Source organism: Streptomyces sp. NPDC002884, assembly GCF_040295245.1.
Taxonomy (GTDB): Bacteria; Actinomycetota; Actinomycetes; order Streptomycetales; family Streptomycetaceae; genus Streptomyces.
Genome location: NZ_JBEOVB010000026.1, coordinates 1 through 113,717, shown reverse-complemented (window position 1 = coordinate 113,717; position 113,717 = coordinate 1). Strand labels below are relative to the sequence as shown.

Below are 113,717 nucleotides of genomic sequence, written 5' to 3'. Positions count from 1 at the left end.
CTGCCGCCGTCAGCAGCACGCCCTTGGTGCGTCGCATCTTGTCTCCTCCTGAGGGGTCCGCGGGCCTTCCTCCAGTGAAGGGGCGGTCCCGCCGGTCCGCATGCCGGGTCACCCGTACGGCGCACCCCCGTGGTGGCGGCCCCCGTCCGGACGGAGGGTCGGTGCAGAACGCCGACGACCGGATAACGCCGACGACCGGTGAACGCCGACGACCGGTGAACGCCGACGACCGGCGAACGCCCACGACCCGGCGAACGCCGACGAACCGACGAACATCCGCACAGAGACGGGACAGCGCCATGAGTGATCAGCCGCACTCCAAGCCGTCGCAGGGGCCCCGGGTGTGGGACCCGTCCCACCAGGGCACCGGTACGCCGAGCCGGACCCCGCCCCCGTCGGAGTGGAGCGGACTGGCCGCCGGAGGGGTCGTGTTCGGGGGCGTGCTCATGTTCGTGAGCGGTGTCCTCGCCGTCTTCCAGGGCATCGCCGCGATCGCCAACGACGACGTCTACTCCCGCGTCGGCAGCTACGTCTACGAGATGAACCTCACCGGCTGGGGCTGGGTCCTGCTGATCGTGGGCATCGTGGCCGCGGTGACCGGCTACGGGCTGCTCAGCGGGAGCGAGTGGGCAGGATGGGCCCGGATCAGCGGCATCGCGCTGGCCTCCCTGAGCCTGATCCTGCAGTTCCTGTTCCTGCCGTACGCGCCGTTCTGGGCGGTCATCCAGATCGCCATCGACGTGTTCGTGATCTGGGCCCTGGCCGCCTACCGCCCCCAGCAGGCGTAGTACTTCCCGGCGCCACCCGGCCACCGCCCGCGATCAGGGCAGCGCGGGCGCCCCGGAGACCTGGACGGCCTTCCGGCGCAGCCAGGGCAGCGGCGGTACCGCGGATCCGACGTACGGGGTGATCCGCACCTCGAAGTGCAGGTGCGGGCCGGTGACGTTGCCGGTCGCGCCGGACAGGCCGATGCGCTGGCCGGCCGTCACATGCCCGCCCTTGCGCACATCGATGCGCGACAGATGGGCGTACTGCGTGAAGTAGCCGTCGCGGTGGCGGATCACGACCTGGTTGCCGAAGCCGTCGCCGCAGGTCGTGGCGCGGACGGTGCCGGAGCCGACGGCGTACACGGGGGTGCCGGAGTCCACGGCGAAGTCCTGGCCGGTGTGCCGGTGGGCCCAGCGGGAGCCCTTGGCGGCGTAGCCCGCGGAGAGCCAGTAGCGGCGGGTCGGGGCCGTCCAGGTCCGGGCGCGCCGCTCCGGCGGGCGGCTCCGGTCGCCGAACGGACAGCGGCTGTCCCGTCCGGACGGATCGACGGCGACCGGGTCGCCGGAGCTTCTCCCGGTGGACCACAGCAGGTCCCACAGCCCGGCGCGGACGGCTCTGCGACGGCGTTCGGCGTCCTTGACCTCGGTGGGAGAGGCGTCGGAGTCGCGCAGCCGGTCCACCTGCGCGCGAGCGCGTTCGTGCGCGCGGACGGCACGGGCGGCCTCCTTGCGGAACCCGTCGCCGCCGGCTCCCGCGGGCACGGCGGCGAGCGCGAGCAGGAGGAGTACGAGCAGCAGGAGCGCGAGCGGTGCGGCCCCGGTCGCGCCCCCGGTCGCGGTACGGGGGCGCGCCCGCGTGTGTGTTCGCGTGTGCGGGAGACGCGCGTGGTGTTCTCGTCCCATCGTGTGATCATCGGACCGGTGGCCCGGCCGGGAACGGCACGCGGCCCGCGTGGCGGCCGGGTTCAGCCGAACGGCCCCCCGACCAGCGAGCGGTACACGGCCGACGACCGTGGATTGCCGGAGCACCGCCACACACCGTGCGGGCAGTAGTCGCTGATGGTCTGGTACAGCGGCCGGTGCTCGGCGAACCAGGTGAGCATGCCCCGCACGTACTCCGGGTTGTCGCCGTTGCGGTACAGCCCCCACTCGGGATACGAGACCGGCTTGCCGTGCGCCCGCGCGAACCGCACATGCGCGGCGAGCCCGTACGGCTCGGCGACCTGCTCCTCGAAGGACACACCGTGCGGCTGGTCGTAGGCGTCCATGCCGATGACGTCGACGTACCGGTCACCGGGATAGCACGCGGACCAGGGGACGGCGTCCAGCCCGCGACTGGGCGTGAACTCGAACCGGAACCGCTGCCCGCCGTCCACGGACCGCATGGCGTCGACGATCCGCGCCCAGTACCGCTTCCAGGCCTGCGGGTCGGGGCCGCACCGATGGGTGTAGGTGATCCCGTTCATCTCCCACCCCACCACCAGCACGGCATCGGGCACCCCGAGCGCGACGAGCCGCCGGGCCAGCACCCGGAAGTGCCGGTCGTACTCCCCGCGCGCCCCTCTGCGCAGCTCGTCCCGCACGACCTGGTCGGGCACATGCTCCTCCGTGCCCTCCAGCATCGGCACGTTGAGCACGAACATCCGGTCGGCGCGCTCCTGCCGCCACCGCGCCCAGTACTCCAGATAGCCGGGCGCCCCCTCGATGTTGCTCCACCGGTCGCCCGGCAGATACGCGTGCCCGACCCGGGGCGTGGCCGCCCCGAGCCATCCGTCGAGCGCCGCGATCCGCCGCACACCGGCGTCGTCGTACCCCACGTACGCCCCGAAGGCCCCGGGCGGCGCGCCGACCCCCCGCCCGACGGGGACGGAGGCGGGCCCGGCGAGCAGGGCGCAGGCGACGAGAAGCGCGGTCAGCGGAGCCCGAACGGCGCGAAGGGTGCGAAGGGCGCGAAGGGCGCGAAGGAAGCGAAGGGAGCGAAACACCGGCTCATGATGGAGCCGCCGCCCCCTCCCCCACCCCGAACCCGTCACGGAACCACCCGGACCGGGGACGGGAAAGGGGTCGGCGACCGGGCTCGCGCACCAGGAACACGTCCACGGCGTCCTCGTGTTCGAACGTGAAGCCGTGCCGCTCGTAGAGGCGGCGGGCCGCACTGCCCCGCAGGACGTCGAGGCGCAGCCGGAGCGCCGAACGGTCGGCCGCTTCGACCAGCTCCCGCAGGACGGCGGTCCCGATCCCGCGTCCCTGGGCGTGCGGCGCGAGGTAGAAGTGCTCCAGCCAGTGCGCGTCGTCCGCCGGACGCAGGGCCACACAGCCGACGAGGACGCCGTCGAGCTCGATGATCCGGGTGTGCGCGGGCACGAACCCGTCGCGCAGCCGCTGCCGTACCCGGTGCTCGTCGTAGCGCCCGAGCCGCTCCAGATCGGCCCGCATCGCCACCGCCCGCACCTCCGCCACGGCCTCGACGTCGTCCGCCGCGGCCGGCCGGGTCACCCAGTCCGCCATGGCGCAGATGCTACGGCCGGAGAGCGGCAACCCGTTGCGGCCCCGGCGGCGACCAATGACCGAACGACCGCAGAAGCACGTGAATCCCGTTCCCCACACGAGGAGTTCACCATGCGCAAACCCCCCGCACGGCACCCGGCACGGCACCCCGCACGTCATCCCGCAAGGCCCCTCGCCCGACTGCTCACCGTCCTCGCGGCACTGACCGCCCTCCTCTTCCACGCGACCGGCGTCGCGGCCCCCCGAGCCGCGGCCGCCGACGAGTGGAACCCGCCGAGCAACCTGGTCCAGCCCCTGAACGAGGTCTGGAACCACGTCTCGACGACCTACCCCGACCTCTACGGCTTCCGCAACTACGGCTGGGACCAGGTCATGGCCAACAAGGGCAGCATCAACTACTGCGTCCGCTGGGAGTCCGACGCCCCCGTCAGCACCACCCTGCGCGACCAGATCCACGCGGCCCTGAAGAAGCAGTTCGCCAAGTGGATGGCGGCGCAGGTGGAGAACGGCCGGGCCTACAACAACTGGCCGTACACCACCGTCCCGGTCAACATCGTCGGCTGGGCGGTGAAGAACCGCTCCACCCTCCAGTGGACCGACAACTCCGTCGACATCTACTCCGGCGTCCTCGACGGCGCCGGCGCCCCGCAGTGCGCCCCCGACTGCGGCCGCTTCTTCCACCAGGACGCCAACTACTCCAAGTGCCCCGGCGGCACCGCCCGCCACTACGACCAGTCCCTCTGGCTCACCAAGGGCTTCCAGGGCGGCGCCGGCGGCGACTGGGGCCAGCGCGTCGGCCAGGAGTACTTCACCGGCGTCCTCAACCAGGAGAACATCCACATCTACCTGCACGAAGTCGGCCACACCTTCGGCCTCGACGACTTCTACGACTGGACCCCGACCGGCCAGTGCTGCTTCCTGATGAACGCGGGCAGCGCCACCCAGATCACCGACTTCGACAAGTGGATGCTCCGAGACTTCTGGCGCCACCTGAAGCCCCGCTACAACCTCTGACGCTCCGCTCGCCGGGCCACCGGCTCCCATCCCGCACGGCGACGGCCTCCCCGGCCGTCACCGTGCGGATTTCCGGCGGATCGCCCCGAGATTCACCCTCCTGGCACTAGAGTCCCACCGTGCGTCACATGTGGCGCGCGTCACATCAGTGCGGTCGCTAGGGGGGCTAGTGCACGAGATGGTCAAGGGCGCCAACGTGGGTTTGGCGGCTCTGAGCGAGAACACGGACGCGGTGGTCGTGAGCCTGGGGTGGGCCAGTCCGACCGGCGAAGGCGACGCGGATGTCTCCGTACTCCTGCTCGACGCGAAGGGGAAGGTGCGCAGCGACGCCGACTTCTACTTCTACAACCACCCGGTCGCCCCGGACGGCAGCGTGCAGCTCCTGGGCAAGGTGCCCTCGGGTGAGGGCAGCGAGGACCGGATCGGATTCGACCTGACGGCGATTCCGGCCGAGGTGGACCGGATCGTCGTCGCCGCCAGTCGGTACGAGGGCGCCCGCTTCGGTGAACTGGAGGAACTCCGGGTCACGTTGGCCGACGGGGCGGGTGAGGAGCTGCTGCGGTTCGCCATCGAGGACGCCGGCTCGGTGAGCGCGTTCATCTTCGGCGAGCTGTACCGGCGCGGGGAGGAGTGGAAGTTCCGGGCGGTCGGGCAGGGATACGACACCGGTCTGGCCGGCCTCGCGATGGACTTCGGCGTCGACATCGACGACGACGCCGGCGACGAGGCGGACGCCTCCCACCCCGACGCCCTCTCCGCCGTCGGCTACGAGTCCGAGCCCGAGTCCGAGACGGAATCCGAGGCCGAATCCGCTTCGGAGTCCGGCACCGGCGTCTTGGGCACCGACTCGGGAGGGGCCGACGGCTCCGCGCCGGTCGACCCCGGCCGTCGTCCGTCCGACCCGCTCCCGTCCGACCCGCTCCCGTCCGACCCGCTCCCGGCCGTACCCGCCCCACGCCAGGCCGCCGACGACGCCGAGCCGGACAGGGCCACCGCACGGCCCCGCACCGCCAAGAAGAAGGTCACCCTGCCGAGGACGCCGAAGAAGTCCCTCGCGGAGAACGAGTCGTGGAGGGGCGCCCGGCTCTTCCCGGTCTCCGCGCTCAAGAGCGACCGCGACCGGGAGACCCGGGCCACCTCGGTACTGCTGTCGGTGATGGCGCAGGTCCCGGAGTTCGGGCGGCGGCTCACGGCCGCCTTCGGCGCACCGGCCGGCCGCATGGAGACCTTCACCGAGGTGTCCCTGCCGCACGGCGAGACCCCGCGGCGTCCGGACGGCGTCATCCGCGTCGAACGCGCCGGCAAGCTGTGGACCGCGCTGGTCGAGACCAAGACCAACGGCAACGCGCTGCGGCCCGAGCAGGTGCAGGCCTACATGGACATCGCCACGCGGCGGGGCTACGAGGCCGTCATCACCATCTCCAACGACGTCGCGCTCGAGGGCAGTCCGCTCGTCGACGTCAAGATCGACGGCCGGCGCAAGCACAAGGTGGCCCTCCGCCACCTGTCCTGGGCCGAGGTGGCCCACCAGGCCCAGCTGCTCATCCGGCACGAGGGCGTCGGCAACAGCGCGCACGCCTGGCTGCTCCAGGAACTCCTGCACTACCTCCAGCACGACAACTCGGGCTGCCACGGCTTCCAGAACATGGGCGCGGCCTGGGTTCCCGTACGCAAGGGCATCGACGACGAGACGCTGTGCCCGGGCGACGCGCGGGCCCTGGAGGTCGTGGAGAGCTGGGAGCGGCTCATCCGGCAGGTGTGTCTGGGGCTCGGCGGCGAGCTCGGGCAGAAGGTGCTGCCCGTCCAGCGCGCCCGGCGGGGAACCGACCCCGGTGCGAGAAGGGCGCGGATGGCCGACGAGCTGTGCGCGGAGGGGAAGGTGCGGGCGGAGCTGCGGATCGAGGGGACGCCCGGGGTGCTGGCGGTCGGCGCCGACCTGCGCACCGGCCGGCTGCGTACGTCCGTGGAGATCCCCGTGCCCGACCAGGGCTATCCGCTGACCTGGGTCAAGCGGCTCCTCCGGCGACTGGCGGAGGCGCCGGCCGACCTGCACGTGGAGGCCCTGGTCGAGGACGGAGCGGGCGGGCCGCGCGGCACCCTGGAGCGGCTCCGCCCGGAACCGGCGGATCTGCTGCCCAAGGACGGGGCGCAGATCACCGGTTTCCGGCTCACCCTCGTGAAGGGCATGGGCAGCGGTCGCGGCAACGCCGAGTCCGGTTTCATCCGCAGCGTCGACGACGCCGTGCAGCGCTTCCACTCCACCGTCGTCGTTCATCTGGAACAACCGGCACCGCGCCGTCCCGCGGCCGGGGCGGTGGCCGCTCACCCGGGCGGGTGAAGCCCGCCGCCGGGCGGCGCTCCTTCCCCGGGTTCTTTCACCGATTCTCCGCAACAGGCAACCCAGGAAGGTCATTTGGGGCTCTCACAGGGTGCTCACAGTTCCGGCCGGGGCGCGTGGGGTGCGTCTGCAGAGCCGGTCGGGTCGTGGGCTGTCCAGTCCGATGCCACTGACCATGGCACTCGCAGACGAGGAACCGATGACCAGATCGCAACATCACAAGGGCCCGAAGCGCGCGGCGTTCGCCGCGGGGGCCGCGCTCACCGTCGTGGCCGCCGTCGCCGGGTCCGCTCCCGGCGCGGGGGCCGCGCCCGCGAGCCCGGCCGGGACGCCGAAGCTCAAGCTCGTCGCCGCGTCGAAGGCCGTGACCGCCGACCGGTACGAGGGGAACTCCGGGGTCTACCTCGACCTCGGTACGTACGTCACGGTCGACAACGCTCCGCTGGAGCTGAAGGTGACCCGTAAGTCGTACAAGGACCCGATCGTCGCCCAGCAGATCCTGCGCAACGGGACGAAGGTGACGACGAAGACGCTGCCCGCCGGGCTCGTCAAGGACTTCAGCGGCTTCCCGGACTTCCTGGAGGTCTCCATCAAGAACGCGGCCGGGGTGGAGGTACAGAAGAGCAAGAGCAACTTCTGTCCGAACAACGCCTCCGGCCGACTGCGTCCGGACGCCCCGGCCACCTCGCACTATCCGCAGAGCTGCTCCACCAATCCCTTCACGCTCGGCTCGGTCTGGGGCGTCGAGAAGGGCTGGGCGGCCAACACGTCCGCCTTCGACTACGACAGGCCGCTCGACCTGGCCGCGGGTGAGTACACCGTCAAGGTGGCGGTGGCGAAGAAGTACCGCGACCTGTTCGGGATCCCCGACGACCGGCCGACCATCGCGCTGACCGTCCGGGAGATCCGCGACGGCGGGGAAGGCGGAGGCGGAGGCGGGGCCGGTCTTACCGCCCACAGTGCCACCGGCGGCAGCCACGGCGCCTCGCACGACATGGCGGGCATGGCCGGCATGGAGGGCATGGAGGGTATGGAAGGCATGGGGCATCACTACGGGCCCCGTGGCGCCGACGCCCCCACTCCGGCCGCGCTCTCGCACGCCCTGGAGGCCCGCGGTCTCGCCCATCACCTGGGTGACGGCGCCGGTCACACCGACGGCTCCCGGATCGCGCCCGCCCTGAAGGCGGCCACCAAGCGGCCCACCGGCCGGGCGGGCGTGCCGGCCAACGTGCCCAAGCCGGACCTGCGTTCGCTGCCGGCCTGGGACATCGCGGTCACCGACGGCGAGGACGGCGACGTGGCCGGCAAGGACTACCTCGCCTTCAGCGCCAACGTCTGGAACGCCGGCCCCGCGCCGCTCGTCGTGGACGGCTTCCGCAAGCCGGGCGCGGACCTGATGGACTCGTACCAGTACTTCTACGACGCCAAGGGCAAGCAGGTCGGCTACGCGCCCGCCGGCACCATGGAGTGGGACCCGCGCATCGGCCACGAGCACTGGCACTTCACCGACTTCGCCAGCTACCGGCTGCTCGCCGCCGACCAGAAGGAGATCGTCAAGAGCGGCAAGGAGGCGTTCTGCCTCGCCAACACCGACGCCATCGACTACACGGTGAAGAACGCCAACTGGCACCCGTACAACACCGATCTGTCGACGGCCTGCGGCCAGCAGAACTCGATCTCCGTACGGGAGGTCCTCGACGTCGGCTCCGGTGACACGTACACCCAGTACCGTCCCGGCCAGTCCTTCGACATCACCGGCCTGCCGAACGGCACCTACTACATCCAGGTCATCGCCAACCCGGCGAACCGCCTCCAGGAGACCGACACCAAGAACAACGTCTCCCTGCGCAAGGTCGTCCTCGGTGGCACCGAGGGTGCCCGCACGGTCTCGGTCCCGCCGGTCGGCCTGATCAACGCCCCTTAATCCAAGGGAACGTTGGCGGTGCACATGCCAGGATGAGGGGCGTCATGCGCCCCTCATCCGCACCCCCGGGTGCCGCCGCCGACGCCTACGACCGGCCGCCGTACCGCGTCCCCCCTGCCCCGGCCCGCCCGAGCGGGCCGGGTGCTCGGGCGGTCGTCGACGTGCTGCTGCCCTGGCGGCTCGCCCGCCGGATCTACGGCCCGTTCGCGATGTTCCGGTTCAGCGCGGCCGACGCGGTCGGGCTCGGCGGATTCGGGCAGCCGCCGGTGGCGGCCGCCCTCGTCGAGCCGGCCGCCGACCCGCTCATCGAACGCCTGCTGCTTCCCCGCGCGCTGCTGGGACTGGGCATCCTGGTGTTCGCCATCGGCCTGTTCACGGACGGCGACCTCTTCGGGCCGCTGGAACAGGGCTTCACCGACGCGGTGTTGATGCTCGCGACCGGACCGGTGGCACTGCTCCTGGCCTGCGTCCCGCTGGTCGCCCTGGCCCGCCCCGGCACCCGGGGGACGGTGGCCCGGCTGTGCGCCCGCCCGCTCCTCACCGCGCTGATCACGACCCTCTTCTGCGGACTGTTCGTGCTCTGGGCGATCCACGGCTACGACTACGAGCCCGACAGCGCCGCCTGGTTGCTCCTGCTGGTGGTCCTCGGCCCCTGGCTCACGGTGTTCTTCGGGTCCGTCCTCTTCCTCGTCCACCGCAACGCCTTCGGGGTCGGCGGGCACCCCCTCGTCCGCCCTCTGGCGAGCGTCCCGCTCGTCTGGCTGACGGCGCTCGCGCACTACGTCCTCGTCGACACCGTCGAGGCCCTGCCCGGCGCGCACCCGACCTCGGCCTACTGGTCGGCCCTGTTCGCGGGTCCGGCCGGTGTCACCGTCACCGCCGTCGTGGAGGTCGTCCTCCTGCGCCGCCGTCACGGGGTCGGCTTCCGGGGCCCGCTGCCCGACCGGCGGCCCCCGCCGCCCCGGGTCGGGGAGGTCCCGGCGGCCCTCGTCGAGCAGCTGCGCGCCGATGTGGCCCGTGGCGCCGCCGTCCACTGGCCGCACTGGACCGACCGCGACGGCGTCGTCTGGGCGGCGACTCCCGCGACGCACACCGGCGCACAGGTCATGTGGCCGTACGTGCCCGCCTTCACGGCACGGCACCGGCCCACGCCGAGACCGGAGGTCGAACGGACGGCGGGACCCCTCCGCCCCCGGTGACCGCGCCGACGGCCGGGAACGCTCCGCCCCCGGTCGCCACGCCGCGCCGGCGGCCGGGAACGCCCCGCTTTCACCTGCCCTTTCGGGGCAACCCTTGGGTGGCTCTGTGAGTCTCCTGAGTCATCTGTGCTTTTAAGACGTATTCCTGCACGCGTGTAGGGTTCCGACGTTCGGCGGTGACCAACGCCGACGATCCGAGCACGGTGTACGGGGTGAAACAGCCGAGGCGGAGGGGCGAGCGCCGGTGAGCGGGACGAGGAGGCGTGGGCGTACTCCGGTGGAGGCGGCCGGCCGAGGCGGCAGGGACAGGACGGGCGGACCCGGTGGCAGGACGGGCGGACCCGGCAGGACGCGACTCACCCGGCGGGGGCGGATCCTCGCGTGGGGCGCGGGCGTGACGTCCCTGGTCGTCCTCGGGGTGGGCGGTGTCGGGGCCTGGGTCTACAACGACCTGAACAACAACATCAACTCCGCCGACGTGGACGACAAGCTGGGCGAGAACCGGCCCGAGAACCTCAGTCCCGGCTCGAAGAACATCATGATCGTCGGATCCGACAGCCGTGACGGCGCCAACGCCAAGTACGGCAAGGACCTGACCACCATGCAGTCCGACACGCTGATGGTGCTGCACATCCCGGCCGACCGTAAGTGGGCCTCGGTGGTCTCCTTCCCGCGCGACTCGTGGGTGGAGATACCCAGTTGCGAGAAGGGCGACGGCAGTTCGTCCTCCCCGCACCACTTCAAGATCAACGAGGCGTTCGCGCTCGGCGGCAGCAACGGCAAGGTCGGCGAGGCCGCCGCCTGCAGCATCAAGACCGTCGAGGCCAACACCGGTCTGCGCATCGACCACTTCATGTCGGTCGACTTCTCCGGCTTCAAGGGCATGGTCGACGCGCTGGACGGCATCGAGGTCTGCCCGAAGCAGGCCATCCACGACACCAAGGCCCACCTGGACATGAAGGCCGGCTGCCAGACCGTCGCGGGCGAGAAGGCGCTGGGCTACGTCCGGGTCCGCTACGGCGTCGGCGACGGTTCCGACATCGGACGCATCGGACGCCAGCAGGAGTTCATGGACGCTCTCGCCAAGAAGGCCAAGTCCAAGCTCACGAGCCCCGACGCCATGTACGGCTTCCTCCAGTCGATCACCAAGTCGCTCACCACCGACCCCGACATGGCGGGCATCAAGCCGCTGTACGGGCTCGCCGACGAGCTCAAGGGGATACCGAGCGACCGTCTGAGCTTCCTCACCGTGCCCAACTACGGGCGGGAGGCCGACCAGCCCACCGACAAGGCCAACGTGGTCTGGCAGTACCCGCAGGCCGCCGACCTGTTCACCTCCCTGGCCAAGGACAAGGAGGTCACCAAGCCGCAGTTGGAGGCGGCGAAGAAGAACGTGGTGTACGCCTCCAGCGTGCGGGTCCAGGTCCTCAACGGCACCGGGGTCTCCGGGCGCGCCGCCGCCGTCGCGGAGAAGCTGAAGGACGCCGGCTACACCGTCACCGGCACGGGCAACGCCCCCAAGACGGTGGCCAGAACGACGGTCACCTATCCGACGGGCCTCGACGGCCAGGCCGCCGTCCTCGCCTCCCGGCTGCCGGGCCGGTCGGCCACCGCCGACGCCTCGGCCGCCCCGGGCGTCATCACCCTCGTCGTGGGACCCGAGTTGAAGGTCGGCGACGTCGCCTGACGAGGTTTTGGGCCTGACGATGTACATGGTCAAGAGCACCCCGGAGATGCGGTAAGCTTGATCTTGAGCCGGTCACCGGAAAGAAAAACGGTGAACGACCTCTGCGTTGGTGGTCCAAGGAAAGACGCCCCGCTTCCTGCGGGGAAATGCAGGTGCAAGGCCTGCCCGGCGCTCCATGTCGAACGAGTCCCATCCCGTGTCAGGCGGGGTGGGACTCGTTCGTTCTCCGTGCGCACAGGGGCAGTTCGGCGACTACCTCGAAGCCGCCGCCGGGCCGATGCCCCGTACGGACCCGGCCGTCCGCCGAGCGGGCCCGCTCCCGCATGCCGATGAGGCCGTATCCGCCGCCGCCCCCGGAGGCGGGGACCCTCGGATGCGCGCCGCCGTCGTCGGTGACCGCGACCGTCAGCTGATCCTCCGTGTAGACGAGCCGTACGGCCGCCGTACGGGCCCCCGCGTGCTTCGTGACGTTGGTGAGGGCCTCCTGCACGATCCGGTACGCCGTGAGTTCCGCGCCGGCGGTGATCGGGCCGGGCTCGCCCTCGGTGTGGAGTGTGACCCCGAGGCCCGCGCCCGCGAAGGAGGCCGCCAGCTGCGGCAGTTGAGCAAGCCCGGGGGTGGACCCCACGGACCCCGCGGCCCCCACGGATCCCGCAGACGCGGCGGACCCCAGGAGCCCAACCGACCCCACGGGCCCGGCGTGCTCCCCGTGCTCCTCTTGCTCCCCGTGCATCCCGTGTTCTCCTTGCTCGCCGGGATTCCTCGGCTCGTCGGCTTCGCTCGTGTCCGCCCGGCGCAACAGGCCGACGGTGGACTTGAGTTCGCGCAGGGCCGAGGCGGTGGTGCCGGTCAGCTCGGCGGTGAGGCGCGCGGCCTCCTCGGGGCGGGCGGGGAGGTGCCGGGCCACCGCACCGGCCTGGAGTCCGGCCAGGACCAGGTGGTGGGCGACGACGTCGTGCAGGTCACGGGCGATCCGCATCCGCTCCTCGGTGACCCGGCGGCGGGTCTCCTCCTCCCGGGTGCGTTCGACGTGCTCGGCGCGGGCCCGGACGGCGTCCAGACAGGCGGCGCGCAGCCGGGTCACCGTCCCCAGCGCGGTGGGCAGCAGCAGCCAGGCGGCGGGGCCGAGCAGCTTGAGGACCAGCGGTTCGCCCGCCGGCCCCGACGGCAGACCGACGCCGACCAGCAGGACGATGCCGGTGAAGGCGAAGGTGTTGGCGGTCCTGCGCTCGGTGGACGCGGCGAGGGAGTACAGCGCGGCCATCAGGGGCGCCAGCAGCAGCACCGTGAGCAGGTACCCGAGCGCGGAGGCGGCCACGGCGCAGGCGAGGGTCACGACGACGGTGCCGCGCGGGCGGTCGCGGCGCCGGACCAGCGCCGCGCAGGAGACGCCGGCCAGCACCACACCCGGCCACCAGGGGACGCCCAGGTCCTGGCCGGGGAAGGTGATCACGCTGCCCGGGAACGAACAGGCGAAGAGGGCGGCGGCGAGAACCGCGTCGGAGGACCGGGGGTGGCCACCGGCGAACGGCGGGCTCGGGGGACCGACGGCTCCGGCGGGCGGCGAGAGAGGCTGCGAGAGAGGCTGCGAGAGGGCCTGAGCCTGGGACTGGGACTGGGACTGGGCCTGGGAGGAGGCGGGGGGCTGGGAGCGCATGGGGAGGGGTTCCTGTTGCGAGTGGGGGTGGCGGGTCAGCCGGTGCGGTGGCCCCAGCCGTGCCAGGCGGTGACCAGCGCGGAGGTGCCGACCGCGACGGCGAGGAGCAGGAGGAGGAACGCCGGATGAGCGGTCACGGACGGGCTCCCGCCGTGGTCACGGCGCCGCCGGGAAGGAGCGCCTGCCAGAGCGGCAGGACGCTCCGGGCGGGGGCAGAGGCAGGGGCGGGGGCAGAGGCAGCGGCAAGGGCAGGGGCAGCGGCGTAGGCGTAGGCAGGGGTGGGGCGTACGGTGCCGGCACCGGCACCGGCGCGGTCGAGCGCCGGGCGGCGGACGCGGTGCTTCCGGGCGGGGGCGATGGTGGCGTGCGGCATGAGAGACGCTCCGGCGGATCGAGGGGGCTCGTGCGTGGTGCTCTTAGTTGCTTGAGTTAGGCAACCATGATGATTTACTTAAGTCAAGCAATTGATTGTCCATCTTGCTTGAGTTAGGCAACTATCTGTACGGTGAACGGATGCCGATACCGTCGCCCGCAACGCCCGTCCCCGAAGATGTGATCGCCGTGGAGCGGGTGCTCACCCGCATCACCTACCTGGCGACCCGTGCCCGTCGGCACGACCGGCTGATGGCGCTCGCCGGAATCCCGCTGGACCGGGCCGCCGTGGCGATCCTCCGGCATCTCGCCGAGAGCGAGCCGCTGCGCCCCGGGATGCTCGCCGTGCGGCTGTCCGTGGAGGCCTCTCATGTCACCCGGCAGCTGAGGCAGTTGGAGACGTCCGGCTTCGTGGTCCGCTTTCCCGACCCGGAGGGCCGGCGGGCCCAGCTCATCCAGCTCACCGACGCGGGCCGGGTCGCGTTCGGCCGCGTACGGGACGTCGGCCGCCGGGGTATGAGCCTCGCCCTGGCCGACTGGGCGCCGGACGACCTGCGGCTGCTCGCCACCCTCTTCCACCGCCTCGTCGACGACTTCGTCGCCCACACGGAGGCGGCGCTGGACGAGCCGGGGGACATGGGGGCGCGGGGCGGTCCGCCCGGCGCGTGAGGTCCCCGGACGTTCGCCCGGTGCGGATGTCACAGGCGGAGGCCGCTGTCTCGTCCTAGGGGGTGCGGAAGGAACAAGCCTTCGATCAAGGAGTGGACGATGGACCTCGCGCTGTGGATCGCCGCCGGACTGCTGGCCGCCGTAGCCCTGGCCGGTGGCGTCACCAAGACGTTCGTGCCCAAGGAGACGCTGGCCGCCGCCCACGGCGGGGGATGGACCGCCGACGTGGGCGTCCCCTTCGTCAAGACCCTCGGCATCCTGGAGCTGCTGGCCGCGGCAGGCCTGATCCTGCCTGCCGCGCTCGGTATCGCGCCGATTCTGGTGCCGGTGACCGCCGTCTGCTGGATCTTGCTGATGGTCGGCGCGATGATGACCCACGGCCGCCTCGGCGAGTCCGGGTTGGTGGCACTGAACCTGGTCTATCTCGCCTGCGCGGCATTCATCGCCTGGGGCCGCTTCGGCCTCTGACCGCGGGGTGATTGCACGGAGGAGCCGGCATGGGCAGGACCGAGGAGTTCCAGGAGCTGCGCCCGCTGCTGTTCTCGATCGCCTACCGGATCCTCGGCAGTGTCGGTGAGGCCGAGGACGCCGTCCAGGAGACCTGGCTGCGCTTCGAGACCACCTCGGCCGCGCCCGCGTCGGCCAAGGCCTTCCTCTCGGCCGTGGTGACCCGGCTCTCGATCGACGTGCTGCGTTCGGCCCGCGTGCGGCGGGAGGAGTACGTCGGGCAGTGGCTCCCGGAGCCGCTGCTCAGCGACCCCTACGAGGATCCGGCGCGGTCGGCGGAACTGGCGGACTCGGTGTCGGTGGCGGCCCTGCTGCTGCTCGAGCGGCTCAGCCCGCTCGAGCGGGCGGTGTTCGTGCTGCGGGAGGTGTTCGCGTTCGGGTTCCCCGAGGTCGCGGCGGCCGTGGGGCGTTCGGAGGCGGCGTGCCGCCAGCTCGTGGTGCGGGCCAGGCGTCACATGGCCGAGGGCCGGCCCCGCTTCGCGGCGGACCGCAGAGAGCGGGAGGAACTGGCGTCCGGGTTCTTCGACGCCCTCCGTGAAGGCGATGTCGCCGGCCTTCAGAAGCTGCTCGCCGCCGACGTGGCGATGGTCGGCGACGGCGGCGGCCGGGCACCGCAGCTGGCCAGGTCCGTCGTCGGCGCCGAGAACGTGGCCCGGCTGCTCGCCACCGCCTTCGACCTGGTGACCCGGATCGACGTGACGTTCGAGCCGCACGAGATCAACGGCCAGCCCGGCGCGATCTTCCGCGACCGGGACGGCAGGGTGCTCCACACCTTGGCGCTCGACGTGCTCGACGGGCGGATCCGGGCGATCAGCCTGGTGATCAACCCCGACAAGCTCGGGCACCTGGGCCCGGTGGCGGACGCCTGGGCGGTCGACCGCGAAGCGCGGAGGGTACGCCGGCCTGCGGGGTGAGGGCGTGAGCACCCGCACGACCCGTGAGACCCGCGCGGCCCGCGCCTCGGTCAGCTCGGGCTGAGGGCCGCCGTCAGTCCGGCGGCGGGGGCGGGCTGACGGCGGGGGCGGGTGATCGTCGTGACCTTGGCCGGCCCGGCCGGCCTGTTCGCCCCGGTCGGCACGTTCGCGCCGTTCGCCCTCGTCGTCTCGTCGTCGGTGCCGGTCACGTCGGCACCCGTGGTGTCGGTGGCTGTCGCGAAGACGAACAGGCGCAGGATCACGAAGCGGACGATGCCCGCGAGGCCCGAAGCCGAGAGGTAGACGAGCTGCTCGGTGAGCATGCCGGGGGTGGGCTGGATCGCGTGGAGGGCGAGTACGGCCACGGAGGTCGCCGCGTAGGCGGCGGCCGCCGAGCCCGCCGACTGCCAGTGCCGGCGCAGGCCCGCGCGGCGGCCGGTGCGGAAGGTGTAACGGGCGTGCAGCTCGGTGCACAGGACGGTCGAGGCGATGGTGATCAGCGCGTTCGACAGGGTCCACGGCATCAGCACCGCCAGCAGCGGCACGGCCAGGCTGGAGAGGACTCCGGTACCGCCGCCGAAGGCCACGAAGCGGGCGAAGGAGGTCAGCGACTTCACGGTGGTTCCTTCCGCGGCGGTGAACTAGCTTGCTTAACTCAGGCAACTATAAATAGCTTGCTTGACTTACGCAAGTACACGTTCGAAAGGAAGGGCCCCGGGTGATCGGGGGAGGCTTCCCTCCCGATCACCCAGGGCCCTGAACCACCAGGTCAGGCCGTCTGACCGCCGGACCGCCGGACCGTCACGTCGAGTTGGCGCTCGACCTGCCGAAGAACTCGATCTCGGCTATCGACACCTGCTTGCTCCCGGAGGCCATGTACGACGACTCGATCGTGAAGCGGACCTTGGTGACCTCGCCCACGCGGAAGGCGCGGCGCTGGCCCCCCGAGCTCTGGTCCAGGGTGATCTGCCGGGTCGTCGTCTTGCCGTTCTTGAGGGTGATCGTCGCCTTGATGCGGTGCGGGAGGGCCGACTGGCTGAGCTGGTCGGGGCGGACCGACGTGCCCGAGGTGATGATCAGGTCCAGCAGGCGGGTCGGCTCGTCGAAGCGGGCCTCGATCCACTCGCCCTCGCCCGACTGTGAGACACCGGGGCCCCACCAGCTGTTGTTGATCTTGTCGAAGGCCAGTTCCGGCTTGTGTCCCGGGTAGGAACGCGAGGCCGCGAACGAGTCCGGGGCGACCGGGGCGCGCTTGGCGAAGTGGTCGCGGGTGGCCTGGATCGCGGCCGGCGTGTTCACTCCCGCGATGATCACGAGGGTGATGACGACCGCCGCGACCACCCAGCTGAGGATGCGGTCGAACGTACGGCGCAGACGCGGGCGGTCGCCGGCCCAGGGGGTCACGCCGTTGCGGTTGAACAGGCGGCGCCACCACGGGAGGCGGACGGAGGAGCGGTCCTCCAGCGTCATCGGCATCGCGCAGCGGACGCAGAAGTGCCGGTCGGGGTTGTTGGGGGTGGCGCACCAGGGGCACGCGACGCCGTACTGCTCGCCCTGGACGGGGCCGGGCGCGCGTACCTGCGGCCGGTCGGCGATCGGCCTGCCCGGCAGGACCGGGGCCACGGACGGAGGTGCGGCCGGCCGGGGCTCCGCGTCGGCCACGGGGACCAGGAGGGAGCGGGCCCGGGCGGCCATCGTGTCGCCGAGTACGGGAGCGGGGGCGGCCGCCGCCGGTACGGGCGTGGTGGGGGCGGTCTGGTCGGGGGCGGGAGCGTGCGCGGGGGCCGGTGCTGGGCCTGACGGAGCGGCGGTGCCGTCCTCCGGCGGGATGACCGGCAGGGGAGTTTCCGTGGTGTCCTCGTCGTCCGGGTCGTAGTCGTCGTTGTCGGCGGCCGGGGCGGCGGCCTGGGTCGTGGGCTCGGGCGCGGGGTGCGGCGGGGCGGGTGCCGGCGCGTTCGTCACCGCCGTACCGGAGACGGCGGCGGGAGCGGTGCCGGCGGGAGCGGGAGCGGTGGCGGCGGGTGCGGTGGTGGAAGCCGTACGGGAGACCGCGCCGGCCTCCGGTGCCGCGGCGCCCGACGGCTCGCGCGTGCTCTCCGCGGAGCGGTACCCGGCTCCGGAGCCGCCGCCCACACCCCCGGCGTCGGCACCGGCCGCCGACCCGGACCCGTACGCCGAGGCCGAGCCGGGTCCGGAGACCGAGCCGGAGCCGCCGGACCCGTGAGCCGATCCTGCCCCTGCCCCTGCCCCTGCCCCGGGGCCGTACGTGGATCCGGCTGCTGCCCCGGACCCGTAGGCCGAGCCCGTCCCGGAGCCGTCACCCGTCGCGGACCCGGCACCGGCACCGGAACCTGTCCCGAAGGCGGAGCCCGTTCCCGCGCCGGAGCCCGTCCCGGGCCCGGCATCCGGCCCGGATCCGGTGCCGGGGGTCGAGCCGGAGCCCGCCCCGGAGCCTGACCCGGTGGCCGTGCCGGGGCGGGCCGCGGGGCGGTCCGTCCAGCTCAGTACGGCGCCGCAGGCGTCACAGAACGACTGGCCGGGCTCGGCCCGCGTGCCGCACTCGGCGCAGTTCTGGGTGGTCATCTCTCCGGGGTCCTTTCGGCGGCGGTCACCTTGACCGTGTACGGCATGTGGGCGGGGCGGGCGGCGGCCACGAGGGTGTCCAGGCGGTGTTCGTCCGCCGGGCCGGGGTCGGGCAGGCGGACCGTGACGTGCAGGTGCGGCCGGGGTTCGCCGGGGACGGGACCGAGCGGCCGGGCGCTCCAGTCGGCGCCGCCGCTCTCGGAGATCTCCGGCTCCACGCCGAAGGCCAGCCGGACCGCCTCCGACAGACCGCGCCGGGTACCGCGGACCCGGTGCAGGTACGCGGCCGCCGCGACCGCGGCCCGCAGCCTCGGTTCCGGTTCCGTGCCGTCGGTCTCCGCGCCGACCCAGCTCGCCAGCCAACGGGTGAAGTCGACCGGGGCGAGGGCCGGGTCGAAGTAGGCGGGAAGGCAGTCAAGGACGTTGAGGATGGGGGCCATCACCTCGTCCAGGCCCTCGACGAAGCGCTGTGCCAGGTCGTCGTCGGCGAAGACGGCCGGCAGCATCGCGCCGATCGGGACGGAGGAGCCGAGTCCGTCCACCGAGCCCCTCAACGCCCCGTTCCCTTCCGTGAGTTCGTGCCGCTCATGCGCCGTCCCCGATCACTCGCACCCGGTGGTCGTAGGAGAACACCAGGGCCGGTGCGGCCAGGTCGATGCGGTCGGTCGCCTCGCCGCGCTTGCCCGTCAGCGGGTCGGCGGGGTGCAGCATGACCTGGTCGACGAGCTCCACTCCCGGGACGCGTTGGAGGACGGCGAAGACCTCGCCCGACTGCACCGGGCGGCCGAAGGGCCAGCCCTTGCCGTCCGCGCCGCCGATCAGCGGGTCGAGGTGGCGGTAGAGGGCGTCGTGGGCCTGGCGGCGGACGCGGTCCGTGTCGACGCCCCGGAAGGCGTGGACCGTCGCCACCACCGTCACGCCCTGGTAGTACGGCGGGCCGACGGCCAGCCTGGTGCCGATCAGGCGGCGTTCGTCGAGGTGCCGGGTGATGCGGTCCAGCAGGGAGTCGCCGGGCACCAGTTGCTCGAAGCGGAGGCGTCCGCCGGGGTCCGGCACGGCCTGCGGGACCACCAGCACCCGTACCGCGTAGGAGCCGTGCTCGTCGGGCTGACCCTCCAGGCAGGTGATGCGGGCGGTCTCGGGGGCGGCGCGGCGGGCGAGTTCCTCGTAGTCGCGCAGGGTCACGGCCCGCTCCTGGGCGCGCAGGGTGATCGGCGCGCGGAGTTTCGCCTCCTGCACCGTCTCGCCGTCGACCCCGCCGCGCGCGGCCTCCCGGTTGACGACCTCCGAGACGTACGGGACGGAGGTGCGCAGCACCTGGACCGCGCCCCGGGCCACGTTGCCGGCGCGGCCGCCGCCCGTGCGGTAGCGGCGGGCGCGGATGACCGAGCCCTTGGGGGCGACGGCTCCGTACTGGCGGAGTTTGCCGTCGGGTTCGCGGACGGACGGGCCGAAGGCGATCTCGCCGGTGGCCGCGTCGAGGGTGACATGGCGGTCGTCGTGGCCGGAGGCGGCGAAGTGCGGGACGACCTGCCAGTCGGACCAGCCCTCGTGCTCGGCGGTCTGCAGCAGCAGCGGCGGGTCGTCGCCGACGACGGGGGAGTGCGCGAGACCGACGTGCTGGCCGGGCAGGCCGGTGGACTCGCCGAGGGCCTCGTCGTAGACGGTCTCGGCGTGCACGGCGGGGGCGGTGCCGCCGACCGTGAAGACCTCGGCGGAGCGCACGGTCGGGGAGGTCGTGTAGAAGGGCTGGCCGGGGAGGGGCTCGGTGACGCGGCAGCGCAGCCAGCCGGCCTCCTGGCCGCCGGAGCGGGACAGGACGTGGCCGCCGGTGATGTGCAGGACGACCTCGCCGGGGCGGTTGAGGCCGCCGGTGCCGTCGCGGTCGATCTCGCACTCCTGCCAGCCGTCCTCCGTCCACGCCTCCCAGACGAGCGGGGGCTGGCGCGGGTCGACGCCGACGCCGTCGACGCGGCTGTCCAGTTCCAGGACCACCGCGCAGTGCGGGACGGCCGCGCTCAGACCGAACAGCATGCAGTCGCCGGGCTGCGGCGCCTCGGCGAAGCAGAGCAGGTCCTTGCCCTCGGTGAGGTCGCTGGTCCTGTCGGTGACCGGCTCGCCCCGGTGCTGCACGACGAGGTGGTTCAACTGGCTCGGCACGACGGTGAGTTCGCGTTCCGTCGCGAAGACGACCGCTTCCTCGCTCTCCGTGCGGACCGTCGCCACCTCGGTGCCCACCGGCAGCAGGACCGGCTCGTCCTGCGGCGCGGACAGCCAGAAGGTGACCTCCGTGCGGGCTGCGGACGGCGGGAAGAGACGGATGCCGACCAGGTCCAGGAAGGCGAGGTGGTTCTTGTCGGGGACACGGTTGAGGCGGTAGACGATCTGGTCGGCCATGTGGGCGACCGTCTCGACGAGCGTCACGCCCGGGTCGGAGACGTTGTGGTCGGTCCACTCCGGTGCGCGCTGCTGGATGTAGCGCTTGGCGTCGTCGACGAACTGCTGGAAGCGGCGGTCGTCCAGGTTCGGGGAGGGCAGGGCCATCAGCGGTCGCTTTCGGAAGCCGTACCGGACGGACCGGGGAGACCCGGCTCGTCGTGGGACGGAATGACGTAGAAGGGGAAGACGAGACTGCGCGGATTGTTGGTGCCGCGGATCGCGTACTGGACGTCGATGAAGAGCACGCCCTGTTCGGCGCCGGCGGTGACCTCGACGTCGGTGACCTCGATGCGCGGCTCCCAGCGGTCCAGGCTGGTGTACACCTCGTGCTGGATGCGCCCGGCGGTCGCCTCGTTGACCGGGGCGAAGACCAGGTCGTGGATGGCGCAGCCGTACTCCGGGCGCATGGGACGTTCGCCCGGCGCGGTGGCGAGGATCAGCCGGATGGCCTCCTCGATCTCGCGCTCCCCGCTGACCAGGGCGATGCCCCCGGTGGGGCCGATGCGGAGCGGGAACGCCCAGCCCGATCCGACGAATTGCTCGGCCATCAGAGGGCCACCTGCCTTTTCCTGATTCTCACGGCGTGCCGTCCGCGCGTCACGGCAGCGGGTACGGCTTGGCGTTGACCATGACCATGCCCTGGAGCATGAGGGTGGCGGCCCGGATGCCCACGTTGGCCGTGGAGTTGATCTGGACGGTGGCGCCCGCGCTGAACGTGGCGGCGCCGCCCGACTTGAGGTTGAGCAGGCCCGCCGCGTCGACCGACACCATGCCCGTCATCGACCTGATGTTGATCAGGTTGCCCCTCAGGGTGATGGAGCCGCCGCTCCTGATGGCGATGTTGCGGCTCGCGGTGAGGGTGAGGTCGGTGCCCGCCTTGACGGTCACCGCGCGGCTGCCCGTGATGCTGACGGTGCCCTTGCTGTCCACGGTGATCTCGGTCTGCGCCCGGTCCAGGTTGATGACGAGTTTGTCGTCGCCGCTGGTCAGCCGTACGCCCTGCTTGCCGCCTGTGCGCTGGCTGAGCAGGTCCAACCGGTTGCCCTCACGGTCGGACAGGGTGTGCCGGGAGGCCCGCTGCCGGGCGCCGTCGTGCAGGGGCACGTCCTTGACGGGGGTCGGCTTGTCCTTGCCGTTGTAGAGGCCGCCGATGACGTACGGGTGGTCCAGGGCGCCCCGGTCGAAGGCGACCAGCACCTCGTCGCCGACGTCGAGCGGGAAGATCGAGCCGCCGCGCTTGCCGCCCCACTGGACCACGCGCGTCCAGTCGCTGACGTAGGCGTCGTCGAGCCAGGGGAACTGGAGCTTGACGCGGCCCTGCTTGAGCGGGTCGCCGGCGTCGGTCACCAGGGCGTTGGCGGTGCCGGGGAGGTTCAGGCCGTTGCCCGCGTTGCCGCCCCCGGAGGAGAGCCCGTACAGCGACCGCCACTGCCGGCCGCTGACCGTCACCCAGGCCTCGTAGTGCTTGCCGTCGCCGAAGACGTGCCGTACGGAGGTGGCGGTGTACTTGCCCTCGAAGGGAGCGCCGACGTCGGCGAGGGTGACGGGCAGACCGGGCCGGAGCTTCGGGGTGCCGCGCGCGATGACCTCCAGCTCGGCGAAGGAGCCGGTGACGTCGTCGGCGAGGGCCTCGGCAGCGAACTTCACCTCCGACTGCCGGTCGTAGGGCGTCTGCGCGTCGACCAGCTTGGCCGGCTTGAACTTGGCGGCGGCGTCGCCGGGGGTCGTGCCGATGCTGATGCCGGGATTGGTCTTGGCGGGCGCGGTCGCGGTGAGCTTCTTCTTCGTCGTCACGTCCCAGCCGCGCGCCTCGACGGTCGCGACCTGCTCGGCGGCGGTGACGGCGGCCCGCAGCCGGAGGATGTCCGTGCCGGCCTCGAGGACGAAGGGGCTCTTGTCGCCGGGGGTGGACGTGGGCGGCGCACCGGACGCCGGGTCGGGCTTGACGAACTGGAACTTGCCCTTGGCGTCCACCGACATGACCATCTCGTTCTCGTCGGCCAGGCGGGCCAGGAAGTCCCAGTCGGTGACGTTGGCCTGGCTGATGAACTCGTAGACGGTCTTGGTGGACTGGATCTTCCCGACCGGGACGCCGTCCTGGGCGGCCAGCTTGCGGGCGATGTCGGAGGCGCTCTGGTTGCGGTAGGCCGCGACGCGGCGCTGGCGCATCAGACGGTGGCCGAAGTCGTAGCCCCGGATGACGGTGAAGGTGCCGGTGCCGTCGTAGTCGGCCTCCAGGCCGCAGACCTCGCCGGTGAAGAGCGGGTCGGAGGCGCCCTTGCCGTCGGCGACCGGGGCGAGGACGACGGGAGTGCCGAACTTGACGCCCAGCTTGCCGAGCACCAGCCGGCCGGGATCGCGGAAGGTGAGCCGGAACGCGGCGGGCACCCCGAGACCCTGGTCGACCCAGCCGTCGACGAGGAGCGGCGCGATGTCGACGGGAAGGGGACCGCCACCGAGGGTGACCTGGATGACGCTGGAGAACGCGGACTGGACCACTAGTGACGCACCTCCTCGGCGGCCGGCAGGACCAGCTCGATGCCGGTCGGCAGCCGGGAGGGGTCGTCGATGCCGTTGATCTCGGCGATGGACCGCCAGGCGGAGGCGTCGCCGTACTCGCGCCAGGCCAGGGACTGCAGGGAGTCGCCGGCGACGACCCGGTGCACCCGCTGCGCGGTGAGGGCGCCGGAGGTCGGGTTCTGGCCCTTCGTCTTACTGGGGATCTCGTGCAGGCGCACCTGGCAGGTGGCGCGGATCGGGACGCCGGTCGTGCCGAAGAGCGAGTACGTGACGTCGATGCTGCTGACGTAGGAGGTGAAGCGGGCCGTGGAGAACGAACCCCACTGGAACACCACCCACGGCGGCGAGGGCTGCTTGGCGGCGATGCTCTTGGTGGTGACCTCGCAGCACTCCAGCAGCGACTCGACCTTCTTCAGGACGGTGTTGCTGCCGGGCTGGTCCGAGGTGTCGAGGAAGATCTCGACGGTCATCTCGCGGGGCTCAGGACCCATGAACTCCGGTACGGAGCCGTCCCGGACGGCCGCCGTGGGGGTGACCTTCCACTGGGCCCGGCGGCCGAGCTGGAGCTGTGCCGGGTTGAAGTCGAACCCGAAGGATTTGATCAGCCCGCCGGGGGTCGTGCTCGTGCCCACCGGCGGTTCGTGGATCGCGAGGGTGGCACGGACCAGGCTCTTGCCGGCGCCGCCTTTGCTTCCCTTGGCCATGGCTTGTCTCCCTGCCTAGTCCTAGCTGGTCCCGGTCCCGCTGCTCAGTCCGTGAAGCCGTGGTGGGTGATCTCGAGGACCTCCGTGGCCACTCCCGGGCTGTCCGGGCTGAGGGACGGCCCCTGCCAGCTGACCGGCAGTACGTCGATGAGCCCCCACCGGGCGACCTCCGAACCGTCCGCGCGCAGCGCCGCGATCTGCGCGGTCGGCCGGGTCACCCCCGTGGTGACCGACGAGATCCACTTGGCGACCTTGGTGGTGTCCGGGGTGAGCGGACGGGTCAGCCGGATCGTGGAGAACGTGACCCGGGAGGGCAGCTGCCAGACGAAGCCGTTGTTGCCGCCCTCCTGGCGGTGCTCGATCTCCACCTGCGACGAGAGCCCCTCGCACCCGTTGAAGAAGCCGAGGCTCTCGCCGTCGATGGTCAGGGTGAAGAAGATGGTGGAGCCCGGGTCGAGATCGGAGGGCATCGGGGCCTGGCCTTTCTGGGAGAGGGGGCGTCGGGGGGCGGTGCCGGGGTGCGTCAGTGGCGGGGGTCGCGGAGTCTGCCGATGCGTTCACGGTCGAGCCGCAGTTCGGTGCGGAGCAGACGCGTGATGCGGCCGGTCAGGCGGTGCGTCAGCTCGTCGAGCTGGAAGTCGGTGAGCGCGCGGGGGTCGAAACCGGGACGCGCCTTCGCGGGAGCGGCGGCCTGGCCCGTCGCACCCTGGTCGCCGCCGGGCGCGAGTCCGCCGGCCGTGCGCGGCGGCGCGGGAGGCGGCGGGACGGCGCGCCGCTGGACCACGGGAGCGGGTGGCGTGGGAGCCGCGGGCAGCGGCCGTGGGGCGGGCGCCGGCAGCGGGACGGGCGACGCCGGAGCCGGTGGCACGGGCGGCGCGGGCGCTGTCGCGGGGCGTACGGGCGCGGTGGCCGCCGATACCGGGGCGGACAGCGTCCGGCGCTGTACGACCGGGGCCGGCGGGGCCGGTCGGGTCGGCTGGGCCGCGGGCGTGGGCGGAAGGCCGGAGGTGGGGTACGGGTGCGCCACGGGCAGGCCTGCGGCGGCACCGGGCGCGGTCCGGCGCAACGGCACGGGCGCCTTGACGGCGCGGCGCTGCACGGGCGCCGGGGACGCGGGGGACCCGCCGGTGACGGAGACCGGGCGTACGGGGTGGACGGGGTGGTGCTGTCCGGTCGCCGTCGTGGGAACCGTGCGCGGAAGGGCGCCCGTGGGGGCGTCGGGGGTGGCGCCGGGGCCCTGCGGCAGCGCGGCCGGACGGTGCGTCGGCGTGCCGGTGCCGGCCCCGTGGGCGGACGTGGACGTGGACGCGGAGGTGGACAGCGGGAGTCCGGGGGCGCCGGGCGCCGCGGTGCTGCGCTGCACGAAGGGCGGCGTGAGCGGGGCGTGCGCCGACGAGACGGCTCCGGGGAGACCGGTCACCGTGCCGGGAGCGTCGGCCCGGGGCGCGACGGGGGTGCCGATCGGCGCGTTCAGTGGTGCGGTGTCGGCCGGGCGGGTGGAGAGGGGGGCACCCAGCGCGGGGCGCGCGGACGCGGGGCGCGAGGGCTGCGTGGCGGTGGAGACCGGCACGGCGGCGCGCTGCACGGGTGCGCCGAGGGGGGTGGAGCGCCGCAGCGGGGGAAGCGGTTCCGTCCGCCCGCCCGGGGTGTCGTGACGGTGGGCGGACGCGGCGGCGGGGGTCGTGCCGACGGGGGCCGGAGTCACGGGAGGCGTCGATGAGGCGGCGGGTGCGTGGGGCGTGTGAGGGGTCTGGGACGTGTGGGAGGTGTCGGGCCGGGTCGCCGGGCCGGGTCGGTCCGAGGGAAGGCTCGTGGGGGCACCGAGGCCCGCGCGACGCAGGGGGGCGGCCGCACCGGACGCGGCCCGCTGGACACTCGTCGCGGACCGGGTCGCGGGGGCGGGAGCCGGTGCGGACACGGGTACGGAACCTGCGGCGGGCGCCGGGGAGTTGACGGCAGAGTGCGCCGGAAGCGCCGGACCGGTGTGTGCCGGCGCCGAACCGCTCATGTCGCCCACGGGCCGAGCGGGGCCGATCGCGGCGGGCGTGACGGGTCGCGCGGGCGGCGTGACCGGGACGGCGGCCGACACGGCACGTTGCACCTCGGCGGGCGCCGTACGACGACCGGCGGGCACGGGTGGGGTCGTCGGCGTGGACGGCGTCGGGGCCGGTGCCTCCGCGGCGCGTTGCGCACTCGGGGTCGATGCGCGGCCACCGTCGCCGGCACCCGAGGCGGGACCGGGTACCGAGGAGGGGCTCGAGCCGGGGCCGCCGGAAGCCGGGGCCGGTGCCGTCACGGCCCGTTGCACGCTCGGGGCCGGCGTGCGGCCACCGTCGATCGAGGACGCGGCGGGGCCTGGCATCGCGGCGGGGCCCGCACCGGAGGCCGCGCCCGACCCGCGAACGGGACCGTGGCCGGGACCGTGGCCGGACCCGGATCCGGGGTGGGAGGCCGAAGCCGAGGTCGGTGCCGTCGCGGCGCGCTGCACGCTCGGGGCCGAGGTACGGCCACCGTCACCCGGGGACGCGGTGGCCCTCGCGGCCGAGTCCGGTGTCGTTGCCGCTGTCGTTGCCGCCCGTTGCACGCCGGGGGACGTACGGCCACCGCCACCGGGGGCCGAGCCGGGACGCGCGGGTGAACCGGAGCCGGAGCCCAGCGCTGGACCGGAGCCTCGCGCAGGGCCGGAAGTCGAGGTCGAGCCGGCGCCGGAACCGGAGCCGGAATCAGAACCGGAGCCCGAACCGCGGGCTGCCGACGACCCGGTGGGGGCGTCGGCGCCGGGAGCGGGGCTCGCGTGGGTGGTGAGGCGTCTGCTCACGGAAACCGGCGTGCCCGCGCCCGAACGCGGAGGGGCCGGGACGGCCGCGGCGGTCGCCGAGGGCGCACCCGGGGTGGACGTCGGCGAGGGGCCGCGTTCTGTTCCGCCCGGCCGAGGCGCGGCGGGGCCGCTGCCCGCGGAGCCTGGGCCGGCGCCCCCGGGTGTCCCACCGGGGGCGGACGGCGCCGTACGCGACGGAACGGCACGCTGCACGCTGTTGCCGGCGCTCGCCGAAGGGGACCCGGTGGACGCGGAGGAGCCGGCCGACGGAGTCGCCGCCGCCCCCGACGCGCCCGCGGAGGCCGAACGAGCCGACGCGACCGGCGACTTCACCGACGGCGGCGCGGTCGAACCGGTCCGCACGGCGGGCGCGGCACCGCCCACCGCCGACGGACCGGGGACAGACGGACCGGAGACAGAGGGACCGGGGACAGCCGGACCGGCGTCACCCGCGCCCGGCACCGCCCGCTGTACTCGCACCGGGGCGCCGCTGGGCGCCGAGCCCTCGTGGAGGGGCACCGCCCGCTGGAGCCCGACGGGCGGGAGCGCTGCCGTACGGGCCTCCCCGGGACCGGAGTTGCCCGCCGCCGGTGAACTCGGGACAGCGGCCGGTCGGGGGCCTGGAGCGGGTTCCTTGCCGGTCGCCGGGCCTGCGCCGTCGGCGCCCGCACCCCGGCCGGAGGCCCGGCCGGACGCCTGAGCGGATCCGCTGCCGGCAGCCGGGGCCGGGGCAGAGGCAGTGGTCCGAGCAGGTGCAGGTGCAGGTGCCGGTGAGACGGCCGGGGACGCCGGCCGGGCGGGCAGGCTGCGCCGCTGTACCGGCGCCGACATGGACCTCGTCAACGGGGCCGGTCCCGTCGAGGGGGCCGGGCTCGCCGGGGACACCCGGATGCCCCGCGCCGGCGAGGCGGCGGGAGCAGACGGCTCCGTAGGCCGCGACGGCACGACGGGCACCGCCTGGGGAGCCGGTGCCGCAGGCGGCGCGGAAGCCGTCGAATACCCGGCAGCGGCCGACCCGGACGGGCGCGGCGCCGCACCCGAAGCACCCGGACCGGCCGTCGAGCCCGGACCGGCGGCAGCCGGACGGGGCGCGAGCGCCGGGGAGGCGGGAACGGCACGCTGAAGGGGCGTCGGGCGGGGCGGCGCGGCCACCCGCTCGGGTTCGGCGACCGGTGGAGCCGCCCGCAGGCTGCTCATCCGGCCGCCCGGCGCCGCGTCCAGCACCGCGTGGAAGCCGGTGCCGGTGAAGGAGGGGTTCTGCCAGGTGGCCAGCCGGCCGCCGAACCCGGCGTCGGCGACCCCCGAGGTGCCGCCGGCCGCCGCCCGCTGGATGGGCGGAAGCGTCGGCCAGGCGGCCGCGACGACCCGCGGCGCCGGGCCGGCGTCGCTCGCGGGGGCGGTGCCGCTCGCGGGAGCGACGCCGTCGCTCGGCGCCGGCGCAGCGCTCTCGGCGGCCGGCGACATGCCCGGGCCGCCCGCGCGCCCGCTCCCGCGGCCGCCCCGGAAACGTTCCAGGAACCCCATGCCTCAGCCCTCCGCCCCGCCCCGGGTCACCAGGGACGCGATCTGGTCGGCGTAGCGGCGCCGGTCGTGGTGTTCCAGGTCCAGGATCTCGTCCTGGCCCCAGTGGAAGTGGTAGGCGACGTACGCGATCTCCTCGTGCAGCCGGTCGGTCGCGTACGTCACGATTCCCCCAGGCGGCTCCCGCCGAGTTCCACCTCGAAGGGCTCCGAGCAGTGGGGGCACTGCACCGAGGCGCGGGTGTGCCCCTCGGCGTTGACCTGGCGGTAGAAGTCCTGGAGGAACGCCAGGTCGGAGGCGAACATGTTCTCCACAACCCCGTCGTGGACCAGCGGGAGGCTGCCGAGCCGGGTGATGACCCGGCCCAGCAGCACCACCGACAGGTACGCCGGGTTCTCCTGGACACGGATGTCGCGGAGCGGGACCAGTTCGTCCCGCGCCGTCGCCAGCCGCATCACGCCGTCGCGGTGGACCGTGCCCGCGTCGTCGACGTAGCCGCGCGGCAGCTCGAAGGGGAACTCCGTCTGGAGCCGGTACGGCGCCGGGGCCGGGGTGGCGGCCGCGCCCGGCGCCGAGAACGCGGACGCGGCGCCGGACAGGGATTCGGACTCGGGCACGGCGGTGGCCGGGAGCGCCTCCTGCGGCTCCCCGCTCGCCGCCGCCGCCCGGACAGCCGTGCGCCGCATTACTCGATGACCAGTTCTTCGAACGTGATCGTCACGGTCTCGGTCAGCGCGGAGGCCTCGCCGGCCTTGACCGAGCTGGTGTCGATCTTGCTGCACCAGGCGTTGCGCATGTTGTACCGCTTGACCGGGTTGTTCTGGTAGTCCATCACCATGATCGTGGCGTTCTTGCGGGCGGTGCCCATCACGCCGTTGATCGACTCGGTGATCCACTGGTTGAACGCCGCGGACTGGGTCATACCGCGCACGACCGTGCAGGTGCCCGCCTTCTTCACGCCGGGCAGCTTCTTGGTGACGGGCTTGCCCTGCGCGGAGACCTGCTGGTACTCGATGACGTCCTGTTCGAGGCTGAGGCCGCTGACCTCGGCGAGGTACTCGACCATCACGCCGTCGATCTGGAGGCCGAAATTATGTGAAGTAAGGGCGTCACCCGGCTGGAGACTCATCTGGCTTTCCTTCTAAGTGTGGTGAGGACTGCGGTACGACGGCGGAGGGCCTGCTCCGGGCCTACTCCTCCAGCTCTCCGTTGCCGCTGGAGAACTGGGCCAGCCGGAAGATCACGAACTCGGCGGGCTTGACCGGCGCGATGCCGATCTCGCAGATCACGCGGCCGAGGTCGACCGACTCCGGCGGGTTGGACTCCTCGTCACACTTGACGTAGAACGCCTCCTCGGGCCGGCCGCCGAACAGCGCGCCCCCGCGCCACTCGTTCACGAGGAACGCCGAGACGTTGCGCCGGATCCGGGCCCACAGGGCGTGGTCGTTCGGCTCGAACACCACCCACTGGGTGCCGATCAGGATCGACTCCTCCAGGTAGTTGAAGTACCGGCGGACGTTCAGGTAGCGCCAGGCCGGGTCGGAGGAGAGGGTGCGGGCGCCCCAGATGCGGATGCCCCGGCCCGGGAACGCCCGGATGCAGTTCACGCCGATCGGGTTCAGCAGGTCCTGCTCGCCGCGGGTGATCTGGATCTCCAGGTCCACCGCGCCGCGCACGACCTCGTTCGCGGGGGCCTTGTGGACGCCGCGCTCGGAGTCGTTGCGGGCCCACACGCCGGCCACGTGGCCGCTCGGCGGGATCAGCCGGGCCTTGCCGGCGGACGGGTCGAAGGACTTGATCCACGGGTAGTACAGGGCCGCGTACTTGGAGTCGTAGCCGGCCGTCTCCTGGCGCCACACCCGGATCTGGCGGGCGTTCAGGCCGGGCGGCGGGTCGATGATGGCGACGCGGTCGCCCATCAGCTCGCAGTGCGCGATCAGGCCCAGCTGGACGGCCTTGACCGACTCCAGGTCGATCGCGCCGCGCTGGTAGGCGGCCATCAGGTCGGGCACCGCGACCATGGACACCTCGTCGACGGCCTCCAGGCCGCCGAAGCCGGTGCGGTCGGAGCTGTCGCCCAGGTACTGCGCGGGGCCGACGGGCTGCGCGGCCTCGACCGCACCGGCCGGCGCGCCGGCGGGCGGTGCGACCAGCGCGACCGTCTGGTTGTCCGGGCGGACCAGCTGCGCGGCGGGCGCGGCCTCGGCCACGGTGATGAGCTTGGAGCGCTCCTTGACCTGCGTGACGACGTAGGAGCGGTTGCCCTTCTTCGCCGACACGTCGAACGTCTCGACGGGCTTGTCGCCGTCCTTGACGATCAGCTTGAAGCGCTCGGCGGGGCCTTCGCCCTCCGCGTCCGCGACCTCCACGCTCAGGGGGCCGCCGCTCTCGCCCGGCGCCACGGCCGTCACCGTGAACGTGCCGAGCTGCTTGGGCTCACCGGCGGGCAGGGCGGCCGGCGCGGGGCCGGAACCGGCGACGGCGGCGGGCGACTTGGCGTCTCCGGCGGCACCCGCCGAGGTCCCGCCGACACGGACGACGTACGCCGCCGAGCCACCGTTGTTGAAGAAGCCGTAGACGGAGTGCGCCAGGTAGTAGCCGTCGGTGAAGTCACCGAACGCGGCCACGTACTGGGTCCAGTTGGTCACCAGGGTCGGCTCGTTGAGGGGGCCGGTCGGGGCGAGCCCGACGAAGGCCGCCACCGAGGTGCCCACCCCTTCGATCGGGCGGGAGCCGCTGGCCACCTCCTCGACGTATACGCCGGGCGACAGGTAGGACGGCATGCTGTGCTCTCCTCGGGGTACGCGTCAGGACGTCTTTCACCGTCACGCGCGAAGCGCGTCCGTCGAAACGGCTTCCGGTGCACGGTCCGGGGCACGGCTGTTGCCCTCGGGGGCAGTACGGGCCTCCTGGACCCCTCCGCGCCGCCCTCGTCGCCCCCGGTGCGACGGGCTCCCCGGCGGCGGTGCGGCGGGAGCACAGCGGCAGCACGGGGGCGGATCCGGGGGCGTCGCCGGGCCGTGGGGTCCCCCAGGGCAGCCGGTCGCGGCCCGGCAGGGCACGCACCCTGCCCCCTCGCCTCTGACCCCGCCCGGCGTCCTCCCCGTAGCGTCGGCGCGTGAGCCTGTGGACTTCCCTCGAACCCGCCTCCGTCACCGTCGACCCCGGCAGCCGTGCGACCGTCCGGCTGCGCGTGCGCAACACCGGTGACGTCGTCGACGAGTACCGCTTCGAGCCGGTCGGCCCGACCGCGCCCTGGACGGCGGTGGAGCCGCAGACCCTGCGGTTGTATCCGGGCACGACGGGCACGGTCGAGCTGACCTTCGCCCCGCCGCGCACCTCGGACGCGACAGCGGGGCCCAACCCCTACGCGGTACGCATCACGCCGACCGAGCATCCGGAGGCGGTGACCGTCCCCGAGGGGAACCTGACGATCACCCCGTTCACCGAGGTGCGGGCGGAACTCGTGCCGCCGACCGTGAAGGGGCGGTTCCGGGGCCGGCCGCGGCTCGCCATCGACAACATCGGCAACACCAAACTCACCGCCTCGCTGAGCGGCAGCGACAACGGTGACCGGCTCGCGTACGAGCTCCAGCCGGCCAACGTGCAGATCGAGCCGGGGCGGGCGGTGTTCGTGAACACGACGCTGCGCCCGCGCCAGATCATCTGGTTCGGCTCGAAGGAGGAGCAGCGCTACAGCCTGGCGGTGCGCCGGTCGGGCGCGCAGGCGCTGGAGGTGGAGGGCACCTTCGTGCAGCGCGGGTTCCTGCCACGCTGGCTGGCGACGGCCCTCAGTCTGACGGTGGCCCTGGCGATCGCGTTCGTGATGATCTGGCTGACGTACAAGCCGCAGGTCAACACCAGCGCCAACGAGAAGCTCGCGGAGGCCGGCGTCAGCACCCTGGCGCCCAGCCCGTCGGCCGAGCCCAGCGCCCCGGCCCTGGTGCCCACCCCGACGGCCCCCGTCGTGGTCGAGGCGCCCGCCACCAGCCAGGCCCCGGCCGACAGCGGCAGCGGCGGGGGCGGGGGCGGCGGGACCGAGACGAAGGCCCCCGTGAAGCCCAAGCAGGAGACGGCGGCCGACGCCGTGAACAAGCTCGCGGCACGCAGTGACGGGCGGCACATCTGCTACATGGTCTACATCGAGGACAAGGGATGGCAGGACCCGGTCTGCGACGGCGCCATCGCCGGCACGACCGGCAAGGACCTGCCCATCAAGGCCCTCAACATCGCCACGGCGCGGACCGGCGGTGTCACGGGCAACGCCGCCCATGTGGACGGGGGCTGGCTGACCGGCGACAAGTGGTCGAAGGCGACCGACGGTGTCAACATGTGGATGGGCTCCAGCAAGCCGGCCGTCGCCGTGATGGAGGGGTTCACGATCAAGACCATCGAGGGCTCCGTCTGCCAGAACGCGCACGTCAAGGATCGGGGCTGGCTGGGGAACGGCTGCACCAAGGCCGGTGACTGGATCTACGGCGGCAGCCCCATGGAACAGAAGCTCCAGCTGGAAGCCGTCCGCTTCACCGTCTGACGCGGGCCAAACCGTGTGCACGGGCACGACCGCTCGTCCCTTTCGGGCAGCGGTCGTGCCCCGAGGCTTCCTGACGGGCCCTCGCCCCGCGGCATAGCGTCGACAGGTGACTCTGTGGACTTCTCTGGAACCGGCCGCGGCGACAGTCGATCCCGGCGGCACTACGACCGTACGGCTGCGGGTGCGCAACACCGGTGACGTCGTCGACGAGTACCGCTTCGAGCCGGTGGGCGCGGTGGCGCCCTGGACGGCGGTGGAGCCGCAGACCCTGCGGTTGTATCCGGGCACGACGGGCACGGTCGAGCTGACCTTCGCCCCGCCGCGCACCTCGGACGCGACAGCGGGGCCCAATCCCTACGCGGTGCGCATCACGCCGACCGAGCATCCGGAGGCGGTGACCGTCCCCGAGGGGAATCTGACGATCACGCCGTTCACCGAGGTGCGGGCCGAGCTGGTGCCGCCGACCGTGAAGGGGCGGTTCCGGGGCCGGCCGCGCCTGGCGATCGACAACATCGGCAACACCCGCCTGACGGCGTCCGTCTCGGGCGCCGACATGGGTGACCACCTCGGGTACGAGTTCCGGCCGGGCAGTGTGCAGATCGAGCCGGGGCGGGCGGTGTTCGTCGACATGACGCTGCGCCCCCGTCAGATCATCTGGTTCGGCTCGAAGGAGCAGCGGCCGTACGCGCTGAACGTGCAGCGGTCGGGAGCGGTGCCGCTCTCGGTGGACGGCACCTTCGTGCAGCGCGGGTTCCTGCCGCGCTGGCTGGCGACCGCGCTCAGTCTGACGGTGGCCCTGGCGATCGCGTTCGTGATGATCTGGCTGACGTACAAGCCGCAGGTCAACACCAGTGCCAGCGAGAAGCTCGCGGAGGCCGGCAGCACCGCGCTGCCCAGCCCGTCCGTCTCCGCGCCGTCCGCGCCCAAGGTGGACGCCTCCGCCGCACCGCTGCCCGAGCAGCAGACGCCCTCCGCCCCCGCCAAGGAGGAGGACGGCAGCGGCGGTTCCGGGTCCGGCGGTTCCACGGGGTCGGGCGGCGGCAGCGGGAGCGGATCCGGCGGTTCGGGCGACACGAAGACGACGGCCCCGGTACCCGGCGCCGTGATCATCGGCCAGGCCTCGGACCGGTGCATCGACATCACCGGCGCCCAGAACGGCAAGGGCAAGGACGGCACCCCGCTCCAGCTGTGGGACTGCGCCGGGTCGGCCAACCAGAAGTGGGTGTTCAAGAGCGACGGCACCGTGCGCGCGCTCGGCCTGTGCATGGACGTCGCCTGGGGGTCGAAGGACGACGGCGCGGTCATCCAGGTGGCCAACTGCTCCGGCAACCCCGCCCAGCAGTGGGTGCTGAGCCAGGCCGGTGACCTGGTCAACCCGCAGGCCGACAAGTGCATCGACGCCAAGGACAACGGCACCGGCAACGGCACCAAGCTCCAGCTGTGGACGTGCTCGGGGACGCCCAACCAGAAGTGGCGCGCGGAGTAGACCCGGCGCGCGGAGTGGACCCGGCGGGGGGTGAGCCCCGCCCGGGGCTCACCAGTTGGCTTCGCCCGGCACCAGACGGCCCGCCTTGCGGTACTCGCGGCGGGCCCCCTCCAGCAGGTCGTCGTCGTTGACCGGCTCGTCGCGCCCGGCGGCGAGGTAGGCGGCGGTGACGACCGCGCTGCGGATCGAACCGCCGGCCAGCTCGAAGTCCTTGGCCGGCGACCCGGGATCGATGTCCGGGGCGCACGGCACATGGCGCAGCCCGTGCCACCACAGCGCGAGCCGTTGCCCGGCGTCGGGGAACGGGAAGTCGACCACCAGGTCCAGGCGCCGGGTGAACGCCTCGTCGATGTTGGCGCGCAGGTTGGTGGTGAGCAGCGCGATGCCGTCGAAGGACTCCAGCCGCTGGAGCAGGTAGGCGCTCTCCATGTTGGCGTACTTGTCGTGCGCGTCCTTGACCTCCGACCGCTTGCCGAAGACGGCGTCGGCCTCGTCGAAGAGCAGCACGGCGTCGGTGCGGTCGGCCTCGGAGAAGATGCGCTCCAGGTTCTTCTCGGTCTCGCCGACGTACTTGTCGACGACCGAGGACAGCTGGACGACGTACATGTCGAGGCCGAGTTCGGCGGCGACGACCTCGGCGGAGAGCGTCTTGCCGGTGCCGGACTCGCCCGCGAACAGTCCGAGGACCCCTCGGCCGCGTCCGCCGCCCGCGCTGAGCCGCCAGTCGCCCAGCACCCGGTCGCGGTGCCGGGCGCGCAGGGCGAGCTCGCGCAGCTGGGTCAGCGGCCGCTCGGGCAGCACGAGGTCCTCCCAGCCGACGTCCGGCCGGATCCGCCGCGCGTGCCGCTCCAGCCCGGACGCCGACTGCTGCCGCGCGGCCAGCCGCAGATGGTCGGCGCCGAGCGGCCCGCCCTCGAAGGCGGCCAGGACGGAGGCGGCCCGTGCGGCCCGGGCGACCCGCTCGCCGCCGAGGCGGTAGGGGGCGACGGTGGCGGCGAGGTCGAAGCCGAGGGCGGTGGCGGGGGTGTCGGCGGAGTCCAGGGCGGCCGCCCAGGCGGCCGTTCCGCCGGCCCGGCGGCGCGGTGCGTCGAGGACCAGCGGATCGTGGGTGGACCAGTGCGGGTCGTAGGGGCGCGGGTCCGTGAGGAGGACGGTGACGTCCGCGGCGTCGGCCAGCGCGCCGATCAGCGGCCCCGGTTGCTCCGGCAGCCCGGACAGGACGACCGCCCGGCCGCCGAGCCGTGCCTCGCGCAGCAGGCCGGGCAGGCGGTCGTCGGGCCCGGTGAAGCGCAGGGCGTCGAATCCGGCGGTGCGCAGGGCGGAGGTGATCGCGGCGAGTCCGTCGCCCTCGCGGTGTTCGCGCAGATAGGCGATGAGCGGGCCGCCCCGCATCCGGTGTGCCAGCCGCCGGTCGAACGCCTCGTCGTCGGTGGGCAGCGGCGGGGGCAGCGGGTGCAGATGTCCGTGCAGGGCGGCGTCCGGGGTGTCGTCGCCGAGCAGGTGGCCGAGCAGCCGGTCCGGTACGCGCAACGAGCGGGACAGGAAGGGCCGTTCGGGGTCCTCGACGTCCAGCAGCCCGTACGCGCGCAGCGGCGCGGAGGAGTGGAAGCGGGCGCGGGCCGCGGCCCGGTGGGCGGGCGCCCCGCACAGTTCGAGGGCGAGGCCCACGGTGGCCCGCCGCCTGCTCACGTCGTCGTTGAGGTAGCCGTAGAGCGGCTCGAAGCCACGGTCCAGATCGGGCGCGAGGGCGATGAGGAGGATCGCGGCGTCGAGTTCGGTGAGCCGGAGCCGGCCGGCGAGGGCGCTGAGCGAGTCGGCGGAGTCCCGGTCCGTGTCCCGGTCCCGGTCCCGGTCCTGGTCCGGGTTGGAGGCGGGGGCGCCGGCCGGCCCACCGGCGAGCAGGTGCCGTACCGCCTCCTCGGAGAGGTACAGGCCGCGCAGCGGATCGGCGGCCGTCGGATCGACGGCGGCCCGCCGGTCGACCAGAGCGCCGACCCGATCCCGCAGAGCACCGAGCCGAACGAGCAACGCGCCGGCCCCGTCCAGGTGACCGTGCCGGTCGTGCCCCACGTGCCCCACGTGCCCCTCGTGACCCTCGCGACCCACGGGGCCGCCCACGGTCGGGTCGGCGTCGCCCGTGTCGGTGTCGCCCGCGGCGGCGTCGCTGCCGACGGCGGCCGGGTCGGTGTCGGCGGCGAACGTGTCGGCGCCGGGGGCGGGTGTCTCGACGTCGGCTGCGGACGACCCGGTGTACGCGCCGGTCACCGCTGGTCCGGGCGGGGGGTGCCGGCCTCGCGGGCGGCGCGGGCCGCGGCCACCTGGTGCGGGCGGTGGGCGCGTTCGCCGGACTCCGGGGGGTCGCCGTCCATCCCGCGCAGGCGGACCGCCGCGCCCTCGGTGACCGGCGGCCCGGCGTCGTACTCGGGGTACGCCGGGAAGGGCGCCGTGACCACCAGGTCGAGCGACGGCTTGAGCTCACCGCCCAGGGCGGACCAGATCTCGGCGAGGGAACGCGACTCGGTCTGGATGCCGGCCACCGTGACCGGCATGGCCAGCCCCAACGCGCGCAGGGAGCCCGGAAGTTCGTCGGCCGCCAGCATCTCGCGCGGCAGCAGAGTCGCCAACACGGCCGACAGCAGGCGGTGTTCGTCCTGCGGGGTCCGCGTCCAGGCGGTCACCAGGTACGACAGCCGGAACCAGCGCGGTGGTTGACGGCGCTTGACGACGATGTCCCGCTCGTCCCGCACCGCCATCTGGCCGCGCTGCCGACGGGTCACGTCCTCACGGATGTCGTACAAGTAGGTGTTGATCACGGGGGCGTTGCGCCGGGCCGCCCAGTCCCGGGTCGGAGCCTCGAAGGAGACGTCGATGCCGGAGCCCGTGAGCGCGCCGCCCGAGAGCAGCTCTTTGAGGACCTCGTCCACCTCGTGGATCACCGTCGTGCTCCTCAACTTGCCTTGCCGCACCCACTGTCCGACGATCGTGCCCCGGACGGGCCCGGATCCGCAGGCACGACAGGGTCGGCGGCCGGGCAGGGCATCGTGCCCGCGTGTCCGCCTTCGATTGCCCGTTCGGTCAGATGTAGCCTTCCCGCAGGGCATATGCCACCGCGTGCGCCCGGTTGCGCAGATGCAACCGCGTCGTGAGTCCGTGCATGACGTTCTTGACGGTTCGTTCGGAGTAGGACAGCTTGCTGGCGATCTCTCCGGTGTCCAGGCCCTCGGCGACCAGCCGCAGGACGTCCACCTCCCGTGGCGCGAGTCCCAGGGAGGGGGCGCCGGGCCGGCCCGCCGCACCGCGGTGCAGCGTGCCCACCTGGCTGATGAGCCGGCCGAGCAGGTCGGCGGGCAGGTCGCCGTCACCGCGGTGGGCGGCCACCACCGCCTGCACCAGCCGGTGCGCGGTGGCCTCGCGGCGCCAGACGATGGCCCCGACCCCGCACTCGATGACGTCCAGGAGTTCCGTCTCGCGGATGGTGCCCACGACCAGCACGGCCCGCGCGCCCTCGCTGCGCACGATCCGCCGCAGCCGGCCCAGCGCACCCTCGTCGAGGGTGTCCTCGATCAGCAGCGCCACCGTGCCGGCGGCGGCCGAGACCTCCTCGCGGACCTCGACCTCGGGGCGCCCGCGCAACTGGCTGACGGCGCCCTCGCGGGAGATCGGGTCCGGTGCCTGGACGGCCACGGGAATCCGCCGCCGGGTGCCGAGGGCGGTGCCTGGAACGGCGGCGCCCGGCGCGGCGATACCCGCGACGCCGGTCTCTGGTGTCCGTGGTGAGCTGAGCAACCGTTTCCCCCAAGTTCACGGGCCCGCCGTCCGGAGGGGACCGGCGACGGGTGGGTCCGGTCCAGACTTCTGTGACCTCCGGGGCACGCGCAATCGTGGAGCACCACGAGGCGGACCACGAGAGCAAGCCCTCCGGTACCACGGTTCGCCTGCATCGCCGCAGGTCAGAGCGATTTCGGCCGGAGTGCTCCACGTCATCGTGAGCCTCGCCACAACGGCCGCGCGCACCCGTACCGAACCGCACGACCTCTACGTGTACATGGACAAGTCCGATGTGCCCGACAGCAGGAGGCAGGGATGACCGGACCGTTGCGGGAACGCGAGGACGCGCACGCGCTGCTCGCGGCAGAGGCGGAGCGGGCACGGGCGGGCGCAGGCCGGCTCGTCCTGCTGCGCGGGGCCTCGGGCACCGGCCGGTCCGCCGTCCTGGAAGCCGCCGCCGCGCACGCCGCCCACCTGGGCATGCGGGTGCTGCGCGCCCGCTGCTCGCCCGACGACATCGCGCTGCCGTTCTCCTCGGTGCTCCATCTCCTCGGATCCGTACCGGAGTTCGCGGACGTCGGGCCGGGCGACGACGACCGGGGCAGCGCGGCACGGCTGTGGCGGCTGCTGCGTTCCTACGCGGACGAGACGCCGCTCATGGTGGCCGTGGACGACGTCCACCTCGCCGACGAGGCCTCGCGCCGCTGGTTCGTGGAGGCGGCCCGCCGTATCGACCGATTACCGGTACTCCTGGTGGCCACCGAGCGCAGTCAGTACGACATCGACCCGCGGCCCGCCGGTCTCACCCACGCCCTGTCCCCGTCCGTGGTCCGCACCCACACCCTCGCCCCGCTCACCGACAACGCCTCGGCCGATCTGGTCCGGGCGGCCTTCCCGGCTGCCTCCGACCGGTGGACGGCGGACTGTGTGCGGGCCGGCGCGGGCAGTCCGCTGCTCCTGCGCGCCCTTCTCGACGACCTCGACGGCGCCCCGCCGCCGGCAACCGTCCCGAGGACGTGCGCCGCGCTGTACCCGGGTTCCTACCCGGCGGCCGTCTCCTGGTGGCTGGACAGCGCCGGCCCGGCGACGGCGGAGGTCGCCCGGACCCTCGCGGCACTGGAACAGGCGGAACGAACAGAACAGACGGAACGAACGGAACGAACGAAGCGGGAGGAACAGGCCGAGCGGGAGGAACAGGCCGAGCGGGCCGAGTGGACCGAGCGCCCGGAGGGCGCCGTCGGCCGGAAAGCCGTACCCGCTCCCGCTCCCGCCCCCGGCTCCCCCCACGAGGCCCTGCCCGCCACCGGCATCGCTGTCGGCACCGGCACCGCCCCCGGCACCGAGACCGAAGCCGCCGCCGAAGTCGCCGCCGGAACCGACATCGCCGCCCCGACCGAAACCGCGTCCGAAGCCGCCACCGACACCCTCGCCGTCCTCGTCGCCGACGCCTCCGGCGCCGACCCGGCCCGGGTCTCCGGATGGTTCACCGCGATGACGCGGCTCGGCGTACTGCGCCCGGACCCGTCCGGCCGCCCCCGCTACGCGCACCCGCTCCTGCGGGACGCCGTCCTCGGCGGCTGGTCCACCGCCCGCCGTCAGGACGCGCACCGGGCGGTCGCCCAGGCGATGCTGCGCCGGGGCGACCACCTCGACGCCGTGGCACGGCAGTTGCTGGGCAGCGCGCCCACCGGTCTGCCCTGGGCGCTGCGCGTGCTGCGCGACGCCGCCACCGTGGCCGCGCGCAAGGCCCGCTCCGGCGACGCCGTCCGCTACCTGCGCCGAGCCCTCCAGGAACCGCTGCCCGACGACCTGCGCCAGCGGCTGCTCACCGAACTCGGTTCCCTGGAGTACGCCTCCGCGGACACCCCGGCGGGCATCCCACGGCTGGCCGAGGCGCTCGACCTGCCCGCCGAACCCCGTGCCCAGGTCCGTACGGCCATCGCGCTGGGCACCGCGCTCGTGGGCCGCGGGGAGGTCCGTACGGCGGTGGAGGTGCTGCGCCGGCTGGAGGGCCGGCTGGCAGGCCACCCGGACCTGGCGCGTGCCCTTCAGACCGCGTCCGCGCTGCTCTCGGACCAGGACCAGACGGTCCGCCGGGAGGCTTACCGCTGGCTCACCGACACCGCCGAACGCTCCCCGGAACTCGTCGGCGCCTCCGGCCAGGCCCTGCTCGTGCGGTACGCGGCGACCGCGGGCGACCTCCCGGCGCAGGAGGCGATGCGACGGCTGCGCACCCTCCTGACGGAGCCCGCCGATCCGCTCGCCGAGCCGTTCCTGCTGGGCACGGCCGCGGCGGTGGCCCAGTGGGCCGACGAACTCGACGAGGCGGAGCGCCTGGTCGAGCGCGGTCTGGCCGGCCAGCACCCGTCCCTCCTGCACCCGATGGAACAGGCCCTGCTGGACACCAGGTGGGACATCGCGGCGGCGCGGGGCGAGTACGGCACCCTGCTCGCCGCGCTCCCCGAGGCGTCCCGTGCCCGGCGCACCGGCGGCGGCCCGGTCAACGCCGACGCGCACATCCTGCTCGCGCTGGTCGAGACGGGCCGTACGCCGCAGGCCCGCCGGCTGGCCGACACCTTCGACCTCCGTGACACCTCCGACTCCTGGGAGCTGAACCGTTTCCTGTACGCGCGGGGCGTACTGCGGTTCACCGAGGGGGATGTGGCGGGCGCTCTGCACGACTTCCTGGAGTGCGGCCGCCGTCAGTCCGCCCGCGCCGTCCTCAGCCCGGTCGTCACGCCGTGGCGGACGGCGGCCGCGGAGTGCCGGCTGGAGCTGGGCAACCCCCAGGAGGCACTGGCGCTGGCGACGGAGGAACTGCGACTGGCCCGGGTGTGGAACACCCCGCGCACGACGGGACGGGCGCTGCGTGTCCTGGGGCGGGCGACCCGGGGCCGGCGGGGCCTGGAACTGGGCGCGGAGGCGGTGGCCGTGCTCCGGGACTCCCCGGCCGAGGCGGAGCTCGTGGCCTCCCTCCTCGCCCACGGATGGCAGTTGACCGCCGCCGGTGAACGCGGGCGGGGCCGCGACCATCTGCGCGAGGGTGCCGAACGCGCCGAACGGCTGGGCAGCGTCCGTCTCCTGGCCCATGCCGAACAGGCCCTCCGCACCGCCGGCGGCCGCCGCACCACGCCCGCCCACACCGGTTCCGGGGCCCTCACCGGCAGCGAACGCCGCATCGCGGAACTCGCGGCGGAGGGCCGCACCAACACCGAGATAGCGGAGCTCCTGCACGTGGCGCGCCGTACCGTGGAAACACACCTGACCAGCGCCTACCGGAAGTTGGGGATCCGGCGGAGGGGCGAGTTGCGGGGCGTCCTGGACGACTGAGGCGGCTGCGCGGCACCGGGTCGCCGCGCGCCGCCGGACCTACGATGAGGGCATGGCCGTCGACCTCTTCGCAGGCATCCCCGTCAACGACTACGCAGCGGCCCTCGCCTGGTACGAGCGGCTGCTCGGCGCCCCGCCGGCGTTCCTCCCGAACGACGCGGAGGCCGTCTGGGAGCTCGCCGAACACCGCTACCTGTACATCGAGCACCGCCCGGGCCGCGCGGGCCACGCCCTGCACACCCTCTTCGTCGACGACCTCGACACCCGGGTCGCCGCCATCACCGACCGCGGTCTGACCCCGACCCACCGCGAGACCTACTCCAACGGCGTACGCAAGGTCACCTACCACGACCCGGACGGCAACGAGATCGGCTTCGGCGGCGCCTCGCTCTGAGGCCGGGCCCCGGTTCCCGGCGCGGTGAGGCCGCTGTGACAGGCCTGTGACCGCAGGAGTGGCTTCCGTCACAGCCCGCCCGGCCCCGCCCTGGTGTGGTGACCGGATGCGTACCGCACTCGCCGCACTGCGCGGCTGTCTGCCGCCGCTCCTGGTGCACCTGCTGATCGGGCTCCCGACGGCCGTCGTCGTGGTGTGCGCGCGCTGGTACCTCAGCTACGGCCACTGCACCTACGAGGACCTCGCCCGCCCCGACCTGGACCACTGCACGTACGACCAGATCGAGGGCAGCGGCTTCGCGCTGATCGTGCTCGTCTGGTTCGCCGTGTTCGTCGCGCTGCTGCTCGTCCTGTTCGACGTCCTGCGCCCCCTGCGGACGGGCCGCTCGCTCGGACCCCGCCTGCTGACCCTCCCGACGATCCTGCTGCCGTACGCCGTGTACGCCACGTACGCCGCGAACGTGGGGTGAGCCGCGGGCCGGTCCACGCGTCGGCCGGAGCCGGGCCGGTGACGCGGATCACTCTCCGGCGTCGGTCACTTCTCCCGCCGGCGTCGGTCGTAAGGACATGACCGAACCTGTGAAGGGCCCCGCGAGTTACTTTCCGTCGATAGAGAAGAAGTACGGACGTCCGATCGCCGAGTGGAAGACCCTGATCCGGGCCTCGCCGCTCACCCGGCACATGGAGCTCGTCTCCTGGCTGAAGACCGAGCACGGGCTGGGGCACGGCCACGCCAACGCGCTGGTCGCGCACACGCTGGCGGAGGACGCCGGCGTGTGAGCCCCCGTCGGCCCCCGGCCCGTCCTCAGCGGCCGTTCGAGGTGTTGCCGTTGCCCTTGGCGGGGGCGCGGCGACGGCCCTGGGAGGAGGTGGGTCGTCCGCCCTGGGAGGTGGGACGGCCGCCGCCCTGGGCCGCGGGCCGGCCACGGCGCGAGCGCGCGCCGGACGCCGAGCGCGCGGGACGCTCCTCGGCGGGCGGCGGGGTGAGGACGACCGGCACGCCGGAGGGCGCCTGCGCACCGGTGATACGGCTCAGCTCGGTCTCGCCGGACCGGACCCGGGTGGTCTGCGGGGTGATGCCGGCGTCGGCCATCAGCCGCGTCATCTCCCGGCGCTGATGGGGCAGGACCAGCGTGACGACGGTGCCGGACTCGCCGGCGCGGGCGGTGCGGCCACCGCGGTGCAGGTAGTCCTTGTGGTCGGCGGGCGGGTCGACGTTGACGACCAGGTCGAGGTTGTCGACGTGGATGCCGCGGGCCGCGACGTTGGTCGCCACCAGCACCGTGACATGGCCGTCCTTGAACTGGGCGAGCGTCCGGGTCCGCTGGTTCTGGGACTTGCCGCCGTGCAGGGACGCGGCGCGCACCCCGACCGCCAGCAGCTTCTTCGCCAGCCGGTCCGCCGCGTGCTTGGTGTCCAGGAACATGATCACGCGTCCGTCGCGGGCGGCGATCTCCGTCGTCGTGGCGTGCTTGTCCTCGTCCTCCACGTGCAGCACGTGGTGCTCCATCGTGGTGACGGCGCCCGCCGACGGGTCGACCGAGTGGACGACGGGGTCGTGCAGGTAGTTCCGCACCAGCCGGTCGACGTTACGGTCCAGGGTCGCCGAGAACAGCATGCGCTGGCCGTCGGGAAGAACCTGGTCCAGCAGCTGCGTGACCTGCGGCATGAAGCCCATGTCGGCCATCTGGTCGGCCTCGTCGAGGACGGTGATGGCGACCCGGTCCAGCCGGCAGTCGGCACGGTCGATGAGGTCCTTGAGACGGCCGGGCGTGGCCACGACGACCTCGGCCCCGCCGCGCAGGGCGCTCGCCTGGCGGCCGATCGACAGACCGCCGACCACCGTGGCGATCCGCAGCCGCAGCGCGCGGGCGTAGGGGGTGAGGGCATCGGTGACCTGCTGGGCCAGTTCCCGGGTGGGGACGAGGACCAGGGCCAGCGGCTGCCTGGGCTCGGCCCGCTGTCCGGCCGTGCGGGCCAGCATCGCGAGGCCGAAGGCGAGGGTCTTGCCGGAGCCCGTGCGGCCACGGCCCAGGACGTCCCGGCCGGCCAGCGAGTTCGGCAGCGTCGCTGCCTGGATCGGGAACGGGGTGGTCACACCCTCGGCACCGAGGGCGGTCAGCAGCCGCTCGGGCATGTCGAGTTCGGCGAACGACTCGACCGCCGGCAGCCCCGGGGTGAGGGTGACGGGCAGCGCGAATTCACCGCCGGACGCGGCGGGACGACTCCCGCGTCCACTCCGCCCGGGCTTGGCCGAACGGGAGGGGGCGCCTTGGCGCCGGTCCGTACGGGAGCGGACGGAGCTGTTGCGGTTCATCCGATACCTTCCTCGAAAGGGGAAAATGCCATGGGCCGGGGCCCGCACTCAGGGAGTACGGGCCCCGGCCACTGGTCCGCGTGATGCGCAGCCGATCGCGTCAGCGTCAGCGTCAGGCGGCGTCAGGCGGTTCAGGCGGGCTGGATGTTCTCCGCCTGCGGGCCCTTCTGGCCCTGAGTGACGTCGAAGGTAACCTTCTGGCCTTCCTGAAGCTCACGGAAGCCGGACGTGGCGATGTTCGAGTAGTGGGCGAACACGTCAGCGCCGCCACCGTCCTGCTCGATGAAGCCGAAGCCCTTTTCCGAGTTGAACCACTTCACGGTGCCAGATGCCATGTTGAATCTCCCTATGGGGCAATGCCCGGACTCCGCACCTTGCGGACCCGGGGGCGGCAGGATCGGGAAAGCCCCAAAAACAAAAAGAGTGCCCGTCGACGGAAGGTCGAAGAGCACTCAAAAGTCTCTGGTAACCGAAACTGCCACTTTTATCACGGTAGCACAGGTCCGGATGCGGGGCCGGGGAGCGAGCGGGCACGACTCAGGCGTGTTGAGGACGCCGTCCCCCGCATATGAGTACCCGTACTCAAGAGGATCACTCCCCCGCTCGGCAGGCTGATCGCACAACCGGTGCAGCCGTCGAGCCGCCCCGGCCGTCGAGCCGTGCAGAGGAGCCGACCGTGGGTATGACCAGGAGCCGAGTGGGAGTGGGCCGTGCTCTGGCCGGTGCGGCCGTGGCGGCCGCCGTGGCCGTCGCCACACTGACCGGCTGCTCCCTGCAGATCGAGGAGGCGAGCTGCGGCGGCGGTGAGTACCCGGTGCTGGCGGTGAACAGCGGCGGCAGCGACTGTGTGCCGGACGACGAGGAGCCGGCGCAGGGCTGGGCCCGCTATCCGGAGGGCAAGGTCCCCGAGAAGGTCGGCGACAAGTGGGACACCTACTGGAGCACCCGCACGCTCGACGAGAAGGGCGAGATCATCGAGCTCCCCGAGGGCGGGTGAGCACCCGGAATTCCCGGAACTCCCGCTGTATAACGGCATCATGATGTATCACGTCGTACCGCTCGACGACTGGAACACCGCCCCCGAGCGCCCTTACGAGCCCGCCTCGCTCGCGGAGGACGGCTTCGTGCACTGCTCGCCCGACGAGGCCACCACGCTCGCCGTCGTCAACGCGTTCTACCGGACCGGCCCCCGGCCGCTGCTGGCGCTCGTGCTCGACGAGGAGCGGCTCTCGGCGACCTGCGCGTGGGAGGCCGCCGCGCCCGCTCCGCCGCCCGGGGTCGCCGAAGGCACCCTGTTCCCGCATGTGTTCGGGCCGATCGACCGGGACGCCGTGACCCGCGTCCTGGAGGTCCGCTGGGACGAGCACGGCACGGCGACGGGCCTGACGGACTTCGGGGCCCGTCCCTGAGGCGGGTGGTGGTGCGGCGGAAGCCCTCGGGCCCTGCCGCACCACCACCCGGCCGGTCACGCGCTCAGAGGTCGAACTCGTGCGGCGGCAGGTCGAGGGTGAAGCACGCCTCCCGTACGACGGCCTGCTCGGTCTTGTCGAAGTCGCCGTCGGCGCCGCCGATGACGATGCCGATCTGGATGACGGCCCGTGCCTCGGCCGGCTTCTTCTTCGCCTTGGCGATCTCCTGGAGAACGCTGACCTTGCCGAAGTCGAAGTCGGTGGTCAGCTTGTTCAGGTTGTCGTCGAAGCGCCGCTGGAGATCCGTGGCGTCGAAGTTCTGCAGCACCTCGTTGCTCGCGATCAGCTGCGCCACCCGGCGCCGCTCGGCGGGGTCGATGGTGCCGTCCGCCGCCGCGACCAGGGCGCACATCGCCATGCTCGCGTCGCGGAAGGCGCCGCTCTTGAGGTCGTTCTTCTTCGACACGAGCTGGGTCTGCATCGTCGACGCGGACTCCTTGATGCGGTCCCACAGGGCCATGAGAACTCCAGAAGGTCGGGGCGGAGTAAGTGACTGCACAAGATCTACAGCAACGTAGAAACTAACAGCCGCCCCGATAAGTTCCCCCGGTCTCCCCGGTCTCCCCGGTCTCCCTGCTCCCTCTGGTCTTTCCGGCTTCTCTGCTCCCTCCTGTTCCTCTGCCCCCTCCTGTCTCCCCGGTTCCTTCAGTCCTCCGTGCCCCGGGGACGGTCGCCGCGCAACGTGATGCGGTGCATGACGCGGTGCCGGTCGCCGTAGTCGCGGTTGGCGTAGTGGGCCGTGCTGCGGTTGTCCCACAGGGCCACGTCCCCCGGCCGCCACCGGTGGCGCACCAGATGCTCGGGCTTGGTCAGATGCGCGTACAGGATGTCGAGCAGGCCCCGGCTCTCGTACTCCGAGACGCCGACGATGTGCGAGGTGAACCCCGGGTTCACGAACAGTCCCCGCCGGCCGCTCTCGGGGTGCACCCGCACCACCGGGTGCTCGACCGGGGTCAGTTCGGTGACCACCTCACCCTCCCAGCGGTTTCCGCGGCCCTGCCGGCGCTGGGCCAGGTAGTAGCCGAACGCGCGGTTGCCGTCGTGCACCGCGGTGAGGGAGTCGGCCAGCGTCCGCAGGCCCGGCGACAGCGACTCGTAGGCGAGCTGGCTGTCGGCCCAGGTCGTGTCCCCGCCGTTCGGCGGCAGGACGACGGCCCGCAGCACGGAGATCGCCGGCGGCCGCGGGACGAAGGTCACGTCCGTGTGCCACACATCGGAGAAACCGCCGTCCTGGCTGTCCAGGGCGTACACCTCGGGCGGCACGCCGGCCCCGGAGTCGTGGACCGGATGCCCGGCCGTGACCTCGCCGAGCCGTCGGCCGAACTCGATCTGCGTGGCGTCGTCCAGTCCGTCCTGGCCGCGCACGAACAGCACCTTGTACTCCACCAGCGCGGTCCGCAGCGCGGCGACCTCCGTGTCGGTCGCGCGGGCGAGGTCGATGCCGTGGATCTCGGCGCCGAAGCTCGGGCCGAGGGGGGTGAGGGGGAGCCGGGACGGGGCGCTCACCTGGGTTTCGAGGGTCACCTGGGCTTCCTTCCTTTCGTACCGGTACGGCGGTCAGGCCGCGGCGGCGGACTTGACGGCGTGGGCGACCTGCGCGCGCAGGTCGGCGAACTCGCGGGACTCGCGCAGTTCGTCGGCGTCGACGCCGGCCCGCGGCAGGGTGATCGGCAGATCGAGGGCGACGGTCCCCGGGCTCCTGGTCAGCACGACGATGCGGGAGCCGAGGAACACCGCCTCGTCCGCCGAGTGGGTCACGAAGACCGTGGTCCGGCCGGTCTGGGCGGTCACCTGCCGGACGTCCTCCTGGAGGCGTTCGCGGGTCAGCGCGTCCAGTGCGGCGAACGGCTCGTCGAGCAGGAACAGCGGGTTCTCGGCGGCCAGGGCGCGGGCGATCGCCACCCGCTGCTGCTGGCCACCGGAGATCTCCCAGACACGGCGCCTCTCCGTGCCCTCGAGGCCGACCCGGGCCAGCAACTCGGCCCGCCGCTGGGGCCATTGGGCCCGGCCGACCCGCGCGTACCGCAGTGCGAGGTCGATGTTGCCGCCGACCGTCCGCCAGGGGAACAGCCGGGGCGTCTGGAACACCACCCCGGCCGTCTGCCCGGGACGGGCCGCGCTGCCGGAGATCCGGACCGCACCCTGGGTGGGCTGCTCGAAACCGGCGATCAGCCGGAGCAGCGTGCTCTTGCCGCAGCCGGAGGCGCCGACGAGCACGAGGAACTCGCCCGCCGGCACGGTGAGATCGACGGGCCCCACGGCGGTGACGGGGCCGTACCGGTGGGTGACGTTGTCGAGTCGGACGGACCCGGTGTGGCCGTCGTCCGCCTCTACTCCCTTGGTGGCGGTCTCACTTGAGGACATCGGGCAGCCCCTTCAGATAGAACGCCTTGCCGACGACGTCCTCCGAGGGTGCGCCCTCGATCTGCTTCTGTCCCGCCAGGAACGCGCCCGTGTCGGTGATGTACGTCAGCAGCTTGCCGGGGCTGCCGTCCGTGCCCAGCCAGTCGGCGGAGGCGACCTCCTCCGGGGTGAGGAACACCCCTTGCGCGAGCTGGGCCTTGGCGTCGGCGGCGCTGATGTTCAGCTCCGCGGAGACGGCCTTGACCGCGCCGTCCGGGTCGGACTTGATCAGCCGCAGGGCCTCCGCCTCCACCTTGCGCCAGGCGTCGATCGCCGTCGGGTCCTTCGCGATCAGCTCGTCCGAGACGACCGCCAGGTCCAGGGTCGGCTTGCCCGCGGCGCCTATCTCCTTGCTGCTGGTGAGCTGGGTGCCGGTCTTGCGCAGTTCGTCGAGGGTCGGCAGCCATACGTAGGCGGCGTCGATGTCCCCGCGCTGCCAGGCGGCGATGATCGGCTGCGGCTGAAGGTCGACGAGCTTGACGTCGGAGGTCTTCAACCCGGCCTCCTCCAGGGCCGCGAGCAGGCTGTAGTGCGAGGTCGAGGCGAAAGGAGTGGCGATGGTCCTGCCCTTGAGACCGGCGACATCCGTGATGCCGCTGTCCTTGCGGGCGACGAGGGCCTCGTTCTCGCCGGCGACGTCCAGGATCCAGGCGACCTTGTACGGGATCGGCGAGCTCCCGGAGATCCCCCGGGCGAACGGGCTCGAGCCGAGCGCGGCGATGTCCAGGGACTTCCCGAGGAACGCCTGGTTGACGCTGGCACCGGAGTCGAACTTGATCCAGGTGATCTCGTAGTCGGGGAGCGCCTTCTCCAGCAGTTTCCGGTTTTTCACGATCAGGTCGCCGCTGGGAAAGGCGAAGTAACCGATACGCAGCCGCTTCGCTCCGCCGGACGACGACGCCGAACTGTCCGAGGAGCAGCCGGTGACGGCGGCGGTGACGGCGGCCAGGGCACCGGCGAACAGCAGCCGACGGGACGGGCCTTGAGCAACACGGGTCATGGCTGGCCGTTCCTTTACAGGGGAGGGGAAGAGAGGGGAGAGGGGAGAAAGAAGAGGGGAGAGGGAAGAGGGAAGAGGGAGGAGAAGTAGCGAGAAGTGGCGAGAAGTCGCGAGAAGTGGCGAGAAGTCGCGAGAAGTGGCGAAAGGAAGCGGGCCGGACAGGGGCCGAACAGGGGCGGGCCGGGGCGGGTCGGGGTGGGTTACACGCGCCCGCGCCAGGGCACGACGGCCCGCTCCAGCCGCAGCAACAGACCGTCGATGAACAGGCCGGAGACCCCGATGGCGATGATGCCGACGAGTACCACGGGGGTGTTGTTGTAGTTGGCGGCGTCCTTGACCATGCCGCCGATGCCGGGCAGCCCGTTGACCAGTTCGGCCGCGACGAGCGAGGAGTAGGCCACGCCCACGGCCAGCCGGACACCGGTGAGCGTCTCGGGCAGCGCGGACGGCACGACGACGTCCCTGACGACGTCCCAGCGTGACCCGCCCAGGGCCCGCGCCGCCTCGACGAGGCTCTGCGGCACGGCCGAGACGGCCGTCGTGGTGGACACCGCGACCGGCGGGAAGGCGGCCACGGCCAGCAGCGTGATCTTGGGCTCCTCGTTGATGCCCAGCCAGATGATGAGCAGCGAGAAGTACGCCAGCGGCGGCAGCGTCCGCAGGAAGGTGATCCAGGGCTCGAACAGCGAGCGCACCCAGCCGACGGTGCCCATGACCAGCCCGAACAGCACGCCGAGGGCGATGCCGATACCGGCGCCGAGCGCGATGCGCCGCAGGCTGATGCCGAGGTGCTCGATGAGGGTGGTGCCGTTGTAGCCCCGTACGCCGTCGTGCGTCGTGGACACATCGATGAACGCGTCCCACACCTTGGCCGGCGGCGGAACCAGGGTCTCGCTCCAGGTCCCGCTCACCGCCAGCAGCTGCCACAGGGCGAGGAACAGCAGGAGCGAGCCGAAGGGCAGCGCGAAGTGGCGCAGACGCGCCCAAGCAGGGGAAGGGGCGGCCGGGTCGGCGGCCGTGAGGGAGGGATCGGCCTTCGAGAACGGGCGTGTTGCGGACACGGGCGGCCTCCAAGGGGCGCCGGGATACCGGGAAGAGACCCGCCGGGTCGTACGACCGCACGGCGGGTGGAGAGAATCAGTGACCCGGGATCAACAACACGCAGCCGGGCGTCGGCACAGGTCGATGACCAGGCGTCGCACCAAAGGCTCGTGAATCATGGGGCCCATTTCTACCGGAGCCGGGTCCCGCTACCAAGAGGCGTCTTACTTCCTGGAACGGGACCCGTCGCGCGTGCGCCCGCAGTGGGCCCGGGCACACGTCCGTGAGCTGGGGTCGAGCCCGCCCGACCCCCTCAGCTGAGGCAGATCAGGCCCAGCAGGCAGATGTCCGAAGGCGAGGTTCCCGCGGGCGCGGTGCTCGACGAAGAGGACGAGGACGAGGACGAAGAAGACGAAGAAGAAGACGAAGAAGAAGACGACGAGGACGACGAACTGGACGATCCCGAGCCGGAGTTCGATCCCGAGGCGGACGACTCCGTATCGCCGGCGGCGCTGGGAGCGGACGACGGCTGCTCGCTCGTGCCCGTCCCACCGGAGGTGCTCGTCCCGCCGGAGGTGGCCGTCGTGCCCGTCGTGCCGTCGGATGCGGTGGACGTTCCCTTGTAGGACGAGGTGCCGTTCCGCTGTCCGGGGACCGACGGCGCCGTGGCGGGGGAAGAGGCCAGCGAGTCCGGGTGGGTGTTCGCCGACGGCCCCGAAGGCCCCGACGCGTCGCCCGGCGAGGGCGGGGTCCGGTGCGCGTCGGAGCGGGTCACCGTCGGGCGGGTGTGCTCCAGGGTCGGTTCCTCGCCGCCCGTCGTGGTCGGGGTCTCCGGCGCCGTGGCGGCCTGGGCCTGGTCGCCGGTCTGCCGGTCCAGCGCCGCGAAGGTCAGCCCGCCGCCGACGAGGGCGACGGCTGTCGCGACCACGGCTCGGCGCTGGCTCTTCCTCCAGCGGGCCAGCTGCCGTCGCCGGGCCGCCCGCCCCTGAGGCGCGTACGGGACGGACGGCGCGGGTGGCGCGGACGGCACGCTCGCGGAGTCGGGGGACGGGGCGGCCGGCGGGGCGGCCGACCACGCCGTGTCCGCGTGCACCGTCGACGGAAACGCCCTCGTCGCGGGCGTCGGCGCCGGAGGCGGTATCCGCGTCGACCTCGCGACCTGGGCGGGGGCGATGCCGCGGTCGACCGTGACCGGCGCGATGTCCGGAGCGTAGGCGCCGCATCCAGGGCACACCAGGGCGCCGTTGAGATGCCGGCGACACGTGGAGCAGTAGTCCATCTGCGGTCTTCCTACGCGGGGGTCCGATGGCCGGCAACGCTAACGAGTCGTTCGAAAGACTGTGTGCAGTCTGTGTGACGCTCCTGCACGGATCCCTGGAGGGGATGGACACACCCGGGCACACACAACGCCTCCGTCCATGAATGTGAACGGTGAACAGGTACGCGTCCCTTGACGTGCTCACTCCACGCCCCTAACTTCCGGGAGAAAGCGCTTTCTGGTCCGGCCGACCCGCACTCGTTCCGTTCCTGGAGATGAATCATGCAGCTGAGATCCGTCATGGCCTGCGTCAGCCTGGTGGCGGGCGCGCTCGTCGCGCTGTCCGGCACCACGGCCCAGGCGGCCACCACGACCCGCTACGAGGCCGAGACCTCCCCGGCGGTCTGCACCGGCACCATCGACTCCGACTGGACCGGCTACTCCGGCAGCGGATTCTGCAACGGCACCAACGCGACCAGCGGATACGCCCAGTTCACCGTCAACGCGGCCACGGCGGGGACGGCGACGCTGAACGTCCGCTTCGCCAACGGCACCACCACGGCCCGCGCGGCCTCCCTGGTCGTCAACGGTGCCACCGTGCAGACACCGTCCTTCGAGGCCACCGGCGCCTGGTCGACCTGGGTCACCAAGACGCTCACCGTGTCCCTGAACGCGGGCAGCAACACCGTCCGGCTCACCCCCACCGCCGCGGACGGCCTGCCCAACGTCGACTACCTGGAGGCGACGACGGCGGACAGCACCACACCTCCGACGACCGGCGCGCTCTACGTCTCACCGAGCGGCACGGACGGCGCGGCCGGCACCCAGTCCGCCCCGACCACCCTCACCTCGGCGATCAGCCGCGTCACCGCGGGCGGCACGATCTACCTGCGCGGGGGGACGTACGCCCAGGCGTCGACGGTCACCGTCCCGGCGACCACCAGCGGCTCGGCGAGCGCGCTCACCACCCTGTCCGCCTACCCGGGCGAGACACCGGTCCTCAACTTCTCCGCGCAGAGCGAGAGTTCGTCGAACCGCGGACTCCAGCTGTTCGGCTCGTACTGGCATGTCTACGGCATCGTCGTCGAACACGCCGGTGACAACGGGATCTACGTCGGCGGCAGCGACAACGTCATCGAGCGCACCATCACCCGCTACAACCACGACACCGGGCTCCAGCTCGGCCGGATCGCCTCCACCACGCCCACCGCGCAGTGGCCGTCCGACAACCTGATCCTCTCCGCCGAGTCGCACGACAACGCCGACTCCGACGGGGAGGACGCCGACGGCTTCGCCGCGAAGCTCACCACCGGGACCGGCAACGTCTTCCGGTACGCCGTCTCGCACAACAACATCGACGACGGCTGGGACCTCTACACCAAGCCGGACACCGGCGCCATCGGCCCGGTGACCATCGAGGACTCCCTCTCCTACAACAACGGCACACTCTCCGACGGCACCGTGAACTCCAACGGCGACCGCAACGGCTACAAGCTCGGCGGCGACGACATCGCCGTCAACCACGTCGTACGGCGCAGCATCGCCTACCACAACGGCAAGCACGGGTTCACGTACAACAGCAACCCGGGCTCCATGGCGGTGTCGAACAACCTCAGCATCGACAACGCCACGCGGAACTACTCGTGGGACGCGGGGACCTCGGTGTTCCGTACCAACACGTCCTGCCGCTACAACGTGAGCGGCTCCAACGACAAGACCGTCGGTGACGCCGACAGCACCAACCAGTTCTGGACCGGCACCAACGGCTCCCGGTGCGCCTCGTCCTACGGCGGCGCGCTCGCCTGGTCCTTCGCCGCGAACGGCCAGCTGGTGGTGACGCTGGGCGGCACCAAGGTGACGCTGTAGCAGCTGTAGCAAGAGACCGGTACGGGTGCGAGGGGGCCTCCCCTGGCACCCGTACGCGGTGTCCCGCCGAGTCCCGCCGAGTCCAGCTGAGTCCAGCCGAGTCCGGCCGTGTCTCAGCCGTCGATGTCGAGAGCCGTCCCGTACAGCCGGTCCACCTTCAGCCGGACGACCACCCGGCGTTCGGCGACCAACTGCTCCAGGAACGCGTCCTCGTCCTCGGGCCGCGCGTCCGCCGGGATCATCCCGAGCAGCTCCCGTCCGACCGCGTCACCGGGGACGGTCGTGACCCCGGAGACCTCGGCCTCGCCCTCGGCGACGGCGAACGACCACACGTCGTCACCCGGTACGTGCAGGGCGGCGTGCGGGTCGCGGCGCAGGTGCTGGACCTTGACGCGGTCGGCCGTCGTCGAGAACCGCACGACGCGGGCGTCGGCGTCCCAGCTGTAGGCCATGGTGGTCAGGTGCGGGTGACCGGTACGCCGGACGCTGGCGAGCGTGCCGAACCGCTGCCGGCCGAGCAGCTCGGAGAGCGCTTCGTCGGACAACGTGCGAGGTGCGGGACCTTGAGTCATGCCGTGACCAACTCCCTTGAGGGCGAAGGTATTTCGTTCCGCGGGCCGGCGAACCGAGCCGGTCAGTTCGGCGGCGGGCCGGTCAGGGCGGCGAGTTCGGATGTGAACAGCCGGGTGGGGTCGAAGCCCATTCCGGTGAAGTGGCCCGCCAGTTCGAGGGACAGGACGCCGTGCAGGCGGGTCCAGCAGGTCAGGGCGCGCTGGAGGGCGGCGGGCGGGGCGGGGTGGCCGTTCGTCCAGCGGTCGCCGAGGCCTTCGAGGTGCGCGGCGAGCGGGGTCGCCGGACCGTCGGCGGGCAGGCCGGCGCAGGCGTCGAGCAGGGCCGTCATGATCTCGGACGCGATCATGGTGACGTCGTCGGGCGCGTGGTAGCCCGGGACGGGGGTGCCGTAGACCAGGAAGTACCGCTGGGGATCGGCCAGGGCCCAGTCGCGCAGGGTGTGCGCCAGTCCGGGCAGGCCGGTGCCGGCGGCCGAGGTGGCGCGGAAGGCGTCGGCGAGGCTCCGGTACGCGTCCCGGACGAGCTCGGTGATCAGCTCGTCGCGGCCGGCGAAGTACCGGTACAGCGCGGGCCCGCTCATCCCCATCTGCTTGGCGATCGCGTTGAGGGAGAGCGCGGACGCTCCCGCCGTGGCGATCTGCTCCCACGCGTGCTCCTTGACCTCCGCTCGCACCTGGGCGCGATAGCGCTCGCGCGGGGTCGTCGTGCCCGTCTCCGCCATGGCCTGCCGCCACCTCTCCGCTCGCCCGCACGCATGTCTACAGTCTCAAGATTTAGTTAGAGGCTATCACGAAGGTTATTGACACCTCCTTTCGATCTGCGTTACAACTTCTAACGAACGCAAGCGCAAGTAACGCTCACTGGAGGTCATCATGAACGCCGAAGGACTCGTCGAGGTCGTCCTGCCGGGCAAGGTCGAGCCGGAAGGGCTGCGGATCCGGCACGGAGCCGTCCCCACCCCGGGCGCAGGGCAGGTACTGATCCGGATGGAGGCGACCGGCGTCTCCTTCGCCGAGCAGCAGATGCGCCGCGGCCGCTACTACGACCAGCCGCCGTTCCCCTTCGTCCCCGGCTACGACCTGGTCGGCACGGTGCTGACGACCGGCGAGGGCGTCGAGCCCGGCCTGGCCGGCACCCGGGTGGCCGCCCTGCTCAAGGTCGGCGGCTGGGCCAGCCATGTCCTCGTCGACGCCGCCGACGTGGTGCCGGTGCCCGCCGGGATCGACCCGGCGGAGGCGGAGACCCTGGTGGTCAACGGCATCACCGCCTGGCAGATGCTGCACCGCAGGGCTCGGATCCGCGCGGGCGGGACCGTCGTCGTGCACGGCGCCAACGGTGGCGTCGGCTCGGTCCTGGTCCAGCTGGCCCGCGCCGCCGGCGTCCGGGTGATCGGCACGGCGTCCCCCCGCCACCACGACGCCCTGCGGCAACAGGGAGTCACCCCCGTCGACTACCGCACCGGCGACCTGGCCGCGCGGATCCGCGAACTCGCCCCCGGCGGCGTCGACGCCGTCTTCGACCACGTTGGCGGCCGGGGCATCGTCGACTCCTGGCGCCTCCTCGCCCCCGGCGGCACGCTCGTCTCGTACGGCACCGCCTCCACGCGGGACGACGAGGGATCCAAGCAGTGGCCCGTGCTGAAGCTGCTCGGCCGGCTGTGGCTGTGGAACGCGCTGCCCAACCGCCGCCGCGCCTGCTTCTTCAACGTCTGGGCCGGCCGCGCCCTGGCCAAGAACCGCTTCCGGGCCCGCCTGCGGACCGACCTCACCGAGCTCTTCGCCGCCCTCCAGCGCGGTGACGTGACGCCCCGGATCGCCGCCCGGCTCCCGCTCGCCGACGTCGCCGACGCCCTCCGCCTGGCCGAGTCCGGAACGGTCGCGGGCAAGGTCGTCCTCCACCCGTAGGCGCCCCCACCCCGTACGAACCCCCCCCCACTCGTACTCCGTACTCCGTACTCCTCGCTCCTCACTCCTCGCAGCCCCGCCCACCGGTCCACCGGGCCGGCAGACCAAGGGAAACCTCATGACCACCAGGACGCTGACGTTCGCGCTCCCGCTCGCGCTCGCCGTCGTCGGCACCCTCGCCACCACCACCCCGGCAGCCCGGGCCGCGCCCGCCCCGGCCGCCGCCCAGCACAGCCGTGCGTCCCAGTGCCGGGGGCAGGGCGTGGACGCCTCCGCCCGCATCCGCTACCACTCCGACGTGGTGATCAAGGCGCCGCTGAGCACCGTCTGGAAGCTCCAGACCGACGTCGAACGCTGGCCGTCCTGGCAGCCGCCCGTCCTCACCGCCGAACGCCTCGACGCCGGCCGGCTGAGGAAGGGCTCGGGGTTCCGCTGGACCACGCCGGCCCCCGCCACGCCCAGCACCCCCGCCACCACCCTCGAGATCACCTCCACCGTCCGGCAGCTTCGGCACGAGGCCTGCGTCCTGTGGAGCGGACCCGCGATCGGCCAGGGCCTGCGTGTCGACGAGGGCGTCCACCTGTGGACCTTCACCCAGGTCAAGGGCGGTGTCCGGGTCCACACCGAGGAGACCTGGACCGGCGCCCAGGTCGAGGCCGACGTCCCCACCGCGACTGCGGCGCTCGGCGCGGGCCTCGAAGCCTGGCTCCACGACCTGAAGACCACCGCCGAACACCGCCGGAGGTGACGGCGGCCCCGTGCGAACCTCTACGCCGGGACCCGGCACGAGCCGGTGGGGCGAGCGGAGAGAGGCGAGGGGCGGGTGTGGCGCAGGTCACGGGAAGTCGGCGTCGAGTGCCGGACAGCTCATTGAGGTGAGCACTCATATGCGTACCCGGGTACGGGCCGGGGAGTCGAGCGCGTTCGCGGAGTTGTTCGACGACTACGCCCGCGCCGTCTACAACCATGCCTTCCGGCTGACCGCGGACTGGTCGACGGCCGAGGACGTGATGGCCGCGACCTTCATGGAGGCCTGGCGGCTGCGCGACCGGATCGACCCCGAGGGCGGCTCCTTGCGGCCCTGGCTGCTGGGCATCGCCACCAACACCGCCCGCAACCAGCACCGCAGCAACCGGCGGTACCGGGCGGCGGCCGGGGTCGCCGCGGCGGCCGAACTGTCCGTGCCCGACCACGCCGACGAGGTCGCCGACCGGATCGACGACCGGCGGCGGCTCGCGACGGCACTCACCGCCCTGGCCACCCTGCGCAGACCGGAGCGCGAGGTCGTGGCGCTCTGCCTGGGGGAGGGCCTGGACTACGAGGCCGCGGCCGAAGCCCTGGGCATCCCGGTCGGCACCGTCGCCTCCCGCCTCTCCCGGGCCCGCAAGAAACTGCGCGCGCTCGCCGAGGACGAACCGGCCCGCCGCCCGGCTGCCGACCGGACGCCCGACCGGACGACTGAGAAAGTCCGCGGAAATCGGGAAGGCGGCCGCACCGGCCGACAGGTAAGAGGCGATCACGCAAACGTGGTCCGGCCCGCGCAGGGAGGAAACCGATGAACGCGAACACGTCCCGGCAGAGTCCGGCCGAGGGGCAGGAGAGCGCACAGCTCTTCGCCCGGACGGCGCGTGACCTGCCGACGGGCCGTCACCAGTTCCACAAGGAGCGTCTGATGGCCCAGATCCACGAAGAGCGACAGGAAGAGCGCACGGCGGCGGCGGCCCCGGGCGGTACCCGGCGGCTGCGGCTGCCGCGCCCGGCGATCACGTTGCCCCTGCTGGCCGCCGCGCTGGCCGGGGTGGTCGTCGCCGGGGTGGCGACGACCGGGGGCGAGGGGGTCAGGGACGGCGGTGTCGCCACCGGACCGGCCCTGACCACGACCGTCGGCGTCGCCACCACCAAGGGCCTGCCCCAGCTGCTGGACCAGATCTCGCTGGCGGCGGCCGAGGTGACCCACCCGGTCGTCGAGCCCGGCCAGTACATCTACATCGAGTCCAAGTCGGCCGACAGCTTCCTGAAGACCGTCGGCGACAGGACCACCCTGGCCAGTCACGAGCTGCACACCCGTCAGCTGTGGGAATCCCCGGACGGCACCAAGGGCTGGCTGATCGACCCCGCCGTCAACGACAGCCCCGAGGGCGAGACCCTGAGCCTCCCCGACGAGCAGGGCAACACCCCGAAGGCGCACCTGGGCGCTCCGTCGTACGACTACCTGACCAAGCTGAGCACCGACCCCGACGAGCTGCTCGCCAAGATCTACAAGGAGACCAAGGGCCAGGGGAACACCCCGGACCAGCAGGCTTTCACCACCATCGGTGACCTGCTCACCGAGAGCTACCCGCCGGCGGAGCTGTACTCGGCGCTGTTCAAGACCGCCGCGAGGATCCCCGGTGTCGTGGTCGTGAACGACGCGGTGGACGCGGTCGGCCGGCACGGGGTGGCGGTGGCCCGCCTGGACGAGACGAGCGGGCAGCGCGAAGAGTGGATCTTCGACACGAAGAGCCACGTCTTCCTCGGTCAGCGCTCGGTCCAGGTGAAGCAACTCAGCGGGACGGACGCCCTGATCAAGCCCGGCACGGTCACCTACACCAGCGCCATCCTGACCCGGTCGATCGTCGACGGCATCAAGCAGACGCCGTCCCAGGCCGGCTGACCCGGGCCGGCTGACCACCGCAGGCAGGGCTCCACTCCACCCCAGGTAAGAGAACGAAATCCGCCTCCAGCGGGAGGGAGGCCCGCTCACCCGCGGCCTAGCCTGGACCGGCCATGAACCGAACCGACGACCGGCTGCTCCCGGTCCTGCTGATCTGCGCCCAGGCCGCCGTGTGGCCGGGCGCGGAGCTGGTGCGCGGTGCCGTTCCGCCCGCGTCCGCCCTGTTCGTGGCGGCCCTGGTGGCCGGCACGGTGACGGCCGCGCTCGCCCTGCGCCGCACCCGCCCGGTGGCGGCACTCGTCGTGGTCGCCGCGGCCTGCGCGCTGGGCGCGGGGCCGCTGCCGGTCGGGGCGACGGCGGTGCTCGGGACCGCGGGGGTCGCGGCGGCCCTGTTCACCGTGGCGGCCGAACGCGACACCTTCACCGCCGTGTTGTGCGGGACGGCGCTCGCCGCCTGGCAGTTGATCCAGAACATCAGCCTGCACGGGCTGAGCGACCGCGACGGACTCGACCTCGTCCTGACCGCACTGCTGTACGTGGCCGCGTGCGGCGCCGGGCTGCTGGTGCGGCGGACCCGACGCGTCCGCCGGGCGGCCGAACGGACGCTGAAGCGGGCCGAGGCCGAACGCCACCGGCTCCCGGAAGCCGAACGGCGCCGTATGGAAAGGGAGTTGCACGACGTCAGCGCTCATCATCTGACGGCCGTCGTGGTGACGGCGGGAGCGGCGCTCGGGTTGCGCGACCGCCGCCCCGAACTCGCCGACGAGGCGCTGGAGTTCGCGGCCGAGACCGGGCGCGAGGTCACCCGGGCGCTCGGCGCGGTGCGGGCGCCGACGCCCTCCCGGGAGGAACTGCCGTCGCCGGAGGAACGGTTGCGCGCTCTGGTGGCGGGGTTCCGCCGGCTGGACCAGCCGGTGGACTGCGAGATCGACGCCCTGCCGGACGGCCTGGTCGCGGACGCGGTGTACGGCATCGTGCGCGAGGCGCTGACCAACGTGGCACGCCACGCGCCCGGAGCGCACACGACCGTGCGGTGCCGGTACGGCGACAGCAGCACGGAGGTCGCGGTCACGAGCGCGGCGCCACCGGCCGGTTCGGCGGCGCACGGGGCGGACCTGGGCGGCGGCCGGGGCCAGGGCTTCCTGCGGTCCCGGGCCCGGGAGGCGGGCGGCAGGCTGACCAGCGGCCCGACGGCGGACGGCGGCTGGGAGGTGCGCGCGGCGCTGCCCGGCCGGACCGCGGCCGCGGCGGAACGGCCCCTGCCGCGGAACTACCGGGCGGCACAGCTGACGGCCGCCGCCGGCCTGGTCCTTCAGCCGCTGCTCCCCGTTCTGGTCATCCACGCGCGGCCCGTCCCGAACGGCACGCAGGTGTCCGCCGGTGTGCTCTTCGCCCTGCTGGCGGCGGCGCAGGCGGTCGCGCTGCTGTGGCTGCGCCGGGCGCCCCGCACCGCCCGGGGCGTCCTGCTCGGGCTGACCCCGCTCTGGCCGGTGGCGATGGCCGCGGGTGATTACACCGGCCCGGTCGTCCTGCCCCCCGCGCTGAGCATCCTCGCCACCTGCGCGGCGATCGCGGCGGACGCGGCGGACACGGCCCGCTCCGGTCCCGGTGTGTCCGCCGCCGAAAAGCGTCGCCGGGTGGCCCCGGTCCGGTGGTTCGCGGTGCCGGCCGTGGTCGTGCACGCGGCGGCCGCGGTGGTCGCCGTCCTGGGCCGGGGGACGTCGGTCCCCCTCTGGGCGCCGGTCGGGTGCGCGACGGCCGGGGCGGCCCTGGCGGTCGGCGCGGCCCGTCGGGCCGGGACCCTGTGGGGGCGGCGCGCCCGGGCCGCCCGGGGCGCCCGGGACGAACGGCTCGCCGCCTGGACCGAGGAGGCCGTCCGGGACGCGTGGGCCGAGCGCCGCCGGATCGCCGCCGGACTGGAGACCACCGTGCTGGCGCGTACCGCCGACATGGTCACGGAGGCGGAGGCGGGCCGGCTCGACGGGACCGCCGAACGCGCCCGCGAGGCCCTGGCCGCGATGCGCGCCCTGCTCGACACGGTCCGGCAGGGGGCGACGGGGCCCGAGCTGCACCCACAGCCCACCCTCCAGGCGCTCGATCTGCTCGCCCGCCAGTGCCGGGCCACCGGCCGCGAGGTGGAGATACGGTTGACCGACCGCGTGCCGGAGCGGCTGCCCACAGCGGTCGACCTGGCCGCCTACCATGCCGCCGAGACGGTACTGGCGGCCGGCGGCGACGAGCCCGCGTTGCTCGAACTCGACGCGGACGGCGCTACGTTGACTCTCACGGCCACGGGTGTGCCGCCCGCCGCCCGCCCCGCCGTACGGGAGCGGCTGGCGGCCCGGGTCGCGGCGCTCGGGGGCACCCTGATCGCCGGCCGGCCGGACACGGTCGGTCTCCGGCTGCCACTTACGCCGGTTCCGCAGCAGGGCGACGAGGAGAGGGAGCGATGAGCATCGGCGTGCTGGTCGTCGACGACCAGGGCATCGTGCGGGCGGGGTTCGCCGCCGTGATCGACGCCGAGGAGGACCTGACGGTCGTCGGTGAGGCCGCCGACGGCGTCGCCGCGGTGCGTCTGGCCGAGGAGCTGGCGCCGGACGTGGTCGTCATGGACGTCCGGATGCCCGAACTGGACGGCATCGCCGCCACCCGGATCATCACGGGCCGGGAGAACGCGCCCCGGGTGCTGGTGCTGACCACCTTCGACCTCGACGCGTACGTCTTCGACGCGCTGCGCGCCGGCGCCTCCGGATTCCTGCTCAAGGACGTGCACCCCGCCGAGCTGCTGCACGGCATCCGGGTGGTGGCGGCCGGTGAGAGCGTGCTCGCCCCCTCCGCGACCAGCCGTCTCATCGGCCACTACGCGTCCGCGGCGGGCCCCGGACAGCGGACGGCGGGCGGCTCCGGTGAGCTGGACAGCCTGACCGCCCGCGAACGGTACGTCCTCACGCTGATCGCGACGGGACTCAACAACGCGGAGGTCGCCGAGGAGCTCGGGATCACCGTGGGCACCGTCAAGTCCCATGTGAACGCGCTGCTGCGCAAGCTGGGTCTGCGCGACCGCGTACAGGCGACGATCCTCGCGTACGACCTCGGTCTCGCCCGTCCGAACCCGCCGGGCACCCACTTCTGACGGCCCTCCACCGGAACGTCCGGAACGTCGAAGCCCCCGAAGCCCCGAAGCCCCGAAGCCCCGAAGCCCCGAAGCCCCGAAGCCCCGAAGTCCCCTGAGCCCCCGACCACCGCGACGACCACCGCAACCGAGGAGTCCACCCCGTGACCGGTACCGGTTCCGGCCGAACCTTTCCCCGCCGTCTTCGTCACCGGCTGCGCCGAGGCCTGGGCCACGCGTTCGGCGACGTCTTCGCCCGTGTCTACCTGGCGCTCTGCGCGGTCCTGATGGTGTGGGCGACCGTGGTGACCGTCCGCGACAGCTCGGACGAGTCCATGGCGGGCGTCATCCCGCTGCTCGCCACCGCCCCGGCGAGCTTCGTGCTCATCGTGCTGCCGGACGGCGTCACGATGTTCGTCGTCGCCGTCGTGTTCGGCGCGCTGGTCAACGCCACGGTCATCGGCTGGTGCGCCCGCGCTCTGCGCCGCGGCGAGCGCCCGGACCCGACCCTCTGAGTTCAGCCGGAACCGGAACCGGCGCCGGACCCGGAGCCGTCCGAGGCCTCGTCCGCGGCGCGGCGGTACTCGGCGTTGATGCGCTGAGCCTCCTCGAGCTGGTCCTCGAGGATGACGATGCGGCAGGCGGCCTCGATGGGAGTGCCCTTGTCGACGAGCTCGCGGGCGCGGGCGGCGATCCGGAGCTGGTAGCGGGAGTACCGGCGGTGTCCGCCCTCCGAGCGCAGGGGTGTGATCAGCCGGGCCTCGCCGATGGCTCTGAGGAAGCCCGGAGTGGCGCCGAGCATCTCTGCTGCCCGGCCCATCGTGTACGCGGGATAGTCGTCGTCGTCCAGACGACCGCCGAGCGGGGTATCTGCTGTCATCTCACCTCGTTGTGCAACGCGTCGAGGGGCCCTGGTGCCGTACGGCACCAGGGCCCCGAGGGAAATTCAACACCATCGGCCGGCGGTCCTGCTGTGCCGACCTTCCGTTTTCGCTACCCGGGCCCGTCGTACGGGTGGGGGTGCGTGGATCGAGGCTGCGTGACCGGGGACCACCTTCCCATCCATGGCCTTGCGGTACCCGAACCCGGAGTCTTCCTCGGGCCGGGTGCTCCTGATGGCGTATGCCTTTCCGTCCTTCCTCTGGACCGACCACTGGCTGGTCGTGCGTATGCAAGAAACGTTACCCAAGCCGCATGGCAATGTCTACTCTGGCAAGAGTAGATTTCAGTTCTTCGAGGGTGCAGATACCGTGCGTGCCCGCACAACGCCGAAAAGGGCCCCGCCGACGTGTGTCGGCAGGGCCCTTCTCGGTGCTTCCGGTTCTTCGGCCGGTCAGGCCTCCCAGGCCCCGGGGGCGCCGAGCAGCGCCGAGGCGCTCTGGAGCGGCGTCAGGTCCTGTACGGGCGCGGCGGGGTTCTCGTGGCAGGTGAAGCCGAGGCGGACCATGGCCCGGACGACCTCGCCACCGGTGAAGTCACGGCGGTCCTGGCGGGTGATGATCTCCCCGACCTGCTTGACGGGGTACCGGCGGCGGCCGATGGTCACGGACTCACCCGTGACGGGCTCGGGCGTGATGCCCTTCATCGAGTCCATGACGCCGTCCTTGGTGATGTCGAACGGGTACCGGGCGATGACACAGCGCATGGATGCCTCACAGAGAGAAGGAGCAGGGCCTCGACGCGGGCCGGACCGGCGCGTCGAGCACGTCCCGCAGGCGGAGTCGGTCCGTGTACGTGGCGGTGGCGCGCAGAACGGCCAGCCGGGCCCGGGTGACCGAGCCCGTGCACTGGTCGTCCGCGTCGCAGAGGAGCAGGTGGTCGACCCGGGCACCGGCCATGACGGACAGGGCGACCTCGACGGTCATGTCGTCACGGACCCGCAGCCCGGACTCGTCATGATGCCGTGAGGTCCGCACCGTATGCGTCTGGACCGATGTCACGTGTGCCTCCTGCGGAATGGGTGAGCCTTTCTGCGGCGTGATGCGGGCCGGACCTCAGGCCGCCGGGTTGACCGCGGGCCGGTTCCGGCCCGGCCGCCCGCGACGGCCCCGGGACGAGGACGACCGGGACGAGGCGGACGGAGACGAAGGGGACGAGGACGACGACGCGCGGCGACGCGGGACGGCCGCGACCGGCGCGGTGATGACGACCGGGACACCGGAGGGCGTCCGGGCGCCCGTGACGCGGCTCAGCTCCTCCTCGCCCGAGCGGACCTGGGTGATCTGCGGGGTGATGCCGGCCGAGACCATCAGCCGGCTCATGCCGCGCCGCTGATCGGGGGTCACCAGGGTCACCACGCTGCCGGACTCGCCGGCCCGTGCGGTACGGCCGCCGCGGTGCAGGTAGTCCTTGGGGTCGCTCGGCGGGTCGACGTTGACGACCAGGTCGAGGTTGTCGACGTGGATGCCGCGGGCCGCGACGTTGGTCGCGACCAGCACCGTGACGTGACCGTCCTTGAACTGGGCCAGCGTCCGGGTGCGCTGCGGCTGGGACCGCCCGCCGTGCAGGGCCGCGGCGCGGACGCCGTTCTGCAGCAGGTGCTTGGTCAGCTGGTCCACCGCGTGCTTGGTGTCCAGGAACATGATCACCCGGCCGTCCCGGGCCGCGATCTCGGTGGTCGCCCGCTGCTTGTCCGCGCCGTGCACGTGGAGCACGTGGTGTTCCATCGTGGTGACGGCGCCGGCGACCGGATCGACGGAGTGGACCACCGGGTCGACCAGATAGCGGCGGACCAGCAGGTCCACGTTGCGGTCCAGGGTGGCCGAGAAGAGCATCCGCTGGCCGTCGGCCCGCACCTGGTCGAGGAGCGCGGTGACCTGGGGCATGAAGCCCATGTCGGCCATCTGGTCGGCCTCGTCGAGGACCGTGATGTCGACGGCGTCCAGCCGGCAGGCGCCCCGGTCGATCAGGTCCTTGAGCCGGCCCGGCGTGGCGACGACGACCTCCGCGCCGTTGCGCAGCGCGCCGGCCTGCCTGCCGATCGACATCCCGCCGACCACGGTGGCGAGTCGCAGTCCCACGGAGCGGGCGTACGGCGAGAGCGCGTCGGTGACCTGCTGGGCGAGTTCGCGGGTGGGTACGAGGACCAGCGCGAGCGGCTGTCGCGGTTCGGCACGCCGGCCTGCCGTACGGGCCAGCAGGGCGAGTCCGAAGGCGAGGGTCTTGCCCGAGCCGGTACGGCCGCGGCCGAGTACGTCACGGCCCGCGAGCGAGTTCGGCAGGGTCGCCGCCTGGATCGGGAACGGTATGGCCACGCCCTCGTGGCCCAGCGCGGCGAGCAGTCGCTCCGGCATGGCCAGCTCGGCGAACGACTCGACGGCGGGCAGCGCGGGGGTGATCGTCTTCGGCAACGCGAACTCGCCCTGGGGCGAGATCCGTCGGCGTCCGCCGCCGTCGTTGCCGCGGCGCGGGGCGCCGGAGCGGTCGGGGCGGGAGCGGTGATCGGCGAAGCGGTCGTTCCTGCGGGTGTGCGTGCGTGCGTGGTTCATACGAACCTTCCTTGATGCGTCGGGCGCGTATCAAGGAATTCCCGCGGCAGGTGTGCGGCGCTGAGAATCGCGAGAACGGGCCAAAGGCGATGGCGTCGAATCGGGTCGACGGCGTCGAATCAGGTCGACGGCGAAAAATGCGCCGCGGGGTTTATCCGCGGGAAAGCAGCGAGCTGGGGCCCGCACCCCTAGGTGCGGGCCCCAGCTGCGAAATTATTGTGTCCGCGCTGCGTGGGTGTCAGGCGGGGACGATGTTCTCGGCCGTCGGGCCCTTCTGGCCCTGGGCGATGTCGAACGTCACCTTCTGGCCCTCCTGCAGCTCGCGGAAGCCCTGGGCGGCGATGTTCGAGTAGTGGGCGAAGACGTCGGGGCCGCCGCCGTCCTGCTCGATGAAGCCGAAGCCCTTTTCCGCGTTGAACCACTTCACGGTGCCAGCAGCCATTTTGAATCTCCTTCGGGAACGGTGTCGGAATCCACCCTGTGCGGATCCCGGTCGCCGTGATGATCACCCCGTCGGAAAAACCTTCTGGAGACCACAACTGCAACTGGTAAAGACAGTAGCATGCCGCGATCGACGGTGCGTGACCGATAATTACGCTCCGTCTGTCGGCCGAGAAATACTCATCGCGTGTCCCGTCCATTTCTCACTCTGCGACAACAGATAATGCCCCACCGGGACCGCCGGGCCCTGGTGTGGCGCGGCGGCCGGAGCCGCCGCGCCACAGGTGCGGTGTCGCGGTGTTGAGGGGATGCGGTGTTGCGGGGGTGCCGGATCAGGTCACGCTGCACGTGACCGTCGGCCAGGTCCAGGAGCCGTTGGTCTGGACGGTGACACCCCAGTTGTTGCCGCTGCCGTTGGGCTTGGCGGTGAGTACCTGGGCGCTGGGGTAGCCGGCGCTGATGTTCCAGGTGGCGATGATCTTCTCGGGGGAGGGGACGTTCATCGTGACGGTCCAGTTGCTCGACCCGGTGACCGTGACGTTGAGGTTGTAGCGGTCGCTCCACTGCTGGCCCGCGGACAGGGTCGCGGTGCAGCTGCCGGTGCCGCCGCCACCGCCGCCGCTGTCGTCGGGGGCCACGGCCCGGCCGGTCTGCGCGGAGATCCTGCCGGCGCACAGGCCGCGTGCGGCCAGGCCCTGAGCGATGCGCGGGATCGCCGCGAGGGTGTTGGCGGGCCAGTCGTGCATGAGGATGACCTGGCCGTTGGTGAGCCGGCCTGCGGCCTGCACGATCGCGTCGGTGCTCGCGCTGTTCCAGTCCTGAGAGTCGACGTCCCAGATGATCTCGGTCAGACCGTACTTGGCCTCGACCGCCTTCACGGTCGCGTTGGTCTCGCCGTACGGCGGGCGGAACAGCACCGGGGTGCCGCCGCCCGCGCCGGCGACGGCCGCCTGGGTCCGGGAGATCTCCGAGTCGATCTGCGACTGGCCGAGCTGGGTCAGATGCGGGTGCGTGTAGCTGTGGTTGCCGACCCACATACCGGCGTTCACCTGGGCCCGGACCAGGGACGGGTTGGCGGCGGCGTACTGGCCCTGGTTGAACATCGTGGCCCGCAGCCCGTTCTGCGTGAGGGCGTTGAGCAGGGCCGTCGTGGTGCCGCCCGGGCCGTCGTCGAAGGTGAGCCCGACGTACCCGTTGCACGTGGCGGCCTCTGCCGGGGCTGCGGCGGCCTGGACGGTGAGGGTGCACGCGGCGGCCGTCGCGACGACCACCAGCCTGGTGACCAGGGCGCGTAAGGACGGATGTGGTCTGGTGCTCATACGGGTGCTCCTCCAGCCTGGGGCGGGGTGTGGGGGTCAGCTCGCGGCGCAGGAGACCGTCGGCCAGGTCCAGTTGCCGTTGGGCTGGACGGTGACGCCGAAGTTGTTGCCGCTGCCGTTGGGTTTGGCGGTCAGCACCTGGGCGCTGGGATAGGTGGCGCTGATGTTCCAGGTGGACAGGACCTTCGCCGGGGAGGGGACGTTCATGGTCACCGTCCAGTTGCTGGAGCCGGTGACCGCGACGTTGAGGTTGTAGCGGTCGCTCCACTGCTGGCCCGCGGACAGGGTCGCGGTGCAGCTGCCGGTGCCACCGCCACCGCCGCCGCCCGAACCGGTGCCGTCCACCGTGATGTTGGAGTTGCCGCTGCTCTGGTATCCCTCGGTGGCGAGGATCATGTAGTAGCTGAAGCTGCCCAGGGGCATTCCGGCGCGGGCCCAGGCGTCGAAGTGGTTTCCGGTGGTGATGGTGCCGCCGGTCCTCTTCGACTGCCGGACGCTCCAGTACTGGTCGAAGGTGCGGGTGCCCTCGACGGAGGGGGCGTTGGTCCGCGTCGTCTTGTAGATGTCGTACGTGCCGCCGTCGCTGGTGACGGTTCCCTTGAACGTGCCCGTGGGCCGGTAGGTGCCCCAGTTGTCGACGATGTAGTACTCCACGAGCGGGTTCGAGGTCCATCCGTAGAGGGCCAGGTAGGCGTTGCCGGACGGGTTGAAGGTGCCCGAGTAGGTGACGCTCCGGCGCCCGCCGTTGCTCCAGCCCTTGCCGGCGACGAAGTTCCCGGTGTTGCTCCACGAGGTGCTGTACTTGCCGCCGGAGCCCAGGTTCATGGAGACCGTGCCCTGCGAGTCGGTCCAGAACGAGTAGTAGTAGCCGTTGTCGGTGCCGGTCTGGTTCGTGGTGACGACCGTGTCGGCGTGCGCGGTGCCGGGCAGGGTGAGCGCGGCCACGGCGACCAGCAGCATGGTGCAGACACCGCTGATGAGCAGCCTGAGTCGCTGTGCGGGTGCGGTTTTCATATGCGTGCTTCCTCCTCGTCCTTACGGCCGATGACGGCGTCAGTGTTGGCCGGGGCACGACAACTGTCAATACTTTCGGTTTTCACTTCGAAACATTCGAAGCGGGTCGAGGGCGTGTGTGGCGACATCCATGCTGTTCAGGAGCTGTATTGGCTCGAATTCATCTCTTCGCCTGAGCAAGATCGGTAAAGTCAAGATCAAGTGACTAGGAGACAACTCTTCGAATGTTTCGGAACTTCACCGATCTTTCCGGCTCCACGTGGTGCCGGAAGCGGTGCCGTGGAGGGAGCCGAAAGCGGGGCCTTCGGAGGCCGGGCGGAGGCTAGGCTCGCCCCTGTGTTCGAGGCGACGGCGTCATCACTGTCATCACTGGTGGACGGCGCGCGGGCCGTCGTGACGCGGTGGAGCGCGCGGGGGGTGCTGCTGCGGGACGGAGTTCTCACCTTCGCCCTCGCGCCGGTGATGTTCGCACCGGTGACCGCCCCCGTCGGCGCGGAGTTCGGCGATCTGACGCAGCGTCCGTACGACGGGCCGGGTCTCCTGGTGGCGGCGGCCCTGTGGCTGCCGCTGGTGCTGCGACGGCGGTGGCCCGGAGTGTGCCTCGCGCTGATCGCGGGAGCGTGCGCGATCCATGAACTGGCGGGCTATCCGAAGACGTTCGCGAGCGTGGGCCTGTACGTCGCCCTGTACAGCGCGGGCGCCCACGGCGAGCGCGCGGGCGGCGTACGCCTCGGTGTGCGGGCGGCCGTCGCGACCGGGCTGTTCGCGCTGTTCGCGATCGGACTGCACGGCAGGGGCTCACCGCAGGGGGTGTCCGACTTCGTCCTCATCCACCTCGTACTCGTGGCGTGCTGGGCCCTGGGCAGATCGGTCCGGTCCCGGCGGGCCGCGGAGGAGGAGCGGCGGCGCATCGGTGCGGAGATGGCGACGGCCCGGGAACGGGCCCGGATCGCCCGGGAGTTGCACGACGTGGTGACCCACCATGTCACCGCGATGGTGGTGCAGGCGGACGCGGCGCAGTTCCTGCTCGCCGACGCGCCGGACCGGGTGGCCGTCGGGCTCGGTGCGATCAGCGACTCCGGCCGGCACGCCCTGACCGATCTCCAGCATCTGCTCGGCGTACTGAAGGCGTCCGACGGCAGGACCGGCGACCCGGCACCCGGCGAGGCGTCGCACGGGGCGTCGTACGAGGCGTCTCACGAGGCGGGGCGGGGGCCGGGGGTGGGCGGGCCGGCGGGTCTGGGCGGCCTGGTCGGGCAGGTCCGGGCGGCGGGCCAGCCGGTGGAGTTCACGGAGCGGGGAGAGCGACGGCCGCTGCCCTCGGCCCTGGAGCTGGCCGTGTACCGCGTGGTGCAGGAGGCGCTGACCAACGCGCTGCGACACGCGCCGGGCCACGGGACGCTCGTCCGGGTCCACCACGGCGACGACGCGATCGAGGTCGAGGTGACCACCGAAGCGGCGCCCGCGGTGCCGACCGTCCCCGCGCCCAGGCCGCTCGGCGGCGGAGGCGGCCACGGACTGGACGGACTGCGCGAGCGGGTGAGCGTGTTCGGCGGCGAACTGCACGCCGGCCCCCTGCCGGACGGCGGCTTCGGCGTCCGCGCCCGCATCCCCGCTCCCGCCCCCACCCCCGCCCCCACCGGGAGGCACGCGTGAGCGGCGACGGCACCGGCGACGGGGCGCCCGTCCGCGTCCTGGTCTGCGAGGACCAGGAACTCGTGCGCACCGGCTACGTCACCATCTTCACCGCGCACCCCGGCATCGAGGTCGTGGGAGAGGCCGCCGACGGCCGCGCGGCGGTCGAGGCCGCGCGAGCGCTGCGCCCGGACGTGGTGGTGATGGACATCCGGATGCCCCTCCTGGACGGGATCGAGGCCACCCGGCTGCTGGCCGGGCCCGGCGTCGCCGACCCGGTCAGGATCCTGGTCGTCACCACCTTCAACCTCGACGAGTACGTGTACGAGGCGCTGCGGGCCGGCGCGAGCGGGTTCCTGCTCAAGGACTCACCGCCCCGCGACCTCGTGCAGGGGATCCGCACGATCGCCGCGGGCGAGTCCCTGCTGGCGCCGGCCGTCACCCGGCGACTCGTCGGCAGGTTCGCCGACCGGATCCGCCCGGACGCCCGCGGGTCCGCCCTCCCGGAGGCGCTGTCGGTCCTGGCTCCCCGCGAGACCGAGGTGCTGAGACTCATCGCCGAGGGGCTGTCGAACGCCGAGATAGCCGAGCGCCTGGTCCTCAGCCGCGAGACGGTCAAGACGTACGTGTCCCGCATCCTCACCAAGCTCGACCTGCGCGACCGCGTGCAGGCGGTGGTCCTCGCCCACCGGGTGGGCCTGGTCGGCGTCCCCGACTGACGGGGCCGTTGTCCCCCGGGAGAGCTACACGCGACTGTCCACCACAGGGCGATGAGCTACGGGGCCCCGCGCTCGTAGCGTTCCTGCCGACGCGGCGGTGATGGGACCGCCGCCGGGCAGGGGAGGAACGTCATGCCGCTGAAGAGCGCGCGCCCGTTGAAGAGCACGCTGAAGTACATGCCGAACGGCTCGAAGGACCTGTTCTCGCAGGAGCCGTTCGTCGTCGCGCGGCGGGTGCGTCCGGCGGGGGTACGGCTGGTGGCGATGCTGGTGCTGTTCGTGGCGGTGACGGCGCTCGCGGCCGGGGCGAGGGCCGTGGCGGGGGACAACCCGGTCCTGTCCCTGCTGTTCGGCGCGGCCGTCGTGGTGCTCGCGCTGACGAGCTACGCGGCGGTCGTACGGGTCCTGGAACAGCGGCCGGTGTCCGAGCTGGACATGACGACGGCGGTCTCCGGACTGCGCACCGGCACCCTCGTCGGCCTCGGCCTGTTCATCGCGACGATCGCGATCATCGCCCTGTTCGGCGGGTACGGCACGGAGGGCGGGGTGTCCGTGGGCGGGGTGCTGACCTACCTCGGGATGATGGCGGGCGTCGCCGTCACCGAGGAGCTCCTCTTCCGCGGCATCGTCTTCCGGCTGCTGGAGGAACTCACGGGCACCCGGGGCGCGTTGGCGATCTCGGCGCTGTTGTTCGGTGCCCTGCATCTCCTCAACACCGGTGCCACCGTGTGGGGCGCGCTGGCCATCGCCGTCGAGGGCGGCCTGCTGACCGGCGCCGCCTACGTCGCCACCCGCAGCCTCTGGCTCCCGATCGGTGTCCACTTCGGCTGGAACTTCGCCGAGAGCGGCCTCTTCGGCACCACGGTCTCCGGCAACGAGGACGCCCCGGCGGGCCTGGTGCACGGTGTGCTGTCGGGCCCCGACGCGCTCACCGGGGGCGCCTTCGGTCCGGAGGCCGGTATCGCCGCCATCCTCGTCTGCGCGGTCCCCACGGTCGTGTTCCTGCGCGCGGCCGGCCGGCGTGGCCACTTCCGCGCCCGGCGCCGCTCCACCTCGACGCCCGCCACGCCCCCGGCCTCCTGAACGCCGGACGCCCGCACCGGCGCCGCATCGCCCCGGACGTCTCTCAGACCCGTCCGCGCGACTGCGCGGAGCGGCGTGTCAGCGAGTCGAAGACCACCGCGGTGAACAGCACCCCACCCGTGATCATGAACTGGACCGGGGGCTGGACCCCCACCAGCGCCATGCCCGAGCCGATCGACTGGATGATGAGCACCCCCAGCAGCGCGGACCAGGTCGAGCCGCGTCCGCCGAACAGGCTGGTGCCGCCGATGACGGCCGCGGCGATGGCGTTGATCAGCAGCACACCGGAGCCGGAGATCTGGCTCGCCGAGGTGAGCCGCGACGCGATGAACAGGCCGCCCACCGCGGCCAGGGTCCCCGACACCATGAACACCGAGATCCGCACGCGCGCCACGTCGACGCCGGAGCGCCGGGCCGCCTCCGCCCCGCCGCCCAGCGCGAGGACCTGCCGGCCGTAGGGGGTGCGGCGCAGCAGGAGGTCCGAGGCGACGACGACCGCCAGGAAGATCAGCAGCGCCAGCGGCAGTCCCTCGAAGCGGCCCAGCACGTAGACGACGGAGAACGCGGCCAGCGCGAGCAGCGCCGTTCGCGCCCAGATCACGCCCGTCGGCCGGCAGGGCATCCCGGCGGCGGCGCGGCGCCGGTGGTCGTGGAGGGCGACGAGGAGGTAGGCGGCCGTGCAGAGTGCCGCCAGACCGTAGACGGCGACGGCGGAGTCGAAGTAGCGGCTGGTCAGCGTGGCGACCAACCCGTCCTCGCTGAAGTTGATGGAGCTGTCGGGACCCAGCAGGTAGAGCATCACGCCGTTCCAGACCAGCAGACCCGCGAGGGTCACGACGAACGCGGGTACGCCGATCCTGGCGAAGGAGAACCCGTGGACGGCCCCGGCGGCCGTGCCGCACATCACCGCGACGAGCACGGCGAGCCACTCCGGCATCCCGAGGTTCACGTTCAGCGACGCGAACACGGCGCCCGCCAGGCCGGCGAGCGAGCCCACCGCCAGGTCGATCTCGCCGATCAGCAGGACGAAGACGATGCCGACGGCGACCATGCCGGTCCCGACGATGTCCACGCTCAGGACGGACAGGTTGCGCGGCGAGAGGAAGTTGTCGTTGAGGGCCTGGAAGACGATCCAGGTCACGGCGAGGGCGAGCAGGACCGGGACGGGGCCGAGCCCGCCTTCACGCAGCCTGCGGCGCACCGCGTCGGCGGGGGCGCCGAGAGGTCCCGCAGGGGCCTTGAGACGTCCGGCGTACGCGCCGAGACGTCCGGCGTACCCCCGGTGACCGTCGTCCTCCCGGCCGGTGCCGGGCGCGGCCTCGGCGGGGGGTGCGGCATCAGCATCGGTGCCGGCTGTGGCGTCGGCGGTGTGGGTCCGGTTCCTCCTCCCCCTCAGGGCCATGCTTCCTCCGGGCGGGTCGTGCGGTGCGCCACGGCGTTGTCCGACGCCCCGGTGATGGAGGAGATGATCTGTTCCTGCGAGGTGGTGTTCACGTCGAAGAAGCCGTTGTTGCGGCCGAGGCGCAGGACGGCGACCCGGTCGGCGACGGCCTTGATGTCCCCCATGTTGTGGCTGATGAGAAGCACTCCGAGGCCCTGGTCACGCAGCTCCTCGATGAGGTCGAGGAGCTGGCTGGTCTGCTCGATGCCCAGGGAGGCGGTGGGCTCGTCGAGCAGGACGAGCCGGGGCTCGCCGAGGAACGAGCGGGTGATCGCGACGACCTGCCGCTGGCCTCCGGAGAGCGTGGCGAGCGGCACGCGCACGTCGGGGATGCGGATGGACAGGGTCTTGAGCAGCTCACGCGTGCGGCGCTCCATCTCCACCTCGTCGAGGATGCCGAACCGGTGGATCTCCCGGCCGAGGAAGAGGTTGGCGACGACATCGAGATTGCCGCACATCGCGAGGTCCTGGTAGACGGTCGCGATCCCCAGCACCTGGGCGTCCTGTGGACGCCTGATCTGGACGGCACTGCCCTGCCACTCGATGACGCCCCTGTCGGCGGGACCGACTCCCGAGATCACCTTGACCAGGGTGGACTTACCGGCGGCGTTGTCGCCCATCAGGGCGACCACCTCCCCGGCCCTGATCTCCAGCTCGACGTCCGCCAGTGCCTGCACGGCGGCGAACCGCTTGGAGACGCCGCGCAACGTCAGCAGGGGCTGAACCGGCACGGGGCCACCTCCTTCCGCCTTCGGGGAGAGCTCATCGGGAGCTCATCGGGACCTCATGAGGACCTCATCGGGTGAGTCCGGCCTCGTCGCAGGCGGACCTGAGCGCGGGGGTGCATATCTGGTCGACGGTGTACATACCGTCCTTGACCACAGTGTCCTTGATGTTGCCGACGGTCACCGGGACCGACGGGAGCAGGACCGCCGGAATGTCCTCGGTGGTGGCGTTGTCGACGGTGCCCGTGGCGAGGGAGTCCACCGTCTTGCCGCGCCCCAGGGCGACGGCCATCTTCGCGGCGGCGTCGGCCGCGGGCTCGAAGGGCTTGTAGACGGTCATGTACTGGTCGCCCCGGACGATGCGCCGCACGCCCGCGAGGTCGGCGTCCTGGCCGGTGATCGGGGGCAGCGGTCTGACCTCGGCGGCTTTGAGGGCCGCGAGCACGGCGCCGGCGAGGCTGTCGTTGGCGGCCAGGACGCCGTCGATGTCGCCCGCGCCCAGGGCGGCGATGGCGTTGGTCATGTTCACGAAGGCGTTCTCCGGGCGCCAGCCGACGGTGTCGTACGACTTGCCGATCCTGACCTTGCCCTCGATGACGGAGAGCGCCCCGCGCTTGAACCAGCCGGCGTTGGGATCGGTCGTGGCGCCGTTCATCATGACGATCTGTTCGCCGCGCGCCTCGGCGTCCAGGGCCGTCAGGAGCGCCTCGCCCTGGAGTCTGCCGACCGTCGCGCCGTCGAAGGTGACGTAACCCGAGATCGGGCCCTGGGCGAGCCGGTCGTAGGCGACGACCGGGATGCCGGCCCGGTGTGCGGCCTCGACCGACGGGCGCAGCAGCTGGGGGTCGACGGCGGCGAGGATCAGGACGTCCACCTGCCGGGTGATCATGGACTCGATCTGCTGTCGCTGGACGGCGGGATCGGCCGTGGCGGCGAAGGTCGGCGCCGGGCAGTCCGGGCACAGCCCCTTCAGCCGCTGCTCGATCAGGGGCCTGTCGAACTGTCCGAAACGCGAGGCCCCGCCCCCCGGGAGCAGCACCCCGACGGCGAGGCTGCCGTCCCCGTCGCCGTCTCCGTCGCTTCCGCCGCAGGCGCCTGCCAGGACCAGACCGGCGGCGGCCGCGACCGCCACGGACGCGCGGGTGAGGGACCTGCGCTTCACGGCCGGAAGGCCGGCACCGAGACCCATCTTCGGTTCCTTAGGACATTTGTCCGCCATTGCCCCGCAATAGGCGCTTAACGCCAAGCGTAGCCATGCCGCTCTAGTCGGCGCGTTCTGCGGTCCAGGTGATGCGCGGGGGCTCGACGCGTGCGCAGAGGGGCCCGCCCTGCGCGTCGGTCAGGCCGAGGCGTCCGACCAGCAGTCCGTCCCGCGCGGCGGCGGCGAGCACGTCGGCGGGGACGGCGTCGAGCATCAGCTTGGCGCGGCGGAACATCGTGAAGACGCCCGACCCGTCGACCGTGCCCCACGACAGGTAGACGAACCGCCGGCCCAGGCGGTCCTGGACATAGGGCCCTGCGACCTCGGTGCCGGCCGGCGAGGCGCTGGTGGTGCACTCCAGGGTCCAGGTCGCGGACGGCGCGTCGCCGGGCTGCGGCCCGAGCAGTTCGGCCGGACGGTCGCGGCGCTGCACGGCGACGTGCAGGTTGCCGTACGCGGGGACCCTGCCGTCGGCGGAGGCCGGTCGGGTGAGGCCGGGCAGGTCGACTGCGTCGATGCGGATGCGCATACCGGCCATCATCGCGCGCCCGCCGGCACCGGGGAGACCCGGTACCCGGTCCGTTCCGGAGCGGAACCTCGGACGTCCGTTCGACATCAAGCAGTGGACAGGTCGAGGCGTACGGATGACATGGGGTGCACGGGATGGACAGCCGGATCAGAGGGGCGGCGCTGGCCTGCGTCCTGCTCGCGACGGGCGTCGTGACGGGCTGCGGGACCGAGTCCCCCGCGCAGTCCGGCCGACCCGCTCCGTCCCGCTCCGTGCCGCCCGCCCAGTCGCCCCGCGGCGAGGCGGGCGCGCGGGCGGGCGTCGAGGCCGCGTACGGGAAGTGGGGGCTCGAGCCGCTGGCCGCCCCGCCCGCCCCGCCGGCCGTCAAGCCGGTCGTGCTGCCGGCCGCCGACGGCCAGGTGCCGGTGATCAGTGAGATACCCACCCAGGAGAAGATCGTCTTTCTCACCTTCGACGACGGGGCGGAGAAGGACCCGGAGTTCGTGACGATGATGCGGGAACTCAAGATCCCCTTCACGATGTTCCTGACGGACTCCGCCATCAGCGCCGACTACGGCTACTTCGGCAAGCTCCAGGCCCTCGGCGACGGCGTCCAGAACCACACGCTGACCCACCCGAACCTGCGCACCCTGGGCGCGGCCGCTCAGAAACAGGAGATCTGCGCCCAGCAGACCAAGCTGAAGGATCGATACGGCACCCAGCCGCGGCTGTTCCGTCCGCCGTACGGCAACTGGAACGAGGACACCCGGGCCGCCGCCGCGTCCTGCGGCGTCGAGGCGATCGTTCTGTGGCGCGAGTCCATGCAGATCAAGAACATGCAGTACCAGCGCGGCGACAAGAAGCTCCACCCGGGCGACATCGTGCTGGCCCACTTCCGCGGCCCTTCCGAGCTCAAGGGCACGACCATGACCGAGATGACGGCCAACCTGCTGCGGCACATCCGGGAACAGGGGTTCACGGTCGCCCGCCTCGAGGACTACCTCTGAGGACCGTCCGGTAAAGACCGTCCGGCCGCCCGTGGCGCGCGATCCCGCTCAGGCCGTCGCACGAGAGGACGGGGGGCCGTCGGCGGTGCGGTCGTCGTCGGCGCGCCCGCGACCGTCCCCGCCGACGAAGAAGCTCGACGCGGCCGTGAGGGTGCAGGTGACGGCGAGCCGCACGACCCAGGGGGCGACTCCGGCGTCCCCGACCGTGGAAGCGAAGCAGGGCGTGCCGAGCAGGACCTCGCTCAGCGGCAGGGAACCCGCGCCGGTCAGCAGGAAGAGCCACGGCGGGGGCTCGTTGGAGGCGATCAGGACCGCGGCCGCGACGATCACGACCACGCTGAGCACGACGGTGAGCGAGGTGATGTCCATGGCCTTCAGCATTCCGCCGGCCGGACCGCGAATCGTCGGCACGGCGGAGGAACGGAGCCTCTACCGGAGGTTGGAGACCGGCCGGTGCGGCCGGCCTACGAGAGCGGGCCGGTCCGCCCCCGCGGCGCGCCCGCCGGCTGACCTCCCGTGCCGACCGCCTCCAGATAGCGCAGGACGGCCGCGACCCGCCGGTCCACCTGGTCCGTCGGCGACAGGTCGAGCTTGGCGAAGATGCTGCGGATGTGCTTGTGGACGGCGCCGTCCGTGACGACGAGCCGTTCGGCGACGGCCGAGTTGCCGAGCCCCTCGGCCATCAGGGCGAGGACGTCCCGCTCCCGGGGGCTGAGCCGCTCCAGCCGGGTGTCCTGGCGCGAGCGGGTGAACAGCTGGGCGACGACCTCCGGGTCGATGGCGGTGCCGCCCGCCGCGACCCGCCGCAGCGCGTCCAGGAACTCCTCCACCCGGCCCACCCGTTCCTTGAGCAGATAGCCGAGCCCCTGCACACCGCCGCCGAGCAGCTCGGTGGCGAAGCTCTGCTCGACGTACGCGGACAGCACGAGCACGGCCAGGCCGGGCCGCCGGCGCCGGGCCTCGACCGCCGCGACGATCCCCTCGTCGGTGTGCGTCGGCGGCATCCGTACGTCGAGGATGGCGACGTCCGGCTCATGCGCGTCGATGGCGTCCAGCGCCTCGTCCGCGGTGCCGGCGGTGGCCACCACGTCGAGGGACTCGGCGCGCAGCAGCAGGGCGAGGCCCTCGCGCAGCAACGCGTCGTCCTCGGCGATCACGATCCGCATCTCACGCTCCACAACTCACCCTGCTCCACGACGGACAACGCTTCAGAGATCACAACGCTCCGCAACCGATGACACTTCACAACTGGCAACGCTCCATGACTGACAGTGCTTCACAGGTCTCGATGCTGCTCAGGGCGCGACGCTTCACGGCTCACGATCCACGGGGCAGGTCCACCTTCAGGACGGTCGGACCGCCGGGCGGGCTGGACAGGGAGAGGCTGCCGTCGTGCGCCGCGACCCGGCGGCGGATGCCGGTGAGCCCGGTCCCGCCGGCCGCCTCGGCGCCGCCCCGGCCGTCGTCCTCGACGTGCAGCAGGAGCCGGCCGCCCCGGCCGCGGGCCGTGACCGTGGCCTGCCCGGCGCCGCTGTGCTTGGCGATGTTGGTCAGGGCCTCGGCGACGACGAAGTAGGCGGTCGCCTCGACGGAGGCGGCACAGCGCTCGGGCACGTCCACGTCGATCCGGCAGGGCACCGCGCAGTCCGCGGCGAGACCGGAGAGCGCGCCCGCGAGTCCCCGGTCGGCCAGCACCGGCGGCAGGATGCCGCGCGCGACCGTCCGCAGCTCGGCCAGCGCCTGTTCGGCCGCCGACTGGGCGCGCTCCAGGAGCTCGTCGGCGCCGGCCGGGTCCCGGGCCACCATGCGGCGGGCCGCCCCGACCAGCACCGTCACGGAGACCAGCCGGTTCTGGGCGCCGTCGTGCAGGGAGCGCTCGATACGGCGCAGTTCGGTGGCGTGGGCGTCGAGGGCGGCGGCGCGGGTGGCGGTGAGTTCGGCGACCCGGAGCGACAGATCCGCTTCCGGACCGGCCGCGAGGAGTACGCGTCCGGGCCGATCCTGGAGCCGGGCCATGCCGGGGGCCAGCCCCAGGATGATGGCGATCCAGCTCACGCCCAGCAGTGCCACGGCGAGGGCGGCCGGCCAGGAGTGCGCGCTGCCGACCGCGAGGGAGGTGGCGGTCGCGCCCTTGGGCAGGAACGGCCAGTACAGCGGGAAGGCGGTGTCGCGCACGGCGGCGATCGGCAGGTAGACGCCGACCAGTCCGAGCAGGAACCCCAGCGTGGCGTGCCGGACCAGCCAACGCAGCTCGCGGCGGGTGGTGGCGTCGACGAGGGCGGGCCGCAGCCGCGTGGGAGGGGGCTGCGGGGCGACGACCTCGGGGCCCCGGCGGCCGAGCCGGGCGCGTTCCCGGCCGGCCAGGGCATGCAGGGCGCGCAGCGGCGCGGGCGCCATGAGCAGCCCCACCCCGACCACGCTCGTCACGGCGGTGACGGCCAGCCACAGCAGCACGAGCAGGGCGAGCAGAGCCGTGTTGAGTCCGGAGGCGAGCTGGGCGACGGCGGTGCCCGCGGCGCCGAGGGTCCGTACGGCGAGGTCCTCGATGCTCTCGTCCCGGCCCTCCGGCCGGTCACCGGCCGCCGCGTCGACCGTGGCGTCGGCGTCGGCCGCCGCGTCCTGCTGGACCGCCATTCCGCCGCCCCTCCCCTTCTGCTCCCGCTTCCCGCTTCTCGTTCTCCGTTTCCCGAACGACCTTATGCCGCAGGCCGGTTCGCCGTCATGCGCGTCATGCGGGGAGCGGGTGGTACAGCCTGCTGTACCCCGAACCGGGCGGGCTGCGGGATCGGCCGCGGGGGGTGCCGATCCATAGCGTCGGTGACGACAGCAGGAACGGCACAGGATCCCGGGAGAAGGCCCCATGACGAAGACCACGACCACCGGTCCGGAGCGGCTGACCCGTGGGGAGATCGCCCGCACGCTGCTCTGGGCCGTGGTGGTGACCAGCGCGGTCACCAACATGGCGGCCTCCTTCGGCGGCGCCGACACCTGGGTGCACCTGGTCTGCGGCGCGGTCACCGTCCTGTGCGCGGGCACCCTCGTCGTGCGCAACGTGCGGGGCCGTCGATGAACGCCGCCATCGCCCTGACCGGCGTCAGCAAGGCGTACCCGGGCGGCGTACGGGCCCTCGACGACGTGTCGTTGACCGTGGAGCGCGGCACCTTCCTCGCCGTGATGGGACCGTCGGGTTCCGGCAAGAGCACGCTGATGCACTGTGCCGCCGGGCTGGACTCCCCGACGTCGGGCAGCGTCCGCATCGACGGCCACGAGATCGCCGGGCTGAACGAGACCCGGCGCACCGAACTGCGCCGCGAGCGCGTCGGCTTCGTGTTCCAGGCGTACAACCTGATTCCCTCGCTCAGCATCGAGGACAACATCACGCTGCCGTTGCGGCTGGCGGGCCGCGCCCCGGACCGCGACTGGCTGCGGACCCTGGTGGAACGGGTCGGACTGACCGACCGGCTGACCCACCGCCCCGCCGAACTCTCCGGCGGCCAGCAGCAACGCGCGGCCGTGGTACGGGCGTTGGTGGCGAGACCGGCCGTCGTGTTCGCCGACGAACCGACCGGCGCGCTCGACCTGTGCAGCGCCCACGAGGTCCTCGACCTGCTGCGCGACCTCGTCGCCGATCTGCGCCAGACGGTGGTGATGGTCACCCACGACCCGGCCGCCGCGGCCCGCGCACACCACGTCCTGGTGATGGCCGACGGCCGGGTGGTCGACGCCCTCGACGCGCCGACCGCCCCCGAACTGGCAAGCCGTCTCGTCGCGTTGGGAGAGGTCTGAGTCATGTTCCGTCTCGCGATACGGATGGTCGGACACCGGATCACCGCGCTGATCGCCGTGGCCTGCGCGGTCCTCGGCGGCGCGGCACTGATCACCGCCACCGGTGTGCTGGCCGAGTCCGGCCTCCGCTCCCATCTGCCCGCCGGCCGGCTCGCCGGCGCGGACGTCGTGGTCGCGGCCGACCAGGAGTTCCGGCCGGCCGGTGAGCTGCCGCTCGCGCTCCCGGAGCGCCGCAGGGTTCCGTCCCGGCTGGTCGGCGAGCTGGCCGGGCTGCCGGGTGTCACCACGGCGGTCGGCGACATCGGCTTCCCGGCCGCTCTCCTCGACGCCCGCGGACAGGTCGTAGCGGCCGGGGACCCGCAGGTGGCGGGGCACGGCTGGTCCTCGACGAAGCTGGCGGAGCCATCGGCCGGCGCGCGCCTCGACGGCGCCGGGCCGACCGGTTCCGATGAGGTCGCCGTGGACAGCGGCACCGCCGCGGCGGCCGGGATCGCGGCGGGTGACCGGGTGCGGGTCGTCGTCGACGGCCGCCCCGCCGCCGGCTACCGCGTCTCGGCGGTCGTCGACGTGCCCGGCGCGGGCATCTTCTTCGCCGACGCGACGGCCGCCCGCCTGGCCGGTCACGCGGACCGCGTCGACCTGGTGGGCCTGCGCACCGAGCCCGGCGCCGAGCGGCGCGTCGCCGCCGAGGTCCGGACGGCGCTGAAGGGCACCGGTCTGCTGACCGTCACCGGAGCCGACCGGGGCGACACGGCCGCACCCGGCGCCGGCGCGTCCCGCTCGCTGCTGGTCCTGCTCGCCGGTTCGCTCTCCGGGATCGTCCTGCTGATCACCGGCTTCGTGATGGCGAGCGCGCTGGCCGTGTCGATCGCCGGACAGCGCCGCGACCTGGCGCTGATGCGGGCGGTCGGCGCGACCCCGAAGCAGATCCGCCGCCTGGCCGCCGCCCAGTCCACCGTCGTCGCGGCCGTGGCCCTGGTGCCCGGCGTGGGACTCGGCTACCTGCTGGCCGGGCAGTTCCGCCGACTGCTCGCGGACCGGGAGGTCGTGCCGTCCGAACTCCCGCTCACCTACAGCCCGGTGCCGGCCCTCGCGGCGATTCTCCTGATGATCCTGGCCGTCCAGGTGTCGGCCCGCTGCTCGGCCTGGCGCACCTCGCGGATGCCGGCCACCGAAGCGGTCGCGGAATCGCGCAGCGAGCCGCGCGACCCGTCGCGGGCCCGGACGCGCGTCGGCGTGCTCGTCATCCTCGCGGCGACCGCGCTGTCGGCGCTGCCGCTCTTCTCCCGCACGGTCATCGGCGCCACGGCGACGTCCATCGCGGGCATCCTCGGCGCGATCGGCCTGGCGCTGGCCGGCCCGGCACTCGTCCGGGGCGTCGGCGGCGCCGCGGCCCGTGCGACGGGGGCGGGCGCCTCCGCCCCCACCTGGCTGGCGATGGCCAACCTCCGCGCCTACGCCCTGCGCAACGCGGGGATCGTCAGCACCCTGGCCATGGCGGTCGTGTTCGTGCTGACGTACACCTTCACCCAGACCACCGTGCTGGCCGCCACCGCCGACGACACCCGCACCGGCACCCTCGCCCAGCAGCGCCTGACCGCTCCGGGCCTGGGCGGACTGCCCACCGGCACGCTCGCCGCCGTACGGAACACGGCCGGCGTACGGGCCGCGGCCCCGGTCGGCACGACCAGCGTGGTGTGGCAGTACCAGCAGTTCGGCGACACGGTGAGCGAGTCGGGCCCCGCGACGATCCTCACCCCGGACGCCTCCGAGGTCCTCGACCTCGACGTACGCGACGGCAGCCTGGACCGCCTGCGCGGCGCCACCGTCGCCGTCAGCGGCGACGCCGCCCGCACCCGCTCCGCGACGGTGGGCCACCGGGTGAGCCTGATCCTCGGCGACGGCGCACGGGTCGACGCGGAGGTCGTCGCCGTGTACGACCGCGGCCTCGGCTTCGGCGCGGTGGTGCTCTCCCACGACCTGGCCGCCGGGCACACCACGACGAGGCTGGACCAGTCCCTCCTGATCCGCACGGACGGCACGGCGAAGGCCCGGCAGGGCCTCGCGGCGCTCGCGGCGTCCCGCCCCGGCCTGGCGCTCCGGCCCGCGAACCTGCCCTCGGCCGGCGGCCTGGAGGACGCCCCGCCCGAGGTGTGGATCAACCTGGCCACCATCGTGGTCCTGCTCGTCTACCTGCTGCTCAGCATCGCCAACAAGCTGGTCGCGGCCACCGCCCAGCGCCGGGTCGAGCTGGGCGCCCTCCGGATGAACGGCACCACACCCCGTCAGATCCGGTCGATGATGCGCCGCGAGGCCGCGGTGACCGCCGCCACCGCGCTCGTCACCGCCCTGCTGCTCTCCGCGCTGCCCCTCGCCCTGCTGGGCCAGGGCTTCCTCGGCCGCCCCTGGCCCGCGGGCCCCGTCTGGCTGCTGCCCGCGCTCGCGCTCACGGTCACCGTCACGGCGTTCCTCACCATCGAACTCCCGACCCGCCAGGCACTGCGCACCGCGCCGGCCGACGCCATCCGCGCCCACTGAGCGAGCGGGATCCGTCGACGGGAAGGTGACAGGGGAGGAGGCGGCCGTTACTCACTTTCGGGTGACGGCCCGTCTCCCGGTGGGGTGGCGTGACGTGGCGTCCGGGCGGCACGGGCCAACTCCCGCAAGGGGTCGTCGGCCGGCGGGGCGTCAACATCGGTACTTATTCACTTAAATGGACGTTGCAGCCGAGAGTCACAGAGATATGGACAACAGGTAACACACGCCACGTTTCCTACCCATCTCCCGCACTCCGTGGACAGAGTGTGTCTGCGGCCAGCCGACCGCACCCGCACATCGCACCGACCCCCACGGCGACACGAAGGCCGCTGTGGGAAGGTGCCCGCACATCCCAGGGGAACTCTTTGTCCACTTCCGCTTCTGTCACCGCTCGTCGTCTGACCGCCGCCGCCCTCACGGCCGGCGCCCTGGTCGGCGCGATGGCACTGCCGGCGTCCGCCTCCGACCACGCTCGTCCCAACCGCCCGGAGGTGCGGATCAGCGCCGTTCAGTACGACGCCCCGGGACGTGACGACCGCTCCCGGAGCTCGCTGAACAAGGAGTGGGTGGAACTCACCAACACCACGCGCCACACGATCAACCTCAACGGCTGGACCCTCAAGAACGACGACGGCCGTACCTACACCTTCCACCACTACCGCCTGGAGGGCCGCTCCACGGTCCGCATCCACACCGGTGAGGGCCGCGACTCCCGCAGGGACCTCTTCCAGGACCGCAACAGGGAGGTGTGGGACAACCGCTCCGACACCGCCACCCTGCGCAACGACCGCGGCCGCTTCGTCGACGACGAGTCCTGGGGCCGCAACCGCGGCCACGGCGACAACCGCGGGCACGGTGACAACCGCGGGCACGGCGACAACCGTGGCCACGGCGACAACCGCGGGCACGGCGACAACCGTGGCCACGGCGACAACCGCCACTGACCGATCCGGACCCGGTGAGCCGATGAACACCTGACTCGGCACACCGGCGCGCCGCTCGCTCGCGTGGTCGTCGAGGCCACGAGCCGCCGTCAGCCGGTGATCACCTCGTTCTTCGCGAGACTCTCGGTCCGTGACGTGACCGTTGTGCTCAGCGACTTCGCGGTGGCGGAGACCCCGGACGCGTCGGCGCCCGCCCGCTTCGCCTGACCGGCGAGGGCGTCGAGGGCGTCGAGCGCGTACCCCGAGGCGAAGAACTGCTGGTACAGCTTCTTGTAGGCCGCGTGATACGCCCCGTCGAAGGCGTCCGCCGCCAGGAACCGCTCCTTGAGGAGGTTGCCGCCCATGCCGCCGCCTCCGCCCGCGCCGCCCGGACCGCCGGCCTCCGCCGTGTCTCCGTCCTGCCGGGTGTCCTGCTGACCGTTCCCCGGGGCCTGCGGCATCCCGGACGGGGTGCCCGACGGCATGCCCGCCGCTCCGTCCTGCGCGGTGGCACCCGGCATTCCGCCGCCACCACCGCCTCCGCCTCCGCCGCCCATGCTCGTACTGTCGTCGGGCCCGGTACCGGCGGTGCCGCTGAAGGTCAGGTTGAAGTCCCAGCCCAGGACGGAGAACTTCTTGGTGCCGAGGTCGTACCAGAGCACGTAGTTCTTGCCCGGCCCGGCCATGTCGTCGAAGTTCAGGATCAGGTTCTGCGTCGCCACGTACTCCGCGAAGGAGTCCACGTCGACGTACTTGTCGAGGTTCTCGGCGAACTCCTCGTCCGACGCCTGGCCGACCCACTTGAGGAGCTTCATCACCGGCGAGAGGTCCTGGCTGCCCTTGAGGTTGAGCTGCTTGAAGGACTCCTCGTAGTCGGTGGGGTCGTCCCCCACGTAGTCGAAGCTGCTGCCCGCCCGGGCCTTGTACGCCACGCCCGTGGTGCCGAGCTCCGAGTCGACGTAGTCCTTGCTCGGGTTCTCGACCATCAGCCGGGTCGCGACCGGACGGCTGTTGACCTTCACCGCGGTGAAGGCGAACTTCTCGGCCGTCTGGCCGGACTTCTTCATCAGCGACAGCGACAGGGCCTCGTTCAGCGGCAGCGCCTCGTCGACGCCGGGACGCAGCGACAGCTCGCGGTGACCCTCGTAGGCGCGGCCCTCGACGTACTCGTCGATGCTGATCAGCCAGGGCAGTTCCTCGGGCTTGGCGGCGGAGAGGCTGAACTGCGTCATACCGCCGCCGCCACCGCCGCCCGCCGCGCCCATGGCGCCCCCGCCCTGCGGAGCCTGCTGCTGGTCACCGTCCTGCTGCTGAGCGCCGTTCTGCTGCTGCTCACCGTTCTGCGGGGCGGTGTCCTGCTGCTGACCGCCGTTCTGCGCGCCGCCGCCCTGTCCCGCGCCGCCACCCTGTCCCGCGGGGCCGCCCTGGCCGCCGCCTCCCGTGCCGCCGCCGCGCAGGCTCTGCAGCGTGGAGTTGCCCTTGAGGCGGATGCCGACGTCGTTCAGGTACACGCCGTCGACGGTGAGGTCGGCCTTGATGTACTCCTTCTCGCCCTCGTCCTGGTACTTCGCCATCATGTCCGTGAAGTCGGTCTCGCTGTACTCGAGCTGGATCGAGTGCGTCCGCGAGTCGTCGAACAGGTCGACGGCCCCCGTGACGTTGTCCGTGATCTCGTCCCCGTCCGCCGTGGAGGCACTGGTGACGAACGGCGTGACACGTACGTCCCCGAAGAAGATCAGCAGGACCGAGAGCCCCACGGCGAGGGAGCCGGCCGGCTTCCAGTGGTGGCGGAGCCGCAACGGGACGCGGTGCACCAGCCGCTTGCGGGGGGCGGTCATCAGAGGTCCGTCTGGTCGTAACCGGTCAGCACGGTCACGCGCTGCCCCATGGCGCGCTCCTGGAGGGCCGCGACCAGCTGACCCGGCTCGTGGCCCTTCTTGATGCGGACCGTGTAGAACACCTCGGTCAGGGTGCCGCCGCGGATCGACTCCGTGCTCACCAGCTCGAACTCGTCGGTGTGGCGCAGCAGGACGTCCTGGATCGCGTGGGTGTGGTCCTCGCCCGCCGGGAGCTGGACCTTGACGACCTGACGCTGGACGTTGAGGGCGAACCAGTCGAACTTGCTCATCGCCAGGATGATCAGGGCGATCACGGTGCCGCCGACCGCGGCCAGCGTGTAGAAACGGGCACCGCACGCCATGCCGACGGCCATCGCCAGGAAGATGAAGCCGACGTCCCGGGTCTCCTTGACCGCGTTGCGGAAGCGGACCACCGACAGCGCTCCGACCAGGGAGAAGGCGCGGGCCAGGTTGGAGCCGACGACCAGCATGATCAGCGCGACGATCATGCCGACGATGACCAGCGTCTGCACATAGGACTGGCTGTAGGAGACGTTCTTGTGGGTGGCCCGGTAGACGTACCCGATCATCGCGGAGAGCACGAAGGACAGGGTCATGGCGAGCACGATGTCGGTGACGCTGAACGTGCCGCTCAGGTCCTGGACGTTGAGATTCACGAGTGGGATGCCTCCGTGGGGCGACGCGTCGTGGGGGACGCGGGCGTGGGGATGAAGGGGACGGCGGCGGGCGCCGGCGGGAGGTCTTCCTCCCGGACGTGGAAGACGGACCTCGGGGCCAGCCCGAACGCCTCGATGCTCTGGACGTACTTGGAGACCCGGACGAGGCTCAGATTGCGCCGGGCCGCCAGGTCGGTGATCCAGTACGGGGTGCGCTCGTTGACCTTGATCTCCATCACCGACAGGTGCGGCGGGACGGTGAACCGGTTCTGGGCGTTCGGTGTGCCGAAGTGGAAGTCCCGGTCGCGGCCGCGGATGCGGCGGTCGAAGGTGACGCGCAGCCCCGTGTCCTGGTCGCGGCCGACCAGCGCCTCACGCTGGTAGCCGGTGATCGCGGTGGGCTGGAGGTTGAGCCTGACCGCCAGCTCGAGGACCTCGTTGACGAAGGCGTTCTCCTTCGCCGAGTGCTCGATCATCTCCCGCTCGTCGCACAACTGCCGGGCGGTGGCGTACGGCAGGGTGATGCGGCGTTTCTGGGTGACCCGGTTGACCCGCTGCTTGATCTCCACGCAGACCGGGGAGTCCTCGGTGACTCCGTCGAGGTCTCCGTAGTGGCGGATGCGCAGCTTGCGGCGGAACTTCAGGCCTTCGATCTTCTCCCAGTAGAACCGGAGTTGAGGCGTGTCGTAGTACAGGCTCCACACGCCGTAGCCACCGACGGGACTGTGCAGGTCGCGGTCCATCCGCTCGCCCAGTTCGTCCCGGATCCGCGCCGCCTGTTCCACCGGGACCAGGTACTTGAGCTCGTACCGGTTGAAGGCGTGGAGTCTGCTCGCCACCCGCAGCGCCTCGTCGTCCGCGAACTGCGGCGGCGACCCCCCGGCCCGCACCGGGGCCGCGTCGCCGTCCGGCCCGCCGTCGCCGTGGCGACGGCGCTTCAACCAGCCAGTCATGACGTCCCTTCAGATGGTCGGCGATCAATCACATCCCTGTAAGAAACAGGTAAGACATGAAAGGTCGATGAGGGGCGTCTCTGAACACCGTTAGTACGGGGAGTGAACGTGAAGTGAACGAGGGAGCGGAGCGGCTGCGCGAGGCGGTCGGGGAGCTCCACCGCACCCCCGACGAGTTCCGCCGGCAGCTGCCCGGAGCCGTGCCCGACGACCCGGACGCGCTGGTGACGCACGGAACGCCGCCGGCCCAGGCGCACCGGCTGGCCGATCAGCTCGTCCGGGACTGACACCCCCGGCCACGCCGTCTGCGAAGGCCGCCGGGGTTCGCGTGGCAGGGTGGGGACGACGGCCGGAGAGGTGGAGGACGGGATGGACTGGGAGCGGTTCGCTCAGCAGCTGGCGTCGATGGCCCGGGATCTCCTGAAGCAGGACTCGGTCGGGTCCACGCTGGACCGGATCGTCGCCTCGGCCACCGAGCTGGTGGAGGGCTGCGACGCGGCCGGCATCCTCACCCTGCGCGGGACGAAGGTGGACACGGTGGCCGCCACGGACCGGCTCGTCGTCGACAGCGACCGGCTGCAGGAGCGGATGGGGGAGGGGCCGTGCTTCGACTCCGCCCGCACCGCACAGGGGGACCGGGTGTTCCGCATCGCCGACTTCACCCTGGAGCAGCCGCGCTGGCCCGCCTACGCGCCGCGGGCCCACGCCCTGGGCGTGGGCAGCATGATGGGTTTCCTGCTGTTCACCGAGGACGAGGATCTCGGCGCGCTGAACCTCTATTCGCGCAGGCCCGGCGCCTTCACCGAGGCCGACGAGACGGCCGGCTGGCTGCTGGCCTCGCACGCCGCGGTCGCCTTCTCCAGCGCCCGCGCGCATGCCCAGATGCAGCAGGCGGTCGCCACCCGGCATGTGATCGGCGAGGCCATGGGCATCCTCATGGGCGGTCACCGGCTCACCGAGGACGAGGCGTTCGACGTGCTGCGCCGCTACTCGCAGGAGCACAACGTCAAGCTGCGTGAGGTCGCCCGCCGGGTCTGCGACCGGGGCGGCCTCACCTGACGGATGGCGGACGGACTCCCCGACCGGGACGCCGCTCACGTCGCCCACGTCGCCCACGCCGCTCACGTCGCCCACGCCGCCCACGTCGCCCACGCCGCTCACGTCGCTCACGTCGCTCACGTGTCGTCCCGGGCGCCGGGCGGGGACGCGGCGGCGTCGGGGCCGGGGCCCGGCGCCCAGTCCGCCCCGGTGCGCAGACGGAAGGCGGCGACGGCGGCCTCCACGGTGGGGAAGAAGTGCCGGGGGTCGATGGTGCGGGTGAGTCCGTACCGTTCGATCTTGCGTCGCACGGGGTCCTTGAGCTCGGCGAACACCAGGTGTACGTGGTGCGCGTTGAGCGTCTCGTCGAGTTCCACCAGGACGTCGGCGGCGGTGGTGTCCACGTCGGTCATGGGCTCCGCCGCGATCACGATCCAGCTCGGCCGCGGATCCGCGCCGGCCAGCCGGCCGACCTCGTCGCGGAAGGTCTTGGCGTTGGCGAAGATGAGCGGGGCGTCGAACCGGTAGATCACCAGACCCGGCAGCCGCCCGGCCGCCGGGTAGGAGCGGACGTCGTGGTATCCCTCCAGGCCCCGCACCCGCCCCAGCACGGTGTTGTACGGCCACCAGGCGCGCCGGAAGACGTTGAGGACGGACAGCGCCACGGCGACGGCGATCCCGGGCAGCACGCCGAGCAGGGCCACGCCGACGAAGGCCGCGAGGCACAGCGCGAACTCGGTCCGGCGCTGCCGCCACAGCCGTACCGCCCCCGGGATGTCGGCCAGGGACAGGGACGCGGTGATGACCACGGCGGCGAGGGCCGGCTGGGGAAGGTTGCGGAACAGGCCCGGGACCAGCACGAGCATGAGGACGATGAGCGCCGCGCCGACGACCCCGGTGAGCTGGGTCCTGGCCCCCGCGCGCTCCGCCACCGCCGTACGGGAGCCGCTCGCGCTGACCGGGAAACCCTGGAAGAGACCGGCCGCCAGATTCGCGACACCGACCCCGGTCATCTCCTGGTTGCCGCGGACCTCTTGTCCCGAACGGGCCGCGAAGGCAGAGGCGTTGGAGATGGTGTCGGCCAGGGACACCAGGGCGATGCCCAGCGCACCGCCGAACAGCGGGGCGAGGTCGGCGAGCCGGACGTCGGGGACGGTGAACGGCGGGAAGCCCGCGGGCAGTTCCCCGACCAGGTCGACACCGTGCTCGCCGAGGTCGAGGACGGTGGTCGCGGCGATCGCCAGGACCACCATCACGAGCACCGCGGGAACCTTCGGCAGGAAGCGCTGGAGAACCAGGACCAGCACGATCCCGCAGCCGCCGACCGCGGCGGCGGCCGGCACCGCCGCCCCGTCGGCGAGCGCGCGCACGAGGCCGACGCACTCGCCGATCAGGTTGTCCGCCTCGACCTTGAAGCCGAGCAGCTTGGGCAGCTGACCGATCAGAATGGTCAGGGCCAGGCCGTTCATGTAGCCGATCATCGTCGGCTTGGAGATCAGATCGGCGATGAAACCGAGCTTCGCCACCGAGGCGAGGATCATGACGGCCGCCACCATGAGCGCGAGCACCGACGCCAGCGCGACCGCCCGGTCGGGATCCCCGTCCGCCGCCACCAGGGGCAGCACGGTGGCGGCGATCATCGGCCCCAGCGAGGAGTCGGGGCCCAGCACCAGGACCCGGGACGGCCCGCACACCGCATAGCCGAGCAGACAGAGGATCGTCGTGTACAGGCCGGTGATGGCCGGCAGACCCGCCAACTCGGCGTACGCCATGCCCTGCGGCACCAGCAGGGTCGTCAGGACGACGCCCGCGACCAGGTCCTTGACCAGCCACTCGCGCCGGTAGGACACCATCGCCCGGACCCCGGGAACAGCACCCCACCGGGAGCGGAGCGTACGGCTCCGGCGCTGGTCCGTCACAGCTGGTCCTTCCGTCGGATCTGTCAGGCCGAGTACAGGCGGGCGCCCGGCTCCGGTTTCACCCACCGGGGGTGAGGCGACGGCCACCGCGCTGTCGAAAGCTTGGCGTGGACGGCTCCTGTGAACCAGTACCACCCACGAGGACACGGGCGGAGGCGAGGCACGTGGTCGAAACGGAGCGGCCCGCGCCGCCGACGGGGCACGGGCGGGTGCTCGCCGCGCTCGCCCTCGCCCAGTTCATCTGCAGCTTCGCCGGCTCCAACATGAACGTGATGATCAACGACATCAGCAAGGACCTGGACACCACCGTCCAGGGCGTCCAGGTGGCGATCACGGTCTTCCTGCTGGTGATGGCCGCGCTGATGATCCCCGGCGGCAAGCTGACCGACCGCTACGGCCGCAAACGCTGCTTCCTGACCGGCCTCGTCGTCTACGCGATCGGCGCCCTGCTGAGCGCGGCCGCCCCGGGACTCGGCGTCCTGATCCTCGGGAACTCGATCCTCGAAGGCATCGGCACCGCGCTGCTCATCCCACCCGTCTACATCCTCACGACCCTCCTCTACCCGGACGTCACCTCCCGCGCCCGCGCGTTCGGGGTCGTCATGGCGCTGGGCGGTGTCGGGGCCGCCGCGGGGCCGCTGATCGGCGGACTCATCACCACCGCCATCAGCTGGCGCGCCGCGTTCGTGTTCCAGGCCCTGGTGATCGGCGTGATCGTCGTCCTCAGCCGTCGCATCGACGACCCGCTGCCCCCGGATCCGACCCGCACCTTCGACACCGCGGGCGCGGTCCTCTCCGCCGTCGGTCTCGTCCTCGTCGTCATGGGCATCCTGGCCGCCGACAACAACGTCTGGCTCATGATCGTGCTGCTGGTCCTCGGCGCCCTCGTGCTCTGGTGGTTCTTCCGCTCCGCGCGTGCCAAGGAGGCGGCCGGCCAGGAGCCGCTGCTGTCGCTCCGCCTGTTCGACAACCGCACCTCCAACCTCGGACTCGTCACCCAGAACCTGCAATGGCTGCTGCTCATGGGCACGTCGTTCACGGTGGCGGCCTACCTGCAGGTCGTCCGCGGCTACGACGCCGTCCGGACCGGGGTCGTCTTCACGGCGGCCACCCTGGGCCTGCTGGCCACCTCCCTGGCGGCCGAGCGCCTGGCCCGCCGGCACCCTCAGCGCACGCTCGTCATGACCGGCTTCGCCGTCTCCACGGTCGGCCTGGTCGTCCTGATCGTCCTGGTCGGGAGCTTCTCCACCGCGTGGGCCTTCGTCCCCGGCCTCCTCCTCACCGGACTCGGGCTGGGCGTCATGCTGACCCCGTCCGTCAACGTCGTCCAGTCGAGCTTCCCCGAGGAGCAGCAGGGCGAGATCTCGGGCCTGTCCCGCAGCGTGTCGAACCTGGGCTCGTCCTTCGGCACGGCCATCGCCGGCACCATCCTCGTCGCCGGCCTCACCCAGGGCGCGTACGCCGCCGCGATGATCGTCCTGGCGGTCTTCGGCCTCGGCGGCCTGGTCGCGGCGGCACTCCTTCCCGAGGAGACGGCATCGGGCTAGGCGTCGGGCAGTGAGGCCGCGAGGTGTTCCCACGCCGCGTGCACCTGCTCCCCGACCATCCCGAACTGCGTGATGACCGCGACGCAGCGCCCGTCCCCGTCGTCCAGCTCGATCGCCGAGGTCGGGCCGTGCGCCGCCGTGGAGCGGACGAGGTGGCAGGCCCGGACGCCCGCGAGGTCGATCTCCACCGAGCTCTCCGCGATCGCCGCGAAGACCCGCCCGCCGACGGTCCGGTCGGTGACGTGGACGGGGCCGCCGCACGCCTGCATGGCCGCCGGGGCGAACACCGCGACGCCGATCGGCAGCCCGACGGAGCAGACGTGGTCCAGCACCGCGGGCACGACACCGGCCTCGATCGCCCGGTGCTCGCCGCGGTACCGGCCGAACGCCGCGCGCCGGGCGCGGCCACCGTCCGCGAGGACCGCGTCGAGCTGCGCGAGCTGGTCGCCGTTCTCCCAGGCCGGCACCGCGGGCACCGCCGACGGTCCGGCGACCGGCGCCCCGGCGTGCACCGTGCCGGCGAGCCCGGCCAGCAGCCGGTCCCCCTCGGAGAGCAGCCGCCCCTGGTGCACGGTCCGGCCGTCCACGTCGAACAGGTGCAGGGCGACCGCGCCGGTGCCCTCGTCCCGCGCGACCACGGCCGAGGCGACACCGTCGCCGTCGATGCGCAGCGCGATCGAGCCCGGCCGGACGGCGAACGCGTCACCGCGCAGGCTCGGGACCGCGTAACTGCCGGCCTGGTCGATCCGGGCGACCGGCCCTCCGGTGACCGCCTGGACGTACCGGAAGAGCGTCAGGCACCGCGCCAGCTCGGGCATCCGGGCGTCGATCAGCCGCACACTGCTGTTCCGCCGCCCGCAGCACCCTTCGAACGCGCAGCCGCGGTCGGCGTATCGGTCCGTCATGGTCAGTACACATCCCGTACGTAGCGCTTCGCCCGGCGCAGACCGGCGAGGTACTCCGCGGCGTCGTCGTCACCGCGTCCGCGCCGCTCGGCGATGACGCCCAGCAGTGCCGCCTCGACGTCCTTGGCCATCCGGGAGGCATCGCCGCAGACGTACACGTGCGCGCCCTCCTCCAGCCAGGCGTACAGCTCACGCGACCGCTCGCGCATCCGCGTCTGCACATAGACCTTCTCGGCCTGGTCGCGCGAGAACGCGAGGTCCAGTTCGGTGAGCACCCCGCGCCGGCGCAGCTCGGTCAGCTCGTCCTCGTACACGAAGTCGGTGTCCCGGTGCCGGTCGCCGTAGAACAGCCAGTTGCGCCCGGCGGCGCCCCGCGCGGCCCGCTCGTGCAGGAAACCGCGGAACGGCGCGATGCCCGTGCCGGGGCCGATCATGACCATCGGGGCGTCGTCGTCCGCCGGGACCCCGAAGGAGGCGTTCGGCTGCACGTAGACGCCCACGGGCGTCTCCTCGCCGACGCGGTTCGCGAGGTACGTCGACGCGACGCCTTCGTACGTGCGCTGCCCGGTGCCGTACCGGACGGACGCGACGGTGAGGTGGACGCGGTCCGGGTGGGCCAGCGGGCTCGACGAGATCGAGTACTGGCGGGCCTGCAACGGCCGCAGGAGCGGCAGCAGTCCGGCGGGTCCCGGGGCGGCGGAACCGGCATCCCGGAGCAGGTCGAGCACGTCCCGGCCCCAGAGCCACGAGTCGAGGTCGGACCGGTCGCCGTGCGCGACGACCGAGGCGAGATCGCTCGACGGCGCACGCTCGACGAGCTCGGCGACGAGCTCCTTCGACGGGGTGCGGATCTCGCGCCCGGTGCGCAGGAGTTCGGCCAGCGGACGGCCGTCGGCCTCCTCGTCGCCGCTCACGCCGAGGTGATCGAGGAGCGCGCCCACGAGCGCCTCGTCGTTCACCGGTACGACGGCCAGCGCGTCCCCCGCCGCGTAGGCGATGCCGCTGTCGCCGAGGTCGAACTCGTAGTGGCGGATCTCCTTCGCGCTCCGCGGGGAGGACAGCAGCCTGTTCACGGCGAGCCGTGAGCGGTACGGGGTGCGCCTGTTCCAGGGGGAGCGCGGCCGGGCGGCCACCACCTCCGGCCCCGCGCCGGCACCGGTGTTCACACCCGCGCCGGCACCGGCGGGCACGACCGCGCCCGTGCTCGCGACCACGCCCGTCTCCGCGACGACCCGCTCCAGGACCGCCGCCGTCCACTCCCCGGCCGGCTCCTCGAAGTCGACGTCGCAGTCGACGCGGTCGTGCAGCCGGGTCGCCCCGAGCTGCTCCAGGCGGGTGTCGATGAGCTTCGCGGCCTGGCAGAACTCGTCGTAGCCCCGGTCGCCCAGGCCGAGGACCGCGTAGCGCAGACCCTCGAGGCGCGGTGCCGTGTCGGACTGCAACGCCTCCCAGAACAGCCCGGCGTTGTCGGGCAGTTCGCCCTCGCCGTAGGTGGAGGTGACGACGAGCACGTGGGACATCGCGGCGAGCCGCTCGGGCGGCACGGCGTCGAGCGCGGTGGCCGTCCCGCCGAGGCCGCGTGCGCGCGCCGCGGCGACGAGTTCGCCGGCGAGGAACTCCGCGTTCCCGGTCTGGGTGCCGAACAGCACGTCGACCGTCGCGGTGGGCGCGTCGCCCGCCGCGCCGTCCCGGCGTCCGGCCGCCGCGACGCCCGCCATGAACCCGGCGAGCCAGGCCTCCTGCTCGGCGGAGAACGGCGCGTCGGCCGGGATGAGGGACCCGCTCGGGGGCATGAGGGTCACGCGGTCACCGTCTCGGTCGGGGCCTGCGGGATACGGCGGCTCGCGAGGTCGGCGAGGTCGGCGAGCGCGGCGTTGGCCAGCAGCTCGTCGAACCGGGCCGCGCGGACCCGGCCGGCGTTCTTCGTCGTCTGGTGGACGATCCAGCCGTAGGTGCCGGGGGCGTCCACGCTGAGGTTGTTGCGCTGCTTCAGCGCGCTCTTGTAGTCGTCGAGGCGCTTGATCGCGATGAGCGTGGCGAGCTCCCCGTCGTCGAACCGCTCCAGCGTGCCGCGCAGGTACTTCACGACGCGCTGCTTGACGAAGAAGTCCTCGGTGAGCACGAGGTTGCGGACGGCCTCGACGACCCGCGGATCGTCCGGGCCGGTCGCACCCGGCACCCGCCGCAGCGCGAGGTCCTGCGCGACGCCGAGCACCGTGTACGACGACAGCAGCGAGAACATGTCGGCACCGCCCTGGTCGCCGAAGGCCGGCGCCCGCCCGCCGAGCACGGCACGCCGGTCGCGGTAGTCCTCCTTGAACGCGCGGAGCTTGTCCGTCGCGATCGAGGTCGCCAGCTCGTCGAGCAGCTCGCTCCGGGTCGCCGCGGCGAGGATCTCGGAGGCGTCCTGGTACAGCAGCAGCGACCGGGGCATCCCGCAGTACACGTGCCGGCGCTCGCTCTCCCAGTCGTCGAGCAGCCGGGCCGCGAGCCGTGAACCGGTGGCCTCCGCATGCCACGCCAGGAGCAGCCGCACGGCCTCCTCGTGGAACGCGCCCTGCCCGGTGTCGGTCACCGGGAACACCAGCAGCGAGTCGGCGCTCACCCGGCCGGGAAGCTCGCCCGACGGGTCGTACTGGTACAGGAACCCGCCGCTCATGCCGTTGCCGAGGCCCTTGCCGAAGCCGCCGAGGTTGAGCACGGTGCCGCCGGTCATGTACTCGCAGCCGAAGTCGCCGACGCCCTCCACGACCGCGGTCGCGCCGGAGTTGCGCACGGCGAACCGGTCACCGGCCTCTCCCTGCACGAACGTCCGGCCGCCGGTCGCGCCGAACAGCGCGAAGTTCCCGACGAGCACGTTGCCGCCGCGTTCGGCGCTGCCGCCGCCCGGGGCGCGGACGACGATCCGGCCGCCGCTCTGGCTCTTGCCGACGCCGTCGTTCGCGGTGCCGGTGTGTTCGAGGGTGATGCCGTCGTTGCAGAACACGCCGTACGACTGACCGGCCGACCCCGTGGTGCGGATGCGCACCGCGCCGTCGACGAGCCGGCGGCGGCCGCGGTCGTCGGCCGCGACGGCCGGTACGGCGCCGTGGAACTCGTGGTTGAGGAGCCGCTCGACGTCGATGCCGAGCTGCCCGCCGACCGACTTGTCGCTGTTGCCGAGGCGGATCCCCTCGATGAGCAGGGACGGCTCGCGCCGGTCGACGAGCGCGGCCCGTACCGAAGCGATGAGGGCGTCGTCGGTGGTGAAGTCCTTCTCCAGGTACTCCGGGTCCGCGACGGCCTTCTCGGGCACGCGCGCGAGCAGCCGGCGGACGTCGAGCCGCCCGACGCTCGCCGGGTGGTCGAGGAGCTGCAGCAGGTCCGTGCGGCCCCGGGCCTCGCGCAGGGAGCGCAGACCGAGGCGGGCGAGGATCTGCCGGACGTCGTGCGCGATGTTGAGCAGGTACTGGGCCAGCGCGCGCGGGTCGCCCTCGAAGGCCTCGGCGTTCGTGGTGAGCCCGGCGGGGCACTTGACGTTGCAGTTCTTCGCCATGACACAGCCGAGCATCATGAGCGCGGTCGTGCCGAACTCGAAGCTGTCGCCCCCGAGCAGCGCCGAGGTGACGACGTCGCCGCCCGTCTGGTGCGCGCCGGAGCAGCGGAGGACGACCTTCTGCCGCAGCCCGTTCGCGACGAGCGCCTGGTGCACCTCGGCGACGCCGATCTCCGCCGACCGCCCGGCGTACTTGAGGCTCGTGACGGCCGCGGCGCCCGTACCGCCGGTGTTCCCGGCGACGTTGATGACGTCCGCGCCGGCCTTGGCGACGCCGACCGCGATGGTGCCGATGCCCTCCGAGGACACCAGCTTCACGACGACCCGTACCCGCGCGGCCTTGCAGTCGTGGATGAGCTGCGCGAGGTCCTCGATCGAGTAGGTGTCGTGGTGCGGCGGCGGTGAGATCAGCTCGATGCCCGGGGTGCCGCCGCGCGCCGCCGCGATGTCGACGGTGACCTTGGGCGCGGGCAGCTGGCCGCCCTCGCCCGGCTTCGCGCCCTGCCCGATCTTGATCTCCAGCTCCTGGAGCATCGGGTCGGCGAGATACCCCGCCCAGATGCCGAACCGGCCGGACGCGAACTGCTTGATGCGGGAGCCGCGGATGGTGCCGTACCGGGAGTGGTGCTCGCCGCCCTCGCCGCTGTTCGACAGGGCGCCGACCATGTTCGTGCCGTGGGCCACGGCCTCGTGCGCGGTCGCCACGAGCGCGCCGTGGCTCATCGCGCCGGAGGCCAGCGCGCGGGTGATCTCGTGCGCGGGCTGGACGTCGTCGAGGGGGACGCTGTCGGGTGCGGTGTCGAGGAGCGTGAGCAGCCGCGCGGCGGTGCCGGTGGCGGTGAGGGTGACACCGTCGGCGTCCACCGCCGGCGCCCCGACCTCGCCCGGATGCGCGAGGGCGAGCCCCTCGGCGAGGGCGGCATGACGCTCGACGGCGTCGCCCCCCGGCGCGGTGAGACGCAGCCGTACGCTGACCGTCCCCACGACGGGGCCGGTGGAGCCTGCGGGGCCGGTGGGGCTTGCAGGACCGGTGGGGTTTGCAGGACAGGTGGGATGGGTGGCACCCATGGGACCCGTGGAGCCTGCGGGACCAGTGAGGCCTGCGGGATCAGCGGAGCCTGCGGGATCGGTGGAGCCGGTTGAGCCGGTGGAGACGACGGAGACGACGGAGACGGTCACCCCGCGGACCGTGACGCTCGCGTTGCCGGTCGTGGAGAACCGGCCCAGCTCGCGCGCGAAGTCCTCCGCCGTGCGCAGCCCCGTCATGTCCGCGGGCAGCGCGAGCACGTCCCGCAGCGCGGCCGGGCGGCGCGACCGTTCCTCGTGCGTCGTCCGCAGGAAGGCGCGGTACCCGGGCGTGATCCGGAACGCGTCGATCTCGGCGTCGCTGAGCGCGTCGTACCCGGTGTTGCGGTAGGCGGCGTCGGTGATGCCGAAGGCGTCGTCGAGCCGGCCGAGGGTGAGCAGGCGGAGCGCGTCCGGGTCGTCCGGCCGGCCGAACCGGGGTGGCTCCTCGGTCATGCCGCCGAAGCCGCGCACCGCCGTGACGCCGAAGGAGTGCCCGGCGCCGTCCGAGCGCTCCTTGAACAGACCGAGCAGCGGGATCTGCTGTTCGGTGTCCACGGTGCGGGCCCGCTCGTGCCAGTCGGTCGCGGCCTGCGCGATACGGGCGAACCCCACACCGCCGACCGGGGCCTCCATGTGCGGGAAGGTCCGCGCGAACACGTCGTCCCGGGTGTCGAGGTAGTTCGGCTCGAAGAACTCGCCGCCGATGTAGCTCTCGGCGGTGCACAGCCCGACCCGGCCCATGGTCTTGGCGAGGGACTTCTCGGCCGCCTTGCGGAACCTCGCCAGCGCCCGGTCGGTGCCGGTGATCTCGCCCGCGGGGGCCGGCGCGCTCGGGTGCTTCTCCTCGGCGCGCAGCCGTGCGCTGAGGCTGTAGACCGCCGAGGCGCCGAAGCCGAGCGCCGTCGCGACGTGGTGCGACGACGCCAGCTGACCGCTCTCCGCCACGAGCGAGACGCGCAGCCGCAGCCCGGTCTCGATGAGCCGCTGGTTGACCGCCGCGACGGCGAGGATCACCGGCAGCGGCGCGCGCGTCGACGAGATCGCCCGGTCGGTGAGCAGCGCGATGCCGCCGCCCGCCGCGGCGAACCGTTCGACGTCGTCGCAGAGCCGCCCGAGCGCGGACCGCAGCGCGTCGGCGTTGGCGGTCTCGTCCCCGGCGACCGGCTCGTAGAGCATGGCGAACCGCTCCAGCGGCACGATCCGCTGGTCGCGCAGCCGGACCATGTCGAGATGCCCGAGCACGGGCGAGGAGACGACGAGCTGCCGGCCGTTGGTGTTCCCGGTGCCGTCGGGCTTCGGGCCGAGCGCGACCCGCATGCTCATGCCGTCGGCCTCGCGGATGCTGTCCAGCGGCGGGTTCGTCACCTGGGCGAAGCGCTGCGAGAAGTACTTCGCCATGCCGCCCTCGGTGTCGCTGAGCGCGTTGATGGCGTTGCCGTAGCCCATCGCCGAGATCCGCTCCGACCCGGTGGCGAGCATCGGGTCGAGCATGAACCGGAAACTCTCCTGGTTCAGCGCGTACGCCACGTACCGGCCGGCGAGGCTCAGGTCGCCGTCGTAGCCGAGGGTCGTCGTGCCGCGGTAGTAGTCGGGGGCGGGCAGATCGTCGAGGTTCACCCGGGCCGCGCCCAGCAGTTCGCTGTACGGCCGGCGCGCGGCGAGGGCGGCGAGCACCTCGTGGGTGCGCATCCGCCGGCCGGTGCGGTGGTCGACGACGAGCATGCCGCCGGCCTCGATACGTCCCCGGTGCACGACTTCCTCGTCGGGGAACGCGACCTGGCCGGCCTCCGACGCCACCATCAGGTACTCGGCGGTCTCGACCGTGCGCAGCGGGCGCAAGCCGAGCCGGTCGAGCCGGGCGCCGATGACGTCCCCGTCGCTGAAGATGACGGCCGCCGGACCGTCGTTCTTCTCCTCGTACAGCGAGAAGTACTCCAACATGTCCCGGACGGCGGCGGGCAGCGTGCGGTCGTTCTCCCAGGCGGGCGGCATGAGCGACACGACGGCCTCGACGAGGTCCAGGCCGTCGTCGGACACCCGGCTCTGGAGGGTCTGGTCGAGTCGGCTCGAGTCGGACTGCCCCGGCGGCCGCACGATGCTCCGGGTGCGGGCCCGCGCGAGGGCCTCGTCGGACAGGCGGTTCTTGCGGTCGGTGTTGAGCTCGCCGTTGTGCGCCATGAGGCGGAACGGCTGCGCCATGGTCGGATGCGGCTCGGTGTTGGTGGAGAACCGGGTGTGGAAGTACAGCGACCGCACGGAGTGCCGCGGATCGCACAGATCGCGGAAGTACCCCACGATCTCACCGGAGTTGAGCCGCCCCTTGAGCACCTGCGTCCGCGCGCTCAGTGACAGCGGGTACAGCCCGGCGTAGGTGTCGTCCGCGTAGGCGACGGCCTCGATCGCGAGCAGGGCGCGGTGGGCGGCCCTGTCGACGCCGTGCCGCTCCCAGCCCTCCGGGGCCCGGAACACCCACTGCACGACGGGCAGTTGGTACTGCTCGGCGGCGGGCCGGGCGACGCTGTGGTCCACGGGTACGTCACGGACGAGCAGCACCTCGAAGCCCTGCTCGGCGATGCTCCGGCCGACGAGGCCGACCGCGTCGTGGCGTCGTTCCGCCTCGGTCGGCACGAAGCAGTTCGCGACGCCGAAGTGCCCGGCGCGCAGCGCCTCACCGGTGAGCGCGCCGAAGAACTCCACCGACAGGTCGACGCTCACCCCCGCGCCGTCGCCGACGCCCTCGGCGGACGTGCCGCCGCGGTGCGGGATGGCGCGGAGCGCTTCGTCGCCCTTGCGGATGACGTCGTGGCTCGGCGTTCCGTCGAGACGGGTGAGGAAGCCGACGCCGCAGTCGCTGTGGTCGCGGGCAGGGTCGTACAGACCCAAGGTCGATCGATTCAAGTGCGGGTCCTGTGAGCGCGTTCCGGCTGGGGGTACCTCCCAGGCGCTTTGGAGCATCGGGGAGGACGGCCAGGCTGCGTCGGTGAAGCGCTCGCCGCGGGCGGACCGGTGTGACGGCCGAGGCCCTGAGTGGTGCGAATAGGTATGGTAAGGCTTACCTAACCTCTACGCAAGGGTGCGCCCTGCACCTATATGCCCCCCGCCTACGTGGCCCCCGCCTACGTGCCCACCTATGTGGCCCGCGTCGGATCGGCGTCGGGCCGTGAGCGGAAGGTCCGGCGGTAGGTGTCCGGAGGCACGCCGACCGTGCGGTTGAAGTGCCGGCGCAGCGTCGTGGCGGTGCCCATGCCGGTGGCCGTCGCGATGACGTCGACGACGTCGTCGGTGGTCTCCAGCAACTCCTGGGCGCGTCGGATCCGTTGGGTCAGCAGCCACTGCAACGGAGTGGTGCCGGTCACCGCCCTGAAGTGGCGGCCGAGGGTGCGTGAACTCATCCGTGCCCGGCGGGCCAGGTCCTCCACGGTGAGCGGCCGGTCGAGGCGTTCGATCGCCCAGGGGAACAGCGAGGCGAGCGGGTGGTCGTCCCGGGCGGGCACCGGGGCGGCGACGAACTGGGCCTGGCCGCCCGCCCGGTGCGGCGGCACCACCAGGCGGCGGGCGACGGCGTTGGCGACGACCGAGCCGTGGTCGAGCCGGACGAGATGCAGGCACAGGTCCATCGCGGCGGCCTTGCCCGCGGAGGTGAGCACACTGCCGTTGTCCACGTACAGCACGTCCGGATCGACCTCCAGCCGCGGATGACGGGCGGCCAGGACCTCGGTGTGCGCCCAGTGCGTGGTCGCGCGCCTGCCGTCCAGCAGCCCGGCGGCGGCCAGTACGAACGCGCCCGTGCACAGGGAGGCCACGCGCGCACCCGCCTCGTGGGCCGCGCGCACCGCGTCGACGAGTTCGGCGGGCGGCTCCGCGTCGACGTCCGCCCAGCCGGGGACGATCACGGTGTCCGCGTGCCGGAGGCGGGCGATGCGGTCCAGTCCGTGGTCGGGCTCCAGCCGGAACCGGCCGACCCGCACGGCGTCCGGCCCGCAGACCTCGACGTCGTACCACGGGACGGTCACGCCGACCGGAGCGGCGCCGAACACCTCGTACGCCATGGACAGTTCGAAGTGCAGCATCCCCTCGGTGACGGCCAGCGCGACGGTGCCCATGTCCGAAAGTGTACGGGGCATGTCGTTCCGGACACTCACCCGAAGGCACCCACCCTGGCCAGGATGTTCTCAACGGATCACGCGGATCATGCGGATCATTCGAGGGCGGGGGAGAACCCATGGCAACGGGATCGGACACGGCAAAGGGCCCGGACACGGCAAGGGCCTCGGACACGGCCTCGGCGTCGGGCTCGGCCTCGGCCTCGGGCTCGGGCTCGGGGCGGACGGTGACGGTGTACGGCGCGTACGGCCACACCGGACGCTTCGTGGTGGCGCGGCTGCGGGACCGCGGGTTCGTCCCGGTCCTCGCCGGCCGCGACGCCGAAAAGCTGCGAGCGGCGGCATCCGCACTCGCACCCACCCCCGGGCTCGAGGTCCGGCCGGCGTCGGTCGACGACCCCGCCTCGCTCGACCGCGCCCTGGCCGGCGCGGACGCCGTGATCAACTGCGCCGGGCCCTTCGCCACCACCGCCGCTCCGCTGATCGAGGCGGCCCTGCGCGCCGGGATCCCGTACGTCGACGTGGCGGCCGAGATCGAGGCCAACCTCGACACGTTCGCGCACTTCGCGGACCGGGCCCGCGCGGCGGGAGCGGTGATCGTCCCCGCGATGGCCTTCTACGGCGGCCTCGGCGACCTGCTGGCCACCGCCGCGATGGGCGACTGGACGGCGGCCGACGAGGCGGACATCGCGTACGGACTGAGCGGCTGGCACCCGACCCCCGGGACCCGCACCGCCGGTACGGTCTCCCGGGAGCGGCGCGGCGGGCGGCGCGTGCGCTTCACGGGCGGACGGCTGGAGTACCACGACGACCCGTCGACGCTCCTGAAGTGGGCGTTCCCCGAGCCGCTGGGCACCAGGCAGGTCGTCGCGGAGTTCACGATGGCCGACGTGGTCACCCTCCCCAGCCACCTCGCCGTCCCCGTCGTACGCACCCATATGACGACCGAGGCGGCCGCGGACCTCGCGGCCCCGGACACCCCGGCCCCGACCGCGGCCGACGGAAACGGGGCCGGGGACGGGCGGTCCGACCAGACCTTCGTCGTCGACGCCGTCGTACGCTCCGGCGGCACCGAACGGCGTGCCGTGGCGAGAGGCCGGGACATCTACGCCGTGAGCGCGCCGCTCGCCGTGGAGGCCGTCCACCGCATCCTCACCGGCCGGACCCGCACGGTCGGTGTCGCCTCCGCGGGCGAGATCTTCGACGCGCCCGACTTCCTGCGTGCCCTGGCGCCGCACATCTCCTTCGAGCGGTTCCAGGAGCGGACGGTGTCCTGAGCCCGGGGCGCCGGCCGCCTCCGCCGGGTCAGGACCCGAGACGGCGGCGGTCCTCCTCGTCCCAGGCGCGGGTGTCGCGCGGCTGGACGTACGGCTCCTCGTCGGCCGGGTGGCCCCCGGCGACGGCCCGCTGGCGGACCATCTCCGCGTCGAACTCCAGGCCGAGCAGGATGGCCAGGTTGGTGATCCACAGCCACACCAGGAAGATGATCACTCCGGCGAGAGTGCCGTAGGTCTTGTTGTACGAGCCGAAGTTGGCCACGTAGAGCGCGAACCCGGCCGACGCCACCATCCAGATCAGCAGCGCCAGGACGCTGCCCGGCGTGACCCAGCGGAAGCCGCGCACGCGCGCGTTCGGGGTGGCCCAGTACAGGACCGCGATCATCACCGTGACCAGGACCACCAGCACCGGCCACTTCGCGATCGACCACACCGTCAGCGCCGTGTCACCGACCCCGAGGGTGGTGCCGACCTGCCGGGCCAGACTGCCGGTGAACACCACGATCAGCGCGCTGATCACCGCCATGACCATCAGCACCACGGTCACGCCGACCCGCACCGGCAGCACCTTCCACACCGGACGGCCCTCAGGTATGTCGTAGACCGCGTTGGCGCTGCGGATGAACGCGGCGACATAGCCGGACGCCGACCACACCGCGAGCACCAGACCCACGATCGCCATGACCGAGCCGACCCCGCCCTTGCCCTGCATCTGCTGCACCGCGTTGCGCAGGATGTCCTGAGCCGGGCCCGGCGCGAGCTTCTGGATGTTGTCCAGGACCGCCTGGGTGGCCGACTGCCCGACGATCCCGAGCAGCGACACCAGCGCCAGCAGCGCGGGGAACAGCGCCAGGATCGAGTAGTAGGTCAGAGCCGCTGCCCGGTCGGCCAGCTCGTCCTTTTTGAACTCCTTCAGGGTGCCTTTCAGCACCGCTCCCCAGGAGCGTCCGGGCAGGTCAGTGGGCTTGTCGGGGGCCTGCCGCTCCACCCGCTCGTCCGGACCGACGGCGCCCGGGCCCTGCCCGCCCCCGCCCTCCCGATCGACCGAGCCCTCGCCGTGCCGCCTGTGCGGCTTCAGTGTCCGTACCATTCCGCACGGGTATCCGCCCACGCATCACTCATGCACAGATATGCCACATATCAGACCTCCCTCCAGCACTCCCTACGCCCTCGACTCTCCCCCGAAGCGCAGCCGCAGCCGCAGCCGCAGCCGCATCGAACTCGCACTCTCAGCTTGGGAAGCTGCGGACATCGAGGGCCTGGTGTGGGCGCTGACCTGCTCGAACGGCTGGTTCGAGGCTTCTGCAGGCTCAGCTGCTTTCACCATGATTCCCCGCTGTTCCCCGCTCGTTCTGGTGCGGTTGTGGTGCAGCCACCGTCGACATGGAGCTACACGAGTCGGCGCGTCTGCAAGCGCATCAGAGGTGTTGCTTGGCTTCTCTGACGAGTCGGCTGATGTCGTCACGGGTCCGTGCCCTGGCGTCGTCGAGTTCGGTTCTGCTGTCTGTCTTGGACAGCACCGTAACGTCTGCCAGCACGTCCTCCGCGGCCCGGCTCAGCGTCTCCTCATCGGTGAGCATCTGTACCCGGAACAGCGCCTCTTGGGCGTTGGAACGTAGATCGTAGGCGCGGATCCGCACAGCGTCGGGGTCCTCCGGTGGTGGCTGTTCGTTCTCGCAGAACCAGAGGTGAACCAGGCAGCGGCGGTAGTTGACCAACGCACCGGCGTAGACAGAGTAGGCATCGAGCCGTTCCTGCCGGAGCTTCTCGCGGCGCGTGAACTGGTGGCTCCTGTCGGCGGTTCGCTGCTGGAAAGCTAGGGTGATCCCCGAACCAAACAGCGTCCCCAGGACGGCTATACCGCTGGCGATGATGGTCTCCACACCCCAAGCTCATCACGCCTTGCCGTCCTCGGACGCCCAACCCAAGTCCGATCCCAACACGCTTTCCAACTGTGGTGGGTGGGGTCTTGGGCCGGGTGCAGGGGTGTTCACCTGAGTTCATGGGCGGTCAGCCATCGGGGCGGGGGCGGCTCCGGGTCTCGTCTGAACGGCCGTGAACGGCGCTGAATGAGACGGAAAATGAGACGGACGGCAGGGCCGGGCTCGCTAGCATCGTCGCTGTTGAAGGGGGCGTCATGGCACTGGTCCGCAAGGGATCACGACGGATCGTTGTCGACGGCACGGCCTACCGCTGGCGGCTGCGAGGCAGACCGACGTACTTCCAGGGCTTGGCCTGGTCGCCGTGCACGTTCGCGGTCGAGCACGTGGACACCCCGGGGGCGGCGCTCGTGGTCACCACCAACCAGCCGCATCCGAGCAACTGGATCGGTCGCGAGGCTGAGCCTGTACTGCCCTCCGGTGTCGCCGCGGCTGTTCGGCTTGCCCTGCGTGAGGGTTGGACTCCGACGGCTCCGGGCTCCGCGTTCCACCTCGACCAGTCCCTCGGTTTCACGCCTTCGCACGGAACACCAGGGATCGGTGAGCGTACTGTCGGCCTGCACTGACGGGAGGTAACCGGTGTTGTACGCCCACGAGGTGGTCCTGAACGAACTCGCGCAGGGACTCAGGCCGACGACCGAGGGTGTCGAGTGGTTCGAGGGCCTCTCGGAGGATGACCAACGCAAGGTCCTGCACTCACTGGTGGGGTTCTGCGGGCAGGCCCGCGCCTGCGAGGACGATGTGCCGGATAGCATCGCGCGTTCTGGCATTCGTCCCACTCACACGCCGGCGGTGATGCTCACGAAGTGGCGTTTCGGGATGGCGGCGCTACCGGCCTATGAACTCACGAAGTCCTTCCGCCTGCTCGTCGCCCTCTTCAGCATCGCGGACACTCGCAGGCGGACGCGGCATTGCGCCTATGGGTGCGGTCACGAGTGGCACAACCTGTCGGATCCGCGGCGGGATGCAACCTAGGTGTCTTCTTGCCCTGGGTCTTGCCGGGGATCTTGGTGAGCTGGGTATTCGCTGGTCAGAGGCAGTTGGCTCGTGCGCCTGGTGGTCGTCGTTGGTCGTCATTGGCCACTGTCGAGCGACCTCGGACGGCCCAGGGACGGCCCAGACATCGGCCCCTTCGGCGGCCTACGAGCTGATGGGCAACTCTCGTGCTCGCTGGCGGGCTTGGGCTCGTATCTCCTTCAGGCAACTGTGGAACGCGTTGTGGCGGTTCTGGTCGAGGTTCAGCGGGAGGTCGAGCTGGGAGATGAGCTGTGACTCCAGGTCCCATGGTTCGCTCTGCTCGATCCAGCACACCCGTGCGTTGTCCGCCATCCACTGGCTCAGGGTCGCTTCGCCGGCCTTGCCGAAGGTCATCCGCTTGCCGCTGCCCACGCGGCGCAGCTCGAGGCCGAGCAGGCACCCGAGGGTGAGCCGCAGTGTCGAGCCGGCCGCGTTGCCCCGGTAGTGGTACCGCACCCGCTTGCGAAGGTTCTGCGTGCTGGTCCGGTTCGCCATGAACCGCGGGGCTATACCGACGTACAGCAGGCGACCAGCGTTCAGGTCGGGGTGGGGCGGCTGCTCGAAGTGCCACCCGTAGACCCCTGCCGCCGCCGGTACAGGGCTCGAACGCACCAAGACCTCCTGCGCCGACCACAACTGATCGGGACTGACGAGAGCGGTAGCTTCCACGGCATCTCCAGGCGCGCGACGGCTGATCGTCGCAGGCTACTGGTCGCCGCTGGTGGAACGTCCCACGCCTGTGTAGCTGCGTGACATCAGCTTGGGAAGCTCGGGTCTTATACAGGCGATTGCTGGGCTGACCTGCGGCGGAACGGTGCTCCGGCCTCCCCAGAGCCATGGTTGGGTCCCCGCTGTGCCCCGTGACTCTCCACAGGATCTGGCACATGAATGGCACGGGCCTCGTCCCCGATCCTTGAAGAGCTCTGCGCGGATACTGGGCCTTGGACATCTGCTCCTCAGCCGGTGAACTTCACACGCCGCGACAGGTGCCCGACCGATCAGACGGGCGCGGCGCATGCCTTGCCGCCCCCAGCGGCGGAGCCAACCTGCTCGCGCCGTCCACCAGACAACCTGCTACAGCCTGAATTCGACGCGATGGTGACTGACGCCATCGAGTAAGGCATGCTGGGGTCTGAGGTCGATTTGTCGGGGGAGACGTGCTGACAGCAGTCACGGCAATTGGTGGTCTTCTAGGGGTGATCCTTTCTTTGCTGCTTCTGGCGAAGCAGACCAGGGATGTCTCGATGCAGGTGCGGGCCTCCAATACTTTGAATTCCACCCACGGGCTGGACCAGACGATACAGAGCCTGCGTGAGATCTATTTCAAAATGATGGATCACCCTGGTATGAGGGCGTACTTCTACGACAACAAGCCCTGTCCGGATACAGGGGAAGAACGTGAACAAGTCCTTCTGTTTGCAGAATTATTTGCTGATATGCTCACAGATGGCCTAAATGTCACCGGCCGGATTCCGGGAACGGTATCGCATGAGGGTTGGAGTGACTACAGTAAATTCATCCTGGATAACAGTCCTGCCGTGCGATCCTTGATTGACGAGCACCCTAAGTGGTGGCCGGCCCTATCGGATCTTAATTAGGTCCTTCGTCGGCGACGCTTCACGCAACCTGCTCTCAACTGCCGCACCGCCCATTGCCATCGGCTGCGTTGCCCGGGCGGGCGAGCCGGCCTCGCCCTTATGGCACCGAGCGAAAGCACCGCTTTAGACGTCGTTTCTTATGGCGGCGGCTTGTCGTTTACGGTTCATGGCTGACTTGATTGAGCGGCTGGTGCCGGATGAGCTGTGGGTGCCGTTCCGTCGGGTTGTGCCGCCTACAGAGGTGAGGCGTTCCCAAGGCGGAGGTCGACGCCGGGCGGGTGACCGCGAGGCCTTGGCCGCGAACATCTTTGTGGCTACCTCTGGCTGTACCTGGCGACAGCTGCCGCCAGTGTTCGGTCCGTGCTGGCAGACGGTCTACCGGCGCTTCGCCCAGTGGAGCCAGGCCCGGGTCTGGTCCCGGCTCCATCGGGTCGTCCTCGACGAACTCGGGGCCCGCGGCGAGCTGGACTGGTCGCGATGCGCGAGCGATTCCGTCAGCCTGCGGGCCGTCAAAGGGGGCCATTGACCGGACCGAATCCGACTGACCGCGGCAAGTTGGGTTCGCTCGCGCGGCATCCGACATCGAATCGCCCGCAAAGGCATCGAGTCCTCGCAGCGACTTGGACGCTACCGCTGGGTTGTCGAACGGACCGTGTCGTGGTTGGCCGGCTGCCGACGCCTGCACCGCCGCTATGAACGCAAGGCTGACCACTTTCTCGCCTTCGTCGGTCTGGCAGCGCGTCTGATTGGCTACCGTCGCCTGACCAAGACGGTCAGGGCCTGAGGCGATTTTGCTGAGGATCGAAACAGACCAGCCCCATCGAGTCCGCCAGGGCCGCAGCATGGGCAGAGACCTCATCGGCCACGCTCCAACCCATCGGAATGTAAACGACCGGTCCGCCCGCTCCAGCAATCAACGGCCATGCGGCCCAGGGCGATGCGTCCCCGTCCACAGACGCATCGCCCCACCGCTCTATCAGCGCGGCGACATAGTCCACGATGTGCTCGGTCGGAGGATGATCTACCTCTGTGTCCAGGAAGCGGTCGTAGAGTTCGGTGAAGGCCCGGCCAGCTGTCCTATCGTTCGTCGGCCGCTCTCCTTCCCACACTGCCAAGTCGTAGCTCATGCTCGGAGACTCTCACGCTGCTATGACAAGCCACGACTGATGGCCGGCGAGCACCAAAGGAAACGACGGCTTAACTGAGCGTCGTATCGCTACCGTCGCCCAGGTCGACGCCCTCGCCGACGCGATCGGTATCCGCTGGCGGCTCATGGTCTACCTCGGTGCGTACGGTCCGATGCGCCCTGAGGAACTGGCCGGCCTGCGCCGCCGGGACGTCGACCTCGACAACCTGGTGATCCGCGTTCGCGTCGCCGAGCCGGAGCGGACCAACGGCAAGCGCGCCCCTGGAGAGACCAAGTCCGACGCCGGTGTCCGTGCCGTCGTCCTCCCTGGCTTTCTCCACAAGGAGGCGAAGCAGCACCTCGCCTGGTTCGCCGAGAAGGAGCCTGACGGCCTGGTCTTCGTCGGGGAGAAGGGTGCCCCGTTCCGGCGTACGTCCTTCGGTCGGAAGTGGGCCCGTGCTCGCGCCGTCGTGGGCCTCCCGGACGGCTTCCGGTTCTACGACCTTCGTCACACCGGACACACGCTCTCGACCCGGTCGGGCGCCACCCTGAAGGACACGATGGTCCGCGCCGGACAGTCCTCCGAGAAAGCCGCGCTGATCTACCAGCACTCCGACGAGGAGCGTCAGCGTGACCTGGCGGCCGGCCTCGACGACCTGGTCCGCGCCGAGCGTGCGAAGCACCACGAGGGCAAGGATCACGACCCCGCGCACCACAACGAGAAGCCCACGGGTAGCTAGTCGCGCCCTTGTGGTGCGGATGTGGTGCGCGCCCCGCTCACAGGTCTGGACAACAAAGAACCCCCGGGTCATCGACCTGGGGGCTTGGTGTGGAGCGGGTGACGAGAATCGAACTCGCACTCTCAGCTTGGGAAGCTGATGTTCTACCACTAAACTACACCCGCGTAAGACGCCGTTTTGGACCGGTGTCGGAACGCTCCGTAACTCTACCTCATGCCGGGCCCCGGGCGATGAAGCCGTGGGGCCCGGGTGCGTTTCGGGGCGGGGATCCGGCTGCGACGGGCCGGAGTTGGGGCGTACGGTGTGGCGGTGGAACTGGGGTCGGGCGGGGTCGGAGTGCCGCCTGGAGGGCCGTCCCGTTCGTCCCGTAATGTGGCTTTCGTGGTCCGGTGAACAGCAGCCGGACAGGGCTCTTGGGGAAGGGACTCTAGGACTTGATGGAGCGCACCGTCGTCCGTTGTGCCGATGGGCACGTGTTCAGTACCGCTTCGTTCCCGATGCAGCAGGCGGAGCGGCTCGGTCCCGGGCGACTCGTCCGGTGTCCTCGGTGTACCCGGTTGCGGAGTGCCGTGCCGGTGACTCTCGAGAAGCGGTAGCGGCAAGGAGGGGCCGGAGGCGCTGGAGGCGCCGCCGGCCTGGCGCGCGGAGTCGTCCGATGGTGGTCGCTCCGCGCGCTTTGCGTATCCTCGGGACGTGCTTCTCTCAGACAAGGACATCCGGGCCGAGATCGACGCCGGGCGAGTGCGGATCGATCCCTACGACGAATCCATGGTGCAGCCGTCGAGCATCGACGTGCGGCTCGACCGGATGTTCCGGGTGTTCGAGAACCACCGCTACCCGCATATCGACCCTTCCGTCGAGCAGGCCGACCTCACCCGGCTCGTGGAGCCCGAGGGCGACGAGCCGTTCATCCTCCACCCGGGGGAGTTCGTGCTCGCGAGTACCTACGAGGTCATCTCGCTTCCCGACGATCTCGCCTCGCGGCTCGAGGGCAAGAGTTCCCTCGGGCGGCTGGGGCTGGTCACCCACTCCACCGCCGGGTTCATCGACCCCGGGTTCTCCGGACATGTGACGCTCGAGCTGTCCAACCTCGCCACCCTGCCGATCAAGCTCTGGCCCGGTATGAAGATCGGCCAGCTGTGCATGTTCCGGCTCACCTCGCCGGCCGAGTCCCCGTACGGCAGCGAGCGCTACGGGTCCAGGTACCAGGGCCAGCGCGGGCCGACGGCGTCCCGGTCGTTCCTCAACTTCCACCGGACCCAGGTGTGAGTACCCAGGTGTGAGTGGTGATGTCGCGAGTGGCGATGCCCTGAGCGGCGATTCCCTATGAGCGGGGGCAGTCGGTCCAGCCCTTTCGGGCACACATCGTGCCCCGTGGTTTCCTGACCGGGCACCGTTGTCGCGTTTAGTGTCCGTGAGTGAGCCTTTGGACCTCTCTCGAACCCGCCTCCGCGACCGTGGACCCGGGTGACAGTACGACTGTGCGGCTGCGTCTGCGCAACACCGGTGACGTGGTGGACGAGTACCGCTTCGAGACGGTGGGCTCTCTCGCGCCCTGGACTGTCGTGGAGCCGCAGTCACTGCGCCTGTATCCGGGGACGACGGGGACGGTCGAGCTGACGATCTCCCCGCCGCGTACGCCGGACGCGACGGCCGGTCCGCATCCGTACGGGGTGCGGATCACGCCGACGGAGCATCCGGAGGCGACGAGTGTCCCGGAAGGGAACCTCACCGTCACGCCGTTCACCGAGGTGCGGGCCGAGCTGGTGCCGCCGACGGTGAAGGGCCGCTTCCGCGGCCGACCGAGGCTGGCCGTGGACAACTTGGGCAATACGAAGCTGACGGCGTCGGCGAGTGGCAGCGACAACGGTGATCAGTTGTCGTACGACATCCATCCGAGCAATGTGCAGGTCGAGCCGGGCCGTGCGGTGTTCGTGAAGATGACGCTGAAGCCGCGGCGGATCATCTGGTTCGGGTCGGAGGAGAACCGGCCCTACACCCTGGCGGTGCGGCGGTCGGGTGTCGCGCCGCTGGAGGTGGCGGGCACGTACGTGCAGCGGAGCTTCCTGCCGCGCTGGCTGGCGGCCTTCCTCAGTACCCTCGTCGCGCTGGCGATCGCGTTCGTGATGATCTGGCTCGCCTACAAGCCCGAGGTCCGCACCGTCGCCACTGAAAAGGTCCAGGAGGCCGGCATCGCCACGCTGCCACCCGCCCCCTCGCCGACGTCCGTGGCATCGAAGGCCCCGGCCGCCGACGGCGCGGCACCCCCGGCCGCGACCGAGACACAGCAGGCGAACGAAGCCGTGGCCGGAGCGGGAAGCGACGGTTCCGAGAAGAAGGAGACCGATACCCAGGAGCGGACCGCGGCGACCGCGGTCCAGCAACTGGCCGCGAAGAATCCGAGCGGACCGCACATCTGCTACCGGGTCTACGCGACGGGCCAGGGTTGGTCCGACGCGGTGTGCGACGGCGAAACGGCGGGCACGGCGGGCGGGGGGACGCCGCTCAAGGCCGTCAACATCGCTGTGTCCGGAACCAACGGCACGTCCAGCGGCGCCTACGTCCACGACCCCGCGTCGACCAATGGTGAGGGGCACTTCCCCGACCCGTGGACGAATGCCGCCGACGGTGTCGACAACTACGTCGGCAGTACCAAGAAGGACGCCCCGAACATGCTGGGATTCACCATCAACGTCGATGGCGGCAAGGGCGCCGTCTGCCAGTCCGCCTACGTCCACAACGACGCCTGGATCGCCATGGCATGCGACGAACCCGGCACCGGGTACGACTTCACCTACGCCGGCACCCACGACAACGACTCGTGGATCGAAGTGGTCAGGCTCACGGTCTGACCCGAGCCGTCCACCACCTGCTCCGGGCTCGCCGTGCGAGGCGGGGCGGGCCGGCCGTGTCTGGCGCCGGCCGGCCCGATCCGGCTCATGTCTTCGTGCGTTTCCCCGAGTTTCCGATTTCCGAGTCCCCGAGTTTCTGCGGTTCTCTCCGCGTTACTTCGTGCGGAGCACCTTCACGCCGTCCCGCTCGAAGTCGTAGACGTAGTCGTTGAGCCGGAGGCCGTCGACCGCGCCGATCCACATGAAGTCGCGTCCCTTGCCCACGGAGACCGTCAGGACGGTCGGCTTGGCGTTGGCGGTCCTGAACGCGGTCCTCAGGGCGGTGAAGGTGCACGGGGTGGCGAACGCGCAGCCCGTCACGGTGGCCGCGTTGCCGGTGAGGGCCCAGCCGCCGGTCGTCGTGGCGTCGAGGAACGGGCTCCAGCTGTTCACGTTCGGGGACGCCGGCGGCAGCCACACCAGCGTGGAGTAGTCGGAGAGGGTGTTCAGGTTCGGGTCGATCTCGAACTTGATGTTCGGCATGTTCGTGGGGCCCCCGAAGGTGACGTTCTCGCCCGTCTGGAACACGTGGAAACCGACTCGCCGCAGACCCAGGAGCGACTTTCCGTAGAAGTCCACCTCATTGCCGAAGTCGACCTTCTCGCTGGGTGGGGTCAGCGATGTGGAGGCGTTCGCCACTTCGATGCCAAGGCTCCCCCGGCCGTACGGCGGCCTCGCGGAGGTGCCTGTCACGCCGAACGAGCCGAACGGACCGTTGCGCAGTTCGGCGACCGGAGAGCCGATCGTGTTGCGGGTGATCACACCCCAGTGGTCCGAGTGGGCTCGGTTGTCGTCCGTCTGGGCGGCTGCCGATCCCGGCAGGATCAGGGCGATGACGGCGACCAGCAGGGCGGCCACGAGCGCCGTTCCCCGCCTCACGCCAAAGCGAGCTTTCACGCGCACTCCTTGTTGGAGGGTGTAGGGAACAGTCACGGTATATTACGCTCTGTAGTCATCGTGGTACGACATGCGGTTATTCATCTGGTTTGTTCCGGCGGGTTGTCGTGAGATCTTGCTTTTCGGTGACGACATGCCAAGGGCCCTCGGCGATCCGCCGAGGGCCCTACCGGTGTCTGTTCCCAGGTGCTAGAACGTGCCCAGCTTCACGATCGACAGCAGTGCGATCAGCTGGATCGACGACGCGCCCAGCGCCTTCGGCCACGGCAGGTCGTGCGAGCGGCCGACCATCAGGGTCAGCAGGGCGCCGGCCGCCACCCAGGTCGCCCAGCCCAGCAGCTGTACGAACGCCGCGTCGCCGCCGAAGAACATCGCGACGACCAGACGCGGGGCGTCCGTGAGGGACATGATCAGCATGGAGAGGCCGACCGTGGGCTGCCAGGCGCCGTCACCGCCCAGTTGGCGGGCCAGGGTGTGGGTGACCACGCCCAGGATGAAGGAGCTCAGCACCATCGCGACGGCCGTCGTCAGGACGATCGGGATCGCGTTGGACAGCGTCGCGTTTATCGCGTCCGCGCGCGTGTCGTCGAAGCCGAAGACCGCGAGCAGGCCGTAGAGGAACGTGACGACGAGGGCGGGGCCCCACATCGTGTAGTCCCGCATCTGGAGGAAGGTCTGCTTGGGGGTGAGGACGATGCCCTTCAGCAGCTCCTTCCAGTGCAGACGCGGACCGACCGGACCCGCCGGGGCCGAGCCCGCGTGATACGTACCGCCCTGGTTGTACTGGTCGTACTGGTTGTGGTCGTCGATCGAGAAGGCCTGGGTGTGCCCCGGGTTGTTCGCGGCGTACGGGTCGTGAGGGACACCTCCCGGGCCGCCGGGACCGCCCGGGGCACCGTACGGGGCGTCGCCGCCGAAGTACTCCGGCTCGTCGCCGTTCCGGCCGCCGTGACCTCCGCCGTTCGCCTGCGGCCAGTGGCCGCCGCCCGCACCCGTGCCGCCGTACTGCGGACGCTGCTGCGGGTACGGCTGCTGACCCGACGGGTAGCCGTACGACGGCCCCGAGGGTCCCGACGGCCCCGAGGACCGCGAAGGTCCCTGGGGCGCCTGCTGCCCGTACGGAGGTTGTTGCGGTCGCGTTTGCGGGGCACGGTTGTCCCGGCCGCCGCGTCCGATCCTGAATCCAGCCACGTCATCGAACGTACCTGGTCCCGGAGAGTGACGTGCCGGACCCTGCCGTCCGGGGACGGCTTTGCTGCCGACCTGTGACATCCCCTAAGGGGAGCGACGGGGCGGGAATCGGTGGTTCATCAGGGAAGCGTCGTAGGGGACGCAGAGGTCGCGGGGGGAGTGCAGGTGCGAACGGCGACGCCCCCGGGTCCACTGTGGGACACGGGGGCGTCGGTACAGCCGGGGTACGGCCGTCCGGGCTACTTCACCGGCTGCGGTTCCGGTTCGTTCTCGGTCTGTGTTCCGTCTGTCGGGGGTTCGTCGTCGGCCGGGGTCTTGACCGATTCCAGGAGGAGTTGGGAGACGTCGACGACCTGGATGGATTCCTTGGCCTTGCCGTCG

The 113,717-nt window shown here is 72.0% G+C and carries 104 protein-coding genes, 1 tRNA gene and 3 pseudogenes (1 of these 108 running past the window's edge); 48 read left to right on the top strand and 60 right to left on the bottom strand.

What is annotated here, in order from left to right; translation table 11 throughout:
* Positions 1–37: the beginning of an FxLYD domain-containing protein gene (locus ABT070_RS34675; RefSeq protein ID WP_351766597.1), read on the bottom strand. Its footprint begins 494 nt before the window's first position; 37 of the gene's 531 nt are visible here — the first part of the coding sequence; its start codon is at positions 35–37; its stop codon lies off the left edge, out of view.
* A 262-nt stretch (positions 38–299) separates the two neighbouring features.
* On the opposite strand from ABT070_RS34675, the gene ABT070_RS34670 reads away from it, so the two are divergent.
* Positions 300–788 (top strand): DUF7144 family membrane protein, encoded by a 489-nt coding sequence (locus tag ABT070_RS34670; protein WP_351766596.1) that lies wholly within the window; start codon positions 300–302, stop codon positions 786–788.
* A gap of 33 nt (positions 789–821) precedes the next feature.
* Here ABT070_RS34670 and ABT070_RS34665 read toward each other — a convergent pair whose 3' ends face one another.
* From ABT070_RS34665 to ABT070_RS34655, 3 genes are all read right to left on the bottom strand, one after another.
* Positions 822–1,670, bottom strand: coding sequence for a M23 family metallopeptidase (locus tag ABT070_RS34665; protein ID WP_351766594.1), 849 nt, complete (start codon positions 1,668–1,670; stop codon positions 822–824).
* Between the two features lie 62 nt (positions 1,671–1,732).
* Positions 1,733–2,752, bottom strand: coding sequence for a glycoside hydrolase family 26 protein (locus tag ABT070_RS34660; RefSeq protein ID WP_351766593.1), 1,020 nt, complete (start codon positions 2,750–2,752; stop codon positions 1,733–1,735).
* Between the two features lie 4 nt (positions 2,753–2,756).
* Positions 2,757–3,275, bottom strand: a complete 519-nt coding sequence (locus tag ABT070_RS34655) for a GNAT family N-acetyltransferase (RefSeq protein ID WP_351766591.1) — start codon at positions 3,273–3,275, stop codon at positions 2,757–2,759.
* Positions 3,276–3,386: 111 nt separating this feature from the next.
* Between ABT070_RS34655 and ABT070_RS34650 the strand changes: the two genes are divergently transcribed.
* The 5 genes from ABT070_RS34650 (at position 3,387) to ABT070_RS34630 (ending at position 11,437) form a co-directional block, all read left to right on the top strand.
* Positions 3,387–4,289: a hypothetical protein gene (locus ABT070_RS34650; RefSeq protein ID WP_351766590.1), complete on the top strand. Its 903-nt coding sequence runs from the start codon at positions 3,387–3,389 to the stop codon at positions 4,287–4,289.
* A gap of 178 nt (positions 4,290–4,467) precedes the next feature.
* Positions 4,468–6,627: a TerD family protein gene (locus ABT070_RS34645; RefSeq protein ID WP_351766630.1), complete on the top strand. Its 2,160-nt coding sequence runs from the start codon at positions 4,468–4,470 to the stop codon at positions 6,625–6,627.
* Positions 6,628–6,826: 199 nt separating this feature from the next.
* Positions 6,827–8,551 carry a lysyl oxidase family protein gene (locus ABT070_RS34640; protein ID WP_351766589.1) on the top strand — a complete coding sequence of 575 codons (1,725 nt, stop codon included), beginning with the start codon at positions 6,827–6,829 and terminating at the stop codon, positions 8,549–8,551.
* Between the two features lie 44 nt (positions 8,552–8,595).
* Complete coding sequence (locus ABT070_RS34635; protein WP_351766588.1) at positions 8,596–9,750, top strand: hypothetical protein; 1,155 nt, start codon at positions 8,596–8,598, stop codon at positions 9,748–9,750.
* Positions 9,751–10,144: 394 nt separating this feature from the next.
* Positions 10,145–11,437 (top strand): LCP family protein, encoded by a 1,293-nt coding sequence (locus tag ABT070_RS34630; RefSeq protein WP_351766585.1) that lies wholly within the window; start codon positions 10,145–10,147, stop codon positions 11,435–11,437.
* Between the two features lie 199 nt (positions 11,438–11,636).
* Here the strand turns inward: ABT070_RS34630 and ABT070_RS34625 are convergent, their stop codons facing one another.
* Complete coding sequence (locus tag ABT070_RS34625) at positions 11,637–13,094, bottom strand: sensor histidine kinase (protein WP_351766583.1); 1,458 nt, start codon at positions 13,092–13,094, stop codon at positions 11,637–11,639.
* Positions 13,095–13,607: 513 nt separating this feature from the next.
* Here ABT070_RS34625 and ABT070_RS34620 point away from each other — a divergent pair.
* The 3 genes from ABT070_RS34620 to ABT070_RS34610 all read left to right on the top strand — a co-directional run bounded on the left by ABT070_RS34620 (position 13,608) and on the right by ABT070_RS34610 (position 15,556).
* On the top strand, positions 13,608–14,135 hold the full coding sequence (locus tag ABT070_RS34620; RefSeq protein WP_351766582.1) for a MarR family winged helix-turn-helix transcriptional regulator: 528 nt from the start codon (positions 13,608–13,610) through the stop codon (positions 14,133–14,135).
* A 99-nt stretch (positions 14,136–14,234) separates the two neighbouring features.
* On the top strand, positions 14,235–14,603 hold the full coding sequence (locus tag ABT070_RS34615; protein WP_351766580.1) for a DoxX family protein: 369 nt from the start codon (positions 14,235–14,237) through the stop codon (positions 14,601–14,603).
* 29 nt (positions 14,604–14,632) lie between these two features.
* A complete protein-coding gene (locus ABT070_RS34610; protein WP_351766578.1) occupies positions 14,633–15,556 on the top strand; it encodes an RNA polymerase sigma-70 factor in 924 nt (307 codons plus the stop codon).
* A gap of 50 nt (positions 15,557–15,606) precedes the next feature.
* Here ABT070_RS34610 and ABT070_RS34605 read toward each other — a convergent pair whose 3' ends face one another.
* The 9 genes from ABT070_RS34605 to ABT070_RS34565 form a co-directional block, all read right to left on the bottom strand.
* The gene (locus ABT070_RS34605) at positions 15,607–16,164 is read right to left on the bottom strand and encodes a GtrA family protein (RefSeq protein WP_451102321.1); all 558 of its coding nucleotides are present in this window, start codon (positions 16,162–16,164) and stop codon (positions 15,607–15,609) included.
* A 193-nt stretch (positions 16,165–16,357) separates the two neighbouring features.
* Entirely contained in the window at positions 16,358–17,689 is a 1,332-nt protein-coding gene (locus tag ABT070_RS34600) for an NADase-type glycan-binding domain-containing protein (protein ID WP_451102322.1), read from the bottom strand.
* Positions 17,690–18,135: 446 nt separating this feature from the next.
* On the bottom strand, positions 18,136–18,693 hold the full coding sequence (locus ABT070_RS34595) for a phage tail protein (protein WP_351766572.1): 558 nt from the start codon (positions 18,691–18,693) through the stop codon (positions 18,136–18,138).
* A 31-nt stretch (positions 18,694–18,724) separates the two neighbouring features.
* Positions 18,725–20,683 carry a putative baseplate assembly protein gene (locus tag ABT070_RS34590; RefSeq protein WP_351766570.1) on the bottom strand — a complete coding sequence of 653 codons (1,959 nt, stop codon included), beginning with the start codon at positions 20,681–20,683 and terminating at the stop codon, positions 18,725–18,727.
* Complete coding sequence (locus ABT070_RS34585; RefSeq protein ID WP_020132881.1) at positions 20,683–21,126, bottom strand: GPW/gp25 family protein; 444 nt, start codon at positions 21,124–21,126, stop codon at positions 20,683–20,685. The genes ABT070_RS34590 and ABT070_RS34585 overlap by 1 nt, the downstream gene beginning before the upstream one ends.
* Positions 21,127–21,175: 49 nt before the next feature.
* Positions 21,176–23,077 carry a VgrG-related protein gene (locus tag ABT070_RS34580; protein ID WP_351766569.1) on the bottom strand — a complete coding sequence of 634 codons (1,902 nt, stop codon included), beginning with the start codon at positions 23,075–23,077 and terminating at the stop codon, positions 21,176–21,178.
* The gene (locus tag ABT070_RS34575; protein WP_171398389.1) at positions 23,077–23,802 is read right to left on the bottom strand and encodes a CIS tube protein; all 726 of its coding nucleotides are present in this window, start codon (positions 23,800–23,802) and stop codon (positions 23,077–23,079) included. The genes ABT070_RS34580 and ABT070_RS34575 overlap by 1 nt, the downstream gene beginning before the upstream one ends.
* 44 nt (positions 23,803–23,846) lie before the next feature.
* A complete protein-coding gene (locus ABT070_RS34570; protein WP_020132884.1) occupies positions 23,847–24,272 on the bottom strand; it encodes a phage tail protein in 426 nt (141 codons plus the stop codon).
* 53 nt (positions 24,273–24,325) lie between these two features.
* The gene (locus ABT070_RS34565) at positions 24,326–25,507 is read right to left on the bottom strand and encodes a hypothetical protein (RefSeq protein ID WP_351766568.1); all 1,182 of its coding nucleotides are present in this window, start codon (positions 25,505–25,507) and stop codon (positions 24,326–24,328) included.
* Between the two features lie 1,123 nt (positions 25,508–26,630).
* Between ABT070_RS34565 and ABT070_RS34560 the strand changes: the two genes are divergently transcribed.
* Together ABT070_RS34560 and ABT070_RS34555 are read left to right on the top strand one after the other, a co-directional pair.
* The gene (locus ABT070_RS34560; RefSeq protein WP_351766567.1) at positions 26,631–27,320 is read left to right on the top strand and encodes a hypothetical protein; all 690 of its coding nucleotides are present in this window, start codon (positions 26,631–26,633) and stop codon (positions 27,318–27,320) included.
* A gap of 129 nt (positions 27,321–27,449) precedes the next feature.
* Positions 27,450–27,743 carry a hypothetical protein gene (locus ABT070_RS34555; RefSeq protein ID WP_351766565.1) on the top strand — a complete coding sequence of 98 codons (294 nt, stop codon included), beginning with the start codon at positions 27,450–27,452 and terminating at the stop codon, positions 27,741–27,743.
* Between the two features lie 404 nt (positions 27,744–28,147).
* Here ABT070_RS34555 and ABT070_RS34550 read toward each other — a convergent pair whose 3' ends face one another.
* From ABT070_RS34550 to ABT070_RS34535, 4 genes are all read right to left on the bottom strand, one after another.
* A complete protein-coding gene (locus tag ABT070_RS34550; RefSeq protein WP_020132885.1) occupies positions 28,148–28,306 on the bottom strand; it encodes a DUF6760 family protein in 159 nt (52 codons plus the stop codon).
* Complete coding sequence (locus tag ABT070_RS34545; RefSeq protein ID WP_351766563.1) at positions 28,303–28,827, bottom strand: hypothetical protein; 525 nt, start codon at positions 28,825–28,827, stop codon at positions 28,303–28,305. Before ABT070_RS34545 ends, ABT070_RS34550 begins: the two co-directional genes overlap by 4 nt.
* Entirely contained in the window at positions 28,827–29,270 is a 444-nt protein-coding gene (locus tag ABT070_RS34540) for a phage tail protein (protein ID WP_020132887.1), read from the bottom strand. The genes ABT070_RS34545 and ABT070_RS34540 overlap by 1 nt, the downstream gene beginning before the upstream one ends.
* Before the next feature lie 61 nt (positions 29,271–29,331).
* A complete protein-coding gene (locus tag ABT070_RS34535; protein ID WP_351766561.1) occupies positions 29,332–30,924 on the bottom strand; it encodes a phage tail sheath subtilisin-like domain-containing protein in 1,593 nt (530 codons plus the stop codon).
* Positions 30,925–31,259: 335 nt separating this feature from the next.
* Between ABT070_RS34535 and ABT070_RS34530 the strand changes: the two genes are divergently transcribed.
* A complete protein-coding gene (locus tag ABT070_RS34530; protein ID WP_351766560.1) occupies positions 31,260–32,675 on the top strand; it encodes a hydrolase in 1,416 nt (471 codons plus the stop codon).
* Between the two features lie 106 nt (positions 32,676–32,781).
* On the top strand, positions 32,782–34,161 hold the full coding sequence (locus tag ABT070_RS34525) for a ricin-type beta-trefoil lectin domain protein (protein ID WP_351766559.1): 1,380 nt from the start codon (positions 32,782–32,784) through the stop codon (positions 34,159–34,161).
* A 48-nt stretch (positions 34,162–34,209) separates the two neighbouring features.
* On the opposite strand, the gene ABT070_RS34520 is transcribed toward ABT070_RS34525, so the two are convergent.
* From ABT070_RS34520 to ABT070_RS34510, 3 genes are all read right to left on the bottom strand, one after another.
* A complete protein-coding gene (locus ABT070_RS34520) occupies positions 34,210–36,240 on the bottom strand; it encodes an ATP-binding protein (protein WP_351766628.1) in 2,031 nt (676 codons plus the stop codon).
* A 182-nt stretch (positions 36,241–36,422) separates the two neighbouring features.
* Complete coding sequence (locus ABT070_RS34515) at positions 36,423–37,097, bottom strand: Pvc16 family protein (RefSeq protein ID WP_351766557.1); 675 nt, start codon at positions 37,095–37,097, stop codon at positions 36,423–36,425.
* A 139-nt stretch (positions 37,098–37,236) separates the two neighbouring features.
* Positions 37,237–37,905, bottom strand: coding sequence for a helix-turn-helix transcriptional regulator (locus ABT070_RS34510; RefSeq protein ID WP_351766626.1), 669 nt, complete (start codon positions 37,903–37,905; stop codon positions 37,237–37,239).
* A 339-nt stretch (positions 37,906–38,244) separates the two neighbouring features.
* On the opposite strand from ABT070_RS34510, the gene ABT070_RS34505 reads away from it, so the two are divergent.
* The 4 genes from ABT070_RS34505 to ABT070_RS34490 all read left to right on the top strand — a co-directional run bounded on the left by ABT070_RS34505 (position 38,245) and on the right by ABT070_RS34490 (position 42,432).
* A complete protein-coding gene (locus ABT070_RS34505; RefSeq protein WP_351766555.1) occupies positions 38,245–41,259 on the top strand; it encodes an AAA family ATPase in 3,015 nt (1,004 codons plus the stop codon).
* 52 nt (positions 41,260–41,311) lie between these two features.
* Entirely contained in the window at positions 41,312–41,653 is a 342-nt protein-coding gene (locus ABT070_RS34500) for a VOC family protein (RefSeq protein WP_351766553.1), read from the top strand.
* A gap of 106 nt (positions 41,654–41,759) precedes the next feature.
* A complete protein-coding gene (locus ABT070_RS34495) occupies positions 41,760–42,122 on the top strand; it encodes a hypothetical protein (RefSeq protein ID WP_351766551.1) in 363 nt (120 codons plus the stop codon).
* Positions 42,123–42,219: 97 nt separating this feature from the next.
* Positions 42,220–42,432 (top strand): DUF4287 domain-containing protein, encoded by a 213-nt coding sequence (locus ABT070_RS34490; RefSeq protein ID WP_171398399.1) that lies wholly within the window; start codon positions 42,220–42,222, stop codon positions 42,430–42,432.
* Positions 42,433–42,457: 25 nt separating this feature from the next.
* On the opposite strand, the gene ABT070_RS34485 is transcribed toward ABT070_RS34490, so the two are convergent.
* A complete protein-coding gene (locus ABT070_RS34485; RefSeq protein ID WP_351766549.1) occupies positions 42,458–43,969 on the bottom strand; it encodes a DEAD/DEAH box helicase in 1,512 nt (503 codons plus the stop codon).
* 131 nt (positions 43,970–44,100) lie between these two features.
* On the bottom strand, positions 44,101–44,304 hold the full coding sequence (locus tag ABT070_RS34480; RefSeq protein ID WP_020133270.1) for a cold-shock protein: 204 nt from the start codon (positions 44,302–44,304) through the stop codon (positions 44,101–44,103).
* A 347-nt stretch (positions 44,305–44,651) separates the two neighbouring features.
* Between ABT070_RS34480 and ABT070_RS34475 the strand changes: the two genes are divergently transcribed.
* Entirely contained in the window at positions 44,652–44,966 is a 315-nt protein-coding gene (locus tag ABT070_RS34475; protein ID WP_351766546.1) for an SCO0607 family lipoprotein, read from the top strand.
* A gap of 40 nt (positions 44,967–45,006) precedes the next feature.
* Positions 45,007–45,378 (top strand): DUF952 domain-containing protein, encoded by a 372-nt coding sequence (locus ABT070_RS34470; RefSeq protein ID WP_351766545.1) that lies wholly within the window; start codon positions 45,007–45,009, stop codon positions 45,376–45,378.
* A 64-nt stretch (positions 45,379–45,442) separates the two neighbouring features.
* On the opposite strand, the gene ABT070_RS34465 is transcribed toward ABT070_RS34470, so the two are convergent.
* From ABT070_RS34465 to ABT070_RS34445, 5 genes are all read right to left on the bottom strand, one after another.
* Positions 45,443–45,898 (bottom strand): tellurite resistance TerB family protein, encoded by a 456-nt coding sequence (locus tag ABT070_RS34465; RefSeq protein WP_020133267.1) that lies wholly within the window; start codon positions 45,896–45,898, stop codon positions 45,443–45,445.
* Between the two features lie 185 nt (positions 45,899–46,083).
* Positions 46,084–46,962, bottom strand: coding sequence for a TauD/TfdA dioxygenase family protein (locus tag ABT070_RS34460; protein ID WP_351766543.1), 879 nt, complete (start codon positions 46,960–46,962; stop codon positions 46,084–46,086).
* Positions 46,963–46,995: 33 nt separating this feature from the next.
* Positions 46,996–47,802, bottom strand: coding sequence for an ABC transporter ATP-binding protein (locus ABT070_RS34455; RefSeq protein ID WP_351766541.1), 807 nt, complete (start codon positions 47,800–47,802; stop codon positions 46,996–46,998).
* Positions 47,789–48,841: a taurine ABC transporter substrate-binding protein gene (locus tag ABT070_RS34450; RefSeq protein ID WP_351766539.1), complete on the bottom strand. Its 1,053-nt coding sequence runs from the start codon at positions 48,839–48,841 to the stop codon at positions 47,789–47,791. The genes ABT070_RS34455 and ABT070_RS34450 overlap by 14 nt, the downstream gene beginning before the upstream one ends.
* Positions 48,842–49,041: 200 nt before the next feature.
* Positions 49,042–49,818: an ABC transporter permease gene (locus ABT070_RS34445; RefSeq protein WP_351766624.1), complete on the bottom strand. Its 777-nt coding sequence runs from the start codon at positions 49,816–49,818 to the stop codon at positions 49,042–49,044.
* 408 nt (positions 49,819–50,226) lie between these two features.
* Here ABT070_RS34445 and ABT070_RS34440 point away from each other — a divergent pair, with 408 nt between their 5' ends.
* The gene (locus tag ABT070_RS34440; RefSeq protein ID WP_351766538.1) at positions 50,227–50,508 is read left to right on the top strand and encodes a hypothetical protein; all 282 of its coding nucleotides are present in this window, start codon (positions 50,227–50,229) and stop codon (positions 50,506–50,508) included.
* Positions 50,509–50,547: 39 nt separating this feature from the next.
* Complete coding sequence (locus ABT070_RS34435; protein WP_351766537.1) at positions 50,548–50,871, top strand: hypothetical protein; 324 nt, start codon at positions 50,548–50,550, stop codon at positions 50,869–50,871.
* Here the strand turns inward: ABT070_RS34435 and ABT070_RS46300 are convergent.
* Positions 50,769–51,161 (bottom strand): annotated as a pseudogene (locus ABT070_RS46300) (SCO2400 family protein); the annotation flags it as partial. The gene ABT070_RS34435 and the pseudogene ABT070_RS46300 sit on opposite strands and share 103 nt — an antisense overlap.
* Positions 51,162–51,422: 261 nt before the next feature.
* Here ABT070_RS46300 and ABT070_RS34425 point away from each other — a divergent pair.
* Entirely contained in the window at positions 51,423–53,006 is a 1,584-nt protein-coding gene (locus ABT070_RS34425; RefSeq protein ID WP_351766533.1) for a right-handed parallel beta-helix repeat-containing protein, read from the top strand.
* Between the two features lie 113 nt (positions 53,007–53,119).
* Here ABT070_RS34425 and ABT070_RS34420 read toward each other — a convergent pair whose 3' ends face one another.
* Entirely contained in the window at positions 53,120–53,578 is a 459-nt protein-coding gene (locus tag ABT070_RS34420; RefSeq protein ID WP_351766531.1) for a pyridoxamine 5'-phosphate oxidase family protein, read from the bottom strand.
* Positions 53,579–53,640: 62 nt separating this feature from the next.
* Entirely contained in the window at positions 53,641–54,300 is a 660-nt protein-coding gene (locus tag ABT070_RS34415; RefSeq protein ID WP_351766530.1) for a TetR/AcrR family transcriptional regulator, read from the bottom strand.
* A gap of 151 nt (positions 54,301–54,451) precedes the next feature.
* Between ABT070_RS34415 and ABT070_RS34410 the strand changes: the two genes are divergently transcribed.
* From ABT070_RS34410 to ABT070_RS34380, 7 genes are all read left to right on the top strand, one after another.
* Positions 54,452–55,483, top strand: a complete 1,032-nt coding sequence (locus ABT070_RS34410; RefSeq protein WP_351766528.1) for a medium chain dehydrogenase/reductase family protein — start codon at positions 54,452–54,454, stop codon at positions 55,481–55,483.
* A 118-nt stretch (positions 55,484–55,601) separates the two neighbouring features.
* A complete protein-coding gene (locus ABT070_RS34405) occupies positions 55,602–56,231 on the top strand; it encodes an SRPBCC family protein (RefSeq protein WP_351766527.1) in 630 nt (209 codons plus the stop codon).
* 139 nt (positions 56,232–56,370) lie between these two features.
* Positions 56,371–57,042 (top strand): RNA polymerase sigma factor, encoded by a 672-nt coding sequence (locus tag ABT070_RS34400; protein WP_351766526.1) that lies wholly within the window; start codon positions 56,371–56,373, stop codon positions 57,040–57,042.
* Positions 57,039–58,136 (top strand): CU044_5270 family protein, encoded by a 1,098-nt coding sequence (locus ABT070_RS34395; protein ID WP_351766525.1) that lies wholly within the window; start codon positions 57,039–57,041, stop codon positions 58,134–58,136. Before ABT070_RS34400 ends, ABT070_RS34395 begins: the two co-directional genes overlap by 4 nt.
* 113 nt (positions 58,137–58,249) lie before the next feature.
* Positions 58,250–60,589, top strand: coding sequence for a sensor histidine kinase (locus ABT070_RS34390; protein ID WP_351766523.1), 2,340 nt, complete (start codon positions 58,250–58,252; stop codon positions 60,587–60,589).
* Positions 60,586–61,269: a response regulator gene (locus tag ABT070_RS34385; RefSeq protein WP_351766521.1), complete on the top strand. Its 684-nt coding sequence runs from the start codon at positions 60,586–60,588 to the stop codon at positions 61,267–61,269. The genes ABT070_RS34390 and ABT070_RS34385 overlap by 4 nt, the downstream gene beginning before the upstream one ends.
* 143 nt (positions 61,270–61,412) lie before the next feature.
* The gene (locus tag ABT070_RS34380; protein WP_351766519.1) at positions 61,413–61,763 is read left to right on the top strand and encodes an SCO4225 family membrane protein; all 351 of its coding nucleotides are present in this window, start codon (positions 61,413–61,415) and stop codon (positions 61,761–61,763) included.
* Between the two features lie 2 nt (positions 61,764–61,765).
* On the opposite strand, the gene ABT070_RS34375 is transcribed toward ABT070_RS34380, so the two are convergent.
* The 7 genes from ABT070_RS34375 to xynA all read right to left on the bottom strand — a co-directional run bounded on the left by ABT070_RS34375 (position 61,766) and on the right by xynA (position 67,510).
* Positions 61,766–62,128: a MerR family transcriptional regulator gene (locus ABT070_RS34375; RefSeq protein WP_351766517.1), complete on the bottom strand. Its 363-nt coding sequence runs from the start codon at positions 62,126–62,128 to the stop codon at positions 61,766–61,768.
* A 453-nt stretch (positions 62,129–62,581) separates the two neighbouring features.
* Positions 62,582–62,893, bottom strand: coding sequence for an SCO5918 family protein (locus ABT070_RS34370; RefSeq protein WP_351766516.1), 312 nt, complete (start codon positions 62,891–62,893; stop codon positions 62,582–62,584).
* Positions 62,894–62,900: 7 nt separating this feature from the next.
* On the bottom strand, positions 62,901–63,188 hold the full coding sequence (locus ABT070_RS34365; RefSeq protein ID WP_451102307.1) for a CBS domain-containing protein: 288 nt from the start codon (positions 63,186–63,188) through the stop codon (positions 62,901–62,903).
* 54 nt (positions 63,189–63,242) lie between these two features.
* A complete protein-coding gene (locus tag ABT070_RS34360) occupies positions 63,243–64,736 on the bottom strand; it encodes a DEAD/DEAH box helicase (RefSeq protein ID WP_351766515.1) in 1,494 nt (497 codons plus the stop codon).
* 238 nt (positions 64,737–64,974) lie between these two features.
* Complete coding sequence (locus ABT070_RS34355; RefSeq protein WP_020133169.1) at positions 64,975–65,178, bottom strand: cold-shock protein; 204 nt, start codon at positions 65,176–65,178, stop codon at positions 64,975–64,977.
* Between the two features lie 331 nt (positions 65,179–65,509).
* Positions 65,510–66,496: a polysaccharide deacetylase family protein gene (locus ABT070_RS34350; RefSeq protein ID WP_351766514.1), complete on the bottom strand. Its 987-nt coding sequence runs from the start codon at positions 66,494–66,496 to the stop codon at positions 65,510–65,512.
* Between the two features lie 36 nt (positions 66,497–66,532).
* Positions 66,533–67,510 carry an endo-1,4-beta-xylanase XynA gene (xynA, locus tag ABT070_RS34345; protein WP_451102310.1) on the bottom strand — a complete coding sequence of 326 codons (978 nt, stop codon included), beginning with the start codon at positions 67,508–67,510 and terminating at the stop codon, positions 66,533–66,535.
* Between the two features lie 336 nt (positions 67,511–67,846).
* Here xynA and ABT070_RS34340 point away from each other — a divergent pair, with 336 nt between their 5' ends.
* The 3 genes from ABT070_RS34340 to ABT070_RS34330 all read left to right on the top strand — a co-directional run bounded on the left by ABT070_RS34340 (position 67,847) and on the right by ABT070_RS34330 (position 70,947).
* Positions 67,847–69,166 (top strand): sensor histidine kinase, encoded by a 1,320-nt coding sequence (locus tag ABT070_RS34340; protein ID WP_351766513.1) that lies wholly within the window; start codon positions 67,847–67,849, stop codon positions 69,164–69,166.
* Positions 69,163–69,864 (top strand): response regulator, encoded by a 702-nt coding sequence (locus tag ABT070_RS34335; RefSeq protein ID WP_351766512.1) that lies wholly within the window; start codon positions 69,163–69,165, stop codon positions 69,862–69,864. The genes ABT070_RS34340 and ABT070_RS34335 overlap by 4 nt, the downstream gene beginning before the upstream one ends.
* 132 nt (positions 69,865–69,996) lie before the next feature.
* Positions 69,997–70,947: a CPBP family intramembrane glutamic endopeptidase gene (locus tag ABT070_RS34330; RefSeq protein WP_351766510.1), complete on the top strand. Its 951-nt coding sequence runs from the start codon at positions 69,997–69,999 to the stop codon at positions 70,945–70,947.
* A gap of 43 nt (positions 70,948–70,990) precedes the next feature.
* Here the strand turns inward: ABT070_RS34330 and ABT070_RS34325 are convergent, their stop codons facing one another.
* The 4 genes from ABT070_RS34325 to ABT070_RS34310 form a co-directional block, all read right to left on the bottom strand.
* A complete protein-coding gene (locus tag ABT070_RS34325; protein ID WP_351766508.1) occupies positions 70,991–72,349 on the bottom strand; it encodes a sugar ABC transporter permease in 1,359 nt (452 codons plus the stop codon).
* On the bottom strand, positions 72,340–73,119 hold the full coding sequence (locus tag ABT070_RS34320; protein WP_351766507.1) for an ATP-binding cassette domain-containing protein: 780 nt from the start codon (positions 73,117–73,119) through the stop codon (positions 72,340–72,342). The genes ABT070_RS34325 and ABT070_RS34320 overlap by 10 nt, the downstream gene beginning before the upstream one ends.
* 64 nt (positions 73,120–73,183) lie before the next feature.
* Complete coding sequence (locus ABT070_RS34315; protein ID WP_351766505.1) at positions 73,184–74,302, bottom strand: sugar ABC transporter substrate-binding protein; 1,119 nt, start codon at positions 74,300–74,302, stop codon at positions 73,184–73,186.
* 73 nt (positions 74,303–74,375) lie between these two features.
* Positions 74,376–74,843 carry a DUF5990 family protein gene (locus ABT070_RS34310; protein ID WP_351766503.1) on the bottom strand — a complete coding sequence of 156 codons (468 nt, stop codon included), beginning with the start codon at positions 74,841–74,843 and terminating at the stop codon, positions 74,376–74,378.
* 134 nt (positions 74,844–74,977) lie between these two features.
* On the opposite strand from ABT070_RS34310, the gene ABT070_RS34305 reads away from it, so the two are divergent.
* Entirely contained in the window at positions 74,978–75,829 is an 852-nt protein-coding gene (locus tag ABT070_RS34305) for a polysaccharide deacetylase family protein (RefSeq protein WP_351766502.1), read from the top strand.
* Between the two features lie 48 nt (positions 75,830–75,877).
* Here the strand turns inward: ABT070_RS34305 and ABT070_RS34300 are convergent, their stop codons facing one another.
* The 3 genes from ABT070_RS34300 to ABT070_RS34290 form a co-directional block, all read right to left on the bottom strand.
* Complete coding sequence (locus ABT070_RS34300) at positions 75,878–76,198, bottom strand: hypothetical protein (protein WP_351766500.1); 321 nt, start codon at positions 76,196–76,198, stop codon at positions 75,878–75,880.
* A 95-nt stretch (positions 76,199–76,293) separates the two neighbouring features.
* Positions 76,294–76,995, bottom strand: coding sequence for a response regulator transcription factor (locus ABT070_RS34295; protein ID WP_351766499.1), 702 nt, complete (start codon positions 76,993–76,995; stop codon positions 76,294–76,296).
* Between the two features lie 151 nt (positions 76,996–77,146).
* Positions 77,147–78,463 (bottom strand): sensor histidine kinase, encoded by a 1,317-nt coding sequence (locus tag ABT070_RS34290; protein ID WP_351766498.1) that lies wholly within the window; start codon positions 78,461–78,463, stop codon positions 77,147–77,149.
* Between the two features lie 226 nt (positions 78,464–78,689).
* Here ABT070_RS34290 and ABT070_RS34285 point away from each other — a divergent pair, with 226 nt between their 5' ends.
* From ABT070_RS34285 to ABT070_RS34270, 4 genes are all read left to right on the top strand, one after another.
* Entirely contained in the window at positions 78,690–78,899 is a 210-nt protein-coding gene (locus tag ABT070_RS34285; RefSeq protein WP_351766496.1) for a hypothetical protein, read from the top strand.
* Positions 78,896–79,615 (top strand): ABC transporter ATP-binding protein, encoded by a 720-nt coding sequence (locus ABT070_RS34280; protein ID WP_351766494.1) that lies wholly within the window; start codon positions 78,896–78,898, stop codon positions 79,613–79,615. Before ABT070_RS34285 ends, ABT070_RS34280 begins: the two co-directional genes overlap by 4 nt.
* A 3-nt stretch (positions 79,616–79,618) precedes the next feature.
* Positions 79,619–82,153, top strand: a complete 2,535-nt coding sequence (locus ABT070_RS34275) for an FtsX-like permease family protein (protein WP_351766493.1) — start codon at positions 79,619–79,621, stop codon at positions 82,151–82,153.
* Positions 82,154–82,518: 365 nt separating this feature from the next.
* Positions 82,519–83,097 (top strand): lamin tail domain-containing protein, encoded by a 579-nt coding sequence (locus ABT070_RS34270; protein WP_351766491.1) that lies wholly within the window; start codon positions 82,519–82,521, stop codon positions 83,095–83,097.
* Between the two features lie 89 nt (positions 83,098–83,186).
* Here ABT070_RS34270 and ABT070_RS34265 read toward each other — a convergent pair whose 3' ends face one another.
* The 3 genes from ABT070_RS34265 to ABT070_RS34255 are packed head-to-tail and all read right to left on the bottom strand — an operon-like array spanning position 83,187 to position 86,430.
* A complete protein-coding gene (locus ABT070_RS34265; protein WP_351766490.1) occupies positions 83,187–84,914 on the bottom strand; it encodes a CotH kinase family protein in 1,728 nt (575 codons plus the stop codon).
* Entirely contained in the window at positions 84,914–85,531 is a 618-nt protein-coding gene (locus ABT070_RS34260; RefSeq protein WP_451102946.1) for a DUF4956 domain-containing protein, read from the bottom strand. Before ABT070_RS34260 ends, ABT070_RS34265 begins: the two co-directional genes overlap by 1 nt.
* 56 nt (positions 85,532–85,587) lie before the next feature.
* Positions 85,588–86,430 carry a polyphosphate polymerase domain-containing protein gene (locus ABT070_RS34255; protein ID WP_351766620.1) on the bottom strand — a complete coding sequence of 281 codons (843 nt, stop codon included), beginning with the start codon at positions 86,428–86,430 and terminating at the stop codon, positions 85,588–85,590.
* A gap of 227 nt (positions 86,431–86,657) precedes the next feature.
* Between ABT070_RS34255 and ABT070_RS34250 the strand changes: the two genes are divergently transcribed.
* Together ABT070_RS34250 and ABT070_RS34245 are read left to right on the top strand one after the other, a co-directional pair.
* Positions 86,658–86,831 carry a hypothetical protein gene (locus ABT070_RS34250; RefSeq protein WP_351766486.1) on the top strand — a complete coding sequence of 58 codons (174 nt, stop codon included), beginning with the start codon at positions 86,658–86,660 and terminating at the stop codon, positions 86,829–86,831.
* Positions 86,832–86,913: 82 nt separating this feature from the next.
* A complete protein-coding gene (locus ABT070_RS34245; protein ID WP_351766619.1) occupies positions 86,914–87,603 on the top strand; it encodes a GAF and ANTAR domain-containing protein in 690 nt (229 codons plus the stop codon).
* A 116-nt stretch (positions 87,604–87,719) separates the two neighbouring features.
* Here ABT070_RS34245 and ABT070_RS34240 read toward each other — a convergent pair whose 3' ends face one another.
* Positions 87,720–89,501, bottom strand: a complete 1,782-nt coding sequence (locus ABT070_RS34240) for a SulP family inorganic anion transporter (RefSeq protein ID WP_351766484.1) — start codon at positions 89,499–89,501, stop codon at positions 87,720–87,722.
* A 164-nt stretch (positions 89,502–89,665) separates the two neighbouring features.
* Here ABT070_RS34240 and ABT070_RS34235 point away from each other — a divergent pair, with 164 nt between their 5' ends.
* A complete protein-coding gene (locus tag ABT070_RS34235) occupies positions 89,666–91,048 on the top strand; it encodes an MFS transporter (RefSeq protein ID WP_351766483.1) in 1,383 nt (460 codons plus the stop codon).
* Here the strand turns inward: ABT070_RS34235 and ABT070_RS34230 are convergent.
* The 4 genes from ABT070_RS34230 to ABT070_RS34215 form a co-directional block, all read right to left on the bottom strand.
* Positions 91,045–91,953 (bottom strand): hypothetical protein, encoded by a 909-nt coding sequence (locus ABT070_RS34230; RefSeq protein WP_351766481.1) that lies wholly within the window; start codon positions 91,951–91,953, stop codon positions 91,045–91,047. The genes ABT070_RS34235 and ABT070_RS34230 overlap by 4 nt on opposite strands.
* Before the next feature lie 2 nt (positions 91,954–91,955).
* Positions 91,956–93,746, bottom strand: a complete 1,791-nt coding sequence (locus ABT070_RS34225) for a sulfite reductase subunit alpha (protein WP_351766617.1) — start codon at positions 93,744–93,746, stop codon at positions 91,956–91,958.
* A 5-nt stretch (positions 93,747–93,751) separates the two neighbouring features.
* Entirely contained in the window at positions 93,752–99,454 is a 5,703-nt protein-coding gene (locus ABT070_RS34220; RefSeq protein ID WP_351766480.1) for a glutamate synthase-related protein, read from the bottom strand.
* A 230-nt stretch (positions 99,455–99,684) separates the two neighbouring features.
* Positions 99,685–100,659 (bottom strand): helix-turn-helix domain-containing protein, encoded by a 975-nt coding sequence (locus ABT070_RS34215; RefSeq protein ID WP_351766479.1) that lies wholly within the window; start codon positions 100,657–100,659, stop codon positions 99,685–99,687.
* 233 nt (positions 100,660–100,892) lie between these two features.
* On the opposite strand from ABT070_RS34215, the gene ABT070_RS34210 reads away from it, so the two are divergent.
* Positions 100,893–101,936 carry a saccharopine dehydrogenase family protein gene (locus ABT070_RS34210; RefSeq protein WP_351766616.1) on the top strand — a complete coding sequence of 348 codons (1,044 nt, stop codon included), beginning with the start codon at positions 100,893–100,895 and terminating at the stop codon, positions 101,934–101,936.
* A gap of 28 nt (positions 101,937–101,964) precedes the next feature.
* Here ABT070_RS34210 and ABT070_RS34205 read toward each other — a convergent pair whose 3' ends face one another.
* Positions 101,965–103,026, bottom strand: a complete 1,062-nt coding sequence (locus ABT070_RS34205; protein ID WP_351766478.1) for a YihY/virulence factor BrkB family protein — start codon at positions 103,024–103,026, stop codon at positions 101,965–101,967.
* A 328-nt stretch (positions 103,027–103,354) separates the two neighbouring features.
* The gene (kilB, locus tag ABT070_RS34200; protein ID WP_351766477.1) at positions 103,355–103,819 is read right to left on the bottom strand and encodes a plasmid transfer protein KilB; all 465 of its coding nucleotides are present in this window, start codon (positions 103,817–103,819) and stop codon (positions 103,355–103,357) included.
* Positions 103,820–104,073: 254 nt separating this feature from the next.
* Between kilB and ABT070_RS34195 the strand changes: the two genes are divergently transcribed.
* Both ABT070_RS34195 and ABT070_RS34190 read left to right on the top strand, forming a co-directional pair.
* Positions 104,074–104,442: a hypothetical protein gene (locus ABT070_RS34195; protein WP_351766475.1), complete on the top strand. Its 369-nt coding sequence runs from the start codon at positions 104,074–104,076 to the stop codon at positions 104,440–104,442.
* 13 nt (positions 104,443–104,455) lie between these two features.
* Positions 104,456–104,851 carry a DUF5958 family protein gene (locus tag ABT070_RS34190; RefSeq protein WP_351766473.1) on the top strand — a complete coding sequence of 132 codons (396 nt, stop codon included), beginning with the start codon at positions 104,456–104,458 and terminating at the stop codon, positions 104,849–104,851.
* A 165-nt stretch (positions 104,852–105,016) separates the two neighbouring features.
* On the opposite strand, the gene ABT070_RS34185 is transcribed toward ABT070_RS34190, so the two are convergent.
* Positions 105,017–105,505, bottom strand: coding sequence for a GIY-YIG nuclease family protein (locus ABT070_RS34185; RefSeq protein WP_351766472.1), 489 nt, complete (start codon positions 105,503–105,505; stop codon positions 105,017–105,019).
* Between the two features lie 545 nt (positions 105,506–106,050).
* Between ABT070_RS34185 and ABT070_RS34180 the strand changes: the two genes are divergently transcribed.
* Together ABT070_RS34180 and ABT070_RS34175 are read left to right on the top strand one after the other, a co-directional pair.
* On the top strand, positions 106,051–106,491 hold the full coding sequence (locus ABT070_RS34180; RefSeq protein WP_351766471.1) for a hypothetical protein: 441 nt from the start codon (positions 106,051–106,053) through the stop codon (positions 106,489–106,491).
* Between the two features lie 166 nt (positions 106,492–106,657).
* Positions 106,658–107,275, top strand: a pseudogene (locus ABT070_RS34175) (transposase).
* Here the strand turns inward: ABT070_RS34175 and ABT070_RS34170 are convergent.
* Positions 107,265–107,618 carry a hypothetical protein gene (locus ABT070_RS34170; RefSeq protein ID WP_351766469.1) on the bottom strand — a complete coding sequence of 118 codons (354 nt, stop codon included), beginning with the start codon at positions 107,616–107,618 and terminating at the stop codon, positions 107,265–107,267. The pseudogene ABT070_RS34175 and the gene ABT070_RS34170 sit on opposite strands and share 11 nt — an antisense overlap.
* 73 nt (positions 107,619–107,691) lie before the next feature.
* Here ABT070_RS34170 and ABT070_RS34165 point away from each other — a divergent pair.
* Positions 107,692–108,357, top strand: a pseudogene (locus ABT070_RS34165) (tyrosine-type recombinase/integrase); the annotation flags it as partial.
* Between the two features lie 90 nt (positions 108,358–108,447).
* On the opposite strand, the gene ABT070_RS34160 reads toward ABT070_RS34165, so the two are convergent.
* Positions 108,448–108,521, bottom strand: a tRNA-Gly gene (locus ABT070_RS34160).
* 529 nt (positions 108,522–109,050) lie between these two features.
* On the opposite strand from ABT070_RS34160, the gene dcd reads away from it, so the two are divergent.
* Together dcd and ABT070_RS34150 are read left to right on the top strand one after the other, a co-directional pair.
* The gene (gene dcd / locus ABT070_RS34155) at positions 109,051–109,626 is read left to right on the top strand and encodes a dCTP deaminase (protein WP_351766467.1); all 576 of its coding nucleotides are present in this window, start codon (positions 109,051–109,053) and stop codon (positions 109,624–109,626) included.
* A gap of 149 nt (positions 109,627–109,775) precedes the next feature.
* Positions 109,776–111,209, top strand: a complete 1,434-nt coding sequence (locus ABT070_RS34150) for a COG1470 family protein (RefSeq protein ID WP_351766466.1) — start codon at positions 109,776–109,778, stop codon at positions 111,207–111,209.
* A gap of 153 nt (positions 111,210–111,362) precedes the next feature.
* On the opposite strand, the gene ABT070_RS34145 is transcribed toward ABT070_RS34150, so the two are convergent.
* Complete coding sequence (locus ABT070_RS34145; RefSeq protein ID WP_351766465.1) at positions 111,363–112,145, bottom strand: hypothetical protein; 783 nt, start codon at positions 112,143–112,145, stop codon at positions 111,363–111,365.
* Positions 112,146–112,334: 189 nt separating this feature from the next.
* Positions 112,335–113,417: a Yip1 family protein gene (locus ABT070_RS34140; protein WP_351766464.1), complete on the bottom strand. Its 1,083-nt coding sequence runs from the start codon at positions 113,415–113,417 to the stop codon at positions 112,335–112,337.
* Positions 113,418–113,717: the final 300 nt, after the last annotated feature.

Coding starts and splice junctions, on each gene's coding strand:
- ABT070_RS34670 (WP_351766596.1), top strand. CDS start 300: ATGAGTGATCAGCCGCACTCCAAGCCGTCGCAGGGGCCCCGGGTGTGG.
- ABT070_RS34665 (WP_351766594.1), bottom strand. CDS start 1,670: ATGGGACGAGAACACCACGCGCGTCTCCCGCACACGCGAACACACACG.
- ABT070_RS34655 (WP_351766591.1), bottom strand. CDS start 3,275: ATGGCGGACTGGGTGACCCGGCCGGCCGCGGCGGACGACGTCGAGGCC.
- ABT070_RS34650 (WP_351766590.1), top strand. CDS start 3,387: ATGCGCAAACCCCCCGCACGGCACCCGGCACGGCACCCCGCACGTCAT.
- ABT070_RS34645 (WP_351766630.1), top strand. CDS start 4,468: ATGGTCAAGGGCGCCAACGTGGGTTTGGCGGCTCTGAGCGAGAACACG.
- ABT070_RS34640 (WP_351766589.1), top strand. CDS start 6,827: ATGACCAGATCGCAACATCACAAGGGCCCGAAGCGCGCGGCGTTCGCC.
- ABT070_RS34635 (WP_351766588.1), top strand. CDS start 8,596: ATGCGCCCCTCATCCGCACCCCCGGGTGCCGCCGCCGACGCCTACGAC.
- ABT070_RS34625 (WP_351766583.1), bottom strand. CDS start 13,094: ATGCGCTCCCAGCCCCCCGCCTCCTCCCAGGCCCAGTCCCAGTCCCAG.
- ABT070_RS34620 (WP_351766582.1), top strand. CDS start 13,608: ATGCCGATACCGTCGCCCGCAACGCCCGTCCCCGAAGATGTGATCGCC.
- ABT070_RS34615 (WP_351766580.1), top strand. CDS start 14,235: ATGGACCTCGCGCTGTGGATCGCCGCCGGACTGCTGGCCGCCGTAGCC.
- ABT070_RS34610 (WP_351766578.1), top strand. CDS start 14,633: ATGGGCAGGACCGAGGAGTTCCAGGAGCTGCGCCCGCTGCTGTTCTCG.
- ABT070_RS34590 (WP_351766570.1), bottom strand. CDS start 20,683: ATGGCCCTGCCCTCCCCGAACCTGGACGACCGCCGCTTCCAGCAGTTC.
- ABT070_RS34585 (WP_020132881.1), bottom strand. CDS start 21,126: ATGGCCGAGCAATTCGTCGGATCGGGCTGGGCGTTCCCGCTCCGCATC.
- ABT070_RS34575 (WP_171398389.1), bottom strand. CDS start 23,802: ATGGCCAAGGGAAGCAAAGGCGGCGCCGGCAAGAGCCTGGTCCGTGCC.
- ABT070_RS34570 (WP_020132884.1), bottom strand. CDS start 24,272: ATGCCCTCCGATCTCGACCCGGGCTCCACCATCTTCTTCACCCTGACC.
- ABT070_RS34555 (WP_351766565.1), top strand. CDS start 27,450: ATGGACCTCGTCAACGGGGCCGGTCCCGTCGAGGGGGCCGGGCTCGCC.
- ABT070_RS34545 (WP_351766563.1), bottom strand. CDS start 28,827: ATGCGGCGCACGGCTGTCCGGGCGGCGGCGGCGAGCGGGGAGCCGCAG.
- ABT070_RS34540 (WP_020132887.1), bottom strand. CDS start 29,270: ATGAGTCTCCAGCCGGGTGACGCCCTTACTTCACATAATTTCGGCCTC.
- ABT070_RS34535 (WP_351766561.1), bottom strand. CDS start 30,924: ATGCCGTCCTACCTGTCGCCCGGCGTATACGTCGAGGAGGTGGCCAGC.
- ABT070_RS34505 (WP_351766555.1), top strand. CDS start 38,245: ATGACCGGACCGTTGCGGGAACGCGAGGACGCGCACGCGCTGCTCGCG.
- ABT070_RS34500 (WP_351766553.1), top strand. CDS start 41,312: ATGGCCGTCGACCTCTTCGCAGGCATCCCCGTCAACGACTACGCAGCG.
- ABT070_RS34495 (WP_351766551.1), top strand. CDS start 41,760: ATGCGTACCGCACTCGCCGCACTGCGCGGCTGTCTGCCGCCGCTCCTG.
- ABT070_RS34490 (WP_171398399.1), top strand. CDS start 42,220: ATGACCGAACCTGTGAAGGGCCCCGCGAGTTACTTTCCGTCGATAGAG.
- ABT070_RS34485 (WP_351766549.1), bottom strand. CDS start 43,969: ATGAACCGCAACAGCTCCGTCCGCTCCCGTACGGACCGGCGCCAAGGC.
- ABT070_RS34480 (WP_020133270.1), bottom strand. CDS start 44,304: ATGGCATCTGGCACCGTGAAGTGGTTCAACTCGGAAAAGGGCTTCGGC.
- ABT070_RS34475 (WP_351766546.1), top strand. CDS start 44,652: ATGACCAGGAGCCGAGTGGGAGTGGGCCGTGCTCTGGCCGGTGCGGCC.
- ABT070_RS34470 (WP_351766545.1), top strand. CDS start 45,007: ATGATGTATCACGTCGTACCGCTCGACGACTGGAACACCGCCCCCGAG.
- ABT070_RS34465 (WP_020133267.1), bottom strand. CDS start 45,898: ATGGCCCTGTGGGACCGCATCAAGGAGTCCGCGTCGACGATGCAGACC.
- ABT070_RS34455 (WP_351766541.1), bottom strand. CDS start 47,802: ATGTCCTCAAGTGAGACCGCCACCAAGGGAGTAGAGGCGGACGACGGC.
- ABT070_RS34450 (WP_351766539.1), bottom strand. CDS start 48,841: ATGACCCGTGTTGCTCAAGGCCCGTCCCGTCGGCTGCTGTTCGCCGGT.
- ABT070_RS34440 (WP_351766538.1), top strand. CDS start 50,227: ATGTCCGAAGGCGAGGTTCCCGCGGGCGCGGTGCTCGACGAAGAGGAC.
- ABT070_RS34425 (WP_351766533.1), top strand. CDS start 51,423: ATGCAGCTGAGATCCGTCATGGCCTGCGTCAGCCTGGTGGCGGGCGCG.
- ABT070_RS34420 (WP_351766531.1), bottom strand. CDS start 53,578: ATGACTCAAGGTCCCGCACCTCGCACGTTGTCCGACGAAGCGCTCTCC.
- ABT070_RS34415 (WP_351766530.1), bottom strand. CDS start 54,300: ATGGCGGAGACGGGCACGACGACCCCGCGCGAGCGCTATCGCGCCCAG.
- ABT070_RS34410 (WP_351766528.1), top strand. CDS start 54,452: ATGAACGCCGAAGGACTCGTCGAGGTCGTCCTGCCGGGCAAGGTCGAG.
- ABT070_RS34405 (WP_351766527.1), top strand. CDS start 55,602: ATGACCACCAGGACGCTGACGTTCGCGCTCCCGCTCGCGCTCGCCGTC.
- ABT070_RS34400 (WP_351766526.1), top strand. CDS start 56,371: ATGCGTACCCGGGTACGGGCCGGGGAGTCGAGCGCGTTCGCGGAGTTG.
- ABT070_RS34395 (WP_351766525.1), top strand. CDS start 57,039: ATGAACGCGAACACGTCCCGGCAGAGTCCGGCCGAGGGGCAGGAGAGC.
- ABT070_RS34390 (WP_351766523.1), top strand. CDS start 58,250: ATGAACCGAACCGACGACCGGCTGCTCCCGGTCCTGCTGATCTGCGCC.
- ABT070_RS34385 (WP_351766521.1), top strand. CDS start 60,586: ATGAGCATCGGCGTGCTGGTCGTCGACGACCAGGGCATCGTGCGGGCG.
- ABT070_RS34375 (WP_351766517.1), bottom strand. CDS start 62,128: ATGACAGCAGATACCCCGCTCGGCGGTCGTCTGGACGACGACGACTAT.
- ABT070_RS34370 (WP_351766516.1), bottom strand. CDS start 62,893: ATGCGCTGTGTCATCGCCCGGTACCCGTTCGACATCACCAAGGACGGC.
- ABT070_RS34360 (WP_351766515.1), bottom strand. CDS start 64,736: ATGAACCACGCACGCACGCACACCCGCAGGAACGACCGCTTCGCCGAT.
- ABT070_RS34355 (WP_020133169.1), bottom strand. CDS start 65,178: ATGGCTGCTGGCACCGTGAAGTGGTTCAACGCGGAAAAGGGCTTCGGC.
- ABT070_RS34350 (WP_351766514.1), bottom strand. CDS start 66,496: ATGAGCACCAGACCACATCCGTCCTTACGCGCCCTGGTCACCAGGCTG.
- xynA (WP_451102310.1), bottom strand. CDS start 67,510: ATGAAAACCGCACCCGCACAGCGACTCAGGCTGCTCATCAGCGGTGTC.
- ABT070_RS34330 (WP_351766510.1), top strand. CDS start 69,997: ATGCCGCTGAAGAGCGCGCGCCCGTTGAAGAGCACGCTGAAGTACATG.
- ABT070_RS34325 (WP_351766508.1), bottom strand. CDS start 72,349: ATGGCCCTGAGGGGGAGGAGGAACCGGACCCACACCGCCGACGCCACA.
- ABT070_RS34315 (WP_351766505.1), bottom strand. CDS start 74,302: ATGGGTCTCGGTGCCGGCCTTCCGGCCGTGAAGCGCAGGTCCCTCACC.
- ABT070_RS34310 (WP_351766503.1), bottom strand. CDS start 74,843: ATGCGCATCCGCATCGACGCAGTCGACCTGCCCGGCCTCACCCGACCG.
- ABT070_RS34305 (WP_351766502.1), top strand. CDS start 74,978: ATGGACAGCCGGATCAGAGGGGCGGCGCTGGCCTGCGTCCTGCTCGCG.
- ABT070_RS34300 (WP_351766500.1), bottom strand. CDS start 76,198: ATGGACATCACCTCGCTCACCGTCGTGCTCAGCGTGGTCGTGATCGTC.
- ABT070_RS34295 (WP_351766499.1), bottom strand. CDS start 76,995: ATGCGGATCGTGATCGCCGAGGACGACGCGTTGCTGCGCGAGGGCCTC.
- ABT070_RS34290 (WP_351766498.1), bottom strand. CDS start 78,463: ATGGCGGTCCAGCAGGACGCGGCGGCCGACGCCGACGCCACGGTCGAC.
- ABT070_RS34285 (WP_351766496.1), top strand. CDS start 78,690: ATGACGAAGACCACGACCACCGGTCCGGAGCGGCTGACCCGTGGGGAG.
- ABT070_RS34280 (WP_351766494.1), top strand. CDS start 78,896: ATGAACGCCGCCATCGCCCTGACCGGCGTCAGCAAGGCGTACCCGGGC.
- ABT070_RS34275 (WP_351766493.1), top strand. CDS start 79,619: ATGTTCCGTCTCGCGATACGGATGGTCGGACACCGGATCACCGCGCTG.
- ABT070_RS34265 (WP_351766490.1), bottom strand. CDS start 84,914: ATGACCGCCCCCCGCAAGCGGCTGGTGCACCGCGTCCCGTTGCGGCTC.
- ABT070_RS34260 (WP_451102946.1), bottom strand. CDS start 85,531: ATGACCCTGTCCTTCGTGCTCTCCGCGATGATCGGGTACGTCTACCGG.
- ABT070_RS34245 (WP_351766619.1), top strand. CDS start 86,914: ATGGACTGGGAGCGGTTCGCTCAGCAGCTGGCGTCGATGGCCCGGGAT.
- ABT070_RS34230 (WP_351766481.1), bottom strand. CDS start 91,953: ATGACGGACCGATACGCCGACCGCGGCTGCGCGTTCGAAGGGTGCTGC.
- ABT070_RS34225 (WP_351766617.1), bottom strand. CDS start 93,746: ATGCCCCCGAGCGGGTCCCTCATCCCGGCCGACGCGCCGTTCTCCGCC.
- ABT070_RS34215 (WP_351766479.1), bottom strand. CDS start 100,659: ATGGGCACCGTCGCGCTGGCCGTCACCGAGGGGATGCTGCACTTCGAA.
- ABT070_RS34205 (WP_351766478.1), bottom strand. CDS start 103,026: ATGGTACGGACACTGAAGCCGCACAGGCGGCACGGCGAGGGCTCGGTC.
- ABT070_RS34195 (WP_351766475.1), top strand. CDS start 104,074: ATGGCACTGGTCCGCAAGGGATCACGACGGATCGTTGTCGACGGCACG.
- ABT070_RS34170 (WP_351766469.1), bottom strand. CDS start 107,618: ATGAGCTACGACTTGGCAGTGTGGGAAGGAGAGCGGCCGACGAACGAT.
- ABT070_RS34140 (WP_351766464.1), bottom strand. CDS start 113,417: ATGTCACAGGTCGGCAGCAAAGCCGTCCCCGGACGGCAGGGTCCGGCA.